Genomic DNA, 115343 nt, shown 5'->3' with positions numbered 1-115343 from the left:
TGTTACCGGCTTTATATCTTTTATCATCTTCGTTGTGTCACTCACTTCAGCGGTCTTGTTCAATGCTGAGCAAAACGTTGAACGTACAAGAGTGCGACGCAACAAAAGTTTTACAGTAGTAATGGAGCCGGGTTCATAAAATTTCTTTTCATCATTTTAGAAATTAAAGTTTACACCAAAAGTTATTGTTCTTGCCTGTGGGTATGCAGCATAATCAACCCCGGCAGTTTCAGGAGCATTACCACCATTACTGCTTACTTCAGGGTCGAAGCCATAATAACTAGTGAACACATGCAGGTTCTGCACCTGAGCATATAAGCGTAAAGACGTGAAAACCTTTGTGGACTTAGGTTTTATTGTATAACCCAGGTTGACTGTTCTTATACGGAAGAACGATGCGTTCTCTATAAACTGCGATGAATTTTGTAAATAATTAGAGAAGATAAGCGACGCTCTTGGTATATCTGTTTGATCTCCGGGTTTTTCCCAACGGTTGTTTACGATAGTTGCATTGTTTGCATAAACCTGGTAGAGATCACCATTTTCATCCCAACCCTGGTCGCTCCATCCAAGTGTTTGATAAGTGCTGCGAATGAGGTTATAAACTTTATTGCCAAAACTAAATTGTGATACGATAGATAAGTCCCAGTTCTTATAACGGAAATCATTTGTCCATCCACCAAATACATCAGGTGTTGCTTTGCCAAGAATCTGCTGATCGTTATCATCAATAACACCATCTTTATTAAGATCTTCAAATTCGGGATCACCTGTATCAGGATTTACACCAAGGTATTTTATGCCCCAGAATGACCCTACTGCTTCCCCTACTTTTAAAATATGTGTCGGGAAAAGATCATTATATGCACTTAGTAATTCATTATCTGAATACAAAGATTTGATCTTATTCTTAAGATAGCTGATGTTGAAAGAAGAAGTGTAAGTAAAATCTTTATGTCGAACAATGTATGCGTTCAAAGAAAATTCCAAACCTGAATTTTGTATTTCACCAGAGTTAATGGTGATCGACGGAAACCCTGATGTGGCGGGCAACGCAGCTTCTGCTAATAATTTTGTTCTGTTGCCTTTAAAGTATTCAATTGAACCGCTGAAACGGCCTTTCATGATCTCATAATCAATACCAAGGTTGAGCATTTTGTTACGCTGCCAGGTAAGGTCTTTGTTGCCGAGGTTGCGTGGACGCAAGCCTGCATAACCATCATAGCGGCCGGGAGTCCAATAACTCAGGTATTGGAAGTTGCCAATTTCCTGGTCGCCGGTTAAACCATAGCTTACACGCAGTTTAAGATTGCTTAACCACTTAGAATCTTCCAGGAATTTTTCTTTTGTCAATACCCATCCAACAGAGGCGGCGGGGAATAATCCCCACCGGTCTGAAGGATCAAATCTTGAAGAACCATCATAACGGGCACTTAAAGCAACCAGGTACTTTGAATTAAAAGCATAGTTAGCACGGCCTATGAATGAAACCAGCCCCCAACCGGTATTAAGGTCAGATGCTGCTGTAATACTGGAGGCACTGGAAATATTTTGCAATCCGCTTCCGGCAGGAAAACCTTGTCCGCGGATAGATGATGAATTGATCTTTGATGATTGTACGGTAAAGCCACCAAATAAAGTAAGATCATGTTTTTCTTTAAAGGTGTTTTGATAAACCAATGTGTTTTCATTCAGCCATGTTGTATTCCTGTATAAACCTTTTATTGCTTTACCACCTACAGCTTCGCCGTCTGTTGTTATAGGATCAAAGAACTGATCATCTGTAAGATTGGAATAATCTGTACTAAATGAACTCCTGAATTTTAAATTGCTAACAATATCAATATCTGTAAATACTGAACCAATAAAACGATAGCTTGAAGTGTAGGCCGTAATTTCTTTAGCAGATTTTACAGGATTGTCACTCAACCAGCTTGCCTGGTATTCTGTATAATCAGAGTAGGAGCCATCTGCATTGTAAACGGGTTCTAATGGAGATGCGCCTATTGCATTTGTTACAATTCCGGTGTAAGTATCATCATTAAAGCTTCTGCGGTTACGGCTGTAAGTAAAGCTGGCATTGGCTCCTATAGAAACGCGGTTACTTACTTTGTTATCTACGTTCATACGAAAGGAACCACGTTTAAAAAAGTTTTCGATAACAATACCCTGCTGATCAAAGTAATTACCGGCAATAAAGAATTTTGTTTTGTCATTACCACCACGCGCAGATAACTGAATATTACTTATAGGTGCTGTACGCAAAACTTCATCAAGCCAATTGGTATTTACACCAGTGTTCCATGAGTCAGGAAGAGGGTTAGTAAGAATAGCAGGATCAAAACCATCACCAAATAAAGTGGGATCCTGGTTATATAACTTCAGATCCTGCGCTCTTGCATCTTCAATCAGTGCAACAAAACCTTTACTATCCAGGAATGGAATTTTTCTTGCGGCGGTTTGCGTTCCGGTAAAGCTGTTGAATGCAAAATCTGTTTTTCCACTCTTACCTCTTTTTGTGGTAATCAATACAACACCATTGGCTGCACGTGCACCATAGATAGAAGCAGAAGAAGCGTCTTTTAAAATCTCGATAGATTCAATATCATCCGGATTGATATCTGAAATAGAACTTACATTTTGTCCTTGCCCAACTTCATTACCATCTGTATCGTAAGAAGTAGAAAGAGACGAGTTGCTTTCACTGATCATTGGAACACCATCTACCACATATAATGGATTATTGGTGCCACGTACACTTACCAGCAAACCTGCACCCGGTGTGCCCGATGGCTGACTAACTAATACGCCGGAAACCTTTCCCTGCATGCTTTGTGCAAGATTGGATACCGGCTGGTCTTTAAATTCTTTGTTGCGTACAGAAGAGATGGCACCGGTAATATCACTTTTCTTTTGTTTGATATAACCGGTTAGTACTACTTCATTCAGTACACTCACGGATTCTTCCAACTTTATTTCAAATGAAACAAGCGCAGGATTAAAGGCAATTTCTTTTGTTGCATAGCCAACGCTTGTTAAAACAAGAATTCCTGAAAATTCTTTTGTTCGCAGAGAGAAATTACCATCAGCATCTGTCTGGGTAATTTCTGAGGATTTGCCTTTTACCTGTACCGTTACACCTGGCAGTGCTTGCGCATCTTTGCCTGTAACTTTTCCTTTAAGTAAGGTGCCATCGGTTTGCGCATACGTATTATGATAATACAAAGCAGCAAAAAAAAGCAACATGAATAAGAGCAGTTGTTTTCCTTTCATAAGCAGTTGTTTGGTTTTACTTGTTAATGGCGGCAACGTTATTTGGCCCAGAGATCTTTAACCAGGTCAAGATCAGGCTGAGCTATTTTAAAAACTTTCAGGTACATGTTTGTTTCTGTTTCATATACACCTTCAATAACATGTATCTTTTCCATTAATTCAATCAGGTGATTATTATCCCGGCACTGCACATTTAATTCAAGATCATATTTACCGGAGATCATCGCAAGAAAACTAACTTCAGGAAATTGGGATAACCTTTTAGCGGTGGCCTGTATTAGTTTTGCTGGTTTTACAGAAATAAAAATGCGGGCATATGCATGGAATCCAACTTTGTCGGGGTCTACGCGGCCAATGATCTGTACCGTATTATCTTCAATTAATCTTGATAACCTGTTTCGTATAGTGCCAATTGAAACCTTTAATTTTTTAGCAATTATTGTAAGCGACATGGCTCCATCCTTCTGCAGTTCTCTTAATATCTGGTAATCCAGTTCATCCATTTTTTCATCCATTATTACAAAAGATTTATAAATAGCAATTAAAATTACATTTTTTTGATTTATAAAACATTTTTCTGCATTTTTTTAATTTTGTAGCCCTTCTTCTGTAGTACGGCCGGGCTTCGTTGCGTCGCACTCCTGTACGCTCTATTCTGTATGCAGCAATCAGCCGGATAAATGTTTAATAAGGGAAGTAATTGACGTGGAGAATGTATTTGTAATTTACAGGTAATGACTAATAATTAAGGTAGAAGTCTGAAAGATATTTTTGGATAAACAAAGAAAAATATAAACATCAAAAATGAGATATTATACATTTAAATGTGGTATTAATATTGGCAGAAAAATCCTGTTCATAAAAGTTAAGAACCATGAAGTGAGTGACACAACAAGCGATGCCATATAAACAAAATGCCGGTTCAATAAAAAAATAAAATGATGCAGGATAAGCCTGGTACAATATGCATTGATGAAGCAAAAAAGCTTTTTGCGAATTAATAATTGCTTGAAAAAGGCAAAAAAAGCACGAAATAAATTGGTAAAATTTTGGCAATATTAAAACAATCCTATATTTGCGCATCAACGGATTTAATTAACCAAAATCGTATTAACCAGTGGCTTACGAAAACAACGACAAGAAAATGGAAAGCGTGTACAGCAAACGTATACGGGCGGGAAAAAGAAGAACATATTTTTTTGATGTACGCGCTACACGAGGTAATGATTATTTTTTAACCATTACAGAAAGCAGGAAACGTTTCAATGAAGATGGTTATGACAGGCATAAAATATTTCTATACAAAGAAGATTTCAACAAGTTCATCAAAGCATTGGGCGAAGCAGTTGATTATGTAAAAACAGAATTAATGCCTGATTTTGATTTTGATGCATTTAACCATGAATACCCCGAAAGCCAGGATGCAACAGAGAGCACAGAAGAAGTTGCATCGGTGGTTGAAACTGTTTCCGTTGTTGAGATTGTGCAAATTGAAACGCCCACATCTTCAAATGGTTCAACAGAAGAGGTAGACAAATGGTAATATCCCATAAAATTTTAATAAATAAAAGCCGTTCATGCGAACGGCTTTTTTATTTTTCACGTATATCTTTTTCCAGTACTTTTAAATGTTGTATTTCGCTAAAAACCAACAATATGAAAGCATTAAATCGTTTTACAGTTTTTTTCGTATCCCTCCTTTTTATTTCATCTTTTGTGCATGCACAGTTGTATAAGGTTGATCTTGATGAGAAGGTTCAAAAATCATCTTTAATTATTGAAGGAAAAGTGGTTGGTAAAAAAAGTTTCTGGAATGAAGATCATTCGATGATATATACTACTAATACCATTGATGTATACAAATCTTTTAAAGGGGATATAAAAGAAAAACAAGTTGAGGTTGTAACAATTGGTGGAACTGTTGACTTATTTTACATAGAAGCATCCGATCTGCTTGTATTGGAGAAAGGTCAAACAGGTATTTTCTTTTGCCAGCCGAATGTAAGTTCGCTTAAATCTCCCATCACCAAAAAAGGAATGCTTGATATTTACAGCAGTGACCAGGGATTTCTACGATATGATGAAGCTGCTGATGAAGCAAATGCACCATTTGCAAATTATAAAGGCATCGAAAAAAATTTATACAATTTACTTCAGCAGAAAACAGGCAGAGGTCTGAAAATAATTAACAACAGTTACAAGGTAAATAAAGTAAATACTTCCAATGCAGGATCGACTGTACTTGCAGCAAGCATAAGTTCCTTTTCTCCAACAACTGTACACGGAGGCACATTAAATGACCCGGCAAATAATACTCTAACAATTAATGGCTCTGGGTTTGGCGCAACACCTTCCGGTTCATGTGCCGTAAAGTTTAAAGATGGGAATTCCGCATCAACAAGCCCAACGTATTCTATACCATATTATTCATCATACATAGTTTCCTGGAGTGATACTAAAATTGAAATTAAAGTACCATCAAGAGCAGCAACAGGTAAAATAGCTGTTGTAATAAGTAATGGAACCAGTAACACATCGGTTGATACACTCAATGTTTTTTATAGTGTTTTGAATGCAGAATTTATATACGGTGGTGATACGTTGGCAAGTGAACCAAGATTGATGAATACCAATTCTTTGGGCGGTTATAGTTTTTTATATAGCACCAGTACTGCAGGTAGTGGTAAAAATTTTAATACTGCTCCCGAGAAAGCTACTTTTTTGCGTGCTATTACTACATGGAAAGAACAGGTTGGTGTAAATTTCATTGAGGGAGGAACTACTACAACACAGGCGGTGAGTTCTTCTGACAATAAAAATGTGATCATGTTTGATAATAAGAATACAGGTAATGCCGTATTGCCCAGTGGCGTTTTGGCCACAACGTATGGATATTTTTCTGCTTGTACAAAAACATCGACTACTTTATACCAGGCACAGAAAATTGGGTTTGACATGGTTGTAAGAAATAATGGCGTTTCGGCCGGAACCACAACTTTTACGGTAGGTCCCTGCTTTCCCCAGGGATCGGATCTGGATCTTGAAATGGTTATCCTGCATGAGTTAGGCCATGCACTTAATCTTGCACACATTAATGATGATCTTGAATCAAGTAATGGAAATAATGCCTTATACATTAATCCCAGTAAGCTGATGCATTATGCAATAACCAATTATGTAGATAGGCGTTCTCTTGACGTGTCAGCATACCAGGGCGCCTTATATACTACAACAAAACAAAGCAATTCTTATGGTGTTTGCAGCGGTGCATTTACAAGTGAAATGACACCGTTATCATATACTGTCATTTCAAATGATAATTGTCCGGCTTCATTTCCTACAACACCTACAACACCTGGTACAATTGTAAACTTTGACCTGGTACATGCCACCAGCAATAAACTTTCAGACCCACAATTTACTGCCATTAACTGTGGTGTTGTAAATGGACAATTTGTAGTTAATAATGCGTTTTATGCTATAAAGACTAATGGTACCAGCAACAGCAGTTTAAATATTCTTATCAGCAATTATGCAACTACGCCGGCAGGACAAGCTGATACCTGTTCAGGCCAAGGTATAAGACTTGCTGTATATGACGTTAACAGTTGCCCGGCTGGTCAGAATTACCCACAACCTATTGCCTGCAGAACATTTACAGGTAATGGTTCGCTAAGCGCAATTACTGGTTTAAGTGCCAATCATAATTATCTTTTGTATTTTGACGGACTGCGTAATACAAAAGCAATTTTCAATGCTACTTTAAATGGTACAGCTTTGCCACTTACACTTTCCAAGTTTTATGGTGAGTATGTAAACAACAGTAATAAACTGTATATAGACATTCTACAGGCAGTAAATGTAAAAACCATTAGAATCGACAAAAGCACAGATGGAAATAATTTTACAGCAATTGGTTCATTGGAATTTAGTGCTGCAGACCTTGTTGGAAAACATACTTACATAGATGCACTGCCTTTTGCCGGAAACAATTATTATAGAATTGCAATTATCAATAATGATGGTTCTCTTGAATATTCAAATGTGATTTTACTGAAAAATGATGCAAAACGTTTGATACATATTTATCCTAATCCTGTAAAGGATGTGCTTAATATTAACATTACAACTTTTGCTGCAGAGAAATATAATTATAGTGTATTTGATATTTCAGGCAGACTGCTTATCAATAAAAGCTTTGATGCAACGGAAGGAACACAAACTATAAAAGTACCTTTGAACAACGTAGCCGCCGGCACTTACCTGGTAAAGATTACAGATGCCAAAGGAAATATAGTGGCTAAGCAAAATGTGCTAAAGCAGTAAAGTTTTTTTAAAAGTTTATAAAAACTGTTAGTGGTTATTACTGCTAACAGTTTTTTTATGTAACGAACGGAAGTGTTTTATGGCATCGGCTATTGTGTCACTCACTTGTACGTTCGGAAACTTATTCGTCAGGTGTTATTTTAAAAAGTTGGTTGACAATTGCCAATTCATGTGCATCAGTACAAGCGTGCGACGCAACAGAAGTTAAATAGCAGTATAATAGCCGGGTTCAAAAAAATATTATTATTCCTCTAATTCAGCAATAAGATCTTCAAGCTGTTTTACATAATTACCATAAAGCTTTTTCAAATACCATTTGGTAAAGTAATACATGCCCACAGAAAAAAGAATGATGTAAGCAATCAAAAAAGTCATCAATAGAGGAGATTCAATAAGATTAGAGAAAAATGAATTCTGTGTTGAGGAATCGGATAAATTTCCGTCAGTATAACCAAGTATAAATGATATAATAATACTTAAAGGTATCAGCGCCATGGTAAGTTGAAAATAGCGCCTGATGTATTCGTGTATTAGTTTTACCAGTACCTGGAGATTATTCTTTACAGGGAAAATAGTGTTAGTTAGTTTTCGTGTTTTGTTTAATTTAAGGTATAACAATGGAATAAACAATAAGGAGATGATAGTAAATATACCAAAGTAGATACGCAAAGAATGATACTTTGCAAATACAGTTATAGCTGCGCAGCTCACTGTAAAGACAATTGTTATAATTAATTCTATAAGCAGGCTGCGTTTTATTTTGCCTGTTATGGATTGTGTTTTCCTGCCCATAAGCAAGGCAATCTCGGCAGGTGATTTTTCTTTTTGTACCCGCTCCATACGGCCGTTGATCAATGATTTCAGTTCATCTAATTCCATATATTTTATTTTATGAGAACTGATAATGTTTTTTGCTTTCTTCTTTCAACTTTGTTTTTATCCTGTTCATTTTTACTGCAACGTTATTAGCTGTAATGCCAAGCACGTTGCTTATTTCATCGTAACTATAATCTTCAAGGTAGAGCATTACAAGTGCCTTATCAATTTTAGAAAGTGAACCAATGGCGCTGTACATAGCCTGCATCTGTTCTTCAATTTCGGATGTTTCTTCAGGTTGATCAGGGAACTCGTTAGCAGATTCAAAGACAGGCTTTCTTTTTTCTTTACGATAAAAAGAGATGGCCGTATTTAGTGCTACGCGGTAAAGCCAGGTTGAAAATTTAGCATCACCACGAAAACTTTTATAAGCATTCCAGGCCTGCAGGGTTATTTCCTGAAAAAGATCTTCTTTATCAGTTGCATCATGCATGTAAAGGTTACACACCTTGTGAATGATGTTTTGATGTTGGTTTATAAGTGACAGAAAATCGTTTGTAGCCTGCATGCAAGTTGTACCGTTTCTTTATCTTGTAAATATCGGTTTATAAACTTTATGTATAAGTAGCAATAACAATGGAAACATTACAAAATGAAAAACCCCGCATAGAAATGCGGGGTCATTAACCAAAACCAACTGCTTATGAATCAAAAAAATTACTTACTGAATAGCGATTTCTTTAGGTTGTACTTTAATTTCTTCTTTCTTTGGTAATAAGAGTTTCAGCACACCATTTTCGTATTTTGCCTGAATTCCTTCCGCGTTTATTTTATCATCAACACTAAAGCTGCGTTTAAAACTGGTCACACTAAATTCTTTGCGGTGTGTTTTGTAATCTTTATTCTCACTTTCTGCTTTCTTTTCATAACTGATAGTTAGTAATCCTTTTTCAAGATTTACTTTAAAATCTTCCTTGTTTAAGCCTGGCGCTACCAACTCTACATGGTAGGAATCATTTGTCTCATGAATGTTTACAGGGGGAACAGTTAATCCTGTTTCTTTACCCCAAACATTTGGACGAAAAAATTCATCGAACAAATCATTTACGTTTCTGTAATTGTGCTTTGTGAGTGTCATTTTATTATGTTTTTATTTTAAATAATTGAATTATCAACCAAATTCCAAATGCTGTACCATTGCAAAAAAATGCTCATTATTACAGATTTTCAGCAATTAAACACTCTTTTAACGCCATAATGACGCTTTTGACTTTCGATAAATGACTTAATGTCTTTATTTTCAATTTTTAAAGTTTAGAAGTTTTCTGTTACATTTGTAATCTATTACGAAAAACAGGAGGAAAAGAATGTATCCAGCAGAAATAGTGATTCCCATGAAGGCTGAATTAACAGACAATGGATTTGATGAATTAGTAACACCTGATGAAGTTGATGCCGCTTTAAAAAGTGAAGGAACGACTTTAGTAATGATCAATTCTGTGTGTGGTTGTGCAGCGGGCAGTGCAAGGCCTGCAGTGGTAATGGCAGTTAATAATACCGATAAAAAGCCAGATCGTTTAACCACAAGTTTTGCGGGTTTTGATCTCGCTGCTGTAAACAGAGTAAGGGAGCATCTCTTACCTTACCCACCATCTTCACCTGCAATTGCGTTGTTTAAAGATGGACAGTTGGTGCATATTGTGGAGCGTCATCAGATTGAAGGTCGGCCGGCACAGGTTATTGCAAGAAATCTTATTGCTGCTTTCGAATCTTATTGTTAGCAGTTAACATTATTCCATGTGCAGCTCAGCTTTGTCATGGATGGGTTAGTAAATACAAACCTTCTCATTCCTGGGAGGGTTTTTTGTTTGATCCTTATATATGCATTGGCAGTAGTTGTGTCACTCACTTGTACAGCATAACTAAATTATCAGGTATCGTTATTACTAAAATGAAATAACCAAGAGGACACTACATCTCATTTTCATCTGAATCATAAGCCAGGCAAAATTTTGTAGCATTTTTTCATTTTGCATTGCTAAACATCTATTCTTTTGATTAACATTGCAATCCTTACAAACAATAGCTTTAATGTATCCAAATTTATATTACGCTTTTAAAGACATTTTTGGAATTGACATTTCTTTTTTAAAGGTGGTTAATTCATTCGGGTTCTTTGTGGCAATAGCTTTTCTTATAGCTGCATGGGTTTTGGTAAAAGAGTTAAAGCGCAGACAATCGCTTGGTGAATTTACTTATACGGAGACTATCATTACGGTTGGTAAGCCAGCCAGCCCCGCCGATATTTTTATTAATTTTTTTCTTGGTTTTATTTTAGGCTTCAAGATTATTGGTGTTATGATTGTGGAAGGTGCGTTGGATAACCCACAATCATTTATTTTCTCTTCAAGAGGGAGCTGGCCTGCGGGCTTAGCGCTTGCAATTTTTTTTGGGGCTCTAAAATGGTGGGAAAAAAATAAGAATAAGCTTGCAAAACCAGAAGAAAGAAAACTTAGAATTTGGCCAAGTGATAGAGTGGGAGATATTGTAATAATTGCTGCAGCGGCTGGTTTTGTAGGTGCTAAAATATTTGATAACCTTGAAAACTGGGACAGGTTTATTGAAGATCCGATAGGAAATCTTATATCTCCAAGTGGTCTTACATTCTATGGAGGATTAATTGTTGCTACACTTGCGCTATGGTATTATTTTCATAAAAAGAAAATAAGCTTTATAAAAATTGCTGATGCGGCTGCACCATCTTTAATGCTTGGCTATGCATTAGGACGAATAGGTTGCCAGGTTGCAGGGGATGGAGATTGGGGAATAATAAATAGTGCTTACTTGGCTGATCCTTTTGGAAGAGTATACCAGGCTCCTGCAAACCAGGTAAATGAAGCATTAAATAATTACGGTTCTATTTACCAGGAACATGGATTAATTGGGCCAGCAGAACATTTATCAGTTAAAGCCTTTGGTGGATTACCTGATTGGCTATTTGCTTACAATTATCCGCATAATGTAAATAAGACAGGGATTCCTTTAGGAGATTGTAAGTGGGGGGATTATTGTAATCACCTTCCGTTACCGGTTTTCCCCACTCCCTTTTACGAAATAATAACGGGTCTTGTATTATTTGCCATTTTATGGTCAATTCGTAAAAGAATAAAAATTACCGGTAGAATGTTTGGTATTTACCTGGTATTAAATGGGATGGAAAGATTTTTTATAGAAAAAATAAGGGTAAATACCAAGTATGATATTTTTGGTTTCCATCCAACACAGGCAGAGCTTATTTCTTCTTTATTAGTCATAAGTGGGATCATTTTATATATATATTCACCGAGATTGTGGCCAAATAAAAAAAACGTACCCAACAAGGTTATATAGCTTTTCAAAATTGATTTCATCGCGATTAATACTTTTATTGCAAATAAATGCGTCTCATTGTATTACCTGTAATCTGCCTTCCTATAGCAGAAAGGACTGTCACTTCTTCTGGCGAACAAAGAAAAAAACGTACAAGAGTGCGACGCAAGTAAAGTTTTTTTGTAATACTGCGGGCTGGTTCAAAAAAGCTCCACTGAATATTTTAGGCGATAATCAATAAACTGCTAACAGGTTCTTTTATCAAGCAATCGATTATTACTATTTAGATTTTAACAGCTATTTTCTAAGAGCCGCAATCATTTTAACAATTTTACGTGGTCTCAATTGGCAGGGTTTTTTCATTAGATACTTGGTAAAATTTAAGGATATGAAAACATCAATAAGATCACTAGCATTTGGATTAATCGTTGCTGCAGTCTTTCTATTAACAAACACCTCTGAAGGTCAACAGGTTAGTGCTACTGTAAGTTTTTCTGTATTTCACGATAACTTGCAGGCTTATGGCAGATGGACAAACCATCCTAAATATGGCCAGATATGGATATATAACCAAGCTGGTTTTACGCCCTATAATACTGGTGGACATTGGGTCTATACACAATACGGATGGACCTGGGTATCAGATTACTCATGGGGATGGGCAACTTTCCACTATGGTCGTTGGGCATACGAACCATCTTTTGGTTGGTTTTGGGTTCCTGGGTACGAATGGGCTCCGGCTTGGGTAAGTTGGAGAACGGGCGGTGATTATTATGGTTGGGCACCGCTTGGACCAGGATTAAGTATCAGCGTAGGCGTTAATACAATTCCTGCGGAAAGGTGGGTATTTGTTCCACGGAGATATATTAGTGATCCAAGACCTAATCGTTATTATGTATCTCATACAAAAAATGTTACCATTATAAAAAACACTACTATTGTTAATAATACGAATGTTACTAAGGTTTCAAACAGAAATGTTACGTTCAACAGTGGCCCAAAACGTGAAGAAGTTGAAAAAGATACTAAGGTAAAAGTAAACGTAATGAATGTAAGCAATAGCTCTAAGCCCGGCAGGGAAGTTGTTGACGATAGTAAACGTACAGTGAATATTTACAAACCGGATATTGATGAAAAGACTATAGATCAGAAAGAAAATAATAACGATAATCAAAGGGTTAACAATGCTAACAAAAAGCCTAACAATGCCAATGCAAATAAAAAGCCCCCGGTAAAAAAAGAGGTGGTTAAACCTAAGCCTAAACCGCACAACAAATCAGAAAAAGGCGAAAACAGATAAAATGAAAAAGGCGTTGCAATTAAGCAACGCTTTTTTTGTTATACATTCAATTGAAATACATCCGCAGTAAAAATTTCAGCTATCAATTTTGTGATAATCATAAAATGTTTCATTTGCTAATTCTATAACTTTATATACCGATAACAAAGTTTATGGAAACATACGGTAAGATTCTATTGATTGCAATGCCCATATTTCTGCTATTGGTCTTATTTGAGAAATGGTATGGTTGGAGAAAAGGGGAAGATACAGTCAGAGGCATGGATATGATCAGTAGCCTTGGCAGTGGTGTGACTAATGTAACAAAAGATGTTTTAGGCTTAAGCGTTTCCATCATTACCTATGAATGGATGGTAGCACATCTTGCTGTAATTCATATCCCATCAACTGTGTGGACCTATATCATTGCCTTCATTGTGTTAGATTTTTCAGGTTACTGGGTTCATCGCCTTGATCATAAAGTCAATATTTTCTGGAATGCTCATATTGTTCATCACAGCAGTGAGGAGTTTAATCTTGCCTGTGCCTTGCGGCAAAGCAATTCTGTATTTGTACGATTGTTCACTTTCTTTTTATTACCCGCCGCAATAATTGGTGTGCCAGCGGAAGTTATTGCCATCGTGGCTCCCATACAGTTATTTGCACAGTTCTGGTATCATACAAGGCACATTAATAAAATGGGTATTATTGAAAAATTATTGGTAACACCATCGCATCACAGGGTTCATCATGCAATTAACCCTGAATACATTGATAAGAATTTGTCGCAGATTTTCATAATATGGGACAAGCTGTTTGGTACATTTCAGGAAGAGTTACCGGATACGCCACCTGTATACGGTATTACAAGACCGGTGCAAACATGGAACCCTATCAAAATCAATTTCCAACATTTATGGCTGTTGATAAAAGATGCATGGCGCACAAAAAGTGTAAAAAATAAATTGCGTATATGGTTTATGCCAACAGGCTGGCGCCCGGCAGATGTAGCAGAAAAATATCCTGTTCGCAAAATCCAGGATGTATACCATTTTGAAAAGTATAACCCCGCCCGGTCTGCTGGCTTATATACATGGTCATGGATTCAATTGGTAATGTTGTTACTACTGGTAAGTTATCTTTTTGGAAATATCTCAAAGATAGGAAGCCCCAATATGTTCATATATGGAGGATTTCTTTTCCTGATGGTATACGCTTTTACAGAATTGATGGATCGCAACCCATACGCGTTTGTGTGGGAATTATTGAAGAATGTTATGGGCATTGTCATTATTTTATATCTGGGCGATTGGTTCGGCGCCAGTTCTTATTTCTCCTGGATAAAAAGCATGCTTATTATATGGTTCATCTTATCTACAATAATTTGCGGCTGGTTTGCATTTGTTGAACTTAGAAAAGACACTAAATCAACCATAACGAATCTTGCCTGAGTGCTTAATTACTATTATTTTTTGTTTATAAGCAGTATATTTCATGGCATCACCTGTTGTGTCACTCACTTGTACGCTTTGTTAAATATTGAGCCGAAAGTACAAGGGTGCGACGCAACAAAGTTTGAGCTGGAATTAAAAGCATGGTTCAAAAAAATAAAAAAATATTTTTAAATAAATTTTGCTTGTTTGTGTACAATCATTTTTTATATCTTTACGTCAGTTTTTTAAGGGTTTAGGGTTGAAAAAAGGGCCGCTGGTTCCCCACTGGCCCTATTTTATTTTAATAATCCATATAAGCTTCCCGATTTATTAAATATTCTTTCTATTTTTTTCTCTGTATAAGGATCTTTTTCTACAGCAGGCGCATGATGCGGTTTTATTCTTGCATCAATAAGCAGTGGCCCATTACACCCCCAGTGTTTGTAGTTATAAAAACTATCTATACCATAAATATCATAAGAAGGATTGCAACGTGTGAAAGTCACCCACAAAAAGTTACGGATATTTTGTGCGGTAAAAGCAGCATCATCGCATAATACGATCAACGGTAAACCCTTTAAGGCAGCAACTTTGTGTTTTAATAAATCATCCAGTTCATTTATTTCTGCCAATGCATTTTTATATGTTGTAAATGCTGAAATGCTGATACATGCAATGCCAGGCATTGCCATTATTGCAGTGCGCCATAACCTGTTTGGCTGCAAAAATTCAGGAACAGCAGAAAATAAATTTCTCTTCTCATCACCATAAGCAGCAAATACAACTTTGCTTCCTTTATTTAATGCATTGCCTGAATAATCAAGTGTATCAATAGTTGTATTTGTGTAGAAATGAATATCTCTTGTAAGGTCTATTCTTCGCAAGAGGTAATCAAAGAATTCTGTTACATCATGTGCAGATAATTTATTTTTATCATCAGCTGTAATAAAAAGAAATTTGGCAAGACTTAATTGACCAGTACCTAAAATATGATTGGCAATAGTCAATATTTCAGAAGGTTCTTTGGCAGGCATATAAGGTGTGTATCTTTCGCTGCCAATTGCAAGTAAAAGAGGGTGCACACCTGCTGCATCAACTGCATGCACTTCTTTTAAGCCGGGAATCTCTTTTGGTATAGCATCGCCTGTAAGTGCATGAATCATTTCTCCAAAACTGGTATCTTCCTGAGGTGGCCTGCCAACTACAGTAAAAGGCCAGATAGCATTTTTCTTTGCATATACTTTATGCACTTTCATTAATGGAAAGAGATGCTTTAAACTATAATATCCAAGATGATCTCCAAAAGGGCCCTCCGTTTTATTCTCGCCGGGGTGCACTTCACCGGTTATCACAAAATCAGCATATGCACTTATGCAAAATCCATCTTCGTAAAAATAACGGAACCTTCTGCCACCTAATACGCCGGCAAATGTCATTTCACTAATGCCTTCCGGTAAAGGCATTACAGCGGCTAATGTATGTGCTGGCGGGCCGCCAACAAAAACACTTACCTTAAGTGGTTGCCCTTTTTTATTGGCTTTCGTTTGGTGCACGCCAATGCCACGATGCAATTGATAGTGTAACCCAATTTCTTTGTTTAGCCTATACTCATTGCCTGTAAGTTGTATGCGATACATACCAAGATTAGATTGCATAATGCCTGGGTTATCTGCATCTTCTGTGTACACCTGTGGTAATGTTACAAACGCACCACCATCCATTGGCCAGTGCTGTATTAATGGAAGGTCTGAGATATTTATAATGCTATTTAATATTGGTTTGCTGAAAGGATTTTTTAAAGGCAATGCTTTTAATGCAGCTATACCCGTACCAATATTACTGAATGGTTTCTTTAATGCAGTTGCAGGATCATTTCTTAATTGTATAAGTTTTTGAACAAACTCAAATGTATCTCTGAAGATAAACTTACTTCGCTCCAGTGTGCCAAAGATATTTGATGCAGCCCTGTACTTACAGCCTTTTACATTTTCAAATAATAAAGCCGGGCCTTTTGCTTCATGTACCCGCAAATGAATAGCAGCCATCTCAAGATGTGGATCAACTTCTTCTTTTATCCGTACAAGCTCCCCATTTTTCTCAAGATCTATAAGACAAGCTTCCAGCGTTGTATAACTCATACGCTTAAAACAATTAATATAGGTATTTGTTGAAGTGCCAAATGTTGCATAAAGTGATACGGTACAAGTGTGCGACGCAACCGAAGCTTAATGTAAGTTAGAAAAGTCCGGGGCATACAAATTACTTTATCACTTTTAAACATTGTGGAAAGCTACTGAACTTTTGGCGGGCAGCTTGATTGCTTTCTCATTCTTTTTGAATAACCATTGTTGTTGTTCGATCCAAACAAACCATCTAATCCAATATATAGTTTTAAAAGAAGAGAATAGTAAGCATCTTTTTTTGCAGGATTACCGCGCTGTATAGGCGCATTAAAGTTTAAAGGGTTAGTTGTTTCGTCGCTTCTGAATGACATTTTAGCTGCAAGATCACCACGTGATGCACGCAGCAATGCTGTATCTGCATAACGCAGGCTGCTAACATCATCAAGATAATCTGTAAAAAGTTTTCTAAAACTTATTTCTGCGGAAACTATAAAATTATTGGTTATGGCATATTTTAAACCACCTCCAAAAGGCAATGCTATTTGCGTTAAATTATAGGAATGCCTGTCAAGGTATTGGGACAAACCCTGGCCCTCTGTCCCCAAAGGCTGCAGGTAAACTTTTTGTCCTTTAATAGTATAGGCATAAGGAGCATAATGATAAACAGCAAGACCAGCCATTACATAAGGTGTAAACTTTGCATTGTATGGCACATCTCTAAGATTTGCGTGTAGTGTTAAACTGCCCTCTGTAAGGTTGCTGTAAAAACTAAGATTACGGCGAAATGTTTCTGTTTTGCTTTTGGCATCGCTGGCAGCAAGTTTGCCTGCAGAAACTGATGCTTCTGCTGAAAAAATACCTGATATTTTATAATGCGCCCCAAAACCAAAAAAACTATTTGCCTGGTTCAACGTTATAAGTTTATCCTGTAAATCGCCCCCATAATTTACTGCGCCGCCATCAATATGAAAATATAAACGTTGTGCATGTGCATTACCAATGAATAGAATAACTATAATAATAAATAGAAGCTTTCGTACTATTTTTTGCATTTATTTATTTGATGCGCAAATTTATATTGTTATGAATTAAAACAGTTGTTGTTATTTACACAGGTTGTTAATAGAGGAATTAATTATTTTGAACCGGGCTTTATTACTGCTATTAGGCATTAGTTGCGTCGCACTCTTGTACTGTAAGAACTGTGGTGAGCAATTTGTTCTATGTTTTCATATCTATATAGAGTAGTGATCTATTTTAGCTAAATGGTTTTAAAACGGTTCCCCATGAGTTGCACGAATAAGCTTTTTTGAAAGCCATTTTGTTTTGTACATAAATTTCAAAAATATACTTGTGGAAGTATTATTGCCAAATAACCGTTGTACACTTCTGCCTATCCATAATCGTTTACGAAACTGCTTTTGCCATTGGCGCGTGTAATTTATTTCCATTACCGTTCGGCTGATCTTTTGTTTCAACATTGCATCTATATTTTCAAAGGCAATTTTTGACGCATGCATAGCCATACTCATGCCATTACCACACAATGGTGTTATAAGCCCGGCGGCATCTCCAATCATCAATACATGATTTTCAACCTGATTTTTCCTGTTAAAACTTACCTGCGAAATAACAAGCGGTTCGCTATATAAGAATTCTGCAGAAGTAAATATTTCTTTTAAAAATGGATTTTGACAAAGTAATTTCTGCTCCATTAGTGCAATAGAATTATTGTTATTTTTTAGATTCTTAGCTGTGGTTAAGTAACAAAGGCAGCAGGTATCATTTTCAATATTAGAGATACCACAATAACCATTTTCGAAATTGTGTAATGCAATCTTCTCTTTAGGATATGCATAACGTATATGGTATTTTATACCAATGTAGTTATTGAGCTTGCCTGCTTTATGCTTTATAAAATCTCTGTTCCATCTTACATCAATATTGCTGCGTTTGCCAAAGGTACCCGCAGCTATTCTTGCATTAAATTGTTCTTTGCCCGCAGTTATAATAAATGAATCGTTGATGAATGTAATATCCTGCACTTTGGTATTGATGCGTATTTCTGCATTCTTTGATTGGGCAAGCTGATATAATGTATCATCAAGTGTATAACGACTTATGCCAAAGCCACCTAATGGAAGAACGAAATTGTAAAGGTTTCCTTTTATATCAGAAAGTTGCAACTCTTTTATGAGTGGAAGTTCAAAACGTTCCGAAGGGAAACCAAGCCTTTGTAAAAAGGGGAGGCTTTCCATACTTATATATTCACCGCACACTTTGTGGTACGGGTAAGTTTCTTTTTCAAAGAGAATTGTTGAGTATCCTGCATCAATACACTGAATAGCCAATGTTAAACCAGCGAGACCACCACCAATTATGGCAACATCATAAACTTTTTCATTGTCATGCATGCTTGCATAAAATTAAATAACGAAAGGCCCACTTCCATTGTATTTTATAGTTTTTTATACCCGCAGCTTTTAAAATATTTTCCCATTCTTTTTTTTTGAACCCTCTGGCTACACTTAATGGTGCATCGTTTTTTACAAGGTAAGAGTTTGAAAAAATAATTGTAAGCCATTTAATAGAATAATACGCAAGTGGATGTCTATGAAGATCATTAATGAAAAAACCAATGCTACTGTTTTCTTTCATCCACTGCAACTGTGTAACTAATGCTTCTTCAGTGAAGTGATGACAAAAGAGGCTTGAAAAAATAATGTCTGGCTGTTGTTTAAAGAAAACCTTGCTATAATCTGAAGCGATCCACTCAACACGATAATTGTTAGCAGGGTTTTCTATGGCAAAGTCAATACACTCCTTCTTTATATCTATACCTATACACTTTACAAGCACTTTAATTTTTACAGCTTTGGCAATTGCAGCAAGATTATCGCCGCCACCACAACCAATTTCGCAAACAGTTACTTCCTTCCTTTTACCAATTAACTGCTTAAAGCCATTAACTGTAATTTTATGCCCACCGAGCCATGTATTAATAGCATTTAGCTCCTGCATATTTTTTTTTATATCAGGAAAAGGTATATTACCCTGATCAAGTAACTCTTTTGTATATATACGTTTGCTGAAGTTCATTTTTTGGATGCAAGAAAAGTTTCCATAGTAAGCCCGGGCCCAAACGCTACGCCAAATATTTTTTCGTTTTGCTGCATGTTATGCATCATTTCTTCTAATACAAACAAAACAGTGGGGGATGACATGTTACCATATTTTGCCAGTACTTTGCTCGAGTAGTGTAAATCGTTTTCAGTAAGATCAAGCTTTTTTTCAATAGCCTCTACTATTTTTTTACCTCCAGGATGAATACACCAATGTGTTATATCTGCTTTATTGATATTATGATGATTTAAAGAGGCTGCAACCAATGCATCAATATCTTCCTTTATCAATTGTGGTATATAACCACTTAATGTCATCAGAAAACCTTTACTACTAAGCTCCCAGGCCATGTCTTTTTTCCCTTTGTACGCAACATGAGAAAAGAATCCGGTTAGAGAAATTGCATTAGAAGATTGGAGTTTATTTGAAACAAGCACAGCTGCACTACCATCGGCAAACAACAAACTACTGGCTGCATTGTCAGCAGTATATTCCTGCTGAAAATGCAGGGTGCATAATTCGGTATCTGCAATTACTACATTTGCATCCGGCTCTGTATCACAAATAAGTTTTGCCAGCTTTAATGCATGTATAGCAGCATAACAACCCATAAAATTTATTGAAGTGCGAAATACGTTAGGAGAGAGGTCAAGTGCTTCTGCAAGCTGTAGATCCAGACCCGGTGCACTCATGCCGGTACAGCTTACTGTAATGAGGTGAGTTATTGCTTTTGGAGTAATAAAACTGTCAATACATTTTTTTACAGCGTTAAGAGAAAGTTTCAAAGCTTCCACATCAAATATTTTCATGCGTTCCTCCAAAGAAGGAAAAGAATGACCATTTAGTGTAAGAAAATCCCATTGATGTTCCGGTAGGCTATAATCATCAATTACAGAATATCTTGTATCAATACCGCTGTGTTTGTAAAGGAAAGCCAATTTCCTTTTTTCTGTTTGGTCAAGCTTATAAATTTTTGCCATAAGCTCAATAATATCATCTTGTCGGTGACAATATTCAGGGACTGCTGTTGCTATAGATATGATATCAGCCAAGGTGCTTTAATATGGTTAAAGTAATAAACGCAAGATTCGTGCAACTACTTGCAAGGGTATTCATTCGCATTGTATTTTTAAAGTTAGCTTCCTTTTCATCTTTCCAAACGTTGACCACCCACTTTAAAAAATAAAAAACAACTGGTACGAAGAATAGCTGTAATATAAAAAATGAATTTATATTGTTTGTACTCCAGTACTGAATAAATAATAACGTTAATGCTATTGCATACATAATGCCACATAAAATAAATGTACCTCTTTTTCCTAATAACATACTTATAGTTTGTACGCCGTCCTCTTTGTCAGTTACATGCTGATAAATTTGTGTTATGGGATAAAATCCCCCAATCAAAAAAGATGCGGCTATCAATGGTATCAAAGGAACCTGTGAATCCCCAATCGATTCTGCGGCATAATAGACCATTGCAAACATTAATGCTCCCTGGTTTAATATCACGGTTATATATCCAATAAAAGGGAATCTTTTCAACCTGATACGTCTATAACTATAAAGGCGTGAGCAAACGATATAAGTTAACAAGGCTGCAGTAAACCACCAGCCTATAAAGAATGATAAAATAATTGCTGCTGCATCCATTATAATAGTTGTATAAAACAATTCTATGGTTGGCTGCATTGGGCTTTTAATACCTCCTATGCTATCTGTATCCCTGTCCATATAACTGTTATAACCATTACTTGCCGGGTATAACAATAAATGTATTATTATAAAGGCAAGAATCGTATCTGGAATATTTGTGTCTTTCACAAAACTTAGTGCAAAAAAGAAAACAGGCATAAGGAAATAAGAAAAAGGCAAACGAAGCAGTTGTATGGTAGATGGTTGCAAGTAAATATTTTTAGTGAGGAAAAATCATTCGCTTTATTATGCCATACATTATATAGTACAAGAGTGCGACGCAAGGGACGATTCTATAAAATATCTAAGCCGGGAACAAAAAAATAAAAACTCAATTTATGCTGCCGGCTTTTACAATATTAATCACCTGTTGGTGTGTCACTCACATGTACGTTCAAAAAATTTTGCAACAGTTTGTTGTCGGCTACTTTTGAGTAATACCCGTTCTCTTAAGTTTATCTTTAAAAACTTTTTCAAATTTTTCCACTTTCGGTAGTATTACAAATCTGCAGTACATCTGACCAGGGTTCGAATTATAATATTCCTGGTGATATGCTTCTGCAGAATAAAAATTCTTGTAAGGTTCTATTGCAGTAACAATAGGATTGTTGAAGGCGCCACTTGAATCAAGCTCTTTTTTGTAATGTTCTGCTTTTTCTTTTTGATCAGCTGTATGATAAAAAATAACGCTACGGTATTGTGTCCCCACATCATTGCCTTGCCTGTTCAATGTGGTAGGGTCATGTGTTTTCCAAAACACTTCCAATAGCTCATCGAAGGAAACAACTTCGGGATCGTAAATAATCTGACAACATTCCGCATGCCCTGTAGTACCACTACACACTTCTTCATAAGTGGGATTCAAAATTTCGCCACCCCCATAACCACTCGTAACTTTTACTACTCCATTAAGGCGTTGAAAAATAGCTTCTGTGCACCAAAAGCAGCCTGTACCAAAAGTTGCTGTATCGTAGATAGTATTGGACTTCAGTTTTTCGGTTGTTATATCCATCGTTTGACCTTTATGCTCCGCGCATGAAACAAATAACAATACTCCGAGAAAGATACTGCTGTTAAACATAGTCATCCTTATTTTTTTCATTGCCTGTATCATTTACGCAAATAGTAATTATTTGGTTGATTATACAAGTTAATTAACAATTTGATATCAAGATTTAAAAAATCTTTATACACATGTTTACGCATACAATTTTACAACCTTACATAAGAAAATGCTAAAGGATTGACAAATGGAATGAGATTTCATTAATGATATTATAAATAAAAAAGGATAGCTAAAAGCTATCCTTTTTTATTTATAAAGTCTATAACGGCTACCAGGTATCTATAGGAAGGGTAACAGTTGTTGTTACTCCGTTTATTGTTAGTTCTGCCTGATCATCACACTCATTAACTAAAGTACCGTAAACAATTTTCCAAGCAGGTTGGTTGCTGAAATTAATATATCTCGTACCTGCAACAGTGTATTCACAATGTTTGTATATAATTGGATCGTTATCATCAATTGAATCTGTATATTGATATGATACGCCACCACTAAATGCATCTGCAGTTGTTACACCGGTAAGTTTAAATCTTCCTTGTACCCTTACTTGAGGATAAAATCCATCATCTTCCCTTTTAACAAGCCTGGTAACACCATTTGCTATAACATAATCACCATTAATTTCGGTAAACTTTCTGTTATTAAATGTTTCACGATAAGCAGTTTGGGGATCTTTGTTTTTAGATTCGTGCCTCATTCTGAGACTGCCTTCTACTCTTACACTATCCCACCCAAGTTTTGCATTTTTTACGTAATAATTATCATATGTTTCAACATAATAACTAAGTGAAGTAGTGTCGGTCATATCACCATAATAAGTTCTGATAACTTTACCACTTCTTGTTATCCCTGCGGCTGCATATGTGCAGCTAAAGCCATAATCAGTGGTAACAGTACGGGGATATACGCCTTCAGGATTATCGTACGTAATAATTGGAGGGCACGAGCCACTATTTACAGCTTCACTTACAGCAAGTTGTGGATCTAAAGCATAAGATAGCTGTTCAGAAGCATCAGCGCCAGCTAATTCCTGAAGAGATATTGTTCTCTTAATTACCTTATCGGTAGTGGAATTTGCGATCGGAGTGGATTTTATTTCAGCGGATTTATTACAGGATACAAGGATCATAGCACCGAGCATCACAACCGCACCACCAAATAGAAGTGTTTTTTTTCTCATTGGGTTTGATTTTTATAAAAGTTTATAATTTAGATATATACGCAAAAATTGTTATTGGGTTTTTTAAAATGGCATGCTAAGGGTACATTTTTAAACACAGGGCTACGAATTTTTTGTAAATATAACAACTTATTTCACAAATATTAAATTCACTCCGTAAGTTTCAAAAAAAAATTGAGGGGTATAAATTTTCCTTAAAAAGTGATTCATCAATTATTTATAACTCTTATAATCGCTTAAGCTAGAAATTTTATAAAACCATTATGCTTAAGACTATTACTAATTATCAGTAACACAGGTATTCAACTTACGTTCCTAAACCATAGTTTCTTTAATGGAATATGTTAGTAAAATATTGCTTTAAAATATTAAAACGTTTTCGCGCATTTCCTATTAATTGCATGGCATCGGGCGTTAACTTCAAGAGTAAAATACCAGCTACCATAATTCCCGAAAATACGATACTGCGTAAGATCAGGAATACAAATTCATGATATTGCTGAAACAAAAAATAAGTAATAAAGTATGCTGAGATACCAAGAAATAATGCATACAGTGTTTTAATACTGAAAGGTTGCATCCCAAATTTTCGGCGCAGAAATTCAAAGCGAATAAAATTGTACACCGAAAGAGAAATAAGATCGCCATACACCGACCCAATTATACCGTTTTCTTTTATAAAAAGATATACTAAGGGTATACGCAATGCAAGCATAACAACTCCGCTAAAAAATTCAAACCGCCAATATACCGAAGAGCCTATTACCTGAGCATTTAAACCTGTGCCTGCGTCTATAAGGCGTACTATACCAAAAATAAGTACAAGTGGTATGCCCGCTTTATAAGCTTCCTGTACGTTAAATATCTCCAGGCCGTCAGCAATATTCAACCATATATTCCCAAAAATAATTAAGGAAATTAAGAGCAGGTTAATGGATGAACGATAGTAGATGCGCTTGATCTCTTTTATATTTTTATCTTTCCACAGGCGTACTAATACACCAGTCGCAATAGATTGCATACTCCGTATGGGGATTTGCATAAGACTCGAAGTATAAAGCGCTAGTAAATAAACAGCGGCGTCCTCAAGACCATTTAAACTTGCAATGATAAGTCCATCTATTGTTTGACCAACAGATGTAATAATTATACCGCCAAAAATCAATACCTGCATATTCAGCATTTTCTTTTTGAACTTTTTTGTTACGCGGCTGGTTTTAAAATTAAACCTGAATTTCCCGGTACGAAGAAGATATATAAGTAGAATGAGGGCAATTAAAATATAAGCCAGTGAAAACAATTGCATAAAACGCGGAAAATCTATCCACTTAAAAAAATACAGGATTGCAAGCAGCATAACATAGACGCGCATGCCTGTCTCCTTCAGAAAATTGGGAAGAATAGTCTTCTGCAATGCCCATGCATAGCCCTCCAGCAGCGAAAAAAACAAGAAGCCAAAAAAATACGGTATTATATACAAATAGTAGTCAACAAATAACTGAGATCGCTTACCAAATTTTCTTATCACAATTGGTTCAAAATAATAGGCTCCAATGGCTACGATTACAAATCCAACCATCGCATATACAAAAGCTCTGCTTAGAAGATCAATATCTTTTTCCTCAAGGTTATCTTTATAATAAGGATAAAATTTATAAACAATGGGGATAATACCCAAACTTGCCAGTGTATAAAAATTTTGACCAACATCATTAAATAAACGTGTAAGTGCATATTGATCCTGGGTAAAAGTTCCTTTTGTAACAAATAAATAAGTATTGAGAACCCCAAATGCAACACCAATATAAATAACTATGCTTGAAATAATGGCCTGTTTGCGTATTCCTGACATGAAGATGCTTGTAAACGCAAATTAACCGAAAATATAAATAGAAATTTTTTTGAGCGGACTGCATAATTGCTATTCAACTTTTCTTGCGTCGCACACTTGTACTGTATTTAAAAATTTAAACCAAAAAAAGCCAATATTGTAAAATCATATTTCGAATGCAGCTAAGTCATTTTTCATTTTCAATATGAATAACAATTAAAAGGCTAAAACCTGCTCTGGATTTTGCATATTCCTCCTGATTAAATGAATCTTACCTTTAAAAGCCATGTCTATTCTTTAATTCAGCTTATTTTAAATCTATAGTTGCCGGAGTTTTGTTAGATTTGATTGTTATTCGTTATCCGTGCCAAAACCTCAGTATTAAGTCCATTTATCCTGCCCAAAACTAATTACTATGAAAATGAAATTTTTTCTTTGCATACTTCTTTGTGCATATATTGATAACACAACGTTTGCACAAATTTGGACAAATACAATTACAGGGACTAATCCAAATTTAAATGATCCATACATTACTGGTCAAACTGTGATATCGAACCTTACAGTTTCAGGTATAGGTAGGGGAACAGGTATTGCAGGTGTTAATGGCAATGATCAGTATAATGCAAAAAGCTGGGCATCTACAACAATAAGTGCAAATAAATATTTTTACTTCACATTAACCGCTGATCCCGGATATGTAATAAATTTTTCCAATTTTGTTTACTTAAGTCAGGTATCAGGAAATGGCCCAACAATGTTTTCGTTTCGTTCTAGTGCAGATAATTATGCTTCGGATATTGGTACTCCAAATACTAGCGGAACTACTATTGATCTTTCCGGAACTGCATATCAGAATCTTACTTCGATAACATTTCGTTTTTTTGCTTGGGGTGCTTCTGTGGGTGCCGGCACATTTAGCATTGATGAATTTAGTTTTTATGGAACGGTAGCAATACCTGGCTTTACCTCATTAAATACTGATTATTTTCGTACGGCTTCATCAGGCAACTGGAGCAGTTCTTCTGTATGGGAATCTTCGCACGATGGTGTTAATTTTTATGGTGCTACACTGGTACCTGACCAAAATGCCACTTCGATAAACATTCGCAGTGGTCACACAGTTACACTTGATGCTTCTGCAACTGCTAGGCTGCTAACTATTTCATCTGGTGGAACTTTGATCCACACCAATGGTATTTCTTTAGGTATTAGTGATGACGGCACAAATACCAATGATTTCATTATAAATGGCACTTATGTTTTAAAAGGCACACAACCAGCTATAACCAGCCCTACAAAATCCCAGGTAAATGGATTAGTAAGGGTGGATGATAATATTAATGGTGAGAGTGACGATTTTGCCCGTAATAGCCAGATTACTTTTCGGTCAGCATCGGTGTTTCAATGGAATACTACTCAGCTTTTTGAAACTGGAACATCGGGTATTATGACATATATGCCAAGCTCCAGCGTAGGAGCAATTTTTAGAGTTTCTGCAAATTTAGATCAAGTAGGTAGTAGTGGGACCAATAGTATTCTTTTCAACTCCAAATTTGAAGTTGCGACAGGCTATACTGTCAAATTCGTAAGGAATGGTTTCAAATATTTCCGCGATGGCCTTGGGGGAGGTGGTACTATAGTTCATCAAAGCATTACCGGTGGTGCCATTGCTAATTGCGGGCTTTTTCAAATTACTGGGACTAATGCAGTAATTGATGGTACAATTACTATTGATATTGAGCATACTACTCCTACCACTGATTTTGAGATAAGTGGGACAGCAACTATCAGTGGCTCGCCTATTATAAATATTGGAAAGCCTGTAACAAATGAAAATGACGCAACTTTTGTTATAAGTGGCACAGTTATTAATAATTCTTCAATTCCAATCAATCTGGCTAATGGTAATCTTTATGTTAGTGGTCATATAAGCGGTACAGGAACATTTACTGCAAGCAGCACACTTACAAAAATTACAATTGCCAAAAGCACAAGCGGTACTGCAGGAGTATTAAATTTCACATCGGGGGCAAATACAGTCAAGGATTTTATTATGGGTCTTACAACCACTTTCCCTCAAAGCAGCCCTACAAGCCGCATAGCTATAGGAACTCCTCTTACGATATCTGATAGTCTAACACTTACATTAGGCATAATCGTTACTGGGAATAATCTGCTGACATGGAATAATAGTGGCGGAAAATTGGTAAGCCCAACAGGTACAAATTATGCAAACAGTTTTATTGCTACATGCGATCAGAGCGGTAATGCACTTACAGTAACAGGTGTTGATCCGTTTGCTACTTCTCCATTTACAGGAGATGCTGGATTCAGGATAAATAATGTTAAGGGATCATCCTTAGTTACTTTCCCAGTCGGTCCTGATTTATCACGCCCAAACAGAATTGGTATTAATCCCGGGAACCTAACAGGCACTGATATTACAGTCATTGTTGGTAAAGGAGATATTTTATATACACCGCAGCCCAGGGTAAACCGCATATGGTATGTGCATGCATCTAACCAGGCAAATGTTGCAGAGAGCGGTATAAGGCTCTATTTTACAAAATATAATTGGTCTACAAGCCTTTTTGGAGTAAATCAGGATGAAATAGAATACGGCTTTATTTCGGGATCAGTATATGTGGGCAGGAAAGATTATTCTTCACCTGGTAATTATCTTTCTCATAGATCAACACCAAGAGATGTAGGGTCATTGGACGAAACAGAGGGCTACGCAGATTACCAGTTAAATACGGGTATAGGATCGTTTGTTCCTGGATATTATAAATTTAGTGCTGGAAATTTCGGCACCATAATTCTTCCTGTTACATTAACTAATTTGAAAGCTTACCAGCAGGGAAACAATATCGCAATTAATTGGTCAGCACTAAACGAATTAAATGTAGATCATTATGAAGCGGAACATTCAAATGATGGTATTCATTTTGAAACTGTTTCAAAAGCTATTGCATTCAATAATGGCAATCAGCAAAACAATTATAAAGCAATTGATAAAAACCCATCTGCAGGTAAAAATTTTTATCGTATCAAATCAGTTGATAAAGATGGTACGGTGCATTATACGTCAATTGTATCTCTGGTAATTGGAGTCGGAAAAATATTTATATCAGTAATACCTAATCCTGTCCAAAATAAGAGCATCAATCTGCAGTTGAATAATATTCCTGCAGGAATCTACATCCTTATATTGTATAATACTGCAGGTCAGCGTATCTACGCCGGTAATATTGTACATGCCGGAGGATCATCTTCACAGGGTATCACATTGTCTTCTCAAATCAAAACAGGAACTTATATATTGCAGCTCCAAAATCAAAACAATCATTATACCCAGAAAATAATAATTGAATAGTTAATCAGTTTATAAAAGCCTGTTTTATTTTCATAAATAAAACAGGCTTTTTTATTTGATTAAATGCTTATGAAGCCCCCAACATTTCACAGATTTTGCATTGATGCGTCGCACTCTTGTACTACCGATAAATATGCTGCAAATACAACTGCGAATTTTACTCCTTATCTTTAAGTTTAGGCCAATTCTTCTCAGCAGTTTGAATGTATTCATCCTGCTTTTGTTTCCATAAGCCCTGCACATCTTTATTATAATTAAGATATAATTTATTGTTTACAATAGCCCATGCCATTGGGTCAGTAGGCGCTTTATGACCTTGAGCCATTCCATACGCACAATAACCTCCAAACTGCGGTGCATACTTCTGCGGGCTTATTTTAAAACTGTCAAGATTTGACTGTTTACTAAAATACCAGTCTGCACCATTCCATTCATAAGAAAATTTTTTATCTCCTTTCACGGGCATGTGCTCTGAAAAATAAGCAACTGCGTCATAACCATTGATAGCAGTTTTGCCTTCAATAAAAACAGGTGATTTTTGAGCCTTCAAACCGCTGCACATTAATAATGCCCCTGCTAACACTAATGATATTTTCATATATTTTGTTTTAGAAATTAAAAGACGAATGCAGCTACTAAAACTTACAATAAACTATCCGGATTTTTTGGAGAAGAAATTCTGATGAGTTGGTAATAAGCGTACAAGAGTGCGACGCAACAATGCCATATATCCAATCTGCAGCTGGGTCAAAACTCAGAAACATCATTATATAAACATTTATTTTACTGATGCACTTTGTCTTGGTATTCCTTTAAATTTATTACAGGAATGTAAAAAGCCATCGATGTTAAACGATGGCTTTTATAAAACTTGCAGTTTATTTTGGTTGTAGTATTACAAATTATGTGCAAGAAAAGGCTTGTAGAATTTTCAACAAAATATTTGAATCGTTTTAATGAATTGTTATAGCTTTTTAAATAAGCTTTAAGGTGCAAACAATACAATCATCTTCCTAAAGAGAGTAACTGACCACTTTGTTTTTCGAATGGATAGGTAATAATATCATTATCATCCCTTACAAGAAACAGCTTATAATATCCTGACGCAAGGTGACTAAGGCATAATTGTATCAGGTGCCCTTTAAAGCGGCCTTTACGTATGATACGCTCGTTTTCTGATTGAATACTGTACTCGGCTTCTTTGCCGCTGTTGTCTTTAACCTCGATGAAAAGGAGATCTTCTATCTTATTAATGATGATAGAATCGGTGGATGATTGGTTGTACATAATGATGTTGGATTTATACCCACAAGTTAGTAACATATAATAAGCGGAAATATGAAAATGTACTTAAATTTTTTTCTTAGATTACCAACAGCTATTAAAGTTCTGCCGTACAGGTAATTCGGGAGTTTTATTAATCTTTTTGAGCACAATTGATGGACTGAAGTACAAGAGTGCGACGCAACAGGTGATGCTAAAAGAAACTGCAGTTAGGTATACAAGAATATACTTATCGCAACTATAATTTATTTTTTAAGAAAATAGGTTGCACCAATACCCCACACAAAGAAATGTTGTTTATTACTGCTGTTTTTGATCACATCAGTTAAGCCATATTGCACATGTGGCCCGACATACAAATGGCTTTTATCGTGGAATATAATTGCAGCTGTAAAACCGCCGAGTAACTGTACCTGGTTTTTCTGCAACAGGTTTGTATTCTTATAATACACCTGGTTATAGCTATCATATATTACTGCATTGGCTGAAATGATCCTTGCGTACGAAAGACCTGCATCTATTGTTAATGGAACCTTTTTGCTTTTATTAAATTGATAGCTGTACAGCACAGGCAATTGTAAAAGATTATATTTATTAACTACATTAAAACCCGTTCCCGGTCTGTAAAAACTTCTTACAAGATTATACTGCGACGAATTATTATAATCAAAAACAGCAGAACTATCTCTTGCATTTCCCGTTTGAATAGCAGTGTTCATGTGCATAAATTCCAGGCCTGTGCTAATGCTACTTCGTGATGATAATTGTTTGCGAACAGTAACACCCAGTGAAAATGCTGATTTCGCTTTTATGTTTCTCGAAGCTTGCGCAGCCTGTATACTATCGATAGCAATATTACCCGGCGAATAGATAGCCTCAGCCAGACTTTTATCTTTATTCAGGCTTATCAGGGTTTGTACAATATCAGATTTTCCATACAATAAACTGAAACCCCATTCTATTTTTTTTGAATTGCCGGGTAATTTTTTTGTTTGTGTATTTTGTTTTGTTGTATCGTTTGTTTTTAAACCGGCTGTTGCTGTTATATCGGCTTGTTGTGTTGATATGGTACCCGAGTCAATTACATTTTTGTTGATCATTGGTTCATCAGGTATACTAATTTCATTTTGCTTAACTACTCCTGCTGTAATCAATGGATTATTCTTTTTATTGTTATCATTATTATTTATTGGTGCATTAGATATTATCGATTCATTTTTGCTGTCAATTTCTTCAGTCGCATGAATCGTATTTCCCCGCTCTTTTTTCTGCGATAGACTTCGCTGCTGCGGATGATCATTTAAAACAAGCTTTTCATTTTTTATTGCTGCAGGTTCGTGAATAGTTGTTGACGAATCAGCATATTTCGGTTGATTATTCTTTGCGATATTATTTTCATTATTCTTTTGAGATGCAATATTTTTTTGTTGCACTACTGCATTGGCTTTTTCAATTTCATTTCTATTGCCTGAAAATTTATTATAAAAGAAATGCCCGCACACTGCAAAGCCAGCGAGTAAAAAAAAGAAAGCAATAAAACGCCTTCTGCGGTTACTTTTAGGAATACGCTTTTCTACATAATCCCACACCGGTGCAGATGGAGCAATCTCAAGATCATCCATCAAACTACGCACCTTTTTTTCAAATTCATTTTCCTGCATATTTTTCCTTTTTTACGGGAATAGTTTTATTCTCCAGCCAACTGGTGAGTAATGTTCTTGCCCGCATATACTGAGACCTGGATGTACCTTCATGTATTCCCAGCATCTTACCGATTTCCACATGTGTGTAACCTTCAATGGCATGCAGGTTAAAGATGGCCTGGTAGCCTGTTGGCAATTGCCGTATCATATCCGCCAGTTCCTTTGCCTGCAATGTTACAAGTGGAGTTTCTGCATCTACAGGGTGCAGTGCTATATCATCATAAGTAAATTCATGACTATAAGGCTGATTCTTTTTAAGGTAGTTTAGCGCAGTGCGCACCATCACTGCTCTTATCCAGGCACCAAGGTCTCCTTCAAACCTATATTGGTGAAGGTTTTTATACACTTTTACAAAACCTTCCTGTAATACATCTTCAGCATCTTTTATTGATTTGGTGTAGCGGTAGCAAACGGCCATCATCTGCGCTGCAAAGCGATCATATAATTGACGCTGCGCCACAGGCATGCATTTTAAACAATCTTTTACCAGTCTTTTTTCATCCATCCGGGTGCTGTATGCTATGCTGACATTTAATTGTGAGCAATCGTTGCATGAAGAAAAAATATTATTAAGGGCTGATTTTAAGAATAACTATCAAGCTTTTGTTGTATAGCACTCTTGTATGTTCTATTTCAAACGCGGCAAGTAATTTTATTCCTTTGATTTTTGTGCAAGAACAATAATTAATTGGAACAATAATATAATAACAGATTTATAATAACCGGTTTAATACAGTCAAAATATACTAACACTTAAATTGGCCTGATATTATAACATAATTTCAATTTGTTCAAGATATGGATCCAATGCTTCATCTGAACAGTTAAAAGGGGTAAATGCAATACGTCTTTTAAATTTTTTATGCCATTGTTCTTCCACATAGAAAGAACCCATTTGATAGAGACGGTAAAAATGTTTCTGGTCTATTCTTTCTGCAACCAATGCAGCATGTTGCCAGACCAATTTAAACTGTTCATGTTCATGAAGAACTTTGAAAAGAGCAGAAGTTATCATTACAGCAGGTTTGGTTGTCAAATAGGGTATTGCATAAAGATAGTATTTTATCAAATAGTTGACACACAGCAGATCGGTTTTTTCCTTAATAAATGCTAATAACCATTGACGTCTGTGTAAAACAGACTTTATTTTTAAAACTTAACATTGAAAAATTAAGTCCAATGTTAACTTTGAATTACTAAATTATTAAATATGGCAAAAGTCAAGGGTTCACCTGCATCAAAACCGGATAAAAAAGCTTTGCGACATGAAATAGAAAATTTATTGGGTAATGCATTGTCAGGTATATTGAATGGTGTACCGGTTCCCAAAGAATTGCATAAGAAAATAAAAAAGGCGGGTAAACTACTAGCTGAAGGAATATCGGAAATAAAAAAGCCTGCTGTTAAGCCCGTTCAGCTCCCAAAAAAATCTGCAAAGAAATCAATTGCCAAGAAGACAGTAAAAAAAGCTGCTTCAAAATAATAGTTTGATGTTTTGTCTAAACTATTTTGAGTCTGTACCAAAAAATAAGTGTAAAATTACAAGCTCCTGCCAATCCTGTAAGGAGTTTGTAATGAAAACCTTTTAGAACCAGAAATTCAAAAAGTTTACATGAGTAGAGTTTGAATAAGCTAAATCACACTCATACTGTATACAAAAATAATAGTCTCTTGAAAAGGAGCCATGAATTGTATCACCGTTTCCCTTTTTTTAATTTGTATTAACGTACACAGATAATAAAACTTACAGCATTGTATAAATGAAATAAATAGCAAAAAAAAAGAAATTATTTTACAACTTCACTCATTCACTTTCTTGTTTTTATTGGCTCAAAATAACTTTATATGGAAAAATCAACAGCATTCATTACTGTTGAAATAATAGTATATACCAAAATCGGTTGTAAGTAAAAAGATCATCAAAAAATCAACAGGCCAGTCAATTATAATACCTGAGCACAGACCGAAAGCTATAAAAAGCAAATGAGCGTTTTAAAATGATCTCAACTATAATAAAAAGCGGGTATGAATAATGTAACTGAACTTGAATTCAGGGAAGAAGAATATAATACGAAGTAAAAAAGATAATAAACAACGCCAACAGTGTTTCTATAACAATTTTGAAATAAAAATATGGACATAAAAAGAAAAATTGGTATCTGGATGGATCATTCAATTGCATACCTGATGGAATACTCATCAGATACTATCAATACCAAAGTAATAAGATCAAAATTTACACATTTTTCAAAGGAACAAAGCCTCGAGAAAAGTGAGCACCTGATGCATAATAAAGAACAACAACAGCAATGGGCATATTATCATGAGTTGGGAGAGGATATAAAGAAATTTGATGAAGTTTTTCTTTTTGGTCCTACCGATGCAAAAGCTGAACTTTTTAACATCTTAAAAAAAGATCATCATTTCGATAAAATGAAAATCGAAGTAAGCCAGTCATATAATATGACTGAAAACCAACGGCACGCTTTTGTAAAAGCACATTTTTTGAATTGATAACGATATATCAAAAAAGTTGTTGAAAAATTTTTCAAGAATACCACAAATAATATATAACGGGAATAGTTTTCTACACAGTAAGCATTATTTGTAAATTTTCATACCTATAATTAGCCAGCCACCCAAACATTTGAATCAATTGATATTTTAGTTTGAAATAATTTATCGAAAGTAATAACATTGCACATTGGGTCTTACCAATATGGAAAATGGGCATACTGCTTTTTGATTTCAAATTCTACCGGGAAGCTATTTCTACAAAAATATTCCCACCGCATAAACTGGACTAAGTTTTGAAAAGGTTAGAGGTATCCAATTTTTTGTATGTATATTAGAGATACTAACCGATAACAAATGAAAACTGATTCAGAAAATTCATCAGCTTTGCCCGAAAAGAAATTTTTTATTTCAGGAAAAACAGATTCTTTTTTTTCAGGAGTCTATAATGTATACGTATTTATTGGTCACTTTTTCAAAGAAACATTTTCGCGTCCTTTTGAATTTAAAGAAGTCATCAACCAGTGTTACCAGGTTGGTTATAGATCACTGCCACTTGTTTCTTTAACCGGTTTTATTACCGGTATTGTTTTTACCAAACAATCACGTCCGTCTTTATCAACTTTCGGCGCGAGTTCATGGTTGCCTTCACTTATATCTATTGCAATTATAAGAGCATTGGCGCCGTTGGTTACCGCTTTAATAGCAGCAGGTAAAGTAGGTTCTAATATAGGTGCAGAATTAGGCTCCATGAAAGTTACCGAGCAGATCGATGCTATGGAAGTATCCGCAACAAATCCATTTAAATTTCTTGTAGTAACCCGTATTCTCGCTATCACTTTTATGTTGCCTGTATTGGTATTGTATACAGGTTTTATTGGTATGATGGGCGCATATCTGAATATACATGCCAACGAACTTACCAGCTTTACTGCATTTTTTAAAAGTGCATTTACTACCATTTCATTCCTTGATATATTTTCCTCCATTTTTAAAGCTATTGTGTTTGGCTTTACTATCGGAGTGGCTGGTTGTTACCAGGGCTACTATGCGCAAAACGGTACACAGGGTGTAGGAAGGGCAGCCAATTTAGCGGTCGTGCTTTCTATGTTCTTAATTTTTATAGAAGAAATGGTGATAGTGCAGTTTGTAAATGCAATAAGGTAAAGATTTTTTAGTGAGCTGCGCTGCTGCTATCATCGCCTGTTGTGTCACTCACTTGTACGCTTGGAACCTGGTTGATCAATGAAAGTGAAAGGTGAAAAGTCGAATTAAAACCAGTTTTCACTTTTGACGTTTGGCTTTTCACTTGTTGCTCTGTATTCATGAGCACAAGCGTGCGACGCAACCGGGATGCCATGAAAATGTTCAGTTGGATTCATAAAAAAAAAATTTATTGATTTCTTTTAAGCTATAAGATTATAAAAATTGACAGATAAAGAAGATATACAGGATGATGATAAAGAGCCGGTGATCTCCATAAGAGATTTAAAGAAATCTTTTGGCGCACTTACAGTACTTAATGGGATTAATATTGATATTTTCAAAGGAGAAAATATTGCCGTGCTGGGCCGCTCAGGAAGTGGTAAATCTGTTTTAATAAAAATTATTTCCGGCCTGCTTAAGCCAGACAGCGGTATGGTAAAAGTATTGGGGCAGGAAGTAGATAAAATAAGTACCGCAGCATTGCAACAACTACGTTTGAAAATAGGATTTTCTTTTCAAAGCAGTGCCTTGTATGATAGTATGAGTGTAAAGGAAAACTTGGCATTTCCACTGGTAAGGAACCGTCGTAATTTAAGCTCCAAAGAAGTTAACAATGCCATTGAAGCAGTGTTGAATGATGTAGGATTATCACAAACCATCAACCAGATGCCATCGGAACTATCAGGGGGCCAAAAGAAACGTATTGGCATAGCACGTACACTAATTCTGCAACCGGAAATTATGTTGTATGATGAACCAACGTCTGGCCTCGATCCTATAACTTCTATTGAAATAAATAATCTTATTTTAAAAGTGCAACAGCAATACAATACAAGTTCCATCATCATTACACATGATCTTACCTGTGCAAAAGCTACAGCCAACAGGGTAGCAATGTTATTGGATGGAAAATTTTTGACAACGGGCAGTTTTGAAGAGGTGTTTAATACACAGGATACGGCAGTAAGAACTTTTTACGATTACAATTTTATTAACTAGCAAATGAAACCACTAAAAAATAACAGACCTGTAATAGTAGGAATTTTTATATTCCTTGCTTTGGTGATATTGGTTGTTACAGTATTTACCTTAGGCGGGCAGAAAAAGACTTTTGTAAAATCATTTACTATTAATGCGGTGTTTAATGATGTAAGCGGTTTACTTAAAGGAGGCAATATCTGGTTTTCGGGAGTTAAAGTGGGTACTGTAAAAAAAATAAGCTTTTATGGCAATTCACAGGTGCTGGTTACGATGAGTATTGAGCAGGATGCACAATCTCAGATACACAAAGATGCTAAAGCAAAGATTGGTTCTGATGGATTAATTGGTAATAAGATTATTATTATTTACGGAGGCAATGCTACCACACCGCACGTAGAAAAAAATGATTATTTATCGGTGGAAAAAGCACTGAGTACAGACGATATGCTGGCTACATTGCAGGCCAATAATAAAAACTTACTGGAGATAACCAATGACTTTAAAAGTATCAGCAAAAAGATAGATAGCGGAAAAGGTACCTTAGGTACTTTATTAAACGATTCTGTTATAGCTATTAAACTAAGAACTACTGTTGATAACCTGCAGTCAACAGTTGCTAATTTTAAAACAGCTTCTGTAAGTAGTAAAAATGTATTATTTAACCTGCAGGATTTCTCCGGTAAACTCAACACTCAGGGTAATTCTATACATGATCTGGTAAACGATACTGTTGCTTACAGTAGCATTAAAGGAACGTTACTACAATTAGAAAATGCTGCCAGCGCAGTAAGCCGGTTTACCGCCAACCTGGAAACGGTGAGCAACAGGTTAAATGAAAAAGGTAATGCTGTAGGTGTTTTATTAAATGATTCTGCCGCTGCAGCTTCTTTAAAAACAACTTTAAAAAATCTAGAAAGCGGCAGTCAGAAATTAGATGAAGATCTTGAAGCACTGCAGCATAACTTTTTATTGAAGGGGTTTTTCAAAAAGAAAGAAAAAGCAAAAGCAAAACCATAAAATAAATAGTGCTGCAAAGCCCAACAGACATTTAAATTTCCTGGAAACGTACCTGCAGAGGCACTGCAGTTAAAGTTTGCCTGCTTCCTTTTGGATTGTTACTGTAGTGTATATAATACTTTCCTGAACATCCTCATTTCATACTTCGTTCACCTCACGCTTGCTTCATCACCACTCACTTTTCACTGCCCCCTGTTTCCTCACTTGTCCCGGGTATAGTCTAAACAATCTTTTAAAACTTTTACTGAAACTTTGCACATACTAACAGTCACATTGTCTTGAAATATATTTGACCGTTTGTTTGGTATGGGTCAATTCAGCCGGTGCAGCATATATCCATTCGGTATTCATGTAAACCTAACACCCTTTTCTCAAAAATGCCTTAAACCTTTCTAATTATAAACCGTTAACAGTTAACTCTGTAATTTTTTATGTTGTAAATATTACTACTTTCAAACTTTATTTGTTATTACATGAGAATTATCCCGTTTTTACTTTCTGTTGCTGCTACAATTGGTTTAGTATATACTTTAAATATACAATTATCTGTTAATGGTGGTAAAACACCAAAGCTGGGCTACCTTCTTTCGCCGCAAAAAGGTTTCTGGCAAAATGCTGAACCAACAAATACATCATTTGATGAGGCAATGATCTCAGATAATTTACAGGGTAATTCAGAAGTTTATCTTGATGACCGCCTGGTGCCGCACATATATGCAACCAATGAACATGATGCTTATTTTATACAGGGGTACCTGCATGCAAAGTTCCGTTTATGGCAAATGGAATTTCAGACAAATGCAGCAGGCGGGCGGCTTAGCGAAATAATGGGCGATAGCAGTAATGGAACAAACTTTCATAACATAGATAAATTCTTCAGGCGGCTGGGAATGGTGTATGGTGCTGAAAATACTTTAAAGGCAATGGAACAGGATTCCGGACTTAAAGCAGCCTGTGATGCATACACCGATGGGGTAAATGCTTACATTAATTCACTTGATGAAAGCAGTTACCCTTTTGAATTCAAATTACTCGATTATAAACCTGAACCCTGGACTAATTTACGTACGGCATTATTGGCAAAGTATATGGCCTGGGATCTTGCTGGTTTTGAACAGGATTTTGAAATGACCAATGCCAGATCGATATTTACAAAAGAGCAATTTGAAGCCTTATATCCTTACCAGGCTGATTCACTTGATCCGGTCAATCCAAGGGGAACTGTTTTTCCAAAACGTGGGGCAGACATTATACCCCCAACATTAGCAGATTCTGCGTACTTAATCTTTAAAGAAGCAGCAACAGCATTTACCGATATAAAACCTGACTACGACAATGGCAGTAATAACTGGGCTATTGACAGCAGTAAATCTAAAAGTAAAAGACCAATACTTTGTAACGATCCACATTTAAACCTTAACCTTCCCTCTATCTGGTATGAAATGCAGATCTCCGCACCAGGCTTAAATGTATACGGCGCAAGTCTTCCGGGAGCACCCTGTATAGTAATAGGATTTAATGATAGTTGTGCATGGGGTGTAACCAATGCTGAAAGAGATGTACGGGACTATTATGAAATAACATTCAAAGACAGTACCAGGCAGGAATACATGTTCGACAGTACATGGTACACAACCACTTTCAGGCAGGAGATCATAAAGATAAAAGGCAAACCCGATGATACACTGCAAATACCGATGACCGTTTGGGGACCTGTTATGTATGATACTTCATTTCCTGATAAATTACATACCGGTAAAGCTTATGCAGTTAAATGGATGGCACATGAAGAAAGCGATGAACTAAAAACTTTTTACCAGCTTAATAAAGCGAAGAATTTTGAAGACTATAAATCAGCTATTAATACTTACAAATGTCCTGGTCAAAATTTTGCTTTTGCCACAAAGAATGGCGACATAGCCTTGCGCCAGCAAGGTAAGTTCCCGGCAAAATGGAGAAGGCAGGGCGATTTTGTAATGCCTGGTAGTGACAGCACATTTGCCTGGCGCGGTTATGTACCAGACAGCCTTAACTTTACAATGCATAACCCCGCACGAGGTTTCGTAAGCAGCGCTAATCAGTATCCTTATGATACATCGTACCCATATTATCTTGGTGGCAAATATCCGCTATACAGGGGTATACTGATAAACAGGTTGTTGACAAATATGCATGATGCAACTGTTGATTCAATGCAACAGATGCAGAACAATAATTATAACCTCTTTGCAGAAATGGCAAGGCCTGTATTATTACGTTTTATGTATGACAATACATTAAGCGGAGACGAACAAAAATACCTGGATACGTTTAAAGCCTGGAATCTTCGCAATGATGCAGCATCTGAAGCAACGACCATATTTAACTTATGGTGGGATAGTTTAAAAGTGATAGTCTACGGAGATGAACTTGGGCAATCACAATTGCCATTAGTAATGCCGCAAAAAAGTACCTTACTGGAATCGATGATAAAAGACTCTGTAAAACTTTTTGCTGATGATATCAACACAACAGAAAAGGAAACAATTGCTGATGACGTTAATGCAGCTTTCAAAAAAATTATTCCTGAAGTTAAACTGATGGATGAAGAAGACAGGCTTGCATGGGGTAAATTCAAGAACAGCGGCGTATTGCACTTATTAAAAATACCTTCATTAAGCAGGCTTAATTTATTTGCAGGCGGCGGCGAAGATATCATCAATGCCTATAAGCAATACAACGGCCCAAGCTGGAAAATGATAGTAGAACTTACCGATGATATAAATGCATATGCTATTTATCCCGGGGGACAAAGTGGTAATCCCGGCAGTAAATATTACGATGCTTTTATTGATGATTATATTGCAGGCCGGTATTATAAATTGCTGTTTACCGATAAAGCAACATTACAAAAACAAACCACGTTGAAAGGAAAGATCACTTTCAGTAAATCAAGGCAAACAACATGAAATTTTTTATAGCCATTTTACTTACTGCTTTGCTTGGCCATGCTGCACCACTATATTTTCCCTGGTGGAGTTTTGCCGTTACTTCATTTATTGTTGGGCTATTCATACACCAGAAAGCAGGCCTGGCCTTTGTTTCAGGTTTCTTTGGTATCTTTCTTTTATTCACCGTACATACCCTGGTATTAGATTATATGAACGATCATATCCTTGCTGCAAAAGTAGCAGCCATCTTAAAAGTAGGCACTTCTTCCATCACTGTTATTTTATTATCTGCATTTATCGGCGGGCTTGTATCTGCATTTGCTGCTATGAGCGGAAGCTTTGCAAGAGGTAAGGCAAAGTGAATATTTAAGCATCGTCTCTCAAATAGGACGATGCGCTTTTTGTAACCACCTGTATATCTTTTCTCATCGCCTGTTGCGTCGCACTCTTGTACTGTCGAATAGGTTTCAGTTAATAGGCATTGTTTACTGAATGCTGATCTCTGATAGCTGACATCTGTTTAGAACGTACAAGTGAGTGACACAACCAAAGCATGATAGCAGCACCACAGTTAAGTACAAACTATTTTTCAAAATAAGCAAGCGTGCCGCCAACCCATTCTTTGTCTTTGTTGTAACGTACACCGATCATTTTGCCTTTACTTAAACGGGCAAGATTCTGTGCAGGCACAGGTCTTGCTGCACCTGCTTTCCAAAAATAAAAAATACGGATCTCTGCTTTGGCAGGAATATCAGGCGTAGTAATAACATCTGCATATTTTACTTTGCGCTGCAATATCCAGTTGTGCGCGTCTTTTACATTATCAATATCAGCTTTGGTTACATCAATAACAACGCCCTGGCCCGCAAAAGAGAAGAGCGGTTTCAATACATAATTTTCCAGGTCTGTTGGTAATACTTTTATATCGCTAAGAAAATTTGTTTTTGGCACATAAGGATGATCAATATAGGGCAGCGTAAACTTGCTGATGCGGTAAAACCAGTTGGGATGCGGCACCCATTCTACATCCAATTCTTCAAATAATATTTTTCCTTTCTCCTGTATCTCCGGGGATTGTTGCTGCAGGTCATCAAAGATCACACGGTTGTAAATTCGTTTTACTAAGGTCTTCTTTCCGTTCCTGAGGTAATACAATTTTTTGTCTTCTTTTATCAGTTCTGTTAAGCAAACAACAGGGATACCGACATAATCTTCTGTGCAATAAAAATCTATTTTTGTTTTTTGCTGGTGTGGTAATATTTCGAGCAGAATCACATTTTCAGGATCACATTCTGCAACGATTATTTCTTTCAATAATTGCTGGTATGTTTCTTTATTGTAACCACCTAAATAAGCATCATAATTATCCGGCACATTGAAATGTTTTTTGGCAACTTCAGTAATCAATATTTCAAAAGCAAACAAAGTAGGAAAGCCCTGCATTTCTATCAACTGCGGTTCAAGTTCACCGGCTTCATTTTCGCAAACGCCAAAATCAAATGCAATAAAATGAGAGTAGTCATTTTCATTAGGCACTTTTATATCTTCCGGAATGGCATGACTGGTAAGCGATTTAAAATTGTATTGTGTAATAACATCAACAATACTTTCACAGGCTGAAAGCATTTTTTCTGTAAATATTTTATCAACAAACACCGGTGTTTCTGCTATGCGAAATTCAATGGCGCCCGGATGAGGCGCATTTAGTTCTTCGAGGTAAGCCTTATATTTTGCTTCGGTAAAATTGTCGTTGAACCATTGTCTCATTGACGGAACCATAGTAAAAAGTTTAGTCTTTAAAAGTAAGGAATAGGCGATGAATAATGAAGAATAAGGAATGAAAAATGAAAAATTAAAAAGGGTGGTTTTTTTCTATTTTTTAAATTCTTTATTTTCTATTTTTCATTTCCCATTTCAATGAATTCTGTCACTGCGTAATTCAAGATGCGTCATTACATCCTTTTCATAAGCCAGCCATTCAGCCCAGCGTTTGCGTACTTTTTCTTTATCAATATATGTTTCTGCAAGATCAATGAATAATGCATAATGGCCCGCTTCGCTCTCCATAAAACGCCGGTAAAAATTTCGCATATATGCATCATTCAAACCTTCGCTTAAACGCTTGAAACGCTCACAGCTTCGTGCTTCTATCAATGCCATCGTTAGCATCTGATCAAGAAAACGGCCCTCTGCATTGCCTCCTTTCTGTTGAAATTCCAACAACTTATTTACATATTCATCTCTGCGTTGTTTGCCCAGTTGCAAACCACGTTTGCGCAACTCCTGCAACACCAACCGAAAATGCCCCCATTCTTCTGTAACGATTGGTGCAAGCTCATTAACAAGCTTATCTTTTTCTGCATATTTCTGGATCAGCGATATACAAGTTGTTGCGGCTTTCTGTTCGCAATAGGCATGATCTGTAAGAATTTCCTCAAGACTTAAACCTGCAATATCAACCCATCTTGGATCGGTGTGTAATTGCAGACCAAGAATATTTTTTTGTGCTTCAATATTTATATCCATCGAATATTTTTTGTTATCGGCTGTATTCCGTGTGGCATCGCCTGTTGTGTCACTCACTTGTGCTTTCTTATTTTAATTGAACTTTTAAAATACAAATATCAGTTACAAAATTCTACATTTGAAATTATGTATAACGATGCTTTCCTAAACAGAAAATTAAAAGAGCGCCTGGATCAGAATTCATTCCGAAAATTGCGCCTGCCGGGTGATAAAATTGATTTTTGTTCCAATGATTATTTGGGTATTGTAAAGAATGATCTGTTGCGTCAGTCACCAACAATGAAACATAACTGGAAGAATGGAAGTACAGGATCAAGATTATTGTCAGGCAATTATCCATTAATAGAAGAAGTTGAAAAAGAACTGGCTGTATTTCATGAAGCAGATGCGGCTTTATTATTTAATTCCGGTTATGATGCAAATATGGGGGTAATATCTTCCATACCGCAAAGAGGCGATACCATTATTTATGATCAGCTTTGTCATGCTTCAATAAGAGATGGGATTCGTTTATCTTTTGGTCAGTCTTATTCCTTTGCACACAATGACCTTGATAACCTGGAAAGGAAAATAAAGCAGACAGAAGGAAATGTATTTGTAGTTACAGAATCTCTATTCAGTATGGATGGAGATCTGTGCCCATTGCAATCAATCGTTGCATTGTGTGAAAAATATAACGCACACTTAATAATTGATGAAGCACATGCAACGGGTATCATTGGTGAAAAGGGAGAAGGGCTTGTACAACAATTACAGTTACAACAAAAAATATTTTGCCGCATACATACATTTGGTAAAGCTGTTGGTTGCCATGGTGCAGTAGTACTCGGCTCTCAGCAATTAAAAGATTACCTCATCAATTTTGCCAGAAGTTTTATTTATTCCACTTCATTACCGGAGCATAGTATAGCATGTATAAAAGCAAGCTATACATTATTCCCTTTAATGAATAATGAAAGAGCGCATCTTAAAAAGATGATTGAACATTTTCAGCAGGCGGACATTGGCTATAAAAAATTTGTTTCCGACACACCGGTGCAGGTTGTGGTTATTCCCGGTAATGATGCTGTGAAAAATATTGCGGATAGTTTGCAGGCCAATAAATTAGATGTAAGGGCTATATTATATCCTACCGTTCCGAAAGGCGCGGAGAGACTTCGGATAGTTTTGCATGCATTTAATACAATTGAAGAACTTGATATGCTGATTAGTCATTTAAAGAATTGAATATATTTTAACAGTAACTTATTTGCTGCATAAAGAATATGGCGTAAAAGTGAGTGACACAACTAAAGTTGAAAAACGCTACAATTGTTTGCTTCATAAAAAATAATCATCTCCGGTATAAAATTTAGCAGCACATCGATATATCCAATAATTTTGCAGTCAAATTTATAATAATGAAGAAAGGTTTATTATTGATTGGTATAACTGCAGTTATAGTGGCAGGTTATTTTATATTTTTTGCAGGGGGTGATGATGCAAAGTCCGATGTACCCAAACAACAGCCACTTGCACAAAGTAAGAACAATGATGCATTTAATAAACCGTTCAACGACATGCTGAACAGTTATTTTGAATTAAAGGATGCATTGGTTGATTGGGATACGGTTAAAGCAACTGCTGCTGCAACAAAACTTATAGATATGGCAGATAAAATACCAATGAATGAATTAAAAGCAGATTCAACCATTGTGCAAACTGCAAAAAGTTTTGTGGGCTCGGTAGTCGCAGAAGCAAAGGGTTTGGTGGGCGAAACATCTATTGAAGAAAAAAGACATGCCTTCTATACACTGAGCGATAATTTATTTAACCTTTTGCGCACCGTGAAATATGATCAGCAGGTGCTTTATTATGATAAATGCCCGATGGCTTTTAATGAAACGGAAGAAGGGTACTGGCTATCGAATACAACAGAAATTATAAATCCTTATTTCGGAAATAAACACCCGAAATACAAGACAGGCATGTTGCATTGCGGCAGTATTGAAGATTCAGTTAACTATGTAAGTAAATAAAAAACACGTTGACCTGTGAATAAAAAATAACCTTCCTGTGATTGAACACTGGGAAGGTTATTTTGTTAAATGCATGCTATGCTGAAAAGATCGTTCCTCACCTTTTTATTGCTAAACTTTTTATTGTGCGCTGATGCACAGGGAAAATTTACATTGAATGGTTATGTAAAAGACTCTCTTTCCGGTGAGACATTGATAGGCGCAAATATTTCTGTAAAAGAAGAGGGCAGAGGCGCCAGCACTAATCAATATGGTTTCTTTTCATTAACACTGGCAAAAGGAAATTATGAATTATTGATCTCTTATGTAGGCTATCAGCCTAAACTTATAACAATAAATTTCGATGAAAATAAAACAGTGAACATTTTGATGTCCCAGGGATTGACTGATCTCAATAATGTTACGGTTATCGGTAAAAAAAGAGAAAGCAATGTAAAGAGTGCTCAAATGGGTAAAGTAGATCTTAATATTAGCACCATTAAAGCATTGCCTGCTTTTCTTGGTGAAGTAGATATATTGAAATCATTACAGCTTTTGCCCGGTGTAAGAAATGCAGGCGAAGGCAATTCAGGATTTTATGTGCGGGGTGGTGGTCCAGATCAAAATCTTATTTTATTAGATGATGCAGTAGTATATAATACAGGTCATCTCTTTGGTTTCTTTTCTGTATTCAATTCTGATGCAATAAAAAGTTTATCGCTTATAAAAGGTGGCATGCCACCGCAATATGGCGGCAGGCTTTCTTCTGTTATTGACATTGCCATGAAAGATGGCAACATGAATAAAACAGAAGTTGATGCAGGCATTGGATTGATCGCATCAAGGCTGGCCATACAAGGACCTTTGAAAAAAAATAAAGCATCGTATATGATCTCTGCACGCAGAACATATATTGATGGGTTCACCAAATTGTTCATTGGCAAGAACAACAGCTTTAATGGCTCCGGTTATTATTTCTATGATTTAAATGCCAAAATGAATTATATATTCTCCGAAAAAGACCGGCTTTACCTTAGTGGCTATTTTGGCAGAGATAAATTTGATTTCAACAATGGCAAACGTTCTTTTAAAGTAAGTATTCCCTGGGGAAATTCTACTGCTACATTAAGATGGAATCACATATTTAGTAAAAAGCTTTTTGCCAATACATCACTGGTGTATAATGATTACCGCTTTTCTTTTAACGGGCAGCAAAACGATTTCAATATAAAATTATCATCTGGTATAAAAGACCTGAATGCCAAAACAGATTTTGATTTTTTTGCTACGCCTGAACATAAACTCAAATTCGGTGCACAATATACTTTTCATACATTCCTGCCAAGTGTAGTAAGCGGCAATCAGGATACTGTAGAATTCAAACCAGCAAATGTGCAGAGAAAATATGCCAATGAATATGCATTGTATCTGCAGGATGACTGGGATATAAGCAGGAAAATAAAAGTCAACTATGGCATACGTTACAGCAGTTTTCAGCAGGTAGGGAAATATACGGCCTACACAACCGATGCAAATGGAAATAAACTTGATAGTACCACTTATAAAAGTGGGCAGACCGTAAAATCTTACGGCGGTTTTGAACCACGCATTACCATGCGTTATGCGATTAACGATTACAGCTCCATTAAAGCAGGCATTACACGTAACCTGCAATACATACATCTTGTAAGCAACGCAGGAAGCACTTTGCCAACAGATATCTGGGTACCCAGTACTTATCGTGTAAAACCGCAAATAGGCTGGCAATACGCAGCAGGTTATTTCAGGAATTTCAGCAACAATATGTTCGAAACCTCGCTGGAACTTTATTATAAAACAATGCAGAACCAGATAGAGTATCGCGAAGGCTACACCCCAAACACTTTAAAAGATCCTGAAGAAGATTTTGTATTTGGTAAAGGCTGGAGTTATGGCTCCGAACTTTTTGTAAACAAAGTAAAAGGCAGGCTTACAGGTTGGGTTGGTTATACTATTTCATGGACGTGGAGAAGATTCCCGCAGTTGAATGATGGAAAAAAATATCCCAGTAAATATGATCGTCGTCACGACCTTTCCGTAGTTGGCACGTATGAGTTAAGCAGCAAATGGAAATTATCTTCCGTATTTGTATTTGGTACCGGTAATGCTATCTCTTTGCCCGAACGTTTTTATTTTGTAGATGGTACATTAACACAGGAATACAGCCGCATCAATGCTTACCGCATGAAGCCTTATCATCGTCTCGATTTCTCTGCTATTTATACGCCCGTACAAAAAAAGAAGCGCAAATACACCGGTAGTTGGGTATTTAGTATTTATAATGTATACAGCAGGGCCAACCCATATTTTTACTACTTTGATCAGCAGGGGAGCGCAACACAAGGAACACTGACTGTTACTGCTAAACAGGTTTCTTTGTTTCCCATTATTCCCGCCGTTACCTGGAATGTAAAATTTTGATTTGATGTTTTGCTAACAGGCTATGGTTATAATGGCATCTTCGTTGTGTCACTCACTTGTACATATTGATAATTATTCAGCAATAAAAAATTATTACTTACCTATAAACTTCAGCAAATTAGTTCTTGCTCCCTGCTTTACTTTATTATGCAAAAAAGAAGTCCAGCCAAGTAATAAACCTTTAAAACCTAATGCCTGCTTTGCCCAGGTATAAAAATCAAAACTGTCTGTATGTTGTACTATTTTTCCATTTTCAAAAACAAAGTTGGCTTTTATTTTATTTACAACTTTATGGCCACTGGCAGAGAATGTGTATGCTGCTATCCATTCGGCGCTGCCGGTTGTATCGTTTGCTTCAACATTAGTAAATGTTAATTGCAGATCTTTACCTCTGGTGATCAGCATTTCCCACATTGCCCTTACTTCTGCTGCATTCAATTTTTCAAATACAGGATCATTGAACGTTGCATTATCTGCGTAGCAACCCTGCATGGTCTTATAATCTTTATTTTGAAAGGCTGAATAAAATTTGGTGATGAGTTGCTGATTAACGTTCATGTATATAGTTTGACTGTTGCGAACTGTATCAAATATACAATCACATTTTCTGAATATCATTAACATACTTTGTTGCTGCCTAGCAATATGCAGTACAAGCGTGCGACGCAACAGGCGATGCTATAAAAATTAAAAGCCCGGCTCAGAAAAACCTGCTCTTTTAATACTTTAAATTTTTATTATCTTCATAAAAGAAACTCCTTTTGCTGCATTATGACCCAAACAAAAATTGCCGGTATTGGTATGTATGTGCCCGCCAATGTCGTAACCAACAATGATCTTGCACAGGTGATGGATACAAGTGATGCATGGATACTGGAAAGAACAGGAATCACGCAACGCAGGTATGCCACACGATTTGAAGAAACATCTGCTATCATGGGCGTTAAAGCCGCCAAAATTGCTATCGAGAACGCAGGTATTACTGCACAGGATATAGACTTCATTGTCTTTGCCACGCTTAGCCCTGATTATTATTTTCCGGGTTGCGGTGTGTTGTTGCAACGCATGATGAACATGAAGGAAATTGCAGCATTAGATATCCGTAACCAGTGTACAGGATTTATTTATGGTCTTAGTATTGCAGACCAGTTTGTTAAAACCGGCATGTATAAAAATGTTTTACTGGTTGGTGCAGAAGTACATTCATATGGTCTTGATTTTAGCAATAAGGGAAGAAATGTTTCTGTAATATTTGGTGATGGTGCAGGCGCTGTTGTATTGCAGCCTGCATCAAAACAAGGCCAGGGTATTTTAAGTACACACCTGCACAGCAATGGAAATGGAGCAGAAGTACTTAGTATGATAAACCCCGGCTTTCATGGTGGTTGTTATAATGCAGAAAAAAAACCACAGCAGCCCGCTAAGCCTTATGGTAATATGTTTATTACGCCGGATCGTATCAGGCAGGATGATTTTTATCCATTCATGGATGGGCAGTCTGTATTCAAAAAAGCAGTAGAAAAATTTCCGGAAGTAATCCAGGAAGCACTGCAGGCTAATGGTTATAAAGCAAATGATATTAATATGCTTATACCACACCAGGCTAACCTGCGCATCAGCCAGTTTGTACAGCATAAATTACAGTTACGGGACGACCAGGTGTATAATAACATTCAGCGCTATGGCAATACCACTGCGGCTTCCATACCCATTGCATTGTATGAAGCATGGCAGGAAGGTAAAATAAAAGAGGGTAATCTTGTTTGTCTTGCCGCATTTGGAAGTGGCTATACATGGGGCAGTGCATTAATAAGATGGTGAATTAATTAGGGATTTCAGATTTTTGCTCTCAAAATGTTTGAGCCAACCTTTTGTAATGCTGATAAACATCGTTGCGTCGCACTCTTGTACAATTTATCAATATTCAACTTTACCAGCCAGCTCTGTAAAGTATCCTGACTACGCAGTATTATACAAAAAGTATCCCGACTTTTAATTTGCTTCCTGTAATTTTATTGTCACTATGAAATTGTTATCCCCACAGCAGATACATGAATGGGATGCTTATACTATCGAACATGAGCCTATCGCTTCAATTGACCTGATGGAACGTGCAGCAAGGCGTTGCACTGATTTTATTATAGAACATAATTTTAAACATCAGCAAATACTTATTTTCTGTGGCAAAGGCAATAACGGCGGTGACGGTCTTGCAATTGCAAGGCAACTCATTGAAGCAGGTTTATCTCCTGTAGTTTATATACTTGAGTTTGGAGCAAAAGGTACCGATGATTTTCAAACTAACCTGCACAAACTACACCAGCTTACTACAGCTATTCATTTTATACAAGCCGCAGAATTTTTTCCTGTCATTGATAAGCACAAAGATCTTGTTATTGACGCATTGTTTGGGAGTGGACTTAACCGTCCATTACAAGAATTAAGTGCAGCACTTGTAGATCATATCAATAATGCCGGCGTAACTGTTATAGCCATTGATGTACCAAGCGGCATGTTTATAGATAAAAGTTCAAAAGATAATATTGTAATAAAAGCAAAATATACACTTACTTTCCAGGCATTAAAACTTTGTTTTATTGTAGCTGAAAATGCTCCCTGTTTTGGAGAAGTACATGTTTTAGATATAGGTTTAATCAATTCTTTTTTACAAACTATAAAAACTTACACACTTGTTACAAAACAATTAATAACAACACAGTTAATTCAAAGAAACGCGTTTGCACATAAAGGAACTTATGGCCATGCTTTGTTGATTGCAGGTAACAAGGGAAAAATGGGTGCTGCAATCCTTGCAGCCAAAGCTTGTTTAAGAAGCGGTGCAGGATTGGTAACAATAAACACAAATGAAAATTATTTCACTGCTGTGCATGCAGCATTGCCTGAAGCAATGTGCATAGACAGAAGTGAAAACATTGATCATTCAATTTATAAATCAGCAGGTATTGGCCCGGGTATTGGTGTAAATGATGAAAGTGCGATAGTAGTTGCTGCAACACTTACACAGTTTACTAAACCAATGGTTATAGATGCAGATGCATTGAATATAATTGCTGCCAATGAAGGCTGGTTGAATAATGTTCCTGCAGGCTCAATCATTACACCTCACCCTAAAGAATTCGAAAGGTTATTTGGCAAGTGTGCAGATGATTTTGAACGTATTGAAAAAGTGATGGCATTATCGATACAATACCCTTTCACCATTGTACTGAAGGGACACCATACAATGATAGCTTCAAAGGGCGAAGCATGGTTTAATACTACAGGCAACCCCGGTATGGCAAAGGGTGGTAGCGGAGATGTACTAACGGGCATGCTTTCGGCTTTACTTGCACAAGGTTATGACCCTCTGCAGTCTGCACTTACAGGTGTTTACCTACATGGACTTGCAGCTGATATTGCAATAAAAAACATAGCACAGGTATCTATGCTTGCTACAGATATTATTGATCATATATCCGATGCTATATTAAGTCTCCAGGAAACGGACGACACATCTTTGTCTTTTTAATTTTTGTTTACAGGCTTTAGATCATTGGGCATCGCCTGTTGTGTCACTCACTTGTACATTTAAGGCAGTTGTCAGCTTTTGGGTATCAGCCTTCAGTAAATCAAACATATTTGACTGAGGCCTGGCAAGAATTTATAACGGCATTACTGTTTTCAAACGTTTGTGTGAAATACCTAAGCATATCTCATTGACGGAATTCTATTACAACAAATGGTTGATTTCCTTTATTTACCTATTTTAGAGCATTCAGTAATACATCAATTTTAGTGATGAATAAAAATCTTCGCAAACTAAAACGCACAATCCATCCAAAATCATTGCAAAAAATGATCTTGCGTTTTACGATGAAAGGTAATACTGTGGAGTGTCCTTGTTGCGGTTCTAAGTTTATAACATTTTTGCCTGCAGGTATTCAGAAACGTGCTAATGCCGCTTGTCCAAAATGCGGATCACTTGAAAGACATAGAAATTTATGGCTCTACTTTAAAGAGAACCCTGAGTTATTTAAAAATCATACAAAGTTGTTACATGCTGCGCCGGAAAAAATATTCAGCCAGTATTTTTTATCAAGGCCTCACATTGAATACACGGCAATTGATCTCGAACCTGATGCGTATGATTATACGGTAAAGACCATTGCTATGGATCTTACCGATCTTAAATTTGAAGACAAGAGTTTTGATATGATCATCTGTAGTCATGTGCTGGAACATATACCAAACGATGGTAAGGCCATGCGTGAAATGCATCGCGTGTTGAAACAGGATGGATGGGCTATCATCAATGTGCCGGTTCACCAGGAGAGAGCAACAACATTTGAAGATTTAACCATTAATGACCCCAAAAAGCAACTCGAACTTTTTGGTCAGCCAGATCATGTAAGAATTTACGGAAGAGATTATGTAGATCGTTTGCAGCAGGCAGGTTTTAAAGTTGAGGTGGTTAACTGGCCTTCGCATTATGATCATAATACCAGGTTCAAATTTGGTTTGAAAGAAAATGAAATTATTTATTTGTGCAGGAAGTAATTTTTGGTTGTAAACAGTAGCGCTTCGTGGCATCTTCTGTTGTGTTACTCACTTGTACGTTTGGAACAATGATCGTTATCCCTCCTTATATATCGTATTGCTGCGTTCTCTTACAAAAGTAAAAGTGTGCGACGCAACGAAAGCATAATCTATGTAGAACAACCGGGTACATATTTAAAATAACCTAGTTGAAAATAAAAATTTATTGTGCATTCTTAATTCAATATAATCAGGTAGTTATCATCAGGAACAAAATATTTTTTTTGGGGGGCTTATGAAGTCCTTAAATGAATTTTAATACGTTAAAGCACCATTTGTTATATAATTTGTCGATATTGCATTCGCTTTTGAAAAGCATCCGTAAATCCTAAATTCCATACCCTTGAGTCCTAGTAAATCCTCCATTGTTTTAGTACGGTTTTTTATTACCGTTCTTTTTTTATCTCCACTGCTTGTTTCTAACGCCCAATGTTACAAGGAGTTCAAATATGCATTAGGTACTAATGGCGACGCTGAAGCATATGATATTGTTGATGCCGGTAACAGTAATTTCTTTGTAATAGGTACTACCGTTGAAGATGCTACCGGAAAGAATATATTGGTAACCAAAATGAGCGCAGGAGGAGCAATCTTATGGAGCAGAACATATGGTGGGGCCGGTACAGAAGTTGTGCGTAAAGCAAGCAGAACAACAGATAACGGTTTACTGATTGCCGGATCTACGGGTTCCTTCTCTAATGCCAAGGGTGATATTATGTGTATGAAGATAAATGAGGACGGTACCTTGTTATGGCTTAGGAGGTTTGGTTCAAATGCGATCAATGGCGACCTTGGAATGGATATTATTGAAACAAGTGGCGGTGGGTATGCCCTTGCAGGGGCTACTAACAGCTCTGGACTAAATGCTCATATGGCTGTTATAAAACTTAACCAGGCCGCTAACATTGTATGGAGCAAAAGTTTTGATTGTGGCTTTAAAGCAAATGGAATAGGTGTAACAGATAATGGTACCAGTTTAATGGTTACTGCGGATATACAACAATCAGGCGCAGACGCAGATGGTATTATTACGGAGCTTAACAAAGGGAATGGGCAATTTATAAAAGCAGTAAAGCTTCATCCACTAACCGGGGGATTATCCAGTCCTTATATATCAAAAGATATTGCCAATGGCGGGTTTTGGGTTAGTGGACATCTTACAGATAGAACACAGCCTTCCAAAATGCAACAGATTGTATTGAGATTGGATGATGAACTTAATATTACCACCACCTATAAACTTGTTTTACCTGACTATGCCAATAATAACTTTACTGGTTTTCAATATATGAATAATGGCGGTTTTATTGCCTGTTCTGGTATGCAAAGCCTGAGTAATGGATTTATTTTTAGTGTAAGAGAAGATGCAAGTGTTGTATTTGCAAAAAAATTAGTAGGAGGATCAGACAGAAAATTAACAGCATTGAGGCTGATAGGCAACAAAATAATTTCTGTTGGTTCGGACAGGAGAGGAGCAAATAATGAAATGTTTATTATCGGGTTTGATTCAAGTGGTGTTATGGAATCAACCTGTAAAACTGATACGGCAAACTTATCTGTGCAGACACATTCCTTTACAGAAAGTCCTTTTAACTGGACAGCAATTAGCGATGTTGTTTTTAAAAATATTGGCGCTGATTTCACTAAAAAAGCAACGTCTTTAAATGCTATTGTTTTATGTAGTGTTAAATGCGACAGCGCGCCTGCGGTACATGCAAATTTTGAAATACCCGATACAATTTGTGTTAACACACCGGTACCAATTATCAATAAGACAACAGGTGCCACAATTTGTTTCTGGAATTTTGGTATATCAGGTGTAAATGATTCAACAAATATTTATACTTCATCAGACACTCTTCCTTTACCTTTTACTTACAGAGCACCCGGTGTTTATAATATAGACCTCATCGCGGATAAAGGCCTTTCAACGGAAACTATTTTAACCAAAACTATCATCGTAGTTGCATCACCGGCAGGAAAGATATTATTTGATACATCTTTTTGTAAAGGAGATAGTTTACTGATCAAAACTGATTTTACCAGTGATAGTTATTTGTGGAGTAATGGAGCAATTACCAATTTCATTGTTATAAAAGAACCAGGCAATTACTGGATAGAAACAGATCATTACGGATGTGTCGTGCGTGATAGCATTTACGTAACCGAAAATGCATTGCCTGTTGTATACCTTGGAAATGATACTACTGTCTGCTCACAGAATTTACTATTAAACGCAGGTAATCCGGGTGCAACGTATGTATGGCAGGATGGCACTACTGCACAAACATTTAATGTTGCCAGTTCGGGAAGCTATAAAGTGCAGGTAAAAGATATTAATAGCTGCATAAACAGAGATTCCATAAAAATCAGTATGTATGCAAAAATGGAGTGGGAGCATAATGCTGCAACAACTGTTTGTACAGGAAATACTACTCAGTTATTTGTACGGGGTGCAAATTTAAAAACATATTCATGGTCTCCTGCAATTACACTTTCAGATTCAACAATCAGTAACCCTGTTGCCAGGCCATTTGACACAACATTATACACTATACATGTAACAGATAATAACGGGTGTAGGGGCACCGATTCTGTGCGCGTTAATGTTAAGCCAGCACCCTTTGTAATTACTATGGATAGTACTACTATTTGTGCAGGCTCTCAGATTGCACTTGCTACCATGTCTACAGCTGGTGTAAGTTACGCATGGAGCCCCAATGATTACCTTTCAAATATTTCCGGAGGAGGAGCTATGGCTACTCCGGAAAAATCAATAAAGTATTTTGTTACTGTAACAGCAACAAATGGTTGTACAGATTCAGATTCAATAAGTATATATGTTAATCCGTCTCCTGCAGTAGCTGCAGGCACATTGGACACATTAGTATGCCCTGGCGCTAAAGTATCTCTCGCCGCTATTTCTCCAACAGCTATTTCTTATAAATGGATGCCATCACTGAACCTTGATGATGCCTCAAGTGCCAGCCCGGTTGCGACACCTGCGGTTACTACTGATTACTATGTGAAAGCATTTAATCAATATGGTTGCACTGCAACTGATACTGTTCATGTAGACGTAAAAAGAAAAGCGCCTGCTGCTATTGAACCAGCTTTCGTAACTGTTTGCCCCGGTACCGCAGTCACACTTAAAGCAACCGGAGGTGATGTATATCAATGGTTTCCTATTGATCTGTCATTGGAAAAGGGCGACACTACTTTTACTGTAGCTCCTTTAATTACCACTACATATAAGGTATTGGCAACTGATGCAAATTGCGGCATAACAGATACGGCTTATGCAACAGTAAATATCAGTTCTCCGGCATCGATCAATATTTCAAAATCTAATGATGTTGACTGCATATTATCAACTGCAACGTTAAAAGCTGAGGGTGGAGTAAATTATCGGTGGTCTCCTGAAAATACTTTATCAGATGCAACTACTGCAACCCCTGTAGCATTTCCTATGCAGACTACTACATATCATGTAAAAGTTACAAACTCCGGCGGTTGTATAAGTACAGATTCTGTAACAGTATTTGTTTTTAAAGCATCTGTAGAAAATGGTTATAAATTACCCACTGCATTTACACCAAATAATGATGGCAACAACGATTGTTTTGGACTGCGTACATGGGGGCCGTTAATGAGTCTTCAATTTAATATTTATAATAGGGAAGGCACTTTGATTTTTCACACCAACAACGCTTCTGATTGCTGGGATGGCACCTATAAAGGCGTTCGTCAACCAACTGGTTCTTATGTTTACCAAATAAAAGCAAAAGTATCGTGTGGTGTGATAAACCATAGTGGAAGTGTAGTGCTGATAAGATAATTTTGATTATAAAAGTGCAATGCAATGTCTGGTTTTTACCTGAAGGAGCTTTATTCTGAAATGCACTGTTAATCAAAAGTGATGCAATTTTGTTGGCATATTTATCATCATAAAGCATCTAATGCTTTCCAAGCAGGGAGCTGATTGGTCCGATCCAATTAAACGGATTAGCGTCTGGTTCAAAACCAAAATTGACATGCCCGCCTTCTACAGGAAAGAGCATCACAAAAAAATTATTATAACGGATAATGATATAGTTTAATCCACCACAATCAATATTGCCACGCTGTGTAGTAAGTTTCAGTAATGCAGGGTTTACAATTAATTCCTCATATTTATCCGATTCGGATGAACTGTTGCCAATGATACCGCTTCGTTCTTTCAAAAGAAGATCACCATTAATGTAGGTTGCTACATATCGGATAGCCGGAGTTAATGCCATTGCTTCATCTATTAAATTTTCTCTTTTCATAGTAAAGCTTTTATAAAATGAAGTCAAAAATAATATAATAAATAAGCTAATGACTTTAACTATAATGGTATTCCATTATTACAGGTGCAAAAAAGTAATGTAATTTTCCCGAATATAATATTAAATACTCTGGCAAAATCCCTTACAGGTAAAGGGGTGATCAGTAAACTGGAAATAAATAAATCAGCAATACTGGTGCAAATAGGAGATAATTATTCGCATCAATTATTCGTAGTTTTGAACAACACATCCTTAATTGATGAAACAATTATTCACCTTATTATTGATACTGCTGTATGTACAGGTTCATGCACAGGACAGTTTAAAAAATTTCAATTACAGCCGCAATCATATAACGCTTACAGGGATGAAAGTTTTGGGAAGCTGGGGTATAGTAAACTTAGGTGTGGGTGCTGCGGGATGGGCAGGCAATGATGGCGGATCTGATAAATACTTTCACCAGATGAATACCTTGTGGGGTGCTGCAAATGCCGGGATTGCGGTGCTGGGGTTAACTGGTGCAAAAAGAAATCTTAGCAAGCAACCCGGTGTAGCTGAAAATATTCAGGCACAACAAAGCATCGAGAAAACATTCCTTATTAATGGCGGGCTTGATTTTGTTTATATAGGAAGCGGAATATTTCTTAATGCCCGTGGTAATAGTCATAACAATGCGCAACTTAAAGGTTATGGCTCATCTGTTATTATGCAAGGTGTTTTCCTATTATTATTCGATGCAACAATGTATAGTGCGCAAAGAACAAACGGCAATAAATTCCGGGGCTTTTTAGAAAAGAGTACGGTAATATTTAGTGGCAATAAAATTGGCATAGTTTATAATTTGTGATAATTTTTTTTTCATCAAAACCTGAATAAATAGGCTCCTGTTTTAGTTGCTGCTTTGAAAACAGAACGTACAAGTGAGTGACACAATAAGCGATGCCATTACTACTACTGTCAGATACATACTTTTATATCCCTGATTGAATTGTTTATTCAACAATAGTTATAAACCTGCTGATCAGGAAGTTTAAAAATTAATTTAAGTTAGTAATGCCGGTAATGCAATTCATTTGTTTACCGGCAATTGTTTTTCCATGGCATCTTTGTTGTGTCACTCACTTGTACTATTGATAAATAATTATTCAGCTTACAATTGCTTTATCTTCTCATTGTACTGTTTTTGCAGGTCATCTAATGCGGCATTATAACCTTGCTGGTCTATAAAAGCTGCAGGGTTATATACATCATCAGGCTTATGTTTATCGTGTAGGTTAAACTGGCTGGCATGCGATGCAAGCCATATATCAAAAGAAATATTTTTCATGGCCTGCAATGTATAAGCATAATCGTCCGCTATTTCTGGATAGGCTGATATATCTCCAAATTTTTTTTCTGTAACGATGGTTGGCATATTGGCGATAAGCACTTTATAAGAGTGTTGATCATCTTTTACAGTAAACAAAAAACTACAGGAACCTTTTGTATGACCGGGATGATGCAACATAACAAGTTGCATATTGCCTAATTGAATAGTATCATTATTGTGTAGTAACCGGTTAGGTATGACAGGTTGGAATGTGGTGCCATACTTACCCAATGCATAATCTGAGCTGCCACCGGTTGCCAATACATCCGCATCTTTTTCATCAACCATTAGTTGTGCGCCTGTTAATTTTTTAATGGCAGCCATTGCACCCATATGATCATAATGCGCCTGTGTTGTTAAAAGTATTTTAGTATCAGAAAACTTAAAGCCTAAGGTTTCAATATTCTCTTTTATTTGTGATCCGGAAGATGCGATACCTGTGTTGATCAATATATTTCCCTGTGCGGTTGTAATGAGATAACACGCAAGATCGTAAGTGCCTACATAATATAAATTTCCTGCAATGCGAAATGGGGGATAAGGCTTTACCCAGTTTGTATCAGTTTTAGGCTCCTTTACTTTTTGCGCGGTTACAGTTAATGATGTTAATGATAAGATAGCAGTAAACAAGATACTATGTAATGAATATTTGAACATATAGCAATGATTGAATGGTCAAATATATCAGCTTTTATCGGTTTGAACCCTAACCAACAGACAAGCCTGATACTTACTTAAAATCACAGAAGAGACAACTACAAATTATCTTCAAAATTGCCTTCTAAGTTCGCTGTAAAACCGGATAAAATGAAAACGCTATTGTTTATGCTTGCAACAATAACAACGTTTGGTTGCTACGCACAAAAAGAAACGCCTGCTGCAGTGCAGGAAGCATTTAAGAAGAATTTCCCGGGTGTTACCGTAAAGAAATGGGAGAAGGAAGATGGCAACTATGAAGCTAACTTTACTAAAGATGGTAAATCAATGTCTGCAACGTTTGATGTAAAAGGCACATGGATGGAAACAGAAACCGATATTGCTGCAAAAGACCTGCCTGCATCTGTACGTTCTTACGTGAAGGAATACTATAAAGGTTCAATCATTAAAGAAGCGGCTATGTTAAAGACACCTAAAGGAGACATGTATGAGGCAGAAGTGAAGGGTAAGGACCTGCTGTTTGATATGAGCGGTAAATTTTTAATAGAAAAAAAAGATTAAACTAAACAACTCATGAGAAAATATTTATTTGTAATTGCGGTATTATTTTTTGCTGGACAAACAAATGCACAAAGCGGTTATAAAATTGTAAATACATTTCACATTAAAAGTGGTGGGGGATGGGATTATATTGCTGTACATGTAGAAAGGTTGTATGTGTCTCACGGAACACAGGTGAATATTCTTGATAAAAAAACAGGAGTTTCACTGGGCGTAATTCCCGGCACAACAGGAATACATGGAATTGCTTTTGATGATGCACTTGGAAGAGGTTATACCAGCAATGGCAGATTAAACAATGTATTTGTATTTGATCTAGAAACAAATAAAATACTCGATTCTGTAAAGACCGGTACAAACCCCGATGCCATTATGTTTGAGCCATTCAGTAAAATGATCATTACCTGTAACGGACGCAGCAATGATCTTTCGCTGATTGATCCGCAAACAAATAAACTTGCTGCTACCATAGCTGTTGGAGGTAAACCTGAAACAGCCGTGAGTGATGGTAATGGAAAATTGTTTGTGAACATTGAAGACAAAAATGAGATTGCTTTAGTAGATCTTAAAACAATGAAGATGATCAGCACATGGCCGTTGGATGGGGGAGAAGAACCCACCGGGTTGGTATATGATGCAACATCTAAAAGATTATTTGCCGGATGCGATAAATTACTGGTAATACTTGATGCAACATCGGGAAACGTAGTCAGTAAAATTCCTATTGGCGAAGGCTGTGATGGTGTTGCATTTGACAACGCCTCTAAAACAATTTTTACTGCAAATGGCCAGGAAGGAACTATAACCGTCATAAAAGAAAAATCTGCCAATGATTTTTCAGTAGTTGAAAACGTGCCAACAAAGAAAGGTGCGAGAACGATAACCATAGATGAATCAACACATACACTGTATTTGCCCACAGCTGAATTTGAAGCTAATACGCCAAAAGGCCAATGGCCTAAGATGATACCCGGAACATTTATGGTTTTGGTTGTTAGTAAATAATACTGAACTTTTTTACAGTTTTCATTCACCCTTACAAAACAAAATGAGCTGTAGCTGGTTATCTTTACCACATGGAAAAGATCATCATGATAACCGGCGCCACATCCGGTTTTGGGAAAGCCATAGCAGAAAAATTTGCGGCCAATGGCTGGAACTGCATTATCACAGGAAGAAGAAAAGAACGTTTACAGGAAGTAGCTGATACATTGAGTGAACAATTCAACGTAAGCGTACTCCCACTTGTATTTGATGTACAGTCAAAAGAGCAAGTATTTAAACATATTAACAACTTGCATCATGGGTGGCAAAATATTGATGTGCTGGTAAATAATGCTGGTCTTGCATTAGGCCGTGATAGTTTTGATACAGCAAGTCTCGAAGATTGGGAAACAATGATCGATACCAATGTAAAGGGCTTGTTGTATGTATCAAAAGCCGTGCTTCCTTTTATGATTGCAAAACATAAAGGGCATATTATAAATATAGGTTCTACTGCAGCAAAAGAAGTGTACATGAATGGCAATGTTTATTGCGCTTCCAAATCTGCAGTGGATGCTATCAGTAAAGCGCAGCGCATGGATCTTCTGCCACATAAAATAAAAGTAACTGCTGTTCACCCCGGTGCTGTTGATACAGAATTCTCCATCGTTCGGTTTAAAGGTGATGATGCAAAAGCAAAAGCAGTATACGCAGGTTATGAACCATTGCATGCAACAGATATCGCGGATGTTTGTTATTACTGTGCTACACTACCTGAACATGTTTGCATCAATGATCTGGTGATAACATGCACTGCACAGGCAAATTCATTATATACATTTAAAGAGGGAAATTAGTTATGGATATTTGCTAATTTTTGTGAATGTCTTTCACCGGAACAGGCATCCTGCTTTCATATCCCGGTGGCGCAAAACGTTTATCATTTAAAAAAGAAGAATCGGTAAGCGTATAAATAAATGCAGTTAGCTGCCCTATTTCAAAATTAGACAATGGCATTCCATGCCTGAGCAATGAATCTGTTGCAGGAGCTTGCACTATATCTTTCCTGTAAAAATTAAATACATCCATCAGAGAATAAAATCTTCCATCATGCCCGTAAGGGAATGTTTGCTGTGCATTGCGTAACGAAGGCACTTTGAACTTTAATGAATCAGCAGCGTTGTGTGTTATTTTCATTCTGCCATAATCATGTAAAAAATCATCAACCGGTAAACCTGCATTTCGGTAACTGTAATCAGTGAACATTGGCTCTGTATGACAGCTTACACATTTCTTTTGAAATATTTCATAACCCAGCCGTTGTGGTAAATTAAAACTATCCTCACTACGCTTTACACGATCATACTTGCTGTTGCTGCTGACCATCATTACCAAAAACTGGCTTAATGCTTTTGTCATACGTTGCGTATTGATTGTTGCATCACCAAAAGCCGCAGTGAACATGCGTTTATAAGCAGTATCTGCTTTTATTTTTTTCAACACATTGTCTATGCTCTCTGCCATTTCATTAGTATCTGTTATAGGTGCCAGCGGTTGCAGATCGAGGTGATTGATGCCACCATCCCACATAAATTCTCTTTGCCACGCAAGATTAAAAAGGGGAGGAGCATTGCGTTTCGTAAAGCTGTTGTTATAACCATGACTAAGATTATGATCATACGTTGCAAACGCTGCAAACTGCTGGTGACAACTGGCACAGGCAAAATTTCCATCTTTACTTAAGCGGCCATCATAAAATAATTTTCTGCCTAACTGAAAGCCTTCTTCTGTTACAGGATTATTTTTAAAATCATACACAGGTTGCGGCCAGCCTTTTGGTACAACAAATTGTATTGGGTGTGTTTTGGGAGATCGAAAACTTATCCAGCTAACTGCTGAAATAAAAAGGCAAAGCATAAAAAATATGGTTGTATATAATTTCATTTTACAACTTCAATGCTAAACATATTTGCATAATTATCTGCAAACTGCATGGCGGGTTTACCGGGCTCGTGACAAAAAGCAATGTCAGCAATTTTTATAGTATGCATGCCTGCAAACCATTTTAAAATATCAGCAGTAATAGAAATATTTTCTAGTGCCGCTGTTATTACAAAAGTAGAAAGCCTGATCTTTCTTGCAGCGTTCTCATTTGTTTTATAACCACCGATATGATAACTGAATGCATGCATTGGTGTATTTGCAACAGGTGAATTACCTTCCAGCTTTGCCATAACATAACCGCTGTTCCATGTCCAGAACATACCACGTGCAGGGTCAAGCGATCCTGCCTGCACACCGCTTACATTTTTTATACTGTCAACACCCAATAAAAATTCAATGCCGGTAATATGTTTCAATGATGTTGACAGCGAAACCTGTTTCGACGCTTCTTCTTTTTCGTCTATCAAAAAATATTCATCGCTGTACGATTGCAACCTGTTATCAACAGAATCAGTAAAAGTAATATTGGAAATATAATACCTGAAGTTACGCACCGTAAAGGTTTCGCCAGATTGATTGGTATAACTGCTGTCTGTATTTAATTGTTTTTCGCCAACCGTATTTTTAAATGTAAGGGTAATGTTATACTGCGCATTTGCAATTACCGTGAAGCAAATAATAATAAATAACAGGAATATTTTTTTATGGGTCCGGCTGTACCTTTTTATGGCATCGCCTGTTGCGTCGCACTCTTGTACTGAAGTATCGTTTATCGCCTGCATATTTACAAAGCAATGTACATTCTTCTATTGGTTGGTGTTCTTATGAACTGAAATTATCTTTTGGTTTTCGGTTGGTAGTGATACCAACCGATAGAGAAGCCATGTTAACGGCTGTATTGATTCAATTCACGTGATATCCTAATTTGTCTGGTGAAGTATGTCTTATTGACGCACCTGCTGAATGAAGTCTTGCCATTTCGTTTAGGTCGTCCATAATATCAAAAATAAGTGATGCGATAAATTAAACCTATAATAAAAAACCTGTTAGGTTTTAGAAACCTAACAGGTTTAATGTTTTGAATTGCTGCTATGAAAACGGACGTACAAGTGAGTGACACAACAACCGATGCCATATAAGCTACAGCTGTAAATAAAAAATTCTTATTGAGGCGGCTGAGGATTTGGTGCCAGTGAAATACGTATTTGTAAACCTGCTCTTGTATTTACTGTTGGAGCAGAAGTTGATATGTATGGCACTGTGCGCTGCTGATCAAAATAGAATTTAAGATCGATACGATTACTTATTACATAGTCTATGGAAGGTTGTATGGTGATCACTTTTTGACCGCCGGTGCTGTATGCATTGGCCTGGTCAAGACGGCTGTTGCTTTGAATATCATCACGCATGGAAAGATCAAGATTAACATTGAGATCATTGCCCTGGTCTGTTTGCTTCATGAATGGCAACTTGATAGGAAGCTTAACATTTTTAGAACGAAGGCTACCACCAAATGTCCACTCTGTACTTTTTACTTCAGCTAACTGGTAATCGATCAAACTTAAACTTAATTGCCTGCTCTTCTTATATTCAAAACGGAAACTTGTTTGATTGGCTGTTGTAAAATCAAAACCGATCAATGGTGCAAACTGTTCCTGTATGGTAAGGTTTGGCACGAGGAAGAATGGAACATAGTTACCGGAGATAGTATCAATGAATTGCGGCGCTCCAACCCTGAAAGGATCCTGGTACAACAATGCGCTTGTGAACGTATTCATGCTTAAAGTAGAATTGTAAGCATGTGTGATTGTGATGTTGCTGAATATATTACTGATAGCAGGAATTTTTGTTAGCCCTGTAAATGTTACACGCCAGTTTGGTAATGGTTTAATGCCACTAAACGGATTTGCTTTAATGTTTGGATTAGACTGGCTGATCAACCCAACGCTGTTGGGATCTTTATTGGTGTATGCAGCAATGAATGCAGGTATCAGTACATCCTGTGCATAGCGACCATAACCTGTTGGGAAACCATCCTGTGTTGTACCGCCTGTATAATAAGGATTTGATTTTGCCAGACGGTTGGCAATCGTTATCCTGTTATCCTGGAACTTGTTGAATGTTTCTGAAACTTCTGTTGGTTTATATTTTTTAAACAGCGTTTGGAAACTGATATATGAAACACTAAAACCACCTCCTGCAAGCGGGCTAAGGTGTGCGAACTTACTTCCTGCGCCTGTTGTGTCTTTAAAAAGTTCTGTAAAATTCTTCGTAAAAGTTTTATCCATGTTTATATCAATGGTAAACTCGCGGAACGGTTCCAGTTGTGCTGTAAGACTAAATCGTTGTTCATAATCCTGCGCAAACAAAAGATTGAATGTGCTGTCTCTTGTTATGTATCCTTTTCTTGCTTTATCGTTGAGCCATGCACTGTCTGGTTGTTTACCAAAAACATAATCGAGACCAGGTTGCATGCTTTTCCAGTTTTGGCCCAATATTTTTGTACTATCTGTATAACCAGGTATTCGACTGTTGAAATTAGCGCTGTAATTAATGGAAGCACGTTTAACCATTGTAACCACACCCACTGCTGTTTTGGCGATACCATTTGGTCCAGAGATAGTTTTATTCTTGCGGTCAAGTTTGCGCTTTGCTCTTTTATCTGCCCGCCATTTGCGCAGTGCTGTTCGTTTTGCTTTGCCTTTAAGATCTTTGATTATTTCTTCTCTCGGTTTGATGTTAATAGTAGAGTCACTTCCACCGCCGTTATCAATTTCATCATTTGGCTGTGTCATTTTATCGAGCCATCTTGATTTGCTGTACAATTTTGTAAAATCAAATTCTGTGTTTAAAGAATTCTGCTGACTGTTCTCTATGACGTTACCAAGGTTACGTGCCAGTAAACTAGCTGCAGCCCAATTGTAAGTAGTGGTATAACTGTACCGCATATTGATCCAGTCCGTTGCGGGTAATTTTGCAAGTGGTGCATTATAACTTAATACTGCCCGCTGCTGGTAGATAGTATTTCTTCCACCACTAAACAAGTTCTTCCTTACCGTATCTTTTTTTGCTTTTGTATCGAGCAGGCCATAAGGTTCATCAACTCTTGCATAGTTGGTGGCACTGAAATCTGCATTAAGGCTGCGGGTAAGATCCCATCGCAAATTATAGTAGCGATCGAAGGTGAAGTATTTATCATAAGTAGTATCAACACGCTCTACTTTACTATCGTAAGTATTTACAATGCGTGGCGTGTATTTACCAAACTGCCGGTTAACATCCGCACGGAAACTTAATAATGAAGGAACAGTATTGAAATTAAAATCACGTGCCAATGCAAACCACGGGCTCTTACTTTTGATAAGTTTCTTGAATGGCTCTTTATATTTTGCAGTACCTGTATATGTATAGCCAAGGCCAAACCTGTGTTTAGCAACGCTGTTTAATAAAATCAACGGATTGGTTTGTTCAAAATGCGTAAATGAGTAAGTGAAATCAAAATTTTTCAGGTTCCAGAAATGTTGTTTTTGTGCGTTCTGTCCAAACCTTACATTGGTAAGATTTATAGTTCGTATAGTTGTTTGATCGATCGCTACATTCTTAATAGAATCTTTTTTGTCTCCTGCTGTGGCTAACTTGTATTTGTATTTTACATCCTTATCGTAAGGATCATATTCAGGAGTGAGAATTGTTTTATTAAGGCTTGCATATACAGGAATAGTGATGCCGGAGTTCTTAGGTAATAATTTTCCTGCATCAACTGTTAATGCAACATCATACTGCACCATATTATCTCTTGCACGCTCATTAGCTCTTTGCTCTATCGTTCCGAAGCCCTGTGTGTAAGTATTTGCAGAAACAGAAAGTGTTCCGAGATCTGCGAGCTGTATATCGGCACGTCCCAATGCAGCCCAGCCCCCATTTTCGTCAATTTTAGAAAGGCGTAATTCATTTACCCAAACTTCAGTGCTCAATGTTTCATTGGTAGTATTTTCAACGCCAATTAAAAAACCCTGTACTTCGGCCAGGTTAGGGTTACCTAGTACAGATATTGTTTGTGTGCCTAATTGTTCACGGTATATTGCACTAATAGAAGCATTTGCTGAATTCCTTCGCAGTTTTAACTGCACTAATTCATTTAAGGCAACATCAAGATTGTTTTCAGCAGGCCAGATATTATCTGTAAGTGTTTCGCCAAACTTTGTGGCTTTTAGAGGAATTCGTATCTCATAATAGTTATTCAGAAAGTCCTGCCCGATTCTTATTACTGCTGTAAAATCACCGGGGTTTAAATCTCTTTGCCCGTACACAGATTCGCAATGCACGAACATTGACATCTGACCATATTGTCTAAGGTCAAGATTGAGGGTTTTAAATACTGCCCTGGATTCTTTCTTTGAAACATTGTTAAGCTTTAAACTCATTGATTGCTCATTCTGCAAAAGATTTACACCATTGTTCCCTAATAACTGCACACGTTCAATACCAGGGGGTATCTTATATGGAATAGGTTCGCGGCTGCTGTTCTCTTCTACATTTACCGCGAGTACATTTAAGGTCGTATTACTGTTAACCGGTAGTTGTGTATAAGAACCGGTTGTATCAAGTTCATAAGTAAAAGTTCTCCATTGGTTGCGTACAAGATCAAGGCTTGCAAAACGCATTACAACCGAATCATCAAAGCCTGTCATGTACATGCGTATAAAACGGATAGATTTAAAGTCAGGTATCTGGCCTACTTTTCCTGTATAATTTTTTATAGGTATTCTGAATAAATACCATTCTTCCTGTGAAGTGGTTCCATCAGCTAATCTTGCAGTAACAATTTTTTTATCGGTGATATATTTACTATTACCAACATCCATTCCTGGTTTTAAATCTATTTCGTATTCGTAATATTCTTCTGTTTCATTCAACGTATTATCCCTGTTCAGATCTTCATTATCAGGATAAAGTGTAACAGCGGGAGAGAACTGTGAATTTCCTGTTGCGATAGGAGAATTGCCTTGCGGATTGTTGTGATCCTTATATCTTCCAAGTATACCTGTACCTGCTGCATCATAACTGGGATCCCGATACCATCTATAATCATCATGCGAAGGGTCTTTTAATGCATTTTGATATACAGCAGAACCCGTTCCAAAATTTGTTGCCAGATCATTCAGATATTGAGCTTGTTTTATTTTCTCTGAATCATCATCATTACCATCAAAGCCAACATCCTGGTAAGGTCTGTCTGCCGGATCATTACTAAATGCCTGTGTTATCTGGATTGGATTTACCGGCACTGTTCCCCATACACTGCTTTTATTGTCTACCGCAGCTGGTTGGGTTGGAGTATTCAAGCCATTTTCATAAAACCGTAAGCCATCTTTCAAAACGTCTTCGCTTATGTTACCCAGGTTAATAAATAACTTACCTCCGGAACTATTTGGGTTTTTAATAAATGGGTTCTGTGTCCAAAATTCTATAAACTCAATATTACTTGTTTCGAAATCTGTCTGGTCAATATTGCGCATAATACCACCCCATCTTTGCTGAGGTTTAATAAGCTTACCATCTGCTGTAAGGTCAGCTTTGTCATCTGTAAAATTGTATGGACCAATTTCAGTAGGGTAATAAGCAAGGTCAAATGTCCCGTTTACCACATCGGTAATATTGGTGGTGCGTTGTGGAAATAATTCATTGGTATATACAGCTCTTATACGCGGATCACTAAGAGCAGCAAGATTTCCTCTTAAAGGATTATTAGGGCTGTTTTTATCCTGCAAAGTTGGTTCAATATTATACCAGGCAAGCTTAGCCCTGTTTTTTCCGTAATCAAGATTATTTGTAAGCGTTGCTTCAGGAAATCGTGAAGTACCCTGTGGTGTGGAAGCCAAAGTCCATGCAACAAACGGAAAACGAAGATCAATGCTGCTGGTAGTTCCTTCAAAATCGTCAAGATATATCAAGCCTTCGTTCCCCTTTCCAATCTGACTAGGGTGACCGGGCTGTAACACCGCGGCTTCTCCATAAGCATTGATCGTACTTATGGCTTTTGAATCATAAAATGGAAGTTTATTCAATAGTCTTGTAAGTCCGGGTAGTTCTGAGTTGTAGTTAAAATCAACTCCATACATCCTGTTTTGTATTGGATCTTCTCCGTAGTTAACCTTAGTAAAAAAAGGACGTTCCGTAAGCCTTTGCATAGTAGCACCAAGAGAAAGTTTTTTATTTACAAGATAGTCTAATCTTAATCCCAAAAAGCTTCGTTGCTGAATTCCAAAGCTGGCGTTGTTTTCGTACTGTACATTTACAGGAACACCTGAGTTAAGAATTGCCTGGTTAATCACTTTTAGCGTTCCAAGATTATAATCAATTATATAATCAACATTTTCCTGCAATATCTGTCCGCCTGCTGTTACAGATACTGAACCAGGTGGTATATTGAAGCCGCCAAGGTAAATATCAGTAGTAGAACTTCCTTTTATCGTACCTTGTATATAGAATCGATCCAGGTTAGCATAGGTTTGAGCAATTGCTTTTATGGAATCATATAATTGAGGATAGAGGTATTTTGCTTTTACAACAGGTGTCTGACCTTTTAAAGCAGTTGAATCCAGGTAATCTCCAAATGGCTGCAGCACAGGAAAAATTATTTTGCCCTGCTGTGATAGCACCGTGAAACTATCTACAAAATCAAACTGCCCATCAGGTAACGGATCATTCCGATTATTAAGTCTGTCTAGATTTAGAATGCTTAACAATGGTTTACCCGAATAATCCGGATCTGTTTCTGGTAAATATCTTTTGAGCCCTCCGCTTGGTTCCTGGTACAATACATTGATATTAAAGCCATCGCTTTGCAGGCCTGTCACATCCAATGAATAGACGTTTTTCATCATAAGCTTCCAAAGAGGAAGTGTTGGTCTTTGTGATGTTGCTTTCAATAATTTGAGGAACAAAACTTTTTGCACACCTTGTGTGGAGTCAACAGTTACATCCTGAGAAAATTCACCAACCTGGTAAACCTGTCCATTATATGTGTACTGATAAGCTACCGCTAAAACTTCATCTGGCTGCAATTGTTGATTTAAGGAAACAAAACCCACCTGCGGATTGAAATAATATTCAGTCGGCTCAAGCTTACGTGCAAATGTCTTTTCGTAGTCATTCACAGGTGTTAACCCTTTACCTAATAAAATGGTATTGATTAACGCGGGGTTTCTGTTCGCATCACTGCCCGCCAAGAATGAATAAAGATCATTGGCGCCGTTTGCAGGTTTATCATTTGTTGTAAGAGAATGTATGTTTGGATTGTATGGCTCAGTTTCTCCCAGGTCCATCAGACCGACAATATTGCGTGTATTTGTCGTTGCCCCATTTCGATTGGTTACCCAAACTTCCAACCTTAATATTTGCACCTGGCTGTTTACGTAAGGCAGATTCTTCATCGTTTTATCATAATTTTTCATGAAGTACTGCCCCATCAAAAAGTGCTTATTCTCGTCGTAATCATCCAGCTTCTTATTAATAACCTGGTTAAGGCCGCCACCCTGTAATGTTAATGATTGTCTTTGGGAGCGCTGGTTTGCAAGAGCAGCTGTTATGAACAGTTTTCCAAATTGTAATTGGGTTTTAATGCCAAACAAACTCTGCACACTTGCCATTAAACTTCCTTTCGCCTGAAAAGAGATATTACCCGCTTCAACAGATTTAATTATCTCATCATCTTTTCCTTTATAATCAAGTTTCAACTGGTTCTCAAAATCGAAATTGGCAAGTGTATTATAACTTATAGGTAGTTTAAGTTTATCGCCAATATTGCCCATGATGTTTACATTGGCATTCATATTAAAGTCAAAACCACCATTCTTTCTCGCAGCTTCCGGCAATGTAGGATTCTTTACGTTTTGACCCTGGTAACCAGCAGTAAGGTCTACATTTCCTTCAGGTTTAATTTCAACTTTTAAACCATTTGGTCCTACTCCAAATATCCTGTCAAATAACTGCGGATAAACCCTGGGCTTAGGTCTTTGTATTTTCCGGTTAAGATCAAATACTGTACGGGAGCGTTCATTAAAATAATCATCTTCTGCTATCTGTGATTGCAACTTTAAAAATTCATCAAACGTAAGTGCAGATCTTCGATACACTGTATTGCCAATTTTTTCTACAATGAAGTATTGTTTGGTGGCAGGATCATATTCAATATCCTGCTTTATAATCGAAGTGTCTTTTATGTCAAATGGGTTATTATAACGCCACGTAAACCTATCACCACGCCTGTCTTTGATAGGAAAACGAAGCGAGTCTGTTTTTTGTGCATATACACCATTATGAAATGCACAGTAAAAAACAGCAACTACAGTAATAAGAATAAATTGGAGATAGCGAGTCAATTTCAGTAGCTCTGGTTAGGTAAAAGTTTCTCTTATAGGTTCTATAGATTTTTTAAAGCTTGTTTTATAATATCTTCCAAAGAAAGTGTTTCTTTAGCAGAATCTGAAACTTTTTTTACTGCTGATTCTGCCATCGCTCTAGCTATTCCCAGGCCTGTTAAAGCAGTTACAGCATCTCTTTCCGTTGAGGGAAAAACGATATTAGAGTTAACACCGGTTTCTAGAGAGATTTTCGCCAGTTTATCCCTGAGTTCAACAATTATTCTTTCAGCAGTTTTTTTCCCTATTCCTTTAACGCTTTCCAATTGTTTTGTATTGCCCTGCACAATTCCTTTTATGATCTCATCCGGCTGTAAACCACTCAGCATCATTCTTGCCGTAGATGCGCCAACACCCGAAACGCTGATCAGTTGCAAAAAAAGATCTTTTTCTCCCTGTGTGGCAAAACCAAAAAGCGTTTGGCCATTCTCTGTAATATGCAGGTAAGTATGTAACTGTCCTTCTTCTTTATTGCTAATTGAGGAATAGGTATGCAGGCTTATCTGCAGTTCATATCCTACCCCATTTACATCCACGATTATCTGCGATGGCGTTTTACGTGCAAATTTTCCTCTTACAAATGCAATCATAAAAATTGTTCAAATAGGTTTACTATAAAATAACCCGGTTAAGATAAAATGATTTTTTTAGATAAAAGCCAATAGATTTTTACTACACTTTTAAAGTCAAATTTATTTAGATGCCAGTTTTAATTCTATTGGTTTTATTGCTGCACCGCACACTTCAACTGCGATGATTTTTTGAAGTCACTGCCTGCAAATCTAAACATCGCAATTATTGATCAAAAGATGAAAGGATTGCGACGCAAGAAAAGATGCCATGAAAACATACTGTTGGTATTAATGAAATCTATATTAAACTAAAAAGACTTGCAGGTTAACGCAAAAAATATTGCGGTGCTGGTATCTGTTACCAATATAAAAGCATCTCAGAAAGGGGAATACTGTACGGGTGCCTGAATAGCGCTTAATATACTAAATATTAAACGGTACAAAATGGAGAGATAAAAAATACACAGCCATTTTATCCTATTGTAAGCAGCTACGACTTTCAATACTATTTTTTATACAGACTGCAGTATTTCATAGCCTCGCCTGTTGCGTCGCAATCACTTCATCTTTCAGATCAATGATGAAGCCACTGTATGCTTTAACTAATTATTCCCCTTTTACTTCTTCAACATTTACATAATAATTCTTCTCAATAAAAGATGTATCAAAAAGAATTTTGTTTTCCTTCGTCAATTCAATTTTTTTCCATTCTTTAGTGGGGGAGAGGCGAAGTTTTTGTGGGTCTTTATTTAAAACCAATTGCAAATTAAAGCCGGTGATACAATTATCCCATTTATAAAAAAGGTACTTATTATCTTTGGCATAATAATAGTTCAAAACAGGTATTTGCGTATTGCGTAAATACTGATCAAAGACTTTACTGAAATTAATACCTGATTGATTACTGATATAATTTTCTACCTGGGCCGTGGTTACTGTTTGATGATAATATGTTTTATTTAATCCCCTAAGTATCTGTCTCCATTTTGCATCGTTATCAATTGCATGACGAATAGTTTGCAAAAGATTACCTCCTTTATAATACATATCGCCGCTGCCTTCTTTGTTTACGCCATAAGGCCCAATAATGTTTGTTTCATTACGAATACGTTTACGTGTTCCATAGTTATATTCATTTCCTGCCTCTTTGCCATAGTAATAATCTGTGAATAACGTCTCACTGTAGTTGGTAAAACCTTCGTGCACCCACATATCAGCAAGATCTTTAGAAGTAATATTATTGGCAAACCATTCATGACCACTTTCATGTACAATTATAAAATCCCATTTCAATCCCCAGCCTGTACCAGACAAATCGGTGCCAAGGTAACCGTTCTGGAATTTGTTGCCGTAGGCAACTGCACTCTGGTGTTCCATTCCAAGATGAGGTGCCTGTACCAGTTTATAACCATCTTCATAAAAAGGATAAGGCCCCATCCAATATTCAAAGGCACGCAGCATAGGCTTTACCTGTTCAAATTGTTTTTTTGCTTTGCTCAGTTCATAATCCAATACCCAATAGCTTAGATCCAGTTTTCCTTTTTCGCCCATGAAAGTATCTGTCCAGTTTACATATTTACCTATATATGGAATGATATTATAATTATTGATAGGATCAACAACTTCCCAGGTATATCTTGCTAATCCATCTTTTAAATATTTACTTTTCAATCTTCCATTACCTACTGCTACCAATGTATCCGGAACGATCATTGTTAAAGATGCGCCATTATCGGGTTCATCGCTTTGATGATCTTTACAGGGGTACCAGACACTGGCACCGAGACCCTGGCAGGCAACACTCATCCATGGCCGGCCGAGCGAATCTTTTTTCCATATCCAACCACCATCCCATGGCGGACGAACTGCTTCACGTGGTTTGCCATGGTAATAAACTGTAATGCTCGCTTCAGAATATTGTTTTTGTTTAGGCGCATTTACATGCCATGCATTACCCTCTTTTGTAAATTGTACTGACCTGTTGTTATTAAACAGGCAACTGTCAATAATCAGCGGTTCCTGTAAATCTACCTGCATAAAAGCAGGATGATTTTCTTTTACAGCTTTATAGTGAATGGTTGTTTTTCCTTCAATTGTTTTATTATTATAATCTGGTTTTACTTCTATATCATATCTTAATACATCCCACCAGGTCCTTTCAGGATTTAATGAACCTCGCAATGAATCTGCGTGTGTAAATGTTTCTTTTCTTACTCCTAATTGTGCAAAGGCTGCATTCAAGAATAGAATAAAATAAGGCAGTAATAAAAATATTTTCTTCATGCAATAAAAATAGGGTATTCAGTGACAATTTTTTTTAAGAAATATATAAATGGAAGCCGGTTCTGTTTAAGCTGAATAAGCTGCATTACTTTTATACTGTACAAGAGTGCGACGCAACGAGTGATGCCATATATAATACAGCCGGGCTCAAAATATTTTTAACTGATGCCGTCTTTTAAATTCTTTCTTTCTGCTTCCTGTTTTAAATGCGCAATACTTACGTTTAATTCATACCCTACAAGCAATACAAGCGAATTCATAAAAATAAGCGTCATGATCATGAGCAACGTGCCTATTGAACCATAAAATTTATTGTAGTTAGAAAAATTTTGTGCCCATAAAGAGAAGAGCCAGGTGGTTACAACCATCAGAAATGTTGCAAATATGGCGCCGGCGGAAAGCAGTTTCCATCTTTTTTGTACAGATGGGGCGAACTTATAAATGAAAGCGATGGAATATAAAAAAAGTGCCACTACAATTACCCAACGCAGGCTTTGTATGAGCGATTTTGTGCTCTCATTTTTTACACCAAGTGCATCCATTATATAATTAAATAAAACACCTTGCCCTGCAGAGATTAATGCCGTACCTATAAAAAGAAGCACCAGTATAATTGTAAGTTTTATAGCCCTTAACCTCTTTTTTAGAAAATTTGTTTTTGCCCTTACTACAAGTGATCTGTCGAAACCTCTTATAATACCCATCATAGCGTTGGAAGTATAAAACAACGCAAGTACAAAACCGATAGATAATAAACCGGTTTTCGGTTTATTAAAAAAATCGTCAAGGAAATCGGAGATGAGCTTTTTGGTGTCTTCATTTGGGCTTATATCCGCAATTACGCCTATCAGTTCATTATGTATGTTCTTTGCTACCGGAAAATATGGCACCAGTGTAAACAAAAATAAACAGGCAGCAGGTATAGCCATAATAATATTAAACGATATAGCAGCAGCTCTTGTATTAAGACCTTCCCGCCTAACCTGTGCAATAAAAAAACGATACACCTCATAGAGATGTAAGCCTTCGAAACCGGGTATAAAAATTTTTTTGCTTCTTTCCCTTACAGCATTAACAGGTTTTGATTGCCGTATGATGCGTTCTATTTTTCTCAATCCTGTTGCTTTTGTTTATTTTTTATTAGTGTGTCTAATGCCTGCTGGTATTCTTTTGCATAACGGTCGTGCTCTGCAAAGTTATTGCTGAAATGATGATAACCGCTGAAATCACTTTTTGCAACAAAGAAAAGATAATCTGTTTTGGGTGCATTTAATACTGCATCAATAGTAGTTTGCGATGGCGTACAAATAGGGCCCGGGGGCAAACCTTTATAACGGTAAGTATTGTATGGTGATTCAACAGCAAGGTGTTTAAAATAAATTCTTTTTAATGCAAAATCTCTTAAAGCATATTTTACAGTTGGATCCGCTCCCAGTGGCATTCCCTTATTCATGCGGTTAATATAAACACTGGCTATTGAACCCTTTTCATCATCCTTATTGGTTTCTTCTTCTACGATAGAGGCAATGGTATAAACCTGCCGGGGCGTTAAACCCTGCTCCTGCGCCAGTTGAAGGCGATTGCTGTTCCAATATTTTTCTTCTTGTTCTTTCAGTTTTGTCAACAAGTTGCGCGGTCGCGTATTCCAGTTAAAAAGATAAGTATCTGGTATTATCATTGTAAACACTGTATTGGTATCTACACCAAGTTGCAGCAAAGAATCATTACTGGTTAAAAATTGCATGGCGGCTGCTGAATCAAATGAAAAATTCTTGCCTAATAATTTTGCAAAATTTTCTTTGGTGCGTAATTTATTTATAACCAGTTTAACCGGTGACTGAACATTATTACGCAGCATGCGTACCATATTAAAAATGCTGGTACCTTTTTTTATTTCAAACCTGCCCGGTTTTAATTTATCCCACACACCTGTTTGCGAAGCAACCACTTTAAAAATAAAAGGGAAGTGCACAATATTACCTGTGTCAACTTGTGCTTCCACCTGTTGCTGAATATTTTCTCCGCTTCTAACAAAAAGATATTTGTTTTTTTCATCAAATGATGTAGACGGTCCAAACAGGAGCCAGGCGCCGGTTAGCAAAAGCAATATAATAAACGCCGCTATAAAAAAAAGTTTCTTTTTCATGTTCATTCAAAATAACAAATAATCATTTCCCAATATTTTGCAGCCGCAATATTATGTTTTTAGTTTTATGATAAAATCATGCTTTTGAACTAAAAAAGTGTTTTGAACTCCAGCCTGTCTTTTCATGGCAACATCCTTGCGTCGCACTCTTGTACAACATATATCCGGGCGGCAAAAAAACTGAGTATTCTTAGACAACTGCTTGTAGATCTGCAATTAAGATAAACTTATATATCAATCACCTTTACATATTTTTAAGAATAAACCCTATTTTTACCTATTATAGACAGTTATCTGTTTTCACATTCTCTATACCCTGTGATTATTCTGCATATTCTGTCTGAATTTATTTATTAATCGATAGAAGATTCATGCTCTAAATTTTAGCTGAAAATATTCGTTCACATGAAACAAAATAACAAAAGTAAACCTGCAATGTTATTCAGTTAAGAAGCAGAAATTAAGCTAATGGAATCCATCATTAACAGATTAATATTTAACCTGACTACTAAACCAAAAAGAATGAAAACAAAATTATTTTTTCTTCCGGTTATCATGTTTTTGTTATGCGTTGGGGTTATGGTTTTACAATCCTGCCGCAAAGCAAGCGAACTCTCACCTTTGGAAGATAAAACACTTACAGCAGCAGATGCATCACAAGCAGCATCTAATGGCAAACCAAATATCATCCTGATACTAGCAGATGATGTGGGTTATGGTATTCCTACCGTTGATGGAGGTGAAAGTTTTCAAACGCCAAACATTGATAAGCTGGCAAATGCAGGTATGCGGTTTACCAATTGTTATGGTTCACCACTTTGTTCTCCTTCAAGAACTATGTTCATGACGGGTAAATATAATTTCCGCAATTATTCAGAGTGGGGAGTGCTTGACTTGAATCAAAAAATGATGTCGAATGTATTACAGGGTGCAGGTTATGCAACTTATGTAGCTGCCAAGTGGGAGTTTGACGGGGGTGATGCTTCTATAAGAGCTCACGGTTTTGATGGTTATAGTGTATGGAATGCATTTGTTGGAGATAACGGCTCGCATTATAAAACTCCGCGTATTTATGAGAACGGTACTTATTTGCCCGATAATTTAGTAGCAAATCTTTATGGGGATGATATTTTCACTGATCGTGTAATTTCTTTCGTAAAACAAAATAAGAATAATAATTTCTTTGTTTACTTTCCGATAACGCTTTGTCATTACCCGTATTCACCAACACCTGATGATCCTGAATTTGCCACATGGGATAATAAAACGAGTACTCCGGATACAGCTTATTTCCCATCTATGGTAAAATATATGGATAAAAAGATCGGGCAGTTAATGGATTCTTTAAGGGCATGGAACCTTTTCAATAATACTATAGTAATGTTTGTAGGTGATAATGGAACACCTCATAATATTTGGTTTACACAGGATGGTGTTTACCAGGAAGGGGCAAAATCAACTACAACAATCCTTGGTACCCATGTACCATTAATTGTTTCCTGGCCTGCAGGTGGTGTTACAGGCGGACAGGTAAACAATAACCTGATAGATTTTACTGACTTTATGCCAACTGCAATAGAAGCTGCAGGCGCTACAGTGCCTGCTGATTACGGACAAACAGATGGCTTAAGTTTTTTAAACCAGCTAAAAGGATTCTCTACTCCAAAAAGAGATTGGATATTTTGTCATTATAAGCCAGGTACCAATCAACCTAATGGAGATAAAGTGAGAAGATGGATCAACAATACTACTTATAAACTTTATGATAGTACCGGTAAGTTTTATAACATAGTCCTTGATCCTAAAGAAAAAAATCCGATAAAAAAATCGGCTATGACGCCTCAGGAAAAAGCGATCCGACAACAGTTCCAGGCCACAATGGATACATTGCATTAAAATAATTTTTTGTAACAACGTTTGTAGATATCCCTGCAAAATTCAAAATTTTGCAGGGTTTTGTTTTTCCTGTTCAATTCATAGTCTGCAGATGAACGAAATGCGACGCAACGAAGATCAACAAGAATTACCGAAGCTGGTATCAAAATATTTATATCCGAAATTATTTTGCTTACACTACATTGATTTCATTATTAAATTGCAGTGCCGGAAAAGTAAGCGTTAAAAAATATATTATGGCAACCATTCTTGATCTTGTTGGCAATACACCGATAGTGGAGTTAAAGAACATTACTGTAAATAAAAATGTTACTATTTATGCCAAGCTTGAAGGGGATAACCCCGGTGGCAGTGTAAAAGACCGTGCAGCATACGGTATGATTAAAGGTGCACTTGATCGCGGGGAAATAAAACCTGGCATAAAATTAATTGAAGCAACAAGTGGCAATACGGGTATTGCGCTTGCTATGATAGCAAGTTTATTTGGTGTGCCAATAGAATTAGTAATGCCCGAAGATGCAACCAGAGAAAGGATTTTAACTATGCAGGCCTTTGGAGCAACAGTGGTGCTTACACCTCAGGCAAGATCTATGGAAGGCGCTATTGATTATGCGAATGAGCAGGTTGCAAAAGGCGGTTACCTTATGCTAAACCAGTTTGCAAATCCAGATAATTACCGGATGCATTACCGCACTACAGGCCCGGAAATATGGAAAGACACAGAAGGTAAAGTAACACATTTCGTTTCTGCCATGGGTACTACAGGCACCATCATGGGTGTGTCAAGATATTTGAAAGAACAAAATCCTGCTGTGCAGATAGTAGGCTGCCAGCCCACAGACGGATCGCATATACCCGGCATACGCAAATGGCCAATTGCATATTTGCCAAAAATTTTTGAAAGAGATCGTGTTGACCGCATTATAGAAGTAGATGAAAAAGATGCACGCAACATGGCCAAAAAATTGGCAACAAGAGAAGCAATCTTCAGTGGAATGAGCAGCGGCGGTGCGGCACATGCTGCTATAAAACTTTCCCGGGAATTAAAAGAAGGCATTATTGTTTTTATTGTCTGCGATCGTGGCGACAGGTATTTATCTTCCGACCTTTTTGATTAGTATTTTTCTTTGCCTGGCTTAAGTACTACTATTAAGCTTTTATTGTGTCACTCACTTGTACGTTCATTTCATTTCTGAGCAAAATATAGTATAACAATTTTAATAAGGCTATCTTATTGTTTCTAAAAACAACAGGACATTATTAAGCTGGTATAATGGCGCTAACAAAATTATTCAACGATTTCTTCAATAGTGAAAAAGCTGGTGGGCTTGTATTGGTTGCTTGTACAATATTATCGCTTGCGCTTGCTAATTCTGCCTGGCAGCATGATTATATAGGTTTGTGGCATACAGATATTCTTGGGCTTAGTTTGGAGCATTGGATAAATGATGGTCTTATGGCCATTTTCTTTTTATTGATAGGCCTGGAACTGGAAAGAGAATTGTACGTTGGCGAATTGTCAAATTTAAAAAATGCTTTGCTTCCTGTACTTGGTGCATTAGGCGGCATGATCATACCCGCCTGTATTTTTTTGTTCTTCAATTTTAGAACACCAACACAATCCGGTGCAGGCATTCCTATGGCAACTGATATTGCTTTTTCATTAGGCATTCTTGCATTGCTTGGAAGTAAAGTGCCTGCTTCTTTAAAGATATTCCTAACAGCTTTAGCCGTAATTGATGACCTTGGCGCGATAATAATTATTGCTGTTTTTTACACAGGAACTTTATCTGTTATAAATCTTCTTATTGCTTTATTTGTCTTCGGGATTTTGCTTCTGCTTAACCGGCTAAAAATTCATAACCTTATTCCATACATAATAGGAGGCATTGTAATGTGGTATTTCATGTTACAGTCAGGAGTGCATACAACTATCGCAGGAGTATTGTTAGCGTTTGCAGTACCTTTTGGCGATGGGAGTATACGCTCTCCTTCTTATAAACTGCAGCATGTATTACATAAACCTGTTGCTTTTATTATTATGCCATTATTTGCATTAGCTAATACGGGTATTATTATTCATGTTAACTGGTACGAAGGTTTTGCGGATAACAACAGCATTGGTATTTTATCAGGACTTGTTGCAGGCAAACCAACAGGTATAATATTATTTTGTTTTCTTGCTGTAATTACGGGTGTTTGCTCATTACCGCCCGATGTAAAATGGAAACATCTATTTGGGGCAGGATTATTGGCAGGTATAGGTTTTACCATGTCGATTTTTATTACACAGCTTGCTTACACAAATGAAACTACTATTAATAGTTCAAAGTTTATGGTATTAATTGCTTCGCTTATATCAGGAATACTTGGTTTTAGCTGGTTGAAATCAGTATTTAAAAGAGATTAAACAAAAAGAAGCATTTATAAAACAGATGAGTTATATTAAATTTCTTTTGAAAATGCTAACATGAAAACGCATATCAACTTCTTCTTATTTTTATTTGCTGTTAGTCTACCCTTATGCACTGCAAAAAAAGAAAATAACATGCAGGAACAAATTATTACTGAATTAAAAAAAATAGATTCTCTGATACGGGACGTTAATTATAACGTATCCATGGCAAGCGTATTGGAAAAGGCTTACTATATCTCACAAGGTGAAGCTGCTCCTGTATTTCCTGTTTTGAGCGAAGATAACAGCACCTTATTAACAAGTGTAAAAGAAGAAAAAATAGCAACCAATTTATCGGGATTTTATGCATTGGAATGTGGCGTTACTTTTTTATGCAACCAATCTGGTCAAACACCGGTAGCATGGTTTGAAAAAATTGTCGCTAACACTTTGGATTCAAATACAGCATTATTGCTTGATCGCTTTGCAAATGCCACATGGAAAGCAGCACAACCATTCAGAGATCTTAAAAGAATTACAAGACCTACTTTTACTGTAGCCAATTTTTTGCCTCAGGATGAAATTATAAAAGACCAGGTTCAGATTAAGAATGCAGCTTCAAAATTATTGGCATCTATGCAGGATGTAACACATAGCAGCACAGAGGTTCAAATGAAAAAGATCCGCGGTCTTATGCAAAGCAAAAATTTTGCTTTGGAGATGGCCGAAGCAATGCATAAGGGTTATTACACAAGCCAGCAGCAAACCCCGCCTGTTTTTTTATTACCCCGGGATGATACTGCAGTAACAAAAAAATCAGCTGCAGAACAAAAAGTAGCTACAAATGTGGCAGGATTCTATGCATTGGAGTGTGGCCTTAGTTATTTTGCTACAACTAAAAATGTTTTGCCATCTTACATGTTACGATCAATAATAAATGATTCAATAAGTAAAGATGATAAGATGTTGTTGCTGCGTTTTGCCAATGCCACATGGAAAGCCGGCCAGCCATTTCGTGGATTGAACCGAATTGAGAAAGAGAATTTTGTGCCTTTTTATTTTCTTGATGAAACCGAAATAGAAAAAGATATGGTGCAAATAAAAGCGGCAGCACAAAAATTATTGAACGATCTGAGGTGAAACTAAACTTTCTAATTGATATGCTAAATATTCTATCTGCTCTTTACTGATGGGTATTGATTAAACAGTACAAGTGAGTGACACAACGATGCTGCTATGAAAAACTACAGCCTGCACCCATAAACAAATTTCTAACTGCCTGAATCTTCTTTTGCTACCCATTAACAAACTTTTCATATAAGAATTTGTCAAAGCTTTTGTGAAATAACACTTGTTAGTTGAATTGGTACAAGTATTGAATTTATATGCTTATTCAACAACAACTAAAATTTATAAAATGAAAGCAAAATTCAACAACTCTCTTTTCACTGTTTTATCTATGACGGTATTAATGAGTTGCAGCACTTCACGAAGCGCTACAGCTCAATACCCGGATGATAACGACAGGTATGACAATTATCAGGATGATGATTCTTATAATGATGATGACAATGATTATTATGATGAACCTTCTGAATCAGATGTAAACATAAATGTTTTTGTAAATGAATTAAGTCCTTACGGGCACTGGATAAATTCTCCATCTTACGGCCAGGTCTGGATTCCTTATGAAACTGGCTTTACTCCTTACTACACAAGGGGCCATTGGGTATACAGTAACTATGGATGGACATGGGCTTCTGACTACAGATGGGGTTGGGCGCCTTTTCACTACGGTCGCTGGGCAAACGATCCTTTCTATGGCTGGATGTGGGTGCCGGGTTATCAATGGGGCCCTGCATGGGTAGGCTGGAGAACAGGTGGTGATTATTATGGTTGGGCGCCACTTGCACCCGGCATTAACATCAGCATAGGCTTTGGTTTTGGTAATTATATGCCTGCTAATAACTGGTGTTTCGTACCAAGGCGATATATAGGCTATAATAACTTTAACCGTTATGCAGTCAACAGAAGCCGCAATGTTACCATCATTAGAAATACTACTATTATCAACAATACGAATATCTATCGCAATACAAGGTATGTAACAGGGCCAAGCAGGATGGAAGTGGAAAGATATACAGGCAGAAGGGTTAATGAATTAAGAGTAAGCAATAGTGCAAGACCAGGTGCAACAAGAATTACCAATAATAACACCGTTAATATTTACAGGCCGCAGGTAAACAGGAATCCTGCAATAAGAAATGATAACCGTAACAGCAGGATAGATGCTAATGGTAACGGTTTACCATCTCATAATAACAATACGCCAAATCAAAATCCAAGAGTTATAAGAACTCCGGAAAGACGTACTGATAATAACAATAATAACGACAACAGAAAGCCTGATCCAAGAGATCGTGTAAATGATAACAGGAACAATAATCATGTTGATATAAACAGAGACATGACTAATGACATCAACAGGAACAGAGATAACAATAGCAACAGGAATAATAATCAAAGAAGAGACAACGATATCACTACCAGGCCTCCACAACAAAATGATAACCGTTACCCAGATAACAGGAATTACAACAACAGAAACAACGATCAGCAGAACAGGCAGAATAATCAAAGGCCACCATCAGATTTTAACAGGAATCAACAGCCTCAAAACCGGAGTCTTGATCAGAACAGGAACAATGGCCAACGTCCCGATTATAATAATAACAGGAGTAACGGACATTCATGGCAGCCTTCACAGCAGCAGCCACAAAGAAATGCGCCTGCAAGACCTGCTCCTCCACAACAACGGGACAGTAGAAGAAGGCCTGCTTAATTAACAGCTAAGGAAACATAAATAAAGAAGCCGGTTCATAAGAACCGGCTTTCGTATTTAGTAAATAAAACAATTAAACACCAAATGAAAAACCGCAAGCAGGTAGTGGAAGCATTAAGATTATTGAATGTAAAGCCCCGGTTGTTCAATCCATCTTCCCGGTTTATCTGCATGCCGTATAAATAAATTTCATATGCTTTATTAATAACACACGGCACGCCTTCATAATCAAATTCTTTATCACCATCCTGTTTTTCATCAAAACCCAATACATAACTCATACCGCTGCAGCCGCCACCTTTTACACCAACGCGTAATTTTTTTTCGGGTTCCATGCCGTGCTCACTCAACAGTCCTTTTAGTTCAATGATCGCACCTTCCGTAAAGAAACAGGTGCCTGCAAAACTGTATCCATAACTTTAAATTGTATATGCAAATATAAACAGGAACAATAAAATCAGCTTTTATGCTGTTTCGGATTACGAAAATATACCTTCTGCGCACGTTGTTCAGAAACTTATTTTTGCAAAAAATTATATATGCTCGATACAAACCTGCTTATTCTGCTTATTGCTGCCATGGTGATTATTGGCGGTGTTTCTGCTTACATTACTTATTTAAAAATTTCTAAACAAAAATCTTCAGGCGATGATAAAGCAACAGCAGGCATGCAACTGCAGGCCTATGAAAGACTAATATTGCTTACAGACCGTATTGCATTGTCAAATCTTATCAGCCGTTTGAATTTGCCCGGCGCAAGTGCAAGAGAGATGCAGCAGATACTGATCAATAATATAAAGGAAGAGTTCAATTATAATATTTCGCAACAGGTTTATGTAAGCGCTGATGCGTGGACGGCCGTTAAAACACTCAAAGATCAGAATATGCTTATCATTAACCAGTTTGCCAATGCATTGCCACCGGAAGCTACAGCTCTCGATCTTAATAAATTGTTACTCGAATATGCCATGAACGATAAGAAAGGTGCAGTACATGAAATGGTAAGTGAAGTATTAAGTTACGAAGCAAAGAAAGTGATGGCATAATTTTTTGGAGCCATGCTACATTGCTTCTATTAAACTTTCGTTGCGTCGCACCCTTCAACGCTTTATTCTATAATGAACAATTATAATGTAGTTTCCCGAATTTATCAGAACTTGTCTTATGACAAAGCAATACTTCCGCAATTAAAATTTTTTGCAAGTTTGGTTATCAAATATCAACACGTAAACTTTGAAACTTGTAAATCTGTAAACTTTTCAATGCCTGCTCTATGAATGAAAAGAAAAAATTTACTGACAGTGATATAGAGATCAAACAACTGTACACCGCTGCAGACATTATTAATAAAACCGAAGAAACACCCGGGCAATTTCCTTTTACAAGAGGCATACAACCTGATATGTATCGCGGCAAGTTATGGACAATGCGCCAGTATGCCGGTTTCTCCACTGCCGAAGAAAGTAATAAACGTTATCATTATTTATTATCGCAGGGTGTAATGGGTTTAAGTGTTGCATTCGATTTGCCTACTCAAATTGGTTATGACAGTGATCATGATCTTGCAGAAGGTGAGGTTGGTAAAGTTGGTGTTGCTATTGATAGTCTGGAAGATATGGAATTACTTTTCAAAGACATCAAGCTGGAAGAAGTAAGTACATCTATGACCATTAATGCCACAGGTTTCATATTACTTGCGTTGTATGTGGCGCTTGCCAAAAAACAAGGTGCCGATCTTCATAAAATAACCGGCACAATTCAAAACGATATTCTAAAAGAATATGCGGCACGGGGCACTTACATCTATCCGCCGAAACCGTCCATGCGCATCATAACTGATATTTTTGAGTGGTGTGGCAACGAATTACCTAAGTGGAATACCATTTCAATTTCTGGTTACCACATACGCGAAGCAGGGAGCACCGCTGTGCAGGAAATTGCTTTTACACTCAGCAATGGAAAAGCTTATGTAAAAGCAGCTTTGGAAAAAGGAATGGATATTAATGTTTTTGGTAAAAGGCTTTCTTTCTTCTTTAATGCTCACAATAATTTATTTGAAGAAGTAGCCAAGTTTCGTGCAGCAAGAAGAATGTGGGCGCAAATGATGAAGGAACTTGGAGCCACAGATTCCAAAGCAATGATGTTACGCTTTCACACGCAGACAGGCGGCAGCACATTAACTGCACAACAACCATTGAATAATATCAGCCGTGTAACTATTCAAACATTGTCTGCTGTTTTGGGTGGCACACAAAGTCTGCATACCAATGGTTATGATGAAGCGTTAAGTTTACCAACAGAAGAAGCAGCACGTATTGCATTGCGCACACAACAGGTTGTAGCATTTGAAAGTGGCGTTGTTGACACCGTTGATCCACTGGCAGGAAGTTATTTTATAGAATCACTTACAGATGAAGTGGAAGCAAAAGCCTGGGAGCTGATTCATAAAATTGATATACTGGGCGGCAGTGTAAACGCCATTGAAGAAGGTTTTATACAGGATGAAATTGCACGTAGCGCTTATATTTACCAGCAACAGATTGAAAGCAATGAAAAGATAATTGTTGGTGTAAACAAATTCGTGGTTGATGAGAAGAATAATGTACCTGGCTTTAGAATTGATGATAGCATAAGAATTATGCAAGCCGAGAAATTGAAACAATTAAGAAATAAAAGAAATAGCGAAAAAGTAAAAATATCCTTACAGCATTTAGATACTGCTGCAAAAGATGGCAGCAACATTATGCCTTTTGTAATTGAAGCTGTAGAAAATTATTGCACACTTGGTGAAATAGCAGACTGTTTAAGAAATGTGTTTGGAGAGTATAAATGATGGTGGTATTTGCTCATTTATATTCTTCAGTACAAGAGTGCGACGCAACGAAAGCTTAATAGCATTGAAACAGCCGGGTTCATAAAAAAAGCGAAGAAAAACATCTTCGCTTTTTTGTTGGCCTACCTGGACTCGAACCAAGAATAACAGAACCAAAATCTGCTGTGTTACCATTACACCATAGGCCAATCCTTAATTGGGCTGCAAAAATAGCTTCCTGAGCAAAATGTTCCAAAACTTTTTACACTTTACTGCAGAATTGTTTTCGCTTTGGCTTACTGCAATGGTGCTGAATGCTTTACTTTGCGTTTCTGTGAATAGGATATTAATATTTGATTGATGTATTCTCCATTTAAGTTAGGTGTAAAATATCTGCGTTACTGGCTTACTGCTTCAAATGGTAAAGGTCATGGTGTGCATGCTCCATTTGTTTTTGAATTTATTACTGGTGTTTTGAATGACGATGGTTTTTATTATTGTTACCAACAAATAGAGTCAGTAAGAACACAATTGAAGAACGACAACACAGTATTAGAACTGGAAGATTTTGGGGCGGGCTCCCGGGTGCATAGTTCTTACAAAAGAAAAGTTTCAGAAATAGCGAATAGCTCTTTAAAGCCAAAAAAGTTTGCACAGTTGCTTTTCAGAATAGTCAATTTTTATCAACCAAAAAATGTGCTGGAATTAGGAACTTCACTGGGTATTACTACTGCTTATTTAGCCTCGGCAAATAACACAATACCCGTTATTACAATGGAAGGAGCCAAAGCTGTAGCTACAGTTGCAGCAAATAATTTTAACGCACTTGGACTTAAAAATATAAAAATTGTTGAAGGGAATTTTGATGTTACACTCAAAGATGTTTTGTACAAGCAACTAACTAAAGTTGATTTTGCATTTATTGATGGTAACCATCGTAAAGAACCTACGATTGAATATTTTCAGCAAATGTTACCACATCTGCATGAATATTCAATACTCGTTTTTGATGATGTGCACTGGAGCAGGGAAATGGAGGAAGCATGGCAATATATAAAAGCACATGAAACAGTTACATTGTCAATTGATCTTTTTTTTATCGGAATAGTTTTCTTTCGAAAAGAACAAAAAGTAAAGCAACACTTTACCATACGATTCTAACGTTATTTACATTGTGCAAAATAAAATGCGGCAGTAACAACCTCCAATACAAAAAATAACTATTTTAAGGCATGATTGCAGGAATACTAAAAGAACCAACGGGAGAGCATCGGGTGGCTTTTATGCCGGAACAGGCAGAAGTGCTGGTAAAAAAAGGCATCACTGTTTATATAGAATCATCTATTGGCAATTCAGCTTATGCAGATGATGACAGTTATACCTCAAAAGGCGCAGAGATAAAATCACGTTACGAAATATTATCTAATGCAAGTATTTTATTTACTATACAACCTTTAAGCGCTATTGATATTGAATTACTTAAAGAAAATGTAGTATTGATCGGAATATATCAACCCTTCTCTAATATTCAATTGATAAAAGAACTCGCAGAAAAAAAAGTTACCCTCTTCAGCATGGATATGCTGCCACGCACTACACGTGCCCAAAGTATGGATGTGCTCAGCAGTCAGGCAAATATTGCAGGTTATAAGGCAGTGATCCTCGCTGCTTCTTTCTATCCAAAATATTTTCCCATGTTTATGACTGCGGCCGGTACAATTGCTCCTGCAAAAGTTTTGATACTTGGTGCCGGTGTTGCCGGATTACAGGCAATTGCAACTGCAAGGCGTTTGGGTGCGGTGGTTGAAGTGTTTGATACCAGACCCGCTGTTAAAGAAGAAGTAATGAGTCTCGGTGGCAAGTTTATAGAAGTTGAAGGTGCTGCAGATCCTTCTGCCGCCGGTGGCTATGCTGTTGAACAAACAGAGGAGTATAAACAGAAGCAGCATCAAAGAATTGCGGATGCTGCCGCGAAAGCAGACATTATTATTACAACTGCGCAAATTCCCGGAAAGTCTGCACCGGTGCTTATTACAGAGGCTATGCTTAACGCCATGAAACCAGGTTCTGTCATCATCGATCTTGCGGCAGCAACGGGTGGCAACACTGCAAAAACTATTAATGCGCAGAAAATAAAATACAATGACGTAACAATTGTTGGTGACAGTAATCTCCCTGCTACCATGCCTGCAGATGCAAGTAAGTTGTATGGGAAAAACATTCTCAACTTCTTACAATTGATCATTAATAAAGACGGGCAACTGAATTTGAATTTTGAAGATGATCTTGTAAAAGGTTCATGCATTACACATAACGGCGAAATAGTAAATGAAAGAGTGAAAGCGCTGATCTAATGTGCAGATCTGAAAATGTGCAGATGTGCGGATGATGTGGTAACAAACTTTGGCTCTTTGGTCATCGCCTGTTGTGTCACTCACTTGTACGTTTAGTTCTTTATTAAGCAGAAAAAATATTCATAAACGAAATTCAAAGTCCTCCCTTCAGGGAGGATTTAGGAGGGTTTAATTATGCTTTTATGGATTCATCAACACCAGGAATACATCTACATCGTCATCCTGATGATCTTTTTGGGAATTGAAATAATAGGCCGTGTACCAAGTGTATTGCATACACCCTTAATGAGTGGAGCAAATGCAATTCATGGTGTTGTGATCATTGGTGCTATAATTGTTATGGGCAAAGCCGAAAGTGATAATTATTTAGCATTGATACTTGGATTTCTTGCAGTGATTTTAGGAACAATAAATGTTGTCGGTGGTTTTGTTGTAACAGACAGAATGCTGGAAATGTTTAAGAAGAAGAAATAAGTCTGAACCAGGATTTTGAAGGATTAAAAAGATTTCGAGGCTTCGATAAATACTTTGCGCCTTTGCTGCTTTGCGGTCTTTGCGTGAAACAAAATAAAATGCATGGCGATCAATATTCTTACATTAATTTATTTACTAGCTAGCGTCACTTTTATTATTGGTTTGAAGATGCTATCGAATCCTGCGCATGCACGAAGAGGAAATCTTATTGCAGCAGCAGGAATGACCATTGCTATTCTCGGAACAATATTTTTATATAAGGATGATGAAGGGAACAGTCTTCATAATTATGGATGGATATTCGGCGGAATTCTTGTTGGTGCAATTATAGGAACACTTGCAGCGAAGAAAGTAAAGATGACTGCCATGCCGGAGATGGTAAGTCTATTTAATGGCATGGGCGGTGCTTGTGCGGCGTTGATTTCGATAGTTGAATTTAATCATGTAAATAATTCAATAAATTATTTCAACGGATCATTGGGTAATGGATTTGTTTTACCTAATTTTTCATATAGTTTTTTATTGATTATTTGTTTAGGATTAATTATTGGTTCTGTTTCTTTTGCGGGAAGTATCATTGCGTGGGGAAAGCTAAATGGAAAAATAAAGGATTTCTCATTTAAAGGACAACACATTTTTAATTTGCTGATCCTTGTAATTATTCTAATCATTACATCACTGCTTTTTATCTCATTTCCAGACAACATTGTTATATTATTTTATTCTGTACTCGTTCTTGCGCTTCTCTACGGTGTTCTCTTCGTTCTTCCCATCGGGGGTGCAGATATGCCCGTTGTAATTTCTTTATTGAATTCATTTACCGGTGTAGCTGCAGCATGTGGTGGGTTCTTGTATGATAATAAAGTAATGCTTACCGGTGGTATTCTTGTTGGTGCTGCAGGTACGTTGCTTACGATTCTTATGTGCAAAGCAATGAACCGTTCTTTGAAAAATGTATTGATCGGAAGCTTTGGAGGCACGGCAGTTGCTGCACAAGGAGCTTCAAAAACCGGTGGTGCTTACAAAGAAATTACCGTAAGCGATGCAGCCATGACAATGAGCTATTCAAGAAAAGTGATCATTGTTCCGGGTTATGGTTTGGCAGTAGCACAGGCGCAGCATGTTTGTCATGAATTGGAAAAAATGCTGGAAGAAAAAGGAGTGGAAGTAAAATATGCTATTCATCCTGTTGCAGGGAGAATGCCGGGGCATATGAATGTATTACTGGCAGAAGCAGATGTCTCTTATGAAAAATTAGAAGAGATGGAACAAGCCAATGATGAATTTAAAACTACTGATGTCGTATTGATACTAGGTGCAAATGATGTGGTGAATCCTGCTGCAAAAACAGATCCTGCTTCTCCTATATTTGGCATGCCTATTCTGGAAGTTGAAGATGCAAAATTGGTGATTGTAAATAAAAGAAGTATGAAACCTGGTTATGCCGGTATAGAAAATGAATTATTTTTCAAGCCAAAAACATCTATGCTTTTTGGTGATGCAAAATCTGTGTTGCAACAATTGGTTGGTGAATTGAAAAATTTATAAAGCATCCCAACTCCCCGGTGGGGACTTTTAAGCGGTGAAACATTATTTGTGTAAACAACTTCATTATTGAATTGAAAAGAACAAATATAATTTGGGCTGCTTTCTGTTTTTATTTTCTTCTTAACGGTTTTCATGGCTGCATTTTGTTCAGGAGTACAAGAGTGCGACGCAAGAGACGATGCCATAATAATCGTGTGTGGGGTACAAAAAATATGCTACTTATTCAGTCGAGATCATTTTTACATAAGCGCTGTTTTCTTTAAACATTCGAATGCCGGAAGAAAAATTCATGTAAGGCATATTTTGTTTGTGATGATTTATGCGGCTTATTTTCCATAAGATGCGCCAGTGACGGATGATCTCTTTCCACGCAAAAAAGATTGAATGTTTTGGATCGTATATATGTGTGGGCTCGCTGCCTGCGCCGTTGAGTTCAACGATGCCGAAGTTTTTTCCCTGCTTAAGTTCTTCCCATGTATTGTAGCGAACATCCATGCGCCCAAAATAAAAACCATCAACGTTCTTGCAAACTTCATCAATCATTGATGTTAACTGTTCATCTGCAAGATGAGAGAGGTCGATGAATTTTGCACCACGTGCATGATTGCCATAAGGGACCAACAAAAAATCTTCATTTCTTTTTAAAACTTTTTGCAACGTATCGCCATAAGCCTTTTGCAATGCAGGCAATTGAAGAATAAATCTTTTATCTTTTGAGAGCAATGTTTCCATGTTTGAAATGCCATCTCCTGTAACTGTTAGAAATTCTTTGCCTACAATGCCTGAAATATGTCCGTGCGTTTCATTGGGATAACGATAATAAAAAATACCTACTTCCTGTTCGAAAGGAATAAACTCCTGTAGTAGAAAATCAACCTTGCTGTTTTGTGCGTAATCAATGATATCGTCAATTGTTTCCAGTTTTTTTACACTTAAACCACGCATGCCAATATCAGGTTTTCCAATAAGCGGAAACTTAAGTGCAGCTTCATTTACAAGGGACAGTATTTTTGCTTTATTAGTATTTGCATTGATAAATATTGTCTTTGGATAATACTCTTGCGGAATGATATCATAAATATCTTTTTTACTTTCCATTAAAAACCCGCCATTCTTAATAGTAGGGTTGGAGGTATTAAAAAAGAAAAATGATCTTGCTTTTATACAGAGCCATAACCAATACAAATAAATAGGTGTATATACAGCATGGAATGACCAGTATTCCCAATGCAGCAATTTTATAAAAAAAGGTCGATGAAGTATTTTTTGGATGAACGTCATGTATTAAACTGCGAGGGAAGAAGAGAAGCGCAACTCCTGTTTATATAGTTTATCGTTATTAAGATCCAGGTAATGCATAATGGCTTTTTCATTGCTTATTTCCATACCCGTAGCGCTAACTGTAAGCATCTTGTTGTTCCTGTTCATGCGAAGATCGTTGTGATCATCACCATCACCTGCAAAAAGATGAAAATGTAGTATATCCTGCATAGAAGGAGCGGGGTTTGTATTAATCCATTCAATAAACCACTGTTCTCTTTTTTGTATAATGGCTTTGTCATATAGAGTAACTGATGACCAGATATGTGCCTTGGTGTTATTTAATTCTTTAGCATGCTTGATATCGCCATCCCATCGGCATTCATACAGATTATTATCATCCAGTAAAACTAGTGTAAAAGGTTCAATGTTCGAAAGGCTTATTTCATGAAACCTGGTTAAGGGGCTTGGTGCATTTATTACTTCAAGCAAAACAATACCACGACTCTTTTTATAAGAGGGAGCGGGAATATGTTTTTCGAAACCACCGTTCAGCAATACAACTGCATTTCCATTTTCATGCATGGCAATCCATGTGCCGCCTGCATCTGCGTCTTTGGGGTAAATAATCGTTGCAATACCAAAAGTATATGCCTTTGGTGGCAAAGCTGGTTTACGCAATATCTTTTCATCCCTGTTTGAAGTGATGAAAAATTTATCTTTTACCGGTATAAAAGTTACTGTGCACATGCCTGACGATATTTTATTGTAGAAGATGCTACACCATACCCTTCGGGTAATTGTATTGCTGCTAATGTGGTGATGCCTACACGTATTAAAGCCATGTGGTGTACTGTATGTTCCAGATTATACACTACTTCACGTAAATAATTTGTTTCAATGGTAACCACATCTTCGGAAAGATCATCATAACCTGCTTCAAGCAGTAATGTTTTGTTTGGCTTACCAAGACCCGCTACAATGGAATGCATTAATTGAACAGCAACATCTTTATTTGTTTCGATGGTGTAATCTCTTTTTCTTTTTTCATAATTAACGAGGCCTTTTTCATACCCATTCTCAAGGCAGATAAAAAGTTCGATTATATGCCTTACGTGCTGACCAATGGTTGCATTGGAAAGTGTTTGCACAGGTGTTTTATATTGCTCATTTGTAAGCTGGTCAATTGAATCATTCAATTGAACAAAAACATTTGAGATAGCTTGCTCCAGTTGCATGGTATTAAAATTTACGTTTAAGTTTTATTTGTTGCATATACGGAAAAGGAAACATCCAGGTTGTCAGATAAAATAAGACTACCACTCCCTACCTGAAAATCTCTTCTGTTCAATTTAAATGTTCCTGTAAACAAGTAGCCGCTCTGCGAAGCCTTCGCCACAAAAGGAAAATTAATGGCTTGTGTAGTTCCTTTGATGGTAATGTTCCCACTTACTATAAATATCCCTGATTTGTTTGATGCACTAACTTTTGTTGAAATAAAAGTGATCACCGGAAATTTTTCAACATTAAAGTAATCTTCCTTTTTCAGGTGTCTGTCCCTTGCATCAATCCCTGTGTTTACAGTACTGGTATTTACACTTAAATTAAAAACCGAATTAGCAGGTGCTGCAGGATCAAATAGTATATTTCCTTTTAAACCGGTGAATGTGCCTGTTACCGTAATGCCAAAATTCTTTATAGAAAAGCTTATTACAGAGCCTGCATCAGTCGCTACAAGGCTTTGCGCAAAAATGTTTATTGCGAAAAAATAATTAACCGTTATCAGCAATAATCTTTTATACATATTATTGTTCCTCCAGTAAAGTACTGCCAAATAAATGATTATACTGCTGGCAGTGAATCAGCGCATATTTATATGTTTCAAGATCAGTACCTGTTGGTATATTATAAACCTGGTTTCCATTCGTTGATTTAAGTTTGCCAAGATCAACAAAATGAATAGGCTGTTCCTCCTGCGACAAATATACGTGCAGGTCTGGCCCATTGGATGTTTGAAAAGCTGTTAGCGCCAGTACGTAACTACTACTGTCTGCGTAAATATTTGCAATACCTGTGACTGTTCCATAAGGCCCGTTCATAAAACTACCTGTATATGAAAGTTCAGTTGTTGAATCTACCATATCGTTTACCGGTGTAGTTGGTGCAGCATTTTGTTTGCTGCATGCAGTCATAAACAAACCGATAGAAAGTATTGTAAATATTTTTTTCATATCTAAATAATTCTTTTGTTACTTGCTTTTGTTTTTTATGGCATCGCCTGTTGTGTCACTCACTTCAGCGTTCTGTTCTTTGATGCACATTGAACAAAATGTACAAGAGTGCGACGCAAGAGAAGTTTTATTTATATTCTACAGTCAGGCTCAAAAAAATTCTTATTAATTTTTATTAAGACTATACGAAACACCTATACCAAAATTATTTGCTTTATTCCTGAATCGTGTAATAACTGTGCCATCTGCTGCAATCTGGTGCATGGTTGTTGTTTTGTATTCTATAAAAATAAATTGGTATAATGCTTTTACTGACCACCGGTCTGCCACTTTATATTTAAGAAAAAACTCCGAATTAAGGCTGCCATAATCATGATCGCCGGTAAGCAACAAGTTAAAAGCAGCAGGTTTGGCAACAGGCTCAGTTGTTGTTTTGCCATTACTGTTAAAGATACCACTTGTTTTGCTGCCAACCGTAAACCCAATAAGATCAATATTGAAACCAGCATAAAAATTTTTGCTGATATTGTAACCAAGGTTTATCGTTGCATTCAATGAATTGGTAAATGGCCTTTGCACGGTAAGTGTATCAAAATTTTCTTCCCGTTGCCCTGCAAAAAATATAAGAAAAGGAGTAGTGCTTGTTCTTGTTAAGCTTGCCGGACCTGCAGTTATGAAATCTTTTTTTGTTCCAAGATAGACAGTGTTCCTTAAGCCTAATCCTGCTTCTAGTCTTCGGTTCTTCCCTGTTCTTAAATTATAAACATAAGCCACTGCAACAGTTCCCTGTGTGCTGCCAATTGTTCCAGAAAGATCAATGAAGGCGTTGCTGCGGGGTAATGCTTTTTGTTGCTGCGCAATTGCTGTCGTTGTTGCAAGCAGTAAAATAAAAATGCCGGTAAATTTTAGTTTCATCAGATCTTTTTTAAAAGCTAAGCTGGAGCAATCGAAAAATATCTCTGCGATAAATTATAACAAGTGAAACGCATGATATTAAAACAAGTAACGCATATATGAAAAGCTGACCCCCATCATCCTGTACTACTAATCCTAATTTGGTAAGGTGGAAAAAGATTGCTCCACTCATTAACCCAATACCTAAAACAGCGCCGATACTAGTTGTTGATGGAATAAGTATAAGCACAGAAGCGATTAATTCCATAACACCTGTACCTATGCGACCCCATGGCTCCATACCAATTGTTGAAAAAATATAAACCGATTCCGGTGAAGCGCTAAACTTAAAAAAAAGCGTTTGCAACATTATAACAGCTGCAAGCAGTTTTAAAACCCAGATCCCAATAGTTTTTGAATTGATTGACATAACAGTTATTTTTTGGTTTAGTGAATATTATCAGTGATAAATTTTTTGCCAGTTTGCATCGGCGTGAGATTTCAAATTAGCCTCATCTTTATTCCAGGTCTTAAGTGTATTGTTGAAATACTTGTTATAATAGAGATACAATTTATTATCAATGATTTTAAATGTCTCAGGATCTATTTCCACTTTGGATCCATCGTGCCCCATGGCATAGGCACACCAGCCACCATATTGCGGCTCATATTTGGAAGGATTCTTTTTAAAGATTTCTTTATTCTCTTCCGAAGAGAAATAATAAATAGCGCCTTCAAAAACCACGGCTAGTTCTTTGGAGCCTTTAATAGCCTTATTAGCCGTAAAATAAGCAACAGGGTCATATCCCTCTATTGCAACCCCTTTTTCAAGGTTGAAAGCTTTCTTTCTTAAAACTGACGCATCTTGTGCGGTAGATAAACCTGCAATGGTTGCTGCAAATAATAATGTTATAAAAATCTGTTTCATGAGTGTGGCGTTGGTTTTCCTTAATTACGGCTCTTGTTTTTTTTCCTTTCCTTTTTAAATAAAATATTTTGTTAAGGTAAAAGTAGTAAGCTTATTATTGATGCTATGTCGTTTACATGACAAGCACCGGTATTCTTAAAAAAATACGGACATAGTAAATATTATTTTGAACCGGGCTGAGTTTTCGTTATTTATCTTTTGTTGCGTCGCACACTTCGGCGGCTTATACATTTTTGAGCAACCAAAAGTTTTAAAAAACTTTAGACTTGATTATTTCGCCGTTTAAGCCAAACAGGTATCTGTGTATGTTGAGGAAGACTTCAAAATTAATAACGGAGTATTTGGTCTTAAAATCGAAAGAATAGCTCAATATTGTTTGGAACGTTTGTGTCAAAAAAATTAGTATACCATGCCATAGGATCGAATTAAAATATGCTGTAATTCATAGCTATATGTACATCAAATACAACAATTTATAAAAGAAATCGTTATGAGGTGAAATTGCGTGTATAAACCGAATAACCGCCTCTCTTACACTAGCATGACTTATAAATAGTTAAGTTGACGCATATCGGTTTTTTTGTAACCTTTTACTTAAGAATTTAGCTTTGATTTTATCACTTTGTAAGGTTGGTAGCAAGGTGGATGTAACAAAACTTCATCTTAATTATTTTTAATATATTGTTCAGCATATCTTATTTAAATTTGTTTGGCCACATTGCATAATGTAAAGAGTAGTGCGGTGGCCATAAAACCAATATCATGAAAACCAAATCCTCATTGAGTTTAACTCATTTAAGGAAAATACTGCTCGCATGCATTATTTTTCTGTCAATATTTGGTAATGCCCAAACTACCATTGTTAATTATAATTTTGATGTAGCAAATATTACCAACTATAACAAATTTTGGCCAAGGGCAGTTAATGGCATTTCAAGTTTGTTGTCATCGGCAGACACGTATAATCAAAGTCTCCATGCCGGATCGGGTAGTTTTGTAGGAACGGTTACTGGTGGAAGTGCCTTTGACGCTAATACGGCATCTTCTCCTAACCGCATTGTTGCATTGAACGGGTCAGGTTCAAAATATTTCAATTTTAAGTTAAGTGGGTCAAGTTTAAAAGCTTACGCCACTTTTAAAATATATTTTCAGGCAAGAAGAAATGGTACAGGTACAGCCAATATTGATAATGTGCAGTACAGTGTTGATGGAGGGGCCTACACCAACTTTGCTACGCCAGGCGCTACAACTACTTCCTGGGCGCAATTTCTTTATAGTCTTCCTTCAATTGCACCAAATTCTACTTTAGACATTAGGATCAATTTTACCAACAGTGCCTCGGGTACTGTTTTCGCCGTTGATAATTTTCAGGTACAGGCAATTGGCCCCTCAACCTCAACTGTGTGCATAGCATCAAATCATCCGGTCGCGGGAAATCTTTTTGCCAGTACTACAGATAACATGATTGCTGCTTACAGGATGGATGCTCATATTACTTCCATAACACCAACCGGAATAACGTTTGCAACTGGTGGCACTTATCTTTCAACTGATATTGCAAACTTTAAGCTATGGCAGAACTCTTATAACTCTTTGTATGGTGCCACGCAAATAGGAAGTACTATTTTAACAGCTTCGTCAGGCACAAATATAACTTTTAATACAGGGTTTAGCACCGTGCCTGTAAACCAATCAACCTACTTCTTTATTACGGCAGACGTATTGGCTACGGCGTCTACAGGAAGAACGCTCAATCTTACTACTACAGCTTTTTCTAATTTCACTTTCTCCGGGTCGCCAACCAAAATAGGCAATGATCCTTTAACTATAGGAAACACATATACAGTTGCCACTTCAGAAAACAGGTACACGCAAAGCTCGGGTTCAGGTAACTGGGATAACGGAAGTTCCGTAAACAGATGGGCAACGACGTCAGGAGGATCTTATACAGGCAAATGGATACAAACGGGTATTGCCAATTTAGAAACAAGCGGGGAAACGATACAGGTAGACGCAACAAATGGAGCGATAGTTAAACAAATAAATGTTACTGCATCAAACTTCAATATTCAATCCACATTAACGCAGGCTACAATAGGTATTACTATGACTAGTCCTGCCATTTTCAATATCTCCGGATCAAATATATTAAGAATGTCAAATAGCGCGGGTGGTAATGGTAATGGTAATCCCTTGCTTACTTCCTATGGATTTAGAAAGGAAGGTACTGGTGAATTAATGTTCTCTCAACCTTTTTCAATCTATAATTCTGGTGTAGCAGGGCCAATTTATATAAATGGTGGGACAGTTACGATAGGGGATAAATCCAATACAAATAACCCGAATTTGTATTTATATGATAATGATTTTTTTATCAATAATGGTAAGTACACTATAGCGGCATCCTCAAGCACTTTTGCGTCAACCGGCTTTATGAGATCGATGACGGTAGATGGGAGCGGTTCTAACAATGCAGCTATTGAGATATACAATACAGCTGGCACTGGAGCTTCTCTATATGTTGAGCCTACTACAGATGACAGGTACCCGCAGTTGGCTATGGACCTTGTGCCTCTAACTATTAAGGGTACATTGTCTGTAGGTTATGGTGGTACCACCAATGGTGTGACTAACGCTTTTGTTTTTGGTAATGTAAATCTTACAGGGAATACCATATTTAAGCCGTTAACCAACGGTTCAGGCAATCTTGCAGGCTCGTCAGGTATTATCACCAACATAGAATTATCAGGAGAAGGCGGCCGAAGCGGTTTGTCGGCAACACCTGCATTAGGCAGTTGGGGTGTAACCGATAATGGTTATACGCTTGGTGTTCAGGGTGGAGGAAGTTCAGCTTCAGATGGTGGTTATGTAAGTATTAATGGTGGGGCGGGTACAAGTACTGGTGCATGGACAGTAGGCAATGCCGATGGTTCGGAGGCGGGATATCTTTCTATAAATGATGTTACAGGCTTAACAACAGGCAGCATTACAGTTAATCAAAACAGCCAGCTCGATATTAATGTTACTGGGGCAACAGTTAATATAGCTAAAACTCCTTCAATTACGCTAAATGGTTCCAAAACGTTTTCTTATTATGGCGCAATGGCTTTGTACAACAGTACAGCAAGCAGTAACAATACATTGTCAAGCCCTATTGTTGTAAACACATCAGATGCAACAGTTGGTATCTATAACGATGCATGGACTCTTGCCGGTGCAATTACAGGAGCAGGCGGTTTTCAATTGTGGGCGAATACATCTACACATAATCTTATACTAACATCTGCTTCAAATACATGGACTGGAGGCACAAAAGTATTAAGTGGCATTTTAAATGTAAGCTCTGGTTCTTCTATAAGTACGGGCTCACTAACTATGGGTCAGTTAAGCAACTTCGATACAAGATTAAACTTGAATAATGCCACTCAAACAATAAGTTCTCTTACTTCAAGCTGGACCAATACTTCGGGTACGCAAAGCCAGGTAGTAAATCTTGCAACCAATCATATTTTAACGATAAATCAATCCACAAATACATCCTATGGTGATGGAGCTGTAAGCACCCTAACAGCAATTATTTCAGGTGCAGGTAATCTCATTAAAGATGGCGCAGGAACACTTACTTTAACAGGTGCTAATACTTATACAGGGTTAACCCAGGTAAAGGGAGGCATTTTACGTTTAAGCAGGCTTTATGCTGGAACAGATGTTTTGCCTTCGACAAATAATGTGGATGTAATAGGAGGTACATTACAGGTTTCAACAAATCAAACACTTAATAATGTTACACTATCCACAGGCATACTGCAGGTTGATAATGGTGTTACATTGACAATTAATGGAATGTTTACATTGGTAAATGGCAGTATAAGTCTTGTGGGTACAGGCAAAATCGCATACGGCCCTTCTGGCAGAATCACCTATGCAGGTAGCAATGCTCAAACAACTGCGGCTGCAGAAATCCCAACATTAAATGGTCCTAAGGGAATTGTTGCTAATAATAATACCGGTTTAGGGGTAACCCTCAATGCAAACGTAAGCAACCTTACGGGTGCTTCTGTTGTAAATGGATGGCTTGATTTTAATGGCAAAACGATGACCGGCACTGGTGGTACTTTTACACTTAATGGGTTAGTGGGCCCTTATACTTTTACAGGCACTACGTCTACTTCTTCAAATGTTATAACGAATGCTTCCAGTACTGGAAGTCTTACAATGGGTATGCGGGTAATAAGTTCTGCCTTACCTTCGGGCACCTATATCATCTATATAGATCCGTTGGTACCAAATACAGTGACAGTGAATAATAATGGTTCTTCAAATTCCTCCGGTGTTACAATTACCGCGGCAGGACGTGGTGGCTTAAAGGTAAGTTTGCCGGAAGGTATTGGAAATGGTACAGTAAATGCACATGTACAGACAACCGGAACAAATGTTTATAATTCAGGCGCCAATTATGTTTTCAACAATCCAACAACCGGTACTACTATTTATCCGGCTTTCCCAACGGTAGGTACACTTACGTATAGCCCTGCCTACGATGTCACCATACAGGCAGGCGTAACAAACAAAGTCATTCTGGGTACATCACAGGATATTGAGATATCTCATGACCTTACATTGACCAGTGGCATTTTTGTCAGCAATAATAATCTTATTACATGGTCTAATAGTGGGGGTACACTTACCAGCCCTAATGTTCCTTACGTAAGTCTAAGTACGGGAGCCAACGCCAGTTACATAGCAATTGCTACAAATACAGGTGCTGAGTTGTCACTTACTTTGCCTTATACCGGTACAAAAGGATTCAAGATTAAGAATGTAGGAAGTGGAACGGATGTGTACTTCCCGATCGGTATCAATTTTACTTCTGCAAACAGGATGATGTTGAATAATACCGGCACTACAAGCGATTTTGCAGTAGCAATGAAAACGGGAGATTTGCTTCTTACACCGGGGGCAAGAGTTAATCGTATATGGTATGTAAGTTCATCTGCAGCAAGTGGTGTAAAAGCCAATATGCGTCTGTTCTTTACCAAAAAAGACTGGTCAACATGGCCTTCTCCGGAAGAAGAAGTAGAATCAGGGTTCGTTTATAGTGATATTCATCTTATTCAGAAAGACTACAGTGAAAACTTTATAAATAAATCTACAGGTACTGACGTAAGCACCGTAAACTTCTCAAGTTCCTCTTACGATAACACAGAAATATATGGTAAATACACGATTGGTGTAAGCCCTGATCCTTTAGGTGGAACAAACGGTATTAATAGTTTCACAAGGTTTTCCCTGGTAAATGAATATATCATTCTGCCTGTAACACTTACCAATATCAAAGCATACCAACAGGGAAATAATATTCTGGTTGGATGGACTGCTTTAAACGAGATCAATATCGATCATTATGAAATAGAGAAATCACTTACCGGTATTAACTTCAAGCAGATCGGCAAAACAAATGCTTTAAATAATGGTACGCCTCAAAATATGTATACTATTACAGACCCCAACGCTGCAGCCGGAAATAATTTTTACCGTATAAAAATAATTGGTAAAGATGGGGCGACAAGTTATACAGCAGTTGTTTCGGTAAACATCAGCAATGGAAAAGTTTCTGTAACAATACAACCTAATCCTGTACAAAATAAAATAGCAAACCTTCAGTTGAATAATCTTGCTGCAGGTAAATATCAGGTATCATTGTACAACAGCGTTGGTCAAAAAGTTTACAGTAAAATAATTGAACACAGTGGTGGTTCATCAGCACAGCAAATGAATATTCCAGGTTTTGTTAAACCAGGCACTTATATCTGCAGGGTTGTAAACGAAACGACGAATTTCAGTATTGGCCTTGTAATAGAGTAAGGTGATGGATTATGATAACACATCCCAACTTTTTCAACCGGTTACAAAATGACCGGTTGATTTTTTTTTGTGCCAGGCATTTGTTCACTATTCAGCATTTCTTGCGTCGCACTCTTGTACGTTCATTTCAATATTATACAAAGAAGTAGCCTCTAAAAAATATAGCTTACAAACAAGAAAGTAAATACTACAATTTCATCTCCATCACATAATCATTCATTAAATATCCATTACCGATATCAATGTCCTCTTCAGCAATTACTTTAAAGCCTAATTTTTCATAAAACCCTTTTGCTTTGTTGTAGCGGTTTACATTAAGCTGTAAACCCCTGGCACCTAATGGTTTTATTTGACTTAAGACATAATTGACAATAAATCTCCCTATACCTTTTCCTTGCTGATCTGGCAATGCATAAATCTTATGGAGCTTATAAATAGAAGGCTTGTAATAACCATAAGATGCAAAAGCTACAGACTTATTTTCTTCCTGTACAAAAATGAATTGATGGCCTTCATTTATTTGTTTACTTAATGCTGATGTGCTGTACATCATATTCAGCATATACTCTATCTGTTCTTGTGTAAGAATTGTTTTATAGGTCTGTGGCCATACAGCATAAGTAAGTTGCTGTATTAATGGAATATCTCTTTCAAACGCTTTAACTATAGTAAGATTTTCAAACGACATAGCAACAAATTTATAATTGAAATAAAAAAAGCTGCCTGCTTTTTGAATGTTGATTTTTTATTTTGAATTATTTGTTGCAGTAAAAGTGTGCGACGCAACCAAGGCTTAATGCTTATTCAATAGATTGGTCAATAAAATTATTGCTTGAATATTTTCTTACTAAGCCAATGACTTACCAAAGCACTTCCTGCACCCACAGCAGCACCCGCAATTACATCGGTTGGGTAGTGTTCTCCCAAATACAATCTTGAATAACCCACGCCGGCGGCCCATGCATAAGCAGGTATAGCCACATACCATTTTTTAAATTCCAGTGTAAGTGTGGTGGCAGTTGCAAAAGCTGTGGAAGTATGGCCCGATGGAAAGGAAGGATCGTTATCTGGCTCGTACGGAAATACCTCTGTTGGATATTTTTCGTACGGACGATCTCTGTTAATGGCGTATTTCATGCCTTGTGTGATGACAGTATTAATAACGATGGAACCTACCATTTCCCAACCCTTATTTTGCAGGTTCTTGTCTTTCTTTATAAATCCGGTCGCAAGCAGAGCAGCCGGAGATACAATGGCTACAGGATATACAGACCGGGTGAAGCCTTTCATGATAACAGAGTTGGGATTTTCCGGATTGATACTTTTCAATGTATTAATATCCCAATTCTGAGCATTGGCTGAAATAAAAAAGCATCCTGTAAAAAGCAGGATGCAGGTGATAAGATTTTTGATTTGCTTCATGTAAATTATTTCTATTACTATTTAATTAAGATTCTGAAGGCTTTCTTTAAGCGTCTTTATTCTGGCTTCAGCATCGGCCTGTTTCTTTCTTTCAAGTTCAACCACTTCTGGTTTTGCATTTTGAACAAAACGCTCATTACTGAGTTTTTTAAGAACTGATTGGAGAAAATTTTGCTGGTGTATAAGATCTTTTAATAGCTCTTCTTTTAACATTAAAGCGTCAAGTTCATTTTCGCTTTCAATAAAAAATTTATCTTTTTCTACAGCAACTACAATTGTATTTGCTATTGCTTCTTTAGTGTAATGCATACTTTCTGCATTTACCTGTTTAGAAAGGATGTGTTCTATTGGCTGATAATTTTCAACAGTATCACTTTGTATATAGAGCTTAATTGTGTCTTTTGGTTTAACCTGATTTTTATTTCTTGCATCACGAATAGCAGAAATAACTTTTTTCAGAATTTCACCTTCTGCTAAAATTGCTTTATCTAGGGTAGTTATATCATTAAACTGTTTTACGCAAATGTCATCTTGTTGTTCCTTAAGCAAATGATATATTTCTTCAGAAATAAATGGCATGTAAGGATGTAGCAACTGCAAAAGTTGCTCGAAATAACCAACGGTTTTTTTGTAAACCACTTTATCAATTGGTTGTTCAAAGCCTGGCTTAATCCATTCGAGATACCAGCTACAGAAATCATCCCAGATCAAAGAGTAAATAATTTTCAAAGCTTCACTTAAACGGAATTGTTTGATTAAATTATTTACTTCTGTTCTTGCTTCATTTAATCTTTGTCCGAACCAGTTAACCGCAAAATTTTCGTTGGTTTCATTATTGAAATTCGCTTGTCTTCCTTCCCACATTTTTACCAGCTTCAACGCATTCCATACTTTGTTATTGAAGTTGCGGCCCTGCTCTAAAGAAGATTCATCAAACAACAGATCATTACCAGCAGGCGATGCGATCATAATCCCAAACCTTACTGCATCTGCGCCATATTGGTCGATCAATCCAAGCAGGTCCGGGCTATTTCCCAGGCTCTTACTCATTTTGCGGCCAAGCTTATCTCTTACAATGCCAGTGAAATAAACATCTTTAAAAGGAATTTCTTTTTTGTATTCAAGACCAGCCATAATCATTCTCGCCACCCAAAAGAAAATAATTTCAGGGGCAGTAACTAATGTATCAGTAGGATAGTAGTATTCAACATCTTTATTACCGGGATTGCTATACCCTTTAAATACTTGAAAAGGCCATAGCCAGGAAGAGAACCATGTGTCAAGACAATCTTCATCTTGTGTCAATTTCAAATTTGTTGTATCAGCTTGCGGATATTTTTCTTTGTATTGTTTCAATGCCTCTTCTCCATTCACAGCAACAACATAGTTTCCATCCTTATCATACCATGCCGGAATTCTATGCCCCCACCACAACTGGCGGCTGATACACCAATCCTTAATATTTTCCATCCAGTAACGATAGGTATTCGCAAACTTAGCAGGATGAAATTTTATTTCGCCATCAACTACAACTTTTAATGCAGGTTCTGCAAGTGGCTTCATTTTTACCCACCATTGCAAACTTAACCTTGGCTCTACAACTGAATCTGTTCTTTCGCTGTAACCAACCTGGTTTGGATAATCTTCAATCTTTACAATCGCACCAGTATCTTCAAGTAATGGAATAATTTTTTTCCTTGCTTCAAACCTGTCTTCACCAATTAGTATTTGCGCAGCTTCGCTAAATGTTCCATCATCATTCATGATGTCAATTACTTCAAGATTATGTTTTAAACCAAGCTGGTAATCGTTCATGTCATGTGCAGGTGTAACCTTTAATGCACCGGTTCCAAATTCCATCGTTACATACTCGTCAACTATAATAGGAATACGGCGATTGATCAATGGCACAAATGCAAACTTACCGTGCAAATGTTTATAGCGTTCATCATTTGGATTAACACAGATAGCTGTATCGCCTAAAATGGTCTCAGGTCTTACGGTTGCTATTGTTATATAGTCTTCGCTTCCTTCAATTTTATAGCGGAGATGATAGAGTTTAGAATTTGTATCCCTGAATATTACTTCTTCATCACTTAAAGCCGTCAATGCTTTTGTATCCCAGTTGATCATGCGCTTACCGCGATAGATCAAACCTTTATTATATAGATCAACAAAAACACTTATTACAGATTTGTAATAATCATCATCCATTGTGAAAGTAACACGATCCCAATCAAGACTGCAGCCAAGCTTTTTCATTTGCTGCAAAATAATGCCGCCGTACTTTTCTTTCCATTCCCAGGCATAACCTAAAAACTCATCTCTCGATAAGCTGCTTTTTGTAATGCCTCTTTCACGTAGCATGCCCACCACCTTTGCTTCTGTAGCAATAGATGCATGGTCTGTTCCCGGAACCCAGCAAACATTTTTGCCATTCATGCGGTTGTAACGTGCAAGAATATCCTGTATGGTATTATTCAAACAATGACCCATGTGTAACACACCGGTAACATTTGGCGGTGGTATTACAATAGTATATGGGTCTCTTTCGTCAGGTGTGCTGTTGAAATACTTTTTATCCAGCCAATGGTTGTACCATTTATTTTCTGTTTCTGCAGGTATATAATTCTTGCTCAGTTCCATAATCTGTAAAATGGGTGTAAAAGTAAGTAATCCCTATGTTTTTAAGTTGGTGTCTTCACCAACCGTTATAAATAAAAAAGCCTTCCATTGTGGAAGGCATTCAAATTATTTTAAAAATAAGTTTACCAAAGCATCATGTGGGTATCCCAACTGTTAACTGTATTTTCATGTTCGCCTTCTTGTATTGCCAGGTTTATTTCACTGACCTTTTCAAGTTCGGTACAAACATTTTTAGCAGCCTCTGTACAGGTAGAAACTGTTTTAGATACTTTTTCGCCGGTGAATTTCAAGGTGCTCAACTTGTTACCACAGGCGCTGAAAACCAGGATCATCGAAATAATTGTAAGGTAGCGCATGGCAGTATAATTTTGCGGTGTAAAAATAAACAGAAAATTTTTCTATAACGTTAATTCTTGTTAATATTAGACGTGAATGTGTCAGAAATGTTACAGAGTGTGTGAAATTTAAAGTAAAGACACAATACAGATATGAAAGATGAAGTGATTGCGACGCAACAGGCGATGCTACGAAGAACTTAAGCTGGTATTATAATTTTTTGTGCTGAACTTTTGCACCATTATTAAGCTTCTCTTGTGTCACTCACTTGTACTTTCTGATTCATTACTCAACATTTCTGCATATTACTACGTAATTAAAAAGTAATTTGTTGGGTTAGTGCTTTAAATTTTTTTTGATGTATGCAATTGTAGATATAGAAACCACAGGCAGTCATCCCCAGGGCAATGGCATTACTGAAATTGCTATTGTGCTGCATGATGGTGAGCAGGTAGAAGGGCGGTTTTCTACGTTGGTAAATCCGGGCTACCAGATACCTCCATATGTTGTGCAATTAACCGGCATTACCAATGCCATGACTGCAACAGCGCCTTCTTTTACGGAAGTAGCGCACAAAGTTTACAACCTGCTTAATAACCGCATTTTTGTAGCGCACAATGTAAACTTCGATTACTCCTTTATAAAATATCATCTGCGTAGCGCAGGCTACGATTGGACGCCAAGAAAGTTATGTACACTAAAGCTTAGCCGCAAAGCATTTCCCGGCATGGTTAAATATGGCTTGGGACATATTTGTCGTGCATTAGATATAGTTGTAGAAAACAGGCATAGAGCAGGTGGTGATGCAGATGCTACAGCAATTTTGTTTAGTAAAATAATACAGAAGGGTGGCGATAAAATCATCAAAGAATTTCTGAAGAAGGAAAACCGTGAACAAATATTACCGCCAAATCTCCCTGCAGAGCAAGTAAATAATTTGCCATATACGCCTGGTGTATATTATTTTCATGATGCAAAGGATAAAGTGATTTACGTAGGGAAAGCAAAAGTGCTAAAGAACCGTGTGGTGAGCCATTTTACAGGATTGAGTACGGGGAAAAGAAGACAAGAGTTTTTATTGAATATTCACCGTGTTTCTTTCCAGGAAACGCCAACAGAATTCACTGCTTTTATTTTAGAGAGCATTGAGATAAAAAGATTGTGGCCAAAACATAATCAAAGCCAGAAACACTTTGAACATAAGTATGGCATTTATGCTTTTGATGATTCAAGAGGTTATAAACGGTTGGCAATAGATAAAAAGCGCAGGCATTTTGAGCCGCTATTATCATTCAACCAATTTATGGATGCTCATAGAATGTTATGGAAGATTGTGAGGGAACATGAGTTGCACCCAAGCCTGTGCTTTTTAGACAGGACAATGATCAGTGATGATCATTTTCCGGAAAAGGAATTATATAATGAGAGAGTAAATAATGCATTGCAGAATATACAATCGCAATTAAGTACTTATGCAATACTTGAACCCGCAGCATTTGGAAAAGAAAATGTATGTGTATTGGTAGAAAAAGGCATGTTTTATGGTATGGGCACCATTCCTGACAACATGAATTTTACAAACATCGAAAAATTAAAGAAGAAGGTTATCCAATATCCGGAAAACGAAGCCATCCGTTCTATGATAAGAAGTTATGCTTTGAAACATCCTGCTAAAGTGTATTCGATGGATTGATCAAGTATTATTTCTTTCTTATTACATAGTCATTATCATTATATGCTACTGTTGGGAAAAGCGTTTTCGCCGAAATATACTTGCCCTCATCTTTTTTATTAATAATAAGATAGTTAACCTTGTACTTATCGAACAATACATCATCATGTTGAGTCTGTTGAAGACTTTGTAATAAATTGTCGCAATCTATTTTCCTGTCAAGATAACTTACATAAGGATTCGAATAATAAATGCCTGTTACAATAAGCTTTCTTCCTGATGCCATTACAGGGTATTGAGCTTCATTTAAAGAACAAAGCAGAACATCGTTGATCAATGTGTTTTGTTTGATCCATTCGTACATATTGTAGAAAGAACTGTTTTGTTGCTTTTCAATAGTCAGCATTCTTAGCCTGCCAAATTCTTTCCTGGTATAATAAGAAGGAAACCTTACCAGCACCAGACACAATACAACCGCATATAATAAATAGCCTGGATTGAATTTTATTCGCCAGTCAATTTTTATAATGAGCCACTTAATAATAGCTAAGATGCCAATACCAAATAAAACAGACTCACACGCTTTCACGTAAAAAAATATATCAACTGATGGAACAAAACCAGGTAGATGAATACCATATTTGGTTCTGAGAATCACAATGATGTAGAGATAAATAAAAATGATAGCAGCAGTAAAGAACCAGTAGAGTATTATTCGTTTTGCTGTTTGTTTAAAACTTTTATTTCTGATCAGGTGAATAAGACCGATCACTGCAATGGCAAGATAAATATTTACATTTTCCTCAATCAGTTTATTTCCGTTTCCCGGCCTGAAAAGGAAATAAACCCATTGCGTGGGATCAATATTTTTCACATGGAAACTGTAATGAATAAAAATGTTATACAAAAGAGGGGAGGCAACTAAAAGAAATGTTACCGAGAAAAAAAGGCCTTTGACAATAACTTCTTTAAAGCTCATTTCTTTTTTTATTAAACTAAACAGTAGGAGTAAGCCAAGGATGATACAGAAAATAAAAGCGGGGGCACTGTGAAACAGGAAAAGCGATCCTGCTGCTAACCCTAATAACAAAAAATAAAGGTTTTTTAGAGATTCAAAAGTTCTATATGTAAGTATGAGTACAAGATAGAAAAGTGATTGTGTAAAACAGATGGGCAATAAAATGTATGTGTATCCAGACATATGTGTACCATAATCATTACCGCACACAAAAAAGAAAGAAGCAGTTGCTGCACCAAATGCAACTCTTTTGTCAAACAATTTTGCACAAAGAAGAAAAAGTGTAAAAGGTATAAATAGGTTAAGGTATTTTCCTGCCTGAGCTAAGATCAAATTTAATGGTACCCCTGTTACCCATGAAATAAATGCCTCCAATCCTGGAAGGCCGGGATTATACCATAATAATTCATTACGATAGGAAGGGTCGGTAAAAACCTGGCCATGTTTAATATTTTCAGCAATGGCCATATCACGGAAAGTATCGTCATCCGCAGGAAGAAATAAACCGCTTGTAGTCTTTTGTGCACAATAGAAAGCCAACGCAGCAAAAAATATCAACAGTAAATAATTGATCCATTGCTCCTGTTTTGAAATTTCTTTCATAGAATTTAAAAATATTGATAGTATGATTTAGTACAAACAGAAAGCATGGCTTTGTCCCCTTTGGTATCTCCATAGCCATAGATTTCTTCGTAGTCTGCAATGTTAATCACTGCTTCAATCCTTCTTCTTTTTTCTTCCGCATTACAGTTTAAACCATCAATTACTCCTTTGACAGTTAGGTTTGTTACAAGCAGTTTTGTAGCTATACATTCGATACCCAATGCTTCGCACCATGGTTGTATATAATTTTCGGGTGATGCAGAAACCACAATTATTCTGTGCGCCTGCTGTTTGTGCCAGTTTATTTTTTTTAATGCTTTAACTCTTACAATCGTTTTCAGTTCTGTTGTAGCATAGTTTTTACAAAGCTGGTTGAATTTTTCAAGATCTTCATTTTTAAAGAAAAAACGAAGGAAGCTGTTTTTAGTAAACTGGGATGGTATGATTCCTATTTTATTAAGTATCATTACAGGCGAAAGCAGTGCTAATCCTGCATACAATGATGACTTTCCTTTAGCATACCCGGTGAAATGCAGCAATGAATCCTTGTTAGTGATCGTTCCATCAAAATCAAATAGCGCAAGTGTTGACATGTATAATTAATACCCAAATTAGTTAGTAGATATTTTTGTTCCCGGCTAAAGTGCTGACATGATCCTCCGTTGCGTCGCACACTGCAGTAAGATATTCTTTATTTCAAATTATTTACGGGTCTGCATTTGCACTATTATTTATCATCCTCATTAATCAATAAAAAGTATAAAACTGCAAAGCCAAAGAATGATATTTACCTGCAGGAATCTGTCCCTTAATATCATTTCAGAGGGGTTTGATAAACCCTTTTTCACAAATAATGCCTGGAAATAACGCAAAAATCCCGCTATTACAAATATGATATTGAAATAAAGATAGGGATTGTGGAAATGCTTAATTATTTCGGGGCTCAGGGTATATTGTATGTAGCATACAATTACTACACCCGCAACTGCAACTATTGAGTAATTCAACATTTCAATATTATATCCATCACTATAAGAATGTATAATCTCTTCCGTACCATTTTTCATCATCACATCGTCCCTTCTTTTACCTAATGCAAGGATAAGGGAAATAAGAAAAGTCATCAATGTGAGCCACGTAGAAGGTAAAACATTAATCAGGAAGCCACCGGCATATACACGTAATACAAAACCTATAGCAATGATCATCAAATCCAATATGACTATTCTTTTCAGTGCAACCGAATATAACAGGTTAATAAAAATATATATGGCAACCATATACCCAAAAAGTTCGCTCAGGGTAAATGATAGATATAAGCAAAGCAATGTAAGTAAGACTGCTATTATTGTCGCAATCTGCGTTTTTATTGCACCGCTTGCAATTGGTCTTTTACATTTTACAGGGTGGGCTGCATCTTCTTTCTTGTCAAAAATATCGTTGAATATATATACGGCACTTGCTGCAATACTAAACAGGAAAAAGCCATATAGCGAGGTTGTTAGCAGCGTTCTGTTAAGAAAACTGAATGAAAAAAATAAAGGAGCCAGTACAAACCCGTTTTTGGTGTACTGCCTGATTCTTAATAATGACACCCAGTCTTTTATTTGCCGCATAATAAGTGTTCTGATTTATTGGAATACTGCCTGTTTGGTAAACATAAAATAAATTTTATAATTATGATTCGTTCATAATTTACTGCCTGAATTTGTTAATAACTTTTATTTTTTTCGCAACATCCAGATGGCCTATTTTCGCCGCCCTAAAATTGTTTATTCTCATGAGTGAATTTGCGCAGCCAATAGCATTAAAGTTAAACATCAGAACTGCACAGGCAGAAGCAGTTTTAAGCCTGTTTGAAGAAGGTGCAACCATTCCTTTTATAGCACGCTACCGTAAAGACAAAACAGGTGGCCTGGACGAAGTACAAATTCAACAAGTACAGGATGAGAACAAGCTTTTGAAGGAATTTACTGAACGCAAAGTTTTCATCGAAAAGACTATAACTGAGCATGACAAAATGACTGATGCACTTCAGCAGAAAATAAATGCTGCAACAACCATCACCGAACTCGAAGATATTTACTTGCCTTACAAACCAAAACGTAAAACAAAAGCTCAAACTGCAAGAGAAAACGGTTTGGAGCCTTTGGCATTACTAATACTCGAACAAAAAGAAGTAGATCTTAATATTGAAGCTTCTAATTATATAAATGAAAAAATAACAACAACAGATGAGTCTCTTCAAGGTGCAAGAGATATCATTGCAGAGATGGTTAATGAAGACGCAAATGTTCGTGCTAAACTTCGCAAACTTTTTGGAGACACTGCAACAGTGCAATGTAAAGTGTTGGCAGATAAAGAAGCAGAAGGAATTAAATATAAAGACTACTTTGATTTTTCAGAACCCGTTTCCAAAATTCCTTCACATAGAATTCTTGCAGTATTACGAGGTTTCCTCGAAGGGTTCCTTCGTATATCAATTGCACCTGTTGAAGAAGATGCATTAGAGCTATTAGAAAAGCAATACGTAAAGGGAATGAATGCTTCTGTTGATCAAATCAAAAAAGCGATCAAAGATGCCTATAAAAGATTATTACAGCCAAGTCTTGAAACAGAGTTCAGAACTGCATTGAAACAAAAAGCAGATGAGGAGGCTATTAATGTTTTTGCTGAAAATCTGCGCCAGCTTTTATTAAGCTCTCCTTTGGGAAGCAAGAAACTATTGGCTATTGATCCCGGTTATAGAACAGGTTGTAAAATTGTTTGCCTTGATGAGAAAGGAGAGCTGCTGCACAACGATCTTATCTATATTCATGAGCCTAACAAATTATACGATGCAGAGTATAAAATAAGAGAGCTTGTAAAAAAATATGATACGCAGGCTTTTGCCATTGGCGATGGAACTGCCGGCAGAGAAACAGAACAATTCATCAAAAAATTAAACCTTGGTTTGCCTGTATTTCTTGTAAATGAAGATGGCGCTTCAGTTTATTCAGCTTCAGAAACTGCAAGAGAAGAATTTCCTGATTACGATGTTACAGTGCGTGGCTCTGTAAGTATTGGCAGAAGATTGATGGATCCATTGGCAGAATTGGTAAAAATTGATCCTAAGAGTATAGGTGTTGGTCAGTACCAGCATGATGTAAATCAAACGCGTTTGAAAGAACGTCTTGATCAAACAGTTATCAGTTGTGTGAATGCTGTGGGTGTTAATCTCAACACTGCGAGTAAGCATTTGCTCAGTTATGTTAGTGGCATTGGTTCTACACTAGCCGATAACATTATAAAATATAGAAACGAGAATGGAAAATTTACCAGTCGCGACCAATTACAAAAAGTACCTCGTCTTGGTGGCAAAGCATTTGAGCAGTGTGCAGGATTTTTGCGCATTAAAGATGGCGATAATCCGCTTGATGCGAGTGCCGTACATCCTGAAGCATATAAAGTAGTGCAGGCTATGGCAAAAGAAATGAATGCTGATGTAAAATCACTGATAGGAAATGAAGCATTGCTAAAAGAGATTAACACCAAAAAATATGTGAGTGAGGAAATAGGAGAGCTTACCATTAAGGATATTCTCAACGAATTAAAGAAGCCCGGCCTTGATCCGCGCAGCGAATTAGAGCAATTTGAATTCGCTGATATTTATAAGATAGAAGATGTAAATGTTGGTATGGTTGTGCCTGGTGTAGTTACTAATATCACACGTTTTGGTGCATTTGTAGACATTGGCGTAAAGCAGGATGGACTTGTGCATGTAAGCGAGATCTCACATAAATATATCACTGACCCAAATGAAGTATTAAAGCTTAATGATAAAGTACAGGTAAAAGTTTTGGAAGTTGATGCTATAAGAAAACGTATTGCTTTATCTATCAAACAAACACAAAACATGCCTGCAAAAAATGAAAGGCCAAAATTTAAAGCTCAAAACAAAAAAGAACCTCAGGTTACTGAAATGAATATTAACGATGCATTAAGCATATTAAAGAAAAAGTTTGGCAAATAATTTTTTGAGCCGATCATCAGAACATGCATTAAACGTCGTTGCGTCGCACTCTTCATCATTTAGCTTAATATTGAACAAGGTGTACAAGTGAGTGACACAACGAAGCTTTATACTGGTAATACAGTTAGTTAAAAACTAAAAAACTACTCAATTAATGAGTAGTTTTTTATTAAAGTAATTAAATAATGTTTATTGAATAGATTGATTGTGTACAACAGTACCCACACCTAATGCCTGCGTTCCGGTACCGGTTAAGAAACCTTTTGCATATAATGTATAAACTTTTCCACCTTCAAGCGTGATTGGAACCGGCAACACAATTGTAGAAGTGCCTGCAGCTCTTACTTCAAGATTATAAGTACCAGCTGCAAGTGTTGCGAATGATTGGTATGATGTATTCGTTGACTGATCGTTGAATGTTCTGTTACTAAACAATGTTGAGCCACCTGCAATTGCTACATCAACAGCAGGAGCATCCGGACTGAAATGAAAGAATCTTACACGCACAGAATCTGTTGATGGCGTAGTAAATGAATCTGTAACAACAGCAGCTTTTATAGCACTCAACGAATCAATTGCAAAAACTGAATAAGTAGTTGCGGGTGAAAACGTAACATTTGTGTTGATGACAAAATTTGTTGTGCCTGTTGGTGCAACCTGCAATGTATATATACCAGGTGTTACCGCAAAGTAACCGGTATCAGATCCATACGCAAAGTTTTGTGCGGCAAGACTTCCTCCTACATATACATCAACATTGCCTGCATCAGGCGAGGCGTGTACAACACCAAATGTCGCAACAGGTGGTATTGTGTTTTGATCTTTCGTGGTACAACTAACAACTCCGGCAACAACAGCGAGGCTTCCCAACAAAGAGAACAGTGTTTTTTTCATGGTTAAATTTTTTGTAAGAAGCCCAATGATTATGCCAAAGGATTGTGAAAGAAGGATATAAAAAGTTAAACAGTTAATATAATATTTTGTGATTTTATTGCATACTATAAACAGTACGCTAATCGTTCAAAAACTTTCCAAAAAGAAAAAGGTCTCATATTTATTTTAATAAAAGATATTATTAGTGTTATATCAGTTTTTATTCCTGCTTTAAAAAATTGCATAGTTATTTTTTTAAAACTGTTTTCAATCCATTGTGTTTAATATCTTATTTTCTTCTTTTTTATATCTGAAAATGTCAATTATAAAAAGTGTCTAACTTAAAGCGCAGGAATAAAGTATTAAATTCCTATAAAACTGATAGATTATATAGGTTTAATTCTTATGTTTGTTATAGATAACTCTGATATCTTTAGAACTAACACTCAAAAATGAACCTATGATTTCAAAATTGAATTCAACAGAGGTTTTATATTTCCTTATCATAGTGAGTATTGTATTGATTGCTGCACGCTTGCTTGGTGAGATATGCAGGAAATTTAAACAGCCTCCTGTTGTAGGTGAAATACTTGCCGGTATTATCATTGGGCCTTCCTTACTGGGCTCAGCATTTCCTGATCTTTTTAAGGAAGTGTTTATTGCAAATCCAAGAGCTTACGGTGCTTTTGATGGTCTTGCAAATATTGGTGTTATCATGCTGATGTTTATTGCTGGTGCCGAAGTTGACCTTAAACAAATACGTGCACAGGGAAAACAAGCTGCTTCTATAAGTTTTATGGGTATTGCATTTCCTTTTGCGCTTGGGTTTCTTTGTATATGGTTTTTTCACGATTATATTTTCAATGTTCCTTCAACAGAAAGATTAATACCTGCTTTATTTTTTGGAACAGCGCTTTCTATTACTGCTTTATCTGTGATCGTAAAAATATTACTCGATTTAGATATAATAAGAACAAAAATTGGCGGACTTGTAATTACCGCCTCCATGATCGATGACTTTCTTGGATGGATACTATTTTCTATTATTATACAACTAATGAATGCAAAAGGTGAGACAGCATCTTATTATTCAATTGGTATGGTGCTGGTTTTTGTGGGTTTCATGATAACGATTGGCAAGTGGCTGGTAAACCAGATCCTTGCTTTTGTTGACAAGAATCTTGGTGGTCCGGCAAGCATACTTACCGCAGCTATGTGTCTTTGTATGCTCGGTGCTGTTTGTACAGAATATCTTGGCATCAGGGGAATCTTTGGTGCATTCATGATGGGTATTGCATGTGGCGATTCAAAACATTTCAGCCATAGCATTCAAAATTTATTTCAGCATTTTATTGTAAGCGTTATTGCCCCGCTATTTTTTGCATCAGTAGGTTTAAGAGTAAATTTCGTTGCCAATTTTGACCTATCTGTGGTATTGATAATATTAGGTATTTCCTGTGTTGCAAAAATTGTTGGTGCGGGCATTGGAAGCCGCATGGGTGGGCTTAATAAAAATGAATCGCTTGCTATTGCATTTGGTATGAATGCACGTGGATCGCAGGAGATAGTGCTTGGTATGGCTGCATTGCAGGCAGGCATTATTGATGAAAGAATATTTGTTGGCCTTGTTGTTATGACAATGGTAACCATTCTTGTTGCGGGGCCACTTATGAAATTTTATCTGGAAAAAGATCTAAAAGAAAAAGAGCTTCCGGATACAGAAGACGAAGTAGTTATAATGATTGATAAGCCTGAGATTATCATGTCGAAAAATTGAAAGATTGTTTTTATGTGGCCATCTTTGGCACTTCTATGAAGCTTTTGTTGCGTCGCACACTTGTACTTAAGAATGTAATTCAATAATAAAGGATCCTTCAATTTTGTTCATCCGACTTCATAAAGTACA

At 36.8% G+C, this 115343-nt stretch carries 88 protein-coding genes and 1 tRNA gene; 40 read left to right on the top strand and 49 right to left on the bottom strand.

Annotation, left to right across the window (positions count from 1 at the left end):
- Positions 1 to 156: 156 nt before the first annotated feature.
- Both FRZ67_RS01825 and FRZ67_RS01820 read right to left on the bottom strand, forming a co-directional pair.
- Complete coding sequence (locus tag FRZ67_RS01825; protein ID WP_147187902.1) at positions 157 to 3273, bottom strand: SusC/RagA family TonB-linked outer membrane protein; 3117 nt, start codon at positions 3271 to 3273, stop codon at positions 157 to 159.
- 38 nt (positions 3274 to 3311) lie between these two features.
- Complete coding sequence (locus tag FRZ67_RS01820; RefSeq protein ID WP_147187901.1) at positions 3312 to 3788, bottom strand: Lrp/AsnC family transcriptional regulator; 477 nt, start codon at positions 3786 to 3788, stop codon at positions 3312 to 3314.
- 602 nt (positions 3789 to 4390) lie between these two features.
- Between FRZ67_RS01820 and FRZ67_RS01815 the strand changes: the two genes are divergently transcribed.
- Together FRZ67_RS01815 and FRZ67_RS01810 are read left to right on the top strand one after the other, a co-directional pair.
- Positions 4391 to 4816 (top strand): DUF3276 family protein, encoded by a 426-nt coding sequence (locus FRZ67_RS01815; RefSeq protein WP_147187900.1) that lies wholly within the window; start codon positions 4391 to 4393, stop codon positions 4814 to 4816.
- Between the two features lie 113 nt (positions 4817 to 4929).
- Positions 4930 to 7599 carry a T9SS type A sorting domain-containing protein gene (locus tag FRZ67_RS01810; RefSeq protein ID WP_158638280.1) on the top strand — a complete coding sequence of 890 codons (2670 nt, stop codon included), beginning with the start codon at positions 4930 to 4932 and terminating at the stop codon, positions 7597 to 7599.
- 243 nt (positions 7600 to 7842) lie between these two features.
- Here FRZ67_RS01810 and FRZ67_RS01805 read toward each other — a convergent pair whose 3' ends face one another.
- From FRZ67_RS01805 to FRZ67_RS01795, 3 genes are all read right to left on the bottom strand, one after another.
- A complete protein-coding gene (locus FRZ67_RS01805; protein WP_147187898.1) occupies positions 7843 to 8478 on the bottom strand; it encodes a DUF8845 family protein in 636 nt (211 codons plus the stop codon).
- Positions 8479 to 8488: 10 nt separating this feature from the next.
- Positions 8489 to 8983 carry an RNA polymerase sigma factor gene (locus FRZ67_RS01800; protein WP_147187897.1) on the bottom strand — a complete coding sequence of 165 codons (495 nt, stop codon included), beginning with the start codon at positions 8981 to 8983 and terminating at the stop codon, positions 8489 to 8491.
- A 153-nt stretch (positions 8984 to 9136) separates the two neighbouring features.
- Positions 9137 to 9553 (bottom strand): Hsp20/alpha crystallin family protein, encoded by a 417-nt coding sequence (locus FRZ67_RS01795; RefSeq protein WP_147187896.1) that lies wholly within the window; start codon positions 9551 to 9553, stop codon positions 9137 to 9139.
- Positions 9554 to 9782: 229 nt separating this feature from the next.
- Between FRZ67_RS01795 and FRZ67_RS01790 the strand changes: the two genes are divergently transcribed.
- The 4 genes from FRZ67_RS01790 (at position 9783) to FRZ67_RS01775 (ending at position 14514) form a co-directional block, all read left to right on the top strand.
- Complete coding sequence (locus FRZ67_RS01790) at positions 9783 to 10196, top strand: BrxA/BrxB family bacilliredoxin (protein WP_147187895.1); 414 nt, start codon at positions 9783 to 9785, stop codon at positions 10194 to 10196.
- Between the two features lie 310 nt (positions 10197 to 10506).
- Positions 10507 to 11805 (top strand): prolipoprotein diacylglyceryl transferase, encoded by a 1299-nt coding sequence (locus FRZ67_RS01785; protein WP_147187894.1) that lies wholly within the window; start codon positions 10507 to 10509, stop codon positions 11803 to 11805.
- 367 nt (positions 11806 to 12172) lie between these two features.
- Complete coding sequence (locus tag FRZ67_RS01780; protein ID WP_147187893.1) at positions 12173 to 13084, top strand: DUF6600 domain-containing protein; 912 nt, start codon at positions 12173 to 12175, stop codon at positions 13082 to 13084.
- Between the two features lie 152 nt (positions 13085 to 13236).
- Positions 13237 to 14514 (top strand): sterol desaturase family protein, encoded by a 1278-nt coding sequence (locus tag FRZ67_RS01775; protein ID WP_147187892.1) that lies wholly within the window; start codon positions 13237 to 13239, stop codon positions 14512 to 14514.
- Between the two features lie 278 nt (positions 14515 to 14792).
- Here FRZ67_RS01775 and FRZ67_RS01770 read toward each other — a convergent pair whose 3' ends face one another.
- The 9 genes from FRZ67_RS01770 to FRZ67_RS01730 all read right to left on the bottom strand — a co-directional run bounded on the left by FRZ67_RS01770 (position 14793) and on the right by FRZ67_RS01730 (position 25535).
- Positions 14793 to 16634: a UbiD family decarboxylase gene (locus tag FRZ67_RS01770; RefSeq protein ID WP_147187891.1), complete on the bottom strand. Its 1842-nt coding sequence runs from the start codon at positions 16632 to 16634 to the stop codon at positions 14793 to 14795.
- Positions 16635 to 16786: 152 nt separating this feature from the next.
- A complete protein-coding gene (locus FRZ67_RS01765) occupies positions 16787 to 17671 on the bottom strand; it encodes a DUF6089 family protein (protein ID WP_147187890.1) in 885 nt (294 codons plus the stop codon).
- Between the two features lie 219 nt (positions 17672 to 17890).
- Complete coding sequence (locus FRZ67_RS01760) at positions 17891 to 19033, bottom strand: NAD(P)/FAD-dependent oxidoreductase (RefSeq protein WP_147187889.1); 1143 nt, start codon at positions 19031 to 19033, stop codon at positions 17891 to 17893.
- Positions 19026 to 19718, bottom strand: a complete 693-nt coding sequence (locus FRZ67_RS01755; protein ID WP_147187888.1) for a methyltransferase domain-containing protein — start codon at positions 19716 to 19718, stop codon at positions 19026 to 19028. Before FRZ67_RS01755 ends, FRZ67_RS01760 begins: the two co-directional genes overlap by 8 nt.
- Positions 19715 to 20794, bottom strand: coding sequence for a type III polyketide synthase (locus FRZ67_RS01750; RefSeq protein WP_147187887.1), 1080 nt, complete (start codon positions 20792 to 20794; stop codon positions 19715 to 19717). Before FRZ67_RS01750 ends, FRZ67_RS01755 begins: the two co-directional genes overlap by 4 nt.
- The gene (locus FRZ67_RS01745; protein ID WP_225975475.1) at positions 20787 to 21647 is read right to left on the bottom strand and encodes a UbiA family prenyltransferase; all 861 of its coding nucleotides are present in this window, start codon (positions 21645 to 21647) and stop codon (positions 20787 to 20789) included. The genes FRZ67_RS01750 and FRZ67_RS01745 overlap by 8 nt, the downstream gene beginning before the upstream one ends.
- 214 nt (positions 21648 to 21861) lie before the next feature.
- Positions 21862 to 22539: a peptide-methionine (S)-S-oxide reductase MsrA gene (msrA, locus tag FRZ67_RS01740; protein ID WP_225975474.1), complete on the bottom strand. Its 678-nt coding sequence runs from the start codon at positions 22537 to 22539 to the stop codon at positions 21862 to 21864.
- Positions 22540 to 22771: 232 nt separating this feature from the next.
- Positions 22772 to 23683, bottom strand: coding sequence for a hypothetical protein (locus FRZ67_RS01735; protein ID WP_147187886.1), 912 nt, complete (start codon positions 23681 to 23683; stop codon positions 22772 to 22774).
- Positions 23684 to 24014: 331 nt separating this feature from the next.
- Positions 24015 to 25535 (bottom strand): lipopolysaccharide biosynthesis protein, encoded by a 1521-nt coding sequence (locus FRZ67_RS01730; RefSeq protein ID WP_147187885.1) that lies wholly within the window; start codon positions 25533 to 25535, stop codon positions 24015 to 24017.
- Positions 25536 to 25929: 394 nt separating this feature from the next.
- Here FRZ67_RS01730 and FRZ67_RS01725 point away from each other — a divergent pair, with 394 nt between their 5' ends.
- Positions 25930 to 28893 carry a T9SS type A sorting domain-containing protein gene (locus FRZ67_RS01725; RefSeq protein ID WP_147187884.1) on the top strand — a complete coding sequence of 988 codons (2964 nt, stop codon included), beginning with the start codon at positions 25930 to 25932 and terminating at the stop codon, positions 28891 to 28893.
- A 157-nt stretch (positions 28894 to 29050) separates the two neighbouring features.
- Here the strand turns inward: FRZ67_RS01725 and FRZ67_RS01720 are convergent, their stop codons facing one another.
- The 5 genes from FRZ67_RS01720 to FRZ67_RS01700 form a co-directional block, all read right to left on the bottom strand.
- Positions 29051 to 29491, bottom strand: a complete 441-nt coding sequence (locus FRZ67_RS01720; RefSeq protein WP_147187883.1) for a YHS domain-containing (seleno)protein — start codon at positions 29489 to 29491, stop codon at positions 29051 to 29053.
- Between the two features lie 407 nt (positions 29492 to 29898).
- Complete coding sequence (locus FRZ67_RS01715) at positions 29899 to 30180, bottom strand: hypothetical protein (RefSeq protein ID WP_147187882.1); 282 nt, start codon at positions 30178 to 30180, stop codon at positions 29899 to 29901.
- A gap of 242 nt (positions 30181 to 30422) precedes the next feature.
- Positions 30423 to 31838 carry an outer membrane beta-barrel protein gene (locus FRZ67_RS01710; RefSeq protein ID WP_147187881.1) on the bottom strand — a complete coding sequence of 472 codons (1416 nt, stop codon included), beginning with the start codon at positions 31836 to 31838 and terminating at the stop codon, positions 30423 to 30425.
- Complete coding sequence (locus FRZ67_RS01705) at positions 31825 to 32385, bottom strand: RNA polymerase sigma factor (protein WP_147187880.1); 561 nt, start codon at positions 32383 to 32385, stop codon at positions 31825 to 31827. The genes FRZ67_RS01710 and FRZ67_RS01705 overlap by 14 nt, the downstream gene beginning before the upstream one ends.
- 264 nt (positions 32386 to 32649) lie before the next feature.
- Positions 32650 to 32895: a hypothetical protein gene (locus FRZ67_RS01700; RefSeq protein WP_147187879.1), complete on the bottom strand. Its 246-nt coding sequence runs from the start codon at positions 32893 to 32895 to the stop codon at positions 32650 to 32652.
- Positions 32896 to 33090: 195 nt separating this feature from the next.
- Here FRZ67_RS01700 and FRZ67_RS01695 point away from each other — a divergent pair, with 195 nt between their 5' ends.
- From FRZ67_RS01695 to FRZ67_RS01665, 7 genes are all read left to right on the top strand, one after another.
- Positions 33091 to 33363: a hypothetical protein gene (locus tag FRZ67_RS01695; protein ID WP_147187878.1), complete on the top strand. Its 273-nt coding sequence runs from the start codon at positions 33091 to 33093 to the stop codon at positions 33361 to 33363.
- A gap of 650 nt (positions 33364 to 34013) precedes the next feature.
- A complete protein-coding gene (locus FRZ67_RS01690; RefSeq protein WP_225975473.1) occupies positions 34014 to 34394 on the top strand; it encodes a hypothetical protein in 381 nt (126 codons plus the stop codon).
- 357 nt (positions 34395 to 34751) lie between these two features.
- On the top strand, positions 34752 to 35561 hold the full coding sequence (locus FRZ67_RS01685) for an MlaE family ABC transporter permease (protein WP_147187877.1): 810 nt from the start codon (positions 34752 to 34754) through the stop codon (positions 35559 to 35561).
- A gap of 261 nt (positions 35562 to 35822) precedes the next feature.
- On the top strand, positions 35823 to 36599 hold the full coding sequence (locus tag FRZ67_RS01680) for an ABC transporter ATP-binding protein (RefSeq protein WP_225975472.1): 777 nt from the start codon (positions 35823 to 35825) through the stop codon (positions 36597 to 36599).
- A 3-nt stretch (positions 36600 to 36602) separates the two neighbouring features.
- Positions 36603 to 37598 carry an MlaD family protein gene (locus tag FRZ67_RS01675; protein WP_147187876.1) on the top strand — a complete coding sequence of 332 codons (996 nt, stop codon included), beginning with the start codon at positions 36603 to 36605 and terminating at the stop codon, positions 37596 to 37598.
- Between the two features lie 473 nt (positions 37599 to 38071).
- Entirely contained in the window at positions 38072 to 40546 is a 2475-nt protein-coding gene (locus FRZ67_RS01670) for a penicillin acylase family protein (RefSeq protein ID WP_147187875.1), read from the top strand.
- On the top strand, positions 40543 to 40890 hold the full coding sequence (locus FRZ67_RS01665) for a hypothetical protein (protein WP_147187874.1): 348 nt from the start codon (positions 40543 to 40545) through the stop codon (positions 40888 to 40890). Before FRZ67_RS01670 ends, FRZ67_RS01665 begins: the two co-directional genes overlap by 4 nt.
- Positions 40891 to 41110: 220 nt before the next feature.
- On the opposite strand, the gene FRZ67_RS01660 is transcribed toward FRZ67_RS01665, so the two are convergent.
- The gene (locus FRZ67_RS01660) at positions 41111 to 42307 is read right to left on the bottom strand and encodes a hypothetical protein (RefSeq protein ID WP_147187873.1); all 1197 of its coding nucleotides are present in this window, start codon (positions 42305 to 42307) and stop codon (positions 41111 to 41113) included.
- A 135-nt stretch (positions 42308 to 42442) separates the two neighbouring features.
- Complete coding sequence (locus FRZ67_RS01655; protein ID WP_225975471.1) at positions 42443 to 43111, bottom strand: MiaE family protein; 669 nt, start codon at positions 43109 to 43111, stop codon at positions 42443 to 42445.
- A 69-nt stretch (positions 43112 to 43180) separates the two neighbouring features.
- Here FRZ67_RS01655 and FRZ67_RS01650 point away from each other — a divergent pair, with 69 nt between their 5' ends.
- The 3 genes from FRZ67_RS01650 (at position 43181) to FRZ67_RS01640 (ending at position 47511) form a co-directional block, all read left to right on the top strand.
- Positions 43181 to 44281, top strand: coding sequence for an aminotransferase class I/II-fold pyridoxal phosphate-dependent enzyme (locus tag FRZ67_RS01650; RefSeq protein WP_147187872.1), 1101 nt, complete (start codon positions 43181 to 43183; stop codon positions 44279 to 44281).
- A gap of 173 nt (positions 44282 to 44454) precedes the next feature.
- The gene (locus FRZ67_RS01645) at positions 44455 to 45072 is read left to right on the top strand and encodes a DUF3347 domain-containing protein (RefSeq protein WP_147187871.1); all 618 of its coding nucleotides are present in this window, start codon (positions 44455 to 44457) and stop codon (positions 45070 to 45072) included.
- 78 nt (positions 45073 to 45150) lie between these two features.
- Positions 45151 to 47511 (top strand): TonB-dependent receptor, encoded by a 2361-nt coding sequence (locus tag FRZ67_RS01640; RefSeq protein ID WP_147187870.1) that lies wholly within the window; start codon positions 45151 to 45153, stop codon positions 47509 to 47511.
- 93 nt (positions 47512 to 47604) lie between these two features.
- Here the strand turns inward: FRZ67_RS01640 and FRZ67_RS01635 are convergent, their stop codons facing one another.
- Entirely contained in the window at positions 47605 to 48069 is a 465-nt protein-coding gene (locus FRZ67_RS01635) for a nuclear transport factor 2 family protein (protein ID WP_147187869.1), read from the bottom strand.
- Positions 48070 to 48282: 213 nt separating this feature from the next.
- Here FRZ67_RS01635 and FRZ67_RS01630 point away from each other — a divergent pair, with 213 nt between their 5' ends.
- The 4 genes from FRZ67_RS01630 to FRZ67_RS01615 all read left to right on the top strand — a co-directional run bounded on the left by FRZ67_RS01630 (position 48283) and on the right by FRZ67_RS01615 (position 55945).
- Positions 48283 to 49332, top strand: a complete 1050-nt coding sequence (locus FRZ67_RS01630) for a 3-oxoacyl-ACP synthase III family protein (protein ID WP_147187868.1) — start codon at positions 48283 to 48285, stop codon at positions 49330 to 49332.
- Between the two features lie 202 nt (positions 49333 to 49534).
- Entirely contained in the window at positions 49535 to 51040 is a 1506-nt protein-coding gene (locus FRZ67_RS01625) for an NAD(P)H-hydrate dehydratase (RefSeq protein WP_147187867.1), read from the top strand.
- A gap of 269 nt (positions 51041 to 51309) precedes the next feature.
- Positions 51310 to 52068: a class I SAM-dependent methyltransferase gene (locus tag FRZ67_RS01620; protein ID WP_147187866.1), complete on the top strand. Its 759-nt coding sequence runs from the start codon at positions 51310 to 51312 to the stop codon at positions 52066 to 52068.
- Positions 52069 to 52450: 382 nt separating this feature from the next.
- Complete coding sequence (locus tag FRZ67_RS01615; protein WP_147187865.1) at positions 52451 to 55945, top strand: T9SS type B sorting domain-containing protein; 3495 nt, start codon at positions 52451 to 52453, stop codon at positions 55943 to 55945.
- 118 nt (positions 55946 to 56063) lie between these two features.
- Here FRZ67_RS01615 and FRZ67_RS01610 read toward each other — a convergent pair whose 3' ends face one another.
- Entirely contained in the window at positions 56064 to 56417 is a 354-nt protein-coding gene (locus FRZ67_RS01610) for a hypothetical protein (RefSeq protein WP_147187864.1), read from the bottom strand.
- A gap of 259 nt (positions 56418 to 56676) precedes the next feature.
- On the opposite strand from FRZ67_RS01610, the gene FRZ67_RS01605 reads away from it, so the two are divergent.
- Positions 56677 to 57264: a DUF6992 family protein gene (locus FRZ67_RS01605; RefSeq protein ID WP_147187863.1), complete on the top strand. Its 588-nt coding sequence runs from the start codon at positions 56677 to 56679 to the stop codon at positions 57262 to 57264.
- 303 nt (positions 57265 to 57567) lie between these two features.
- Here FRZ67_RS01605 and bla read toward each other — a convergent pair whose 3' ends face one another.
- The gene (gene bla / locus FRZ67_RS01600; RefSeq protein ID WP_147187862.1) at positions 57568 to 58443 is read right to left on the bottom strand and encodes a subclass B3 metallo-beta-lactamase; all 876 of its coding nucleotides are present in this window, start codon (positions 58441 to 58443) and stop codon (positions 57568 to 57570) included.
- A 150-nt stretch (positions 58444 to 58593) separates the two neighbouring features.
- On the opposite strand from bla, the gene FRZ67_RS01595 reads away from it, so the two are divergent.
- The 3 genes from FRZ67_RS01595 (at position 58594) to FRZ67_RS01585 (ending at position 60845) form a co-directional block, all read left to right on the top strand.
- Positions 58594 to 59004, top strand: a complete 411-nt coding sequence (locus FRZ67_RS01595; protein WP_147187861.1) for a PepSY-like domain-containing protein — start codon at positions 58594 to 58596, stop codon at positions 59002 to 59004.
- 12 nt (positions 59005 to 59016) lie between these two features.
- Complete coding sequence (locus tag FRZ67_RS01590; protein WP_147187860.1) at positions 59017 to 60009, top strand: YncE family protein; 993 nt, start codon at positions 59017 to 59019, stop codon at positions 60007 to 60009.
- Positions 60010 to 60080: 71 nt separating this feature from the next.
- Positions 60081 to 60845: an SDR family NAD(P)-dependent oxidoreductase gene (locus FRZ67_RS01585; protein ID WP_147187859.1), complete on the top strand. Its 765-nt coding sequence runs from the start codon at positions 60081 to 60083 to the stop codon at positions 60843 to 60845.
- A gap of 13 nt (positions 60846 to 60858) precedes the next feature.
- On the opposite strand, the gene FRZ67_RS01580 is transcribed toward FRZ67_RS01585, so the two are convergent.
- The 7 genes from FRZ67_RS01580 to mltG form a co-directional block, all read right to left on the bottom strand.
- Complete coding sequence (locus FRZ67_RS01580; RefSeq protein WP_147187858.1) at positions 60859 to 61932, bottom strand: cytochrome-c peroxidase; 1074 nt, start codon at positions 61930 to 61932, stop codon at positions 60859 to 60861.
- A complete protein-coding gene (locus FRZ67_RS01575) occupies positions 61929 to 62714 on the bottom strand; it encodes an MbnP family protein (RefSeq protein ID WP_147187857.1) in 786 nt (261 codons plus the stop codon). Before FRZ67_RS01575 ends, FRZ67_RS01580 begins: the two co-directional genes overlap by 4 nt.
- Before the next feature lie 381 nt (positions 62715 to 63095).
- A complete protein-coding gene (sov, locus tag FRZ67_RS01570; RefSeq protein WP_225975470.1) occupies positions 63096 to 70316 on the bottom strand; it encodes a T9SS outer membrane translocon Sov/SprA in 7221 nt (2406 codons plus the stop codon).
- Positions 70317 to 70357: 41 nt separating this feature from the next.
- Positions 70358 to 70945: a Holliday junction branch migration protein RuvA gene (ruvA, locus tag FRZ67_RS01565; protein WP_147187855.1), complete on the bottom strand. Its 588-nt coding sequence runs from the start codon at positions 70943 to 70945 to the stop codon at positions 70358 to 70360.
- 588 nt (positions 70946 to 71533) lie between these two features.
- Positions 71534 to 73210 (bottom strand): M1 family metallopeptidase, encoded by a 1677-nt coding sequence (locus FRZ67_RS01560; protein ID WP_147187854.1) that lies wholly within the window; start codon positions 73208 to 73210, stop codon positions 71534 to 71536.
- Positions 73211 to 73368: 158 nt separating this feature from the next.
- On the bottom strand, positions 73369 to 74325 hold the full coding sequence (locus FRZ67_RS01555; protein WP_147187853.1) for a YihY/virulence factor BrkB family protein: 957 nt from the start codon (positions 74323 to 74325) through the stop codon (positions 73369 to 73371).
- The gene (gene mltG / locus FRZ67_RS01550; protein WP_225975469.1) at positions 74322 to 75356 is read right to left on the bottom strand and encodes an endolytic transglycosylase MltG; all 1035 of its coding nucleotides are present in this window, start codon (positions 75354 to 75356) and stop codon (positions 74322 to 74324) included. The genes FRZ67_RS01555 and mltG overlap by 4 nt, the downstream gene beginning before the upstream one ends.
- A 522-nt stretch (positions 75357 to 75878) precedes the next feature.
- Here mltG and FRZ67_RS01545 point away from each other — a divergent pair.
- The 5 genes from FRZ67_RS01545 (at position 75879) to FRZ67_RS01525 (ending at position 82489) form a co-directional block, all read left to right on the top strand.
- The gene (locus tag FRZ67_RS01545; protein WP_158638279.1) at positions 75879 to 77252 is read left to right on the top strand and encodes a sulfatase-like hydrolase/transferase; all 1374 of its coding nucleotides are present in this window, start codon (positions 75879 to 75881) and stop codon (positions 77250 to 77252) included.
- Between the two features lie 236 nt (positions 77253 to 77488).
- Complete coding sequence (gene cysM, locus FRZ67_RS01540; protein ID WP_147187850.1) at positions 77489 to 78370, top strand: cysteine synthase CysM; 882 nt, start codon at positions 77489 to 77491, stop codon at positions 78368 to 78370.
- Between the two features lie 155 nt (positions 78371 to 78525).
- Positions 78526 to 79662, top strand: a complete 1137-nt coding sequence (gene nhaA, locus FRZ67_RS01535; protein ID WP_147187849.1) for a Na+/H+ antiporter NhaA — start codon at positions 78526 to 78528, stop codon at positions 79660 to 79662.
- A gap of 138 nt (positions 79663 to 79800) precedes the next feature.
- Positions 79801 to 80787, top strand: coding sequence for a hypothetical protein (locus FRZ67_RS01530; protein WP_147187848.1), 987 nt, complete (start codon positions 79801 to 79803; stop codon positions 80785 to 80787).
- A gap of 277 nt (positions 80788 to 81064) precedes the next feature.
- Positions 81065 to 82489 (top strand): DUF6600 domain-containing protein, encoded by a 1425-nt coding sequence (locus FRZ67_RS01525; protein ID WP_147187847.1) that lies wholly within the window; start codon positions 81065 to 81067, stop codon positions 82487 to 82489.
- Positions 82490 to 82524: 35 nt separating this feature from the next.
- Here the strand turns inward: FRZ67_RS01525 and FRZ67_RS01520 are convergent, their stop codons facing one another.
- Complete coding sequence (locus FRZ67_RS01520; RefSeq protein ID WP_262713658.1) at positions 82525 to 82824, bottom strand: HesB/IscA family protein; 300 nt, start codon at positions 82822 to 82824, stop codon at positions 82525 to 82527.
- Positions 82825 to 83028: 204 nt separating this feature from the next.
- On the opposite strand from FRZ67_RS01520, the gene FRZ67_RS01515 reads away from it, so the two are divergent.
- Positions 83029 to 83535, top strand: a complete 507-nt coding sequence (locus tag FRZ67_RS01515) for a DUF7935 family protein (protein ID WP_147187846.1) — start codon at positions 83029 to 83031, stop codon at positions 83533 to 83535.
- A 227-nt stretch (positions 83536 to 83762) separates the two neighbouring features.
- The gene (locus FRZ67_RS01510; RefSeq protein WP_147187845.1) at positions 83763 to 85322 is read left to right on the top strand and encodes an acyl-CoA mutase large subunit family protein; all 1560 of its coding nucleotides are present in this window, start codon (positions 83763 to 83765) and stop codon (positions 85320 to 85322) included.
- A gap of 117 nt (positions 85323 to 85439) precedes the next feature.
- Here FRZ67_RS01510 and FRZ67_RS01505 read toward each other — a convergent pair.
- A tRNA-Gln gene (locus FRZ67_RS01505) sits at positions 85440 to 85510 on the bottom strand.
- 151 nt (positions 85511 to 85661) lie between these two features.
- Here FRZ67_RS01505 and FRZ67_RS01500 point away from each other — a divergent pair.
- From FRZ67_RS01500 to FRZ67_RS01485, 4 genes are all read left to right on the top strand, one after another.
- A complete protein-coding gene (locus FRZ67_RS01500) occupies positions 85662 to 86462 on the top strand; it encodes an O-methyltransferase (protein ID WP_147187844.1) in 801 nt (266 codons plus the stop codon).
- Positions 86463 to 86533: 71 nt separating this feature from the next.
- Positions 86534 to 87655: a Re/Si-specific NAD(P)(+) transhydrogenase subunit alpha gene (locus FRZ67_RS01495; RefSeq protein ID WP_147187843.1), complete on the top strand. Its 1122-nt coding sequence runs from the start codon at positions 86534 to 86536 to the stop codon at positions 87653 to 87655.
- A 174-nt stretch (positions 87656 to 87829) separates the two neighbouring features.
- Complete coding sequence (locus FRZ67_RS01490; RefSeq protein WP_147187842.1) at positions 87830 to 88129, top strand: NAD(P) transhydrogenase subunit alpha part 2; 300 nt, start codon at positions 87830 to 87832, stop codon at positions 88127 to 88129.
- A gap of 102 nt (positions 88130 to 88231) precedes the next feature.
- Entirely contained in the window at positions 88232 to 89677 is a 1446-nt protein-coding gene (locus tag FRZ67_RS01485) for an NAD(P)(+) transhydrogenase (Re/Si-specific) subunit beta (RefSeq protein ID WP_147187841.1), read from the top strand.
- Positions 89678 to 89896: 219 nt separating this feature from the next.
- Here the strand turns inward: FRZ67_RS01485 and FRZ67_RS01480 are convergent, their stop codons facing one another.
- The 8 genes from FRZ67_RS01480 to FRZ67_RS01445 all read right to left on the bottom strand — a co-directional run bounded on the left by FRZ67_RS01480 (position 89897) and on the right by FRZ67_RS01445 (position 94990).
- Complete coding sequence (locus FRZ67_RS01480; protein ID WP_147187840.1) at positions 89897 to 90958, bottom strand: ATP-grasp domain-containing protein; 1062 nt, start codon at positions 90956 to 90958, stop codon at positions 89897 to 89899.
- 3 nt (positions 90959 to 90961) lie between these two features.
- The gene (locus FRZ67_RS01475) at positions 90962 to 91687 is read right to left on the bottom strand and encodes an NRDE family protein (protein WP_147187839.1); all 726 of its coding nucleotides are present in this window, start codon (positions 91685 to 91687) and stop codon (positions 90962 to 90964) included.
- Positions 91675 to 92175, bottom strand: a complete 501-nt coding sequence (locus FRZ67_RS01470; protein ID WP_147187838.1) for a DinB family protein — start codon at positions 92173 to 92175, stop codon at positions 91675 to 91677. The genes FRZ67_RS01475 and FRZ67_RS01470 overlap by 13 nt, the downstream gene beginning before the upstream one ends.
- A gap of 17 nt (positions 92176 to 92192) precedes the next feature.
- Positions 92193 to 92741, bottom strand: coding sequence for a YceI family protein (locus FRZ67_RS01465; RefSeq protein WP_147187837.1), 549 nt, complete (start codon positions 92739 to 92741; stop codon positions 92193 to 92195).
- A gap of 1 nt (position 92742) precedes the next feature.
- Positions 92743 to 93168, bottom strand: coding sequence for a DM13 domain-containing protein (locus tag FRZ67_RS01460; protein WP_147187836.1), 426 nt, complete (start codon positions 93166 to 93168; stop codon positions 92743 to 92745).
- 165 nt (positions 93169 to 93333) lie between these two features.
- A complete protein-coding gene (locus FRZ67_RS01455; protein ID WP_147187835.1) occupies positions 93334 to 94083 on the bottom strand; it encodes a hypothetical protein in 750 nt (249 codons plus the stop codon).
- A 10-nt stretch (positions 94084 to 94093) separates the two neighbouring features.
- Complete coding sequence (locus tag FRZ67_RS01450) at positions 94094 to 94492, bottom strand: DoxX family protein (RefSeq protein WP_147187834.1); 399 nt, start codon at positions 94490 to 94492, stop codon at positions 94094 to 94096.
- Positions 94493 to 94522: 30 nt separating this feature from the next.
- Positions 94523 to 94990 carry a YHS domain-containing (seleno)protein gene (locus FRZ67_RS01445; protein WP_147187833.1) on the bottom strand — a complete coding sequence of 156 codons (468 nt, stop codon included), beginning with the start codon at positions 94988 to 94990 and terminating at the stop codon, positions 94523 to 94525.
- A 762-nt stretch (positions 94991 to 95752) separates the two neighbouring features.
- Here FRZ67_RS01445 and FRZ67_RS01440 point away from each other — a divergent pair.
- Positions 95753 to 100855 (top strand): autotransporter-associated beta strand repeat-containing protein, encoded by a 5103-nt coding sequence (locus FRZ67_RS01440; RefSeq protein ID WP_147187832.1) that lies wholly within the window; start codon positions 95753 to 95755, stop codon positions 100853 to 100855.
- 187 nt (positions 100856 to 101042) lie between these two features.
- Here the strand turns inward: FRZ67_RS01440 and FRZ67_RS01435 are convergent, their stop codons facing one another.
- The 4 genes from FRZ67_RS01435 to FRZ67_RS01420 form a co-directional block, all read right to left on the bottom strand.
- Positions 101043 to 101543: a GNAT family N-acetyltransferase gene (locus tag FRZ67_RS01435; protein WP_147187831.1), complete on the bottom strand. Its 501-nt coding sequence runs from the start codon at positions 101541 to 101543 to the stop codon at positions 101043 to 101045.
- A 137-nt stretch (positions 101544 to 101680) separates the two neighbouring features.
- Positions 101681 to 102277, bottom strand: a complete 597-nt coding sequence (locus FRZ67_RS01430; RefSeq protein WP_147187830.1) for a phosphatase PAP2 family protein — start codon at positions 102275 to 102277, stop codon at positions 101681 to 101683.
- Positions 102278 to 102298: 21 nt separating this feature from the next.
- Positions 102299 to 104923 (bottom strand): valine--tRNA ligase, encoded by a 2625-nt coding sequence (locus FRZ67_RS01425; protein ID WP_147187829.1) that lies wholly within the window; start codon positions 104921 to 104923, stop codon positions 102299 to 102301.
- Positions 104924 to 105045: 122 nt separating this feature from the next.
- Positions 105046 to 105279 carry a hypothetical protein gene (locus tag FRZ67_RS01420; protein WP_147187828.1) on the bottom strand — a complete coding sequence of 78 codons (234 nt, stop codon included), beginning with the start codon at positions 105277 to 105279 and terminating at the stop codon, positions 105046 to 105048.
- A 338-nt stretch (positions 105280 to 105617) separates the two neighbouring features.
- On the opposite strand from FRZ67_RS01420, the gene FRZ67_RS01415 reads away from it, so the two are divergent.
- Positions 105618 to 106952, top strand: a complete 1335-nt coding sequence (locus tag FRZ67_RS01415; RefSeq protein WP_147187827.1) for an exonuclease domain-containing protein — start codon at positions 105618 to 105620, stop codon at positions 106950 to 106952.
- A gap of 7 nt (positions 106953 to 106959) precedes the next feature.
- On the opposite strand, the gene FRZ67_RS01410 is transcribed toward FRZ67_RS01415, so the two are convergent.
- From FRZ67_RS01410 to FRZ67_RS01400, 3 genes are all read right to left on the bottom strand, one after another.
- Positions 106960 to 108552 (bottom strand): hypothetical protein, encoded by a 1593-nt coding sequence (locus FRZ67_RS01410; RefSeq protein ID WP_147187826.1) that lies wholly within the window; start codon positions 108550 to 108552, stop codon positions 106960 to 106962.
- A 5-nt stretch (positions 108553 to 108557) separates the two neighbouring features.
- On the bottom strand, positions 108558 to 109145 hold the full coding sequence (locus tag FRZ67_RS01405) for an HAD-IB family hydrolase (protein WP_147187825.1): 588 nt from the start codon (positions 109143 to 109145) through the stop codon (positions 108558 to 108560).
- A 150-nt stretch (positions 109146 to 109295) separates the two neighbouring features.
- Positions 109296 to 110168, bottom strand: coding sequence for a UbiA prenyltransferase family protein (locus tag FRZ67_RS01400; RefSeq protein ID WP_147187824.1), 873 nt, complete (start codon positions 110166 to 110168; stop codon positions 109296 to 109298).
- Positions 110169 to 110332: 164 nt separating this feature from the next.
- Here FRZ67_RS01400 and FRZ67_RS01395 point away from each other — a divergent pair, with 164 nt between their 5' ends.
- Complete coding sequence (locus FRZ67_RS01395; protein WP_147187823.1) at positions 110333 to 112564, top strand: Tex family protein; 2232 nt, start codon at positions 110333 to 110335, stop codon at positions 112562 to 112564.
- Positions 112565 to 112753: 189 nt separating this feature from the next.
- On the opposite strand, the gene FRZ67_RS01390 is transcribed toward FRZ67_RS01395, so the two are convergent.
- Positions 112754 to 113458 carry a DUF4397 domain-containing protein gene (locus FRZ67_RS01390; protein ID WP_147187822.1) on the bottom strand — a complete coding sequence of 235 codons (705 nt, stop codon included), beginning with the start codon at positions 113456 to 113458 and terminating at the stop codon, positions 112754 to 112756.
- 439 nt (positions 113459 to 113897) lie between these two features.
- Here FRZ67_RS01390 and FRZ67_RS01385 point away from each other — a divergent pair, with 439 nt between their 5' ends.
- Positions 113898 to 115214 (top strand): cation:proton antiporter, encoded by a 1317-nt coding sequence (locus FRZ67_RS01385; RefSeq protein WP_147187821.1) that lies wholly within the window; start codon positions 113898 to 113900, stop codon positions 115212 to 115214.
- Positions 115215 to 115343 lie beyond the last annotated feature (129 nt).

This window comes from Panacibacter ginsenosidivorans (genome assembly GCF_007971225.1).
In the GTDB taxonomy this organism is placed as follows: Bacteria; Bacteroidota; Bacteroidia; order Chitinophagales; family Chitinophagaceae; genus Panacibacter; species Panacibacter ginsenosidivorans.
Note: the sequence above shows the minus strand (reverse complement) of the source record. Positions and strands in the feature narration are given on the sequence as shown.

Coding starts and splice junctions, on each gene's coding strand:
- FRZ67_RS01500 (WP_147187844.1), top strand. CDS start 85,662: ATGTATTCTCCATTTAAGTTAGGTGTAAAATATCTGCGTTACTGGCTT.
- FRZ67_RS01670 (WP_147187875.1), top strand. CDS start 38,072: ATGAGAATTATCCCGTTTTTACTTTCTGTTGCTGCTACAATTGGTTTA.
- FRZ67_RS01640 (WP_147187870.1), top strand. CDS start 45,151: ATGCTGAAAAGATCGTTCCTCACCTTTTTATTGCTAAACTTTTTATTG.
- FRZ67_RS01455 (WP_147187835.1), bottom strand. CDS start 94,083: ATGAAACTAAAATTTACCGGCATTTTTATTTTACTGCTTGCAACAACG.
- FRZ67_RS01420 (WP_147187828.1), bottom strand. CDS start 105,279: ATGCGCTACCTTACAATTATTTCGATGATCCTGGTTTTCAGCGCCTGT.
- FRZ67_RS01720 (WP_147187883.1), bottom strand. CDS start 29,491: ATGAAAATATCATTAGTGTTAGCAGGGGCATTATTAATGTGCAGCGGT.
- FRZ67_RS01605 (WP_147187863.1), top strand. CDS start 56,677: ATGAAACAATTATTCACCTTATTATTGATACTGCTGTATGTACAGGTT.
- FRZ67_RS01405 (WP_147187825.1), bottom strand. CDS start 109,145: ATGTCAACACTTGCGCTATTTGATTTTGATGGAACGATCACTAACAAG.
- FRZ67_RS01495 (WP_147187843.1), top strand. CDS start 86,534: ATGATTGCAGGAATACTAAAAGAACCAACGGGAGAGCATCGGGTGGCT.
- FRZ67_RS01690 (WP_225975473.1), top strand. CDS start 34,014: ATGGACATAAAAAGAAAAATTGGTATCTGGATGGATCATTCAATTGCA.
- mltG (WP_225975469.1), bottom strand. CDS start 75,356: ATGAAAAAGAAACTTTTTTTTATAGCGGCGTTTATTATATTGCTTTTG.
- FRZ67_RS01480 (WP_147187840.1), bottom strand. CDS start 90,958: ATGACGTTCATCCAAAAAATACTTCATCGACCTTTTTTTATAAAATTG.
- FRZ67_RS01395 (WP_147187823.1), top strand. CDS start 110,333: ATGAGTGAATTTGCGCAGCCAATAGCATTAAAGTTAAACATCAGAACT.
- FRZ67_RS01410 (WP_147187826.1), bottom strand. CDS start 108,552: ATGAAAGAAATTTCAAAACAGGAGCAATGGATCAATTATTTACTGTTG.
- FRZ67_RS01465 (WP_147187837.1), bottom strand. CDS start 92,741: ATGTATAAAAGATTATTGCTGATAACGGTTAATTATTTTTTCGCAATA.
- FRZ67_RS01715 (WP_147187882.1), bottom strand. CDS start 30,180: ATGTACAACCAATCATCCACCGATTCTATCATCATTAATAAGATAGAA.
- FRZ67_RS01510 (WP_147187845.1), top strand. CDS start 83,763: ATGAATGAAAAGAAAAAATTTACTGACAGTGATATAGAGATCAAACAA.
- FRZ67_RS01810 (WP_158638280.1), top strand. CDS start 4,930: ATGAAAGCATTAAATCGTTTTACAGTTTTTTTCGTATCCCTCCTTTTT.
- FRZ67_RS01760 (WP_147187889.1), bottom strand. CDS start 19,033: ATGCATGACAATGAAAAAGTTTATGATGTTGCCATAATTGGTGGTGGT.
- FRZ67_RS01660 (WP_147187873.1), bottom strand. CDS start 42,307: ATGGTTCCGTCAATGAGACAATGGTTCAACGACAATTTTACCGAAGCA.
- FRZ67_RS01430 (WP_147187830.1), bottom strand. CDS start 102,277: ATGAAGCAAATCAAAAATCTTATCACCTGCATCCTGCTTTTTACAGGA.
- FRZ67_RS01645 (WP_147187871.1), top strand. CDS start 44,455: ATGAAGAAAGGTTTATTATTGATTGGTATAACTGCAGTTATAGTGGCA.
- FRZ67_RS01795 (WP_147187896.1), bottom strand. CDS start 9,553: ATGACACTCACAAAGCACAATTACAGAAACGTAAATGATTTGTTCGAT.
- ruvA (WP_147187855.1), bottom strand. CDS start 70,945: ATGATTGCATTTGTAAGAGGAAAATTTGCACGTAAAACGCCATCGCAG.
- FRZ67_RS01490 (WP_147187842.1), top strand. CDS start 87,830: ATGCTTTTATGGATTCATCAACACCAGGAATACATCTACATCGTCATC.
- FRZ67_RS01390 (WP_147187822.1), bottom strand. CDS start 113,458: ATGAAAAAAACACTGTTCTCTTTGTTGGGAAGCCTCGCTGTTGTTGCC.
- FRZ67_RS01770 (WP_147187891.1), bottom strand. CDS start 16,634: ATGAGTTATACAACGCTGGAAGCTTGTCTTATAGATCTTGAGAAAAAT.
- FRZ67_RS01585 (WP_147187859.1), top strand. CDS start 60,081: ATGGAAAAGATCATCATGATAACCGGCGCCACATCCGGTTTTGGGAAA.
- FRZ67_RS01560 (WP_147187854.1), bottom strand. CDS start 73,210: ATGAAGAAAATATTTTTATTACTGCCTTATTTTATTCTATTCTTGAAT.
- FRZ67_RS01520 (WP_262713658.1), bottom strand. CDS start 82,824: ATGGAACCCGAAAAAAAATTACGCGTTGGTGTAAAAGGTGGCGGCTGC.
- FRZ67_RS01485 (WP_147187841.1), top strand. CDS start 88,232: ATGGCGATCAATATTCTTACATTAATTTATTTACTAGCTAGCGTCACT.
- FRZ67_RS01675 (WP_147187876.1), top strand. CDS start 36,603: ATGAAACCACTAAAAAATAACAGACCTGTAATAGTAGGAATTTTTATA.
- FRZ67_RS01385 (WP_147187821.1), top strand. CDS start 113,898: ATGATTTCAAAATTGAATTCAACAGAGGTTTTATATTTCCTTATCATA.
- FRZ67_RS01765 (WP_147187890.1), bottom strand. CDS start 17,671: ATGCAAAAAATAGTACGAAAGCTTCTATTTATTATTATAGTTATTCTA.
- nhaA (WP_147187849.1), top strand. CDS start 78,526: ATGGCGCTAACAAAATTATTCAACGATTTCTTCAATAGTGAAAAAGCT.
- cysM (WP_147187850.1), top strand. CDS start 77,489: ATGGCAACCATTCTTGATCTTGTTGGCAATACACCGATAGTGGAGTTA.
- FRZ67_RS01545 (WP_158638279.1), top strand. CDS start 75,879: ATGAAAACAAAATTATTTTTTCTTCCGGTTATCATGTTTTTGTTATGC.
- FRZ67_RS01800 (WP_147187897.1), bottom strand. CDS start 8,983: ATGCAGGCTACAAACGATTTTCTGTCACTTATAAACCAACATCAAAAC.
- FRZ67_RS01475 (WP_147187839.1), bottom strand. CDS start 91,687: ATGTGCACAGTAACTTTTATACCGGTAAAAGATAAATTTTTCATCACT.
- FRZ67_RS01530 (WP_147187848.1), top strand. CDS start 79,801: ATGCAGGAACAAATTATTACTGAATTAAAAAAAATAGATTCTCTGATA.
- FRZ67_RS01630 (WP_147187868.1), top strand. CDS start 48,283: ATGACCCAAACAAAAATTGCCGGTATTGGTATGTATGTGCCCGCCAAT.
- FRZ67_RS01825 (WP_147187902.1), bottom strand. CDS start 3,273: ATGAAAGGAAAACAACTGCTCTTATTCATGTTGCTTTTTTTTGCTGCT.
- msrA (WP_225975474.1), bottom strand. CDS start 22,539: ATGAAAAAAATAAGGATGACTATGTTTAACAGCAGTATCTTTCTCGGA.
- FRZ67_RS01400 (WP_147187824.1), bottom strand. CDS start 110,168: ATGCGGCAAATAAAAGACTGGGTGTCATTATTAAGAATCAGGCAGTAC.
- FRZ67_RS01775 (WP_147187892.1), top strand. CDS start 13,237: ATGGAAACATACGGTAAGATTCTATTGATTGCAATGCCCATATTTCTG.
- FRZ67_RS01685 (WP_147187877.1), top strand. CDS start 34,752: ATGAAAACTGATTCAGAAAATTCATCAGCTTTGCCCGAAAAGAAATTT.
- FRZ67_RS01610 (WP_147187864.1), bottom strand. CDS start 56,417: ATGAAAAGAGAAAATTTAATAGATGAAGCAATGGCATTAACTCCGGCT.
- FRZ67_RS01790 (WP_147187895.1), top strand. CDS start 9,783: ATGTATCCAGCAGAAATAGTGATTCCCATGAAGGCTGAATTAACAGAC.
- FRZ67_RS01460 (WP_147187836.1), bottom strand. CDS start 93,168: ATGAAAAAAATATTTACAATACTTTCTATCGGTTTGTTTATGACTGCA.
- FRZ67_RS01805 (WP_147187898.1), bottom strand. CDS start 8,478: ATGGAATTAGATGAACTGAAATCATTGATCAACGGCCGTATGGAGCGG.
- FRZ67_RS01785 (WP_147187894.1), top strand. CDS start 10,507: ATGTATCCAAATTTATATTACGCTTTTAAAGACATTTTTGGAATTGAC.
- FRZ67_RS01580 (WP_147187858.1), bottom strand. CDS start 61,932: ATGAAATTATATACAACCATATTTTTTATGCTTTGCCTTTTTATTTCA.
- FRZ67_RS01435 (WP_147187831.1), bottom strand. CDS start 101,543: ATGTCGTTTGAAAATCTTACTATAGTTAAAGCGTTTGAAAGAGATATT.
- FRZ67_RS01525 (WP_147187847.1), top strand. CDS start 81,065: ATGAAAGCAAAATTCAACAACTCTCTTTTCACTGTTTTATCTATGACG.
- FRZ67_RS01730 (WP_147187885.1), bottom strand. CDS start 25,535: ATGTCAGGAATACGCAAACAGGCCATTATTTCAAGCATAGTTATTTAT.
- FRZ67_RS01665 (WP_147187874.1), top strand. CDS start 40,543: ATGAAATTTTTTATAGCCATTTTACTTACTGCTTTGCTTGGCCATGCT.
- FRZ67_RS01620 (WP_147187866.1), top strand. CDS start 51,310: ATGAATAAAAATCTTCGCAAACTAAAACGCACAATCCATCCAAAATCA.
- FRZ67_RS01515 (WP_147187846.1), top strand. CDS start 83,029: ATGCTCGATACAAACCTGCTTATTCTGCTTATTGCTGCCATGGTGATT.
- FRZ67_RS01625 (WP_147187867.1), top strand. CDS start 49,535: ATGAAATTGTTATCCCCACAGCAGATACATGAATGGGATGCTTATACT.
- FRZ67_RS01450 (WP_147187834.1), bottom strand. CDS start 94,492: ATGTCAATCAATTCAAAAACTATTGGGATCTGGGTTTTAAAACTGCTT.
- FRZ67_RS01445 (WP_147187833.1), bottom strand. CDS start 94,990: ATGAAACAGATTTTTATAACATTATTATTTGCAGCAACCATTGCAGGT.
- FRZ67_RS01440 (WP_147187832.1), top strand. CDS start 95,753: ATGAAAACCAAATCCTCATTGAGTTTAACTCATTTAAGGAAAATACTG.
- FRZ67_RS01470 (WP_147187838.1), bottom strand. CDS start 92,175: ATGCAACTGGAGCAAGCTATCTCAAATGTTTTTGTTCAATTGAATGAT.
- FRZ67_RS01695 (WP_147187878.1), top strand. CDS start 33,091: ATGGCAAAAGTCAAGGGTTCACCTGCATCAAAACCGGATAAAAAAGCT.
- FRZ67_RS01710 (WP_147187881.1), bottom strand. CDS start 31,838: ATGCAGGAAAATGAATTTGAAAAAAAGGTGCGTAGTTTGATGGATGAT.
- FRZ67_RS01650 (WP_147187872.1), top strand. CDS start 43,181: ATGTATAACGATGCTTTCCTAAACAGAAAATTAAAAGAGCGCCTGGAT.
- FRZ67_RS01415 (WP_147187827.1), top strand. CDS start 105,618: ATGTATGCAATTGTAGATATAGAAACCACAGGCAGTCATCCCCAGGGC.
- FRZ67_RS01575 (WP_147187857.1), bottom strand. CDS start 62,714: ATGCAGGCGATAAACGATACTTCAGTACAAGAGTGCGACGCAACAGGC.
- FRZ67_RS01700 (WP_147187879.1), bottom strand. CDS start 32,895: ATGATAACTTCTGCTCTTTTCAAAGTTCTTCATGAACATGAACAGTTT.
- FRZ67_RS01635 (WP_147187869.1), bottom strand. CDS start 48,069: ATGAACGTTAATCAGCAACTCATCACCAAATTTTATTCAGCCTTTCAA.
- FRZ67_RS01425 (WP_147187829.1), bottom strand. CDS start 104,923: ATGGAACTGAGCAAGAATTATATACCTGCAGAAACAGAAAATAAATGG.
- FRZ67_RS01725 (WP_147187884.1), top strand. CDS start 25,930: ATGAAAATGAAATTTTTTCTTTGCATACTTCTTTGTGCATATATTGAT.
- FRZ67_RS01820 (WP_147187901.1), bottom strand. CDS start 3,788: ATGGATGAAAAAATGGATGAACTGGATTACCAGATATTAAGAGAACTG.
- FRZ67_RS01780 (WP_147187893.1), top strand. CDS start 12,173: ATGAAAACATCAATAAGATCACTAGCATTTGGATTAATCGTTGCTGCA.
- FRZ67_RS01735 (WP_147187886.1), bottom strand. CDS start 23,683: ATGAGAAAAAAAACACTTCTATTTGGTGGTGCGGTTGTGATGCTCGGT.
- bla (WP_147187862.1), bottom strand. CDS start 58,443: ATGTTCAAATATTCATTACATAGTATCTTGTTTACTGCTATCTTATCA.
- FRZ67_RS01595 (WP_147187861.1), top strand. CDS start 58,594: ATGAAAACGCTATTGTTTATGCTTGCAACAATAACAACGTTTGGTTGC.
- FRZ67_RS01590 (WP_147187860.1), top strand. CDS start 59,017: ATGAGAAAATATTTATTTGTAATTGCGGTATTATTTTTTGCTGGACAA.
- FRZ67_RS01705 (WP_147187880.1), bottom strand. CDS start 32,385: ATGGATGAAAAAAGACTGGTAAAAGATTGTTTAAAATGCATGCCTGTG.
- FRZ67_RS01755 (WP_147187888.1), bottom strand. CDS start 19,718: ATGAACTTCAGCAAACGTATATATACAAAAGAGTTACTTGATCAGGGT.